General features: G+C 38.5%; 103 protein-coding genes (1 of these 103 running past the window's edge). 67 read left to right on the top strand and 36 right to left on the bottom strand.

Features of this window, described 5'->3' with window-relative positions; translation table 11 throughout:
* From polA to ACS5PU_RS07670, 3 genes are all read left to right on the top strand, one after another.
* A protein-coding gene (gene polA / locus ACS5PU_RS07680; protein ID WP_439458700.1) for a DNA polymerase I crosses the window boundary here: on the top strand, positions 1-1545 show its 3' portion. It extends 1263 nt beyond the left edge of the window; 1545 of the gene's 2808 nt are visible here — the last part of the coding sequence; its start codon lies beyond the left edge, outside the window; the stop codon is at positions 1543-1545.
* A 1-nt stretch (position 1546) separates the two neighbouring features.
* Positions 1547-2440 (top strand): energy transducer TonB, encoded by an 894-nt coding sequence (locus ACS5PU_RS07675; RefSeq protein ID WP_439458699.1) that lies wholly within the window; start codon positions 1547-1549, stop codon positions 2438-2440.
* 143 nt (positions 2441-2583) lie between these two features.
* Positions 2584-2922, top strand: a complete 339-nt coding sequence (locus tag ACS5PU_RS07670) for a hypothetical protein (protein WP_439458698.1) — start codon at positions 2584-2586, stop codon at positions 2920-2922.
* A 177-nt stretch (positions 2923-3099) separates the two neighbouring features.
* Here ACS5PU_RS07670 and ACS5PU_RS07665 read toward each other — a convergent pair whose 3' ends face one another.
* The 7 genes from ACS5PU_RS07665 to pdhA form a co-directional block, all read right to left on the bottom strand.
* Positions 3100-3777 carry a metal-dependent hydrolase gene (locus tag ACS5PU_RS07665; protein ID WP_439458697.1) on the bottom strand — a complete coding sequence of 226 codons (678 nt, stop codon included), beginning with the start codon at positions 3775-3777 and terminating at the stop codon, positions 3100-3102.
* 94 nt (positions 3778-3871) lie between these two features.
* A complete protein-coding gene (locus ACS5PU_RS07660) occupies positions 3872-4177 on the bottom strand; it encodes a YbaB/EbfC family nucleoid-associated protein (RefSeq protein WP_439458696.1) in 306 nt (101 codons plus the stop codon).
* A gap of 71 nt (positions 4178-4248) precedes the next feature.
* Complete coding sequence (locus ACS5PU_RS07655) at positions 4249-5481, bottom strand: serine hydrolase domain-containing protein (RefSeq protein ID WP_439458695.1); 1233 nt, start codon at positions 5479-5481, stop codon at positions 4249-4251.
* Between the two features lie 68 nt (positions 5482-5549).
* The gene (locus ACS5PU_RS07650; protein ID WP_439458694.1) at positions 5550-6101 is read right to left on the bottom strand and encodes a cupin domain-containing protein; all 552 of its coding nucleotides are present in this window, start codon (positions 6099-6101) and stop codon (positions 5550-5552) included.
* Positions 6102-6311: 210 nt separating this feature from the next.
* Positions 6312-8090, bottom strand: coding sequence for a DUF885 domain-containing protein (locus ACS5PU_RS07645; RefSeq protein WP_439458693.1), 1779 nt, complete (start codon positions 8088-8090; stop codon positions 6312-6314).
* A gap of 165 nt (positions 8091-8255) precedes the next feature.
* On the bottom strand, positions 8256-9914 hold the full coding sequence (locus tag ACS5PU_RS07640; protein ID WP_439458692.1) for a 2-oxo acid dehydrogenase subunit E2: 1659 nt from the start codon (positions 9912-9914) through the stop codon (positions 8256-8258).
* Positions 9915-9944: 30 nt separating this feature from the next.
* The gene (pdhA, locus tag ACS5PU_RS07635; RefSeq protein ID WP_439458691.1) at positions 9945-10940 is read right to left on the bottom strand and encodes a pyruvate dehydrogenase (acetyl-transferring) E1 component subunit alpha; all 996 of its coding nucleotides are present in this window, start codon (positions 10938-10940) and stop codon (positions 9945-9947) included.
* A gap of 509 nt (positions 10941-11449) precedes the next feature.
* Between pdhA and ACS5PU_RS07630 the strand changes: the two genes are divergently transcribed.
* The 3 genes from ACS5PU_RS07630 to ACS5PU_RS07620 all read left to right on the top strand — a co-directional run bounded on the left by ACS5PU_RS07630 (position 11450) and on the right by ACS5PU_RS07620 (position 13450).
* The gene (locus ACS5PU_RS07630) at positions 11450-12007 is read left to right on the top strand and encodes a C40 family peptidase (RefSeq protein ID WP_439458690.1); all 558 of its coding nucleotides are present in this window, start codon (positions 11450-11452) and stop codon (positions 12005-12007) included.
* Positions 12008-12097: 90 nt separating this feature from the next.
* Positions 12098-13195, top strand: coding sequence for a CapA family protein (locus ACS5PU_RS07625; RefSeq protein WP_439458689.1), 1098 nt, complete (start codon positions 12098-12100; stop codon positions 13193-13195).
* Between the two features lie 72 nt (positions 13196-13267).
* Complete coding sequence (locus tag ACS5PU_RS07620; protein WP_439458688.1) at positions 13268-13450, top strand: hypothetical protein; 183 nt, start codon at positions 13268-13270, stop codon at positions 13448-13450.
* A gap of 14 nt (positions 13451-13464) precedes the next feature.
* On the opposite strand, the gene ACS5PU_RS07615 is transcribed toward ACS5PU_RS07620, so the two are convergent.
* Positions 13465-13650: a hypothetical protein gene (locus ACS5PU_RS07615; RefSeq protein WP_113950816.1), complete on the bottom strand. Its 186-nt coding sequence runs from the start codon at positions 13648-13650 to the stop codon at positions 13465-13467.
* Positions 13651-13764: 114 nt separating this feature from the next.
* On the opposite strand from ACS5PU_RS07615, the gene ACS5PU_RS07610 reads away from it, so the two are divergent.
* Entirely contained in the window at positions 13765-14703 is a 939-nt protein-coding gene (locus ACS5PU_RS07610; protein WP_439458687.1) for an SPFH domain-containing protein, read from the top strand.
* Between the two features lie 176 nt (positions 14704-14879).
* On the opposite strand, the gene ACS5PU_RS07605 is transcribed toward ACS5PU_RS07610, so the two are convergent.
* The 4 genes from ACS5PU_RS07605 to ACS5PU_RS07590 form a co-directional block, all read right to left on the bottom strand.
* The gene (locus ACS5PU_RS07605; protein ID WP_439458686.1) at positions 14880-17045 is read right to left on the bottom strand and encodes a carboxy terminal-processing peptidase; all 2166 of its coding nucleotides are present in this window, start codon (positions 17043-17045) and stop codon (positions 14880-14882) included.
* 348 nt (positions 17046-17393) lie between these two features.
* Complete coding sequence (locus ACS5PU_RS07600) at positions 17394-18086, bottom strand: hypothetical protein (protein WP_439458685.1); 693 nt, start codon at positions 18084-18086, stop codon at positions 17394-17396.
* A gap of 29 nt (positions 18087-18115) precedes the next feature.
* A complete protein-coding gene (locus ACS5PU_RS07595) occupies positions 18116-18958 on the bottom strand; it encodes an isoaspartyl peptidase/L-asparaginase (protein ID WP_439458684.1) in 843 nt (280 codons plus the stop codon).
* Between the two features lie 61 nt (positions 18959-19019).
* The gene (locus ACS5PU_RS07590; protein ID WP_439458683.1) at positions 19020-19895 is read right to left on the bottom strand and encodes a cyanophycinase; all 876 of its coding nucleotides are present in this window, start codon (positions 19893-19895) and stop codon (positions 19020-19022) included.
* A 292-nt stretch (positions 19896-20187) separates the two neighbouring features.
* Here ACS5PU_RS07590 and cphA point away from each other — a divergent pair, with 292 nt between their 5' ends.
* Entirely contained in the window at positions 20188-22803 is a 2616-nt protein-coding gene (cphA, locus tag ACS5PU_RS07585) for a cyanophycin synthetase (protein WP_439458682.1), read from the top strand.
* 160 nt (positions 22804-22963) lie between these two features.
* Here the strand turns inward: cphA and ACS5PU_RS07580 are convergent, their stop codons facing one another.
* The 15 genes from ACS5PU_RS07580 to ACS5PU_RS07510 all read right to left on the bottom strand — a co-directional run bounded on the left by ACS5PU_RS07580 (position 22964) and on the right by ACS5PU_RS07510 (position 34352).
* A complete protein-coding gene (locus ACS5PU_RS07580) occupies positions 22964-23419 on the bottom strand; it encodes a PA2169 family four-helix-bundle protein (RefSeq protein WP_439458681.1) in 456 nt (151 codons plus the stop codon).
* Positions 23420-23517: 98 nt separating this feature from the next.
* Entirely contained in the window at positions 23518-24435 is a 918-nt protein-coding gene (locus tag ACS5PU_RS07575) for a glycosyltransferase family 2 protein (RefSeq protein WP_439459302.1), read from the bottom strand.
* 106 nt (positions 24436-24541) lie between these two features.
* The gene (locus ACS5PU_RS07570) at positions 24542-24952 is read right to left on the bottom strand and encodes a GxxExxY protein (RefSeq protein WP_439458680.1); all 411 of its coding nucleotides are present in this window, start codon (positions 24950-24952) and stop codon (positions 24542-24544) included.
* A 122-nt stretch (positions 24953-25074) separates the two neighbouring features.
* Positions 25075-25836: a class I SAM-dependent methyltransferase gene (locus ACS5PU_RS07565; RefSeq protein ID WP_439458679.1), complete on the bottom strand. Its 762-nt coding sequence runs from the start codon at positions 25834-25836 to the stop codon at positions 25075-25077.
* A gap of 22 nt (positions 25837-25858) precedes the next feature.
* Entirely contained in the window at positions 25859-26506 is a 648-nt protein-coding gene (locus ACS5PU_RS07560) for an FkbM family methyltransferase (protein WP_439458678.1), read from the bottom strand.
* Positions 26503-27822, bottom strand: coding sequence for a flippase (locus ACS5PU_RS07555; protein ID WP_439458677.1), 1320 nt, complete (start codon positions 27820-27822; stop codon positions 26503-26505). The genes ACS5PU_RS07560 and ACS5PU_RS07555 overlap by 4 nt, the downstream gene beginning before the upstream one ends.
* Before the next feature lie 108 nt (positions 27823-27930).
* Positions 27931-28557 carry a hypothetical protein gene (locus tag ACS5PU_RS07550; RefSeq protein WP_439458676.1) on the bottom strand — a complete coding sequence of 209 codons (627 nt, stop codon included), beginning with the start codon at positions 28555-28557 and terminating at the stop codon, positions 27931-27933.
* A gap of 41 nt (positions 28558-28598) precedes the next feature.
* A complete protein-coding gene (locus ACS5PU_RS07545; RefSeq protein WP_439458675.1) occupies positions 28599-29117 on the bottom strand; it encodes a DinB family protein in 519 nt (172 codons plus the stop codon).
* Positions 29118-29135: 18 nt separating this feature from the next.
* Positions 29136-29840 carry a DUF4476 domain-containing protein gene (locus ACS5PU_RS07540; RefSeq protein WP_439458674.1) on the bottom strand — a complete coding sequence of 235 codons (705 nt, stop codon included), beginning with the start codon at positions 29838-29840 and terminating at the stop codon, positions 29136-29138.
* Between the two features lie 88 nt (positions 29841-29928).
* Positions 29929-30618: a YjjG family noncanonical pyrimidine nucleotidase gene (locus tag ACS5PU_RS07535; protein ID WP_439458673.1), complete on the bottom strand. Its 690-nt coding sequence runs from the start codon at positions 30616-30618 to the stop codon at positions 29929-29931.
* Positions 30619-30659: 41 nt separating this feature from the next.
* Positions 30660-30977, bottom strand: a complete 318-nt coding sequence (locus tag ACS5PU_RS07530; protein WP_439458672.1) for a low molecular weight protein tyrosine phosphatase family protein — start codon at positions 30975-30977, stop codon at positions 30660-30662.
* A gap of 17 nt (positions 30978-30994) precedes the next feature.
* Entirely contained in the window at positions 30995-31639 is a 645-nt protein-coding gene (gene upp, locus ACS5PU_RS07525; protein WP_439458671.1) for a uracil phosphoribosyltransferase, read from the bottom strand.
* A 94-nt stretch (positions 31640-31733) separates the two neighbouring features.
* Entirely contained in the window at positions 31734-33002 is a 1269-nt protein-coding gene (locus ACS5PU_RS07520) for a DUF7033 domain-containing protein (RefSeq protein ID WP_439458670.1), read from the bottom strand.
* Positions 33003-33134: 132 nt separating this feature from the next.
* On the bottom strand, positions 33135-33641 hold the full coding sequence (locus tag ACS5PU_RS07515) for a DUF6702 family protein (protein ID WP_439458669.1): 507 nt from the start codon (positions 33639-33641) through the stop codon (positions 33135-33137).
* A 45-nt stretch (positions 33642-33686) separates the two neighbouring features.
* On the bottom strand, positions 33687-34352 hold the full coding sequence (locus tag ACS5PU_RS07510; RefSeq protein ID WP_439458668.1) for a class I SAM-dependent methyltransferase: 666 nt from the start codon (positions 34350-34352) through the stop codon (positions 33687-33689).
* Positions 34353-34601: 249 nt separating this feature from the next.
* Here ACS5PU_RS07510 and ACS5PU_RS07505 point away from each other — a divergent pair, with 249 nt between their 5' ends.
* The 7 genes from ACS5PU_RS07505 to ACS5PU_RS07475 all read left to right on the top strand — a co-directional run bounded on the left by ACS5PU_RS07505 (position 34602) and on the right by ACS5PU_RS07475 (position 42567).
* The gene (locus ACS5PU_RS07505) at positions 34602-35186 is read left to right on the top strand and encodes a HupE/UreJ family protein (RefSeq protein ID WP_439458667.1); all 585 of its coding nucleotides are present in this window, start codon (positions 34602-34604) and stop codon (positions 35184-35186) included.
* Positions 35187-35194: 8 nt separating this feature from the next.
* Positions 35195-37570 (top strand): M1 family metallopeptidase, encoded by a 2376-nt coding sequence (locus ACS5PU_RS07500; protein WP_439458666.1) that lies wholly within the window; start codon positions 35195-35197, stop codon positions 37568-37570.
* 435 nt (positions 37571-38005) lie between these two features.
* Positions 38006-40048: an excinuclease ABC subunit UvrB gene (gene uvrB, locus ACS5PU_RS07495; protein ID WP_439458665.1), complete on the top strand. Its 2043-nt coding sequence runs from the start codon at positions 38006-38008 to the stop codon at positions 40046-40048.
* Between the two features lie 77 nt (positions 40049-40125).
* On the top strand, positions 40126-41418 hold the full coding sequence (locus tag ACS5PU_RS07490) for a DUF3472 domain-containing protein (protein ID WP_439458664.1): 1293 nt from the start codon (positions 40126-40128) through the stop codon (positions 41416-41418).
* A 56-nt stretch (positions 41419-41474) separates the two neighbouring features.
* On the top strand, positions 41475-41672 hold the full coding sequence (locus ACS5PU_RS07485) for a YwbE family protein (protein ID WP_439458663.1): 198 nt from the start codon (positions 41475-41477) through the stop codon (positions 41670-41672).
* Positions 41669-42214, top strand: coding sequence for a hypothetical protein (locus ACS5PU_RS07480; RefSeq protein WP_439458662.1), 546 nt, complete (start codon positions 41669-41671; stop codon positions 42212-42214). Before ACS5PU_RS07485 ends, ACS5PU_RS07480 begins: the two co-directional genes overlap by 4 nt.
* A gap of 104 nt (positions 42215-42318) precedes the next feature.
* Entirely contained in the window at positions 42319-42567 is a 249-nt protein-coding gene (locus ACS5PU_RS07475) for a DUF4834 family protein (RefSeq protein ID WP_029278588.1), read from the top strand.
* Positions 42568-42597: 30 nt separating this feature from the next.
* Here ACS5PU_RS07475 and ACS5PU_RS07470 read toward each other — a convergent pair whose 3' ends face one another.
* The 5 genes from ACS5PU_RS07470 to ACS5PU_RS07450 form a co-directional block, all read right to left on the bottom strand.
* Complete coding sequence (locus ACS5PU_RS07470; RefSeq protein WP_439458661.1) at positions 42598-42966, bottom strand: SRPBCC family protein; 369 nt, start codon at positions 42964-42966, stop codon at positions 42598-42600.
* Between the two features lie 132 nt (positions 42967-43098).
* Positions 43099-44028, bottom strand: coding sequence for a TIGR01777 family oxidoreductase (locus ACS5PU_RS07465; RefSeq protein WP_439458660.1), 930 nt, complete (start codon positions 44026-44028; stop codon positions 43099-43101).
* Positions 44029-44111: 83 nt separating this feature from the next.
* Positions 44112-44843 carry a DUF393 domain-containing protein gene (locus tag ACS5PU_RS07460; RefSeq protein ID WP_439458659.1) on the bottom strand — a complete coding sequence of 244 codons (732 nt, stop codon included), beginning with the start codon at positions 44841-44843 and terminating at the stop codon, positions 44112-44114.
* A gap of 144 nt (positions 44844-44987) precedes the next feature.
* The gene (locus tag ACS5PU_RS07455; RefSeq protein ID WP_439458658.1) at positions 44988-45494 is read right to left on the bottom strand and encodes a GbsR/MarR family transcriptional regulator; all 507 of its coding nucleotides are present in this window, start codon (positions 45492-45494) and stop codon (positions 44988-44990) included.
* Between the two features lie 50 nt (positions 45495-45544).
* Complete coding sequence (locus ACS5PU_RS07450; RefSeq protein WP_439458657.1) at positions 45545-46645, bottom strand: alginate lyase family protein; 1101 nt, start codon at positions 46643-46645, stop codon at positions 45545-45547.
* A 126-nt stretch (positions 46646-46771) separates the two neighbouring features.
* Between ACS5PU_RS07450 and ACS5PU_RS07445 the strand changes: the two genes are divergently transcribed.
* The 17 genes from ACS5PU_RS07445 to rfbA all read left to right on the top strand — a co-directional run bounded on the left by ACS5PU_RS07445 (position 46772) and on the right by rfbA (position 71309).
* Positions 46772-49267, top strand: a complete 2496-nt coding sequence (locus tag ACS5PU_RS07445) for a YfhO family protein (RefSeq protein ID WP_439458656.1) — start codon at positions 46772-46774, stop codon at positions 49265-49267.
* An 841-nt stretch (positions 49268-50108) separates the two neighbouring features.
* Positions 50109-50963 carry a UDP-2,3-diacylglucosamine diphosphatase gene (locus ACS5PU_RS07440; RefSeq protein WP_439458655.1) on the top strand — a complete coding sequence of 285 codons (855 nt, stop codon included), beginning with the start codon at positions 50109-50111 and terminating at the stop codon, positions 50961-50963.
* A gap of 20 nt (positions 50964-50983) precedes the next feature.
* The gene (locus ACS5PU_RS07435) at positions 50984-51973 is read left to right on the top strand and encodes a glycosyltransferase family protein (RefSeq protein ID WP_439458654.1); all 990 of its coding nucleotides are present in this window, start codon (positions 50984-50986) and stop codon (positions 51971-51973) included.
* Positions 51974-52098: 125 nt separating this feature from the next.
* The gene (locus ACS5PU_RS07430; RefSeq protein WP_439458653.1) at positions 52099-58776 is read left to right on the top strand and encodes an FG-GAP-like repeat-containing protein; all 6678 of its coding nucleotides are present in this window, start codon (positions 52099-52101) and stop codon (positions 58774-58776) included.
* Positions 58773-59465, top strand: a complete 693-nt coding sequence (locus ACS5PU_RS07425; protein WP_439458652.1) for a hypothetical protein — start codon at positions 58773-58775, stop codon at positions 59463-59465. Before ACS5PU_RS07430 ends, ACS5PU_RS07425 begins: the two co-directional genes overlap by 4 nt.
* A gap of 164 nt (positions 59466-59629) precedes the next feature.
* Positions 59630-60544, top strand: a complete 915-nt coding sequence (locus tag ACS5PU_RS07420) for a DUF6427 family protein (protein WP_439458651.1) — start codon at positions 59630-59632, stop codon at positions 60542-60544.
* Positions 60545-60702: 158 nt separating this feature from the next.
* Positions 60703-61437 (top strand): type III pantothenate kinase, encoded by a 735-nt coding sequence (locus tag ACS5PU_RS07415; RefSeq protein WP_439458650.1) that lies wholly within the window; start codon positions 60703-60705, stop codon positions 61435-61437.
* Positions 61418-62731, top strand: a complete 1314-nt coding sequence (locus tag ACS5PU_RS07410; RefSeq protein ID WP_439458649.1) for an OmpP1/FadL family transporter — start codon at positions 61418-61420, stop codon at positions 62729-62731. Before ACS5PU_RS07415 ends, ACS5PU_RS07410 begins: the two co-directional genes overlap by 20 nt.
* Complete coding sequence (locus ACS5PU_RS07405; RefSeq protein WP_439458648.1) at positions 62731-63303, top strand: hypothetical protein; 573 nt, start codon at positions 62731-62733, stop codon at positions 63301-63303. Before ACS5PU_RS07410 ends, ACS5PU_RS07405 begins: the two co-directional genes overlap by 1 nt.
* Before the next feature lie 281 nt (positions 63304-63584).
* Positions 63585-65669, top strand: a complete 2085-nt coding sequence (locus ACS5PU_RS07400; protein ID WP_439458647.1) for a SurA N-terminal domain-containing protein — start codon at positions 63585-63587, stop codon at positions 65667-65669.
* A 65-nt stretch (positions 65670-65734) separates the two neighbouring features.
* Positions 65735-66250 (top strand): DUF2480 family protein, encoded by a 516-nt coding sequence (locus tag ACS5PU_RS07395; RefSeq protein WP_439458646.1) that lies wholly within the window; start codon positions 65735-65737, stop codon positions 66248-66250.
* Positions 66251-66332: 82 nt separating this feature from the next.
* Positions 66333-67106: a DUF3108 domain-containing protein gene (locus ACS5PU_RS07390; protein WP_439458645.1), complete on the top strand. Its 774-nt coding sequence runs from the start codon at positions 66333-66335 to the stop codon at positions 67104-67106.
* A 2-nt stretch (positions 67107-67108) separates the two neighbouring features.
* On the top strand, positions 67109-67672 hold the full coding sequence (locus ACS5PU_RS07385; protein ID WP_439459301.1) for a DUF3109 family protein: 564 nt from the start codon (positions 67109-67111) through the stop codon (positions 67670-67672).
* Positions 67673-67925: 253 nt separating this feature from the next.
* The gene (gene rfbB, locus ACS5PU_RS07380) at positions 67926-68978 is read left to right on the top strand and encodes a dTDP-glucose 4,6-dehydratase (RefSeq protein ID WP_439458644.1); all 1053 of its coding nucleotides are present in this window, start codon (positions 67926-67928) and stop codon (positions 68976-68978) included.
* Positions 68978-69526: a dTDP-4-dehydrorhamnose 3,5-epimerase gene (gene rfbC / locus ACS5PU_RS07375; RefSeq protein WP_439458643.1), complete on the top strand. Its 549-nt coding sequence runs from the start codon at positions 68978-68980 to the stop codon at positions 69524-69526. The genes rfbB and rfbC overlap by 1 nt, the downstream gene beginning before the upstream one ends.
* Positions 69523-70383 (top strand): dTDP-4-dehydrorhamnose reductase, encoded by an 861-nt coding sequence (gene rfbD / locus ACS5PU_RS07370; RefSeq protein ID WP_439458642.1) that lies wholly within the window; start codon positions 69523-69525, stop codon positions 70381-70383. The genes rfbC and rfbD overlap by 4 nt, the downstream gene beginning before the upstream one ends.
* Before the next feature lie 65 nt (positions 70384-70448).
* The gene (rfbA, locus tag ACS5PU_RS07365; protein ID WP_439458641.1) at positions 70449-71309 is read left to right on the top strand and encodes a glucose-1-phosphate thymidylyltransferase RfbA; all 861 of its coding nucleotides are present in this window, start codon (positions 70449-70451) and stop codon (positions 71307-71309) included.
* 359 nt (positions 71310-71668) lie between these two features.
* Here rfbA and ACS5PU_RS07360 read toward each other — a convergent pair whose 3' ends face one another.
* Positions 71669-71860 (bottom strand): hypothetical protein, encoded by a 192-nt coding sequence (locus tag ACS5PU_RS07360; protein WP_439458640.1) that lies wholly within the window; start codon positions 71858-71860, stop codon positions 71669-71671.
* A 278-nt stretch (positions 71861-72138) separates the two neighbouring features.
* On the opposite strand from ACS5PU_RS07360, the gene ACS5PU_RS07355 reads away from it, so the two are divergent.
* The 31 genes from ACS5PU_RS07355 (at position 72139) to ACS5PU_RS07205 (ending at position 105486) form a co-directional block, all read left to right on the top strand.
* Entirely contained in the window at positions 72139-72894 is a 756-nt protein-coding gene (locus ACS5PU_RS07355; RefSeq protein WP_439458639.1) for a hypothetical protein, read from the top strand.
* Positions 72894-73319: a DUF5675 family protein gene (locus tag ACS5PU_RS07350; RefSeq protein ID WP_439458638.1), complete on the top strand. Its 426-nt coding sequence runs from the start codon at positions 72894-72896 to the stop codon at positions 73317-73319. The genes ACS5PU_RS07355 and ACS5PU_RS07350 overlap by 1 nt, the downstream gene beginning before the upstream one ends.
* Before the next feature lie 28 nt (positions 73320-73347).
* On the top strand, positions 73348-73563 hold the full coding sequence (locus tag ACS5PU_RS07345) for a hypothetical protein (RefSeq protein WP_439458637.1): 216 nt from the start codon (positions 73348-73350) through the stop codon (positions 73561-73563).
* Positions 73556-73720 (top strand): hypothetical protein, encoded by a 165-nt coding sequence (locus tag ACS5PU_RS07340; protein ID WP_439458636.1) that lies wholly within the window; start codon positions 73556-73558, stop codon positions 73718-73720. Before ACS5PU_RS07345 ends, ACS5PU_RS07340 begins: the two co-directional genes overlap by 8 nt.
* A gap of 289 nt (positions 73721-74009) precedes the next feature.
* The gene (locus ACS5PU_RS07335) at positions 74010-75290 is read left to right on the top strand and encodes a nucleotide sugar dehydrogenase (protein WP_439458635.1); all 1281 of its coding nucleotides are present in this window, start codon (positions 74010-74012) and stop codon (positions 75288-75290) included.
* A 193-nt stretch (positions 75291-75483) separates the two neighbouring features.
* Positions 75484-76620, top strand: coding sequence for a GDP-mannose 4,6-dehydratase (gene gmd / locus ACS5PU_RS07330; protein WP_439458634.1), 1137 nt, complete (start codon positions 75484-75486; stop codon positions 76618-76620).
* A 273-nt stretch (positions 76621-76893) separates the two neighbouring features.
* A complete protein-coding gene (locus ACS5PU_RS07325) occupies positions 76894-77634 on the top strand; it encodes a tyrosine-protein phosphatase (RefSeq protein ID WP_439458633.1) in 741 nt (246 codons plus the stop codon).
* 157 nt (positions 77635-77791) lie between these two features.
* Entirely contained in the window at positions 77792-78601 is an 810-nt protein-coding gene (locus ACS5PU_RS07320) for a polysaccharide biosynthesis/export family protein (RefSeq protein WP_439458632.1), read from the top strand.
* An 11-nt stretch (positions 78602-78612) separates the two neighbouring features.
* Positions 78613-80967: a GumC family protein gene (locus ACS5PU_RS07315; protein WP_439458631.1), complete on the top strand. Its 2355-nt coding sequence runs from the start codon at positions 78613-78615 to the stop codon at positions 80965-80967.
* 1 nt (position 80968) lies between these two features.
* A complete protein-coding gene (locus ACS5PU_RS07310; protein WP_439458630.1) occupies positions 80969-81994 on the top strand; it encodes an FAD-binding oxidoreductase in 1026 nt (341 codons plus the stop codon).
* Positions 81995-82002: 8 nt separating this feature from the next.
* Positions 82003-82779: a glucose-1-phosphate cytidylyltransferase gene (rfbF, locus tag ACS5PU_RS07305; protein WP_439458629.1), complete on the top strand. Its 777-nt coding sequence runs from the start codon at positions 82003-82005 to the stop codon at positions 82777-82779.
* 1 nt (position 82780) lies between these two features.
* Positions 82781-83860 (top strand): CDP-glucose 4,6-dehydratase, encoded by a 1080-nt coding sequence (rfbG, locus tag ACS5PU_RS07300; RefSeq protein ID WP_439458628.1) that lies wholly within the window; start codon positions 82781-82783, stop codon positions 83858-83860.
* A 3-nt stretch (positions 83861-83863) separates the two neighbouring features.
* Positions 83864-84913, top strand: a complete 1050-nt coding sequence (locus ACS5PU_RS07295) for an NAD-dependent epimerase/dehydratase family protein (protein WP_439458627.1) — start codon at positions 83864-83866, stop codon at positions 84911-84913.
* A 1-nt stretch (position 84914) separates the two neighbouring features.
* A complete protein-coding gene (locus ACS5PU_RS07290; protein WP_439458626.1) occupies positions 84915-85643 on the top strand; it encodes an HpcH/HpaI aldolase family protein in 729 nt (242 codons plus the stop codon).
* A complete protein-coding gene (locus ACS5PU_RS07285) occupies positions 85643-87427 on the top strand; it encodes a thiamine pyrophosphate-binding protein (RefSeq protein WP_439458625.1) in 1785 nt (594 codons plus the stop codon). The genes ACS5PU_RS07290 and ACS5PU_RS07285 overlap by 1 nt, the downstream gene beginning before the upstream one ends.
* 4 nt (positions 87428-87431) lie before the next feature.
* Positions 87432-88307 (top strand): acetaldehyde dehydrogenase (acetylating), encoded by an 876-nt coding sequence (locus tag ACS5PU_RS07280; protein WP_439458624.1) that lies wholly within the window; start codon positions 87432-87434, stop codon positions 88305-88307.
* A gap of 9 nt (positions 88308-88316) precedes the next feature.
* A complete protein-coding gene (dmpG, locus tag ACS5PU_RS07275; RefSeq protein ID WP_439458623.1) occupies positions 88317-89327 on the top strand; it encodes a 4-hydroxy-2-oxovalerate aldolase in 1011 nt (336 codons plus the stop codon).
* Positions 89327-90379 carry an NAD-dependent epimerase/dehydratase family protein gene (locus ACS5PU_RS07270; RefSeq protein ID WP_439458622.1) on the top strand — a complete coding sequence of 351 codons (1053 nt, stop codon included), beginning with the start codon at positions 89327-89329 and terminating at the stop codon, positions 90377-90379. The genes dmpG and ACS5PU_RS07270 overlap by 1 nt, the downstream gene beginning before the upstream one ends.
* Positions 90380-90392: 13 nt before the next feature.
* On the top strand, positions 90393-91694 hold the full coding sequence (rfbH, locus tag ACS5PU_RS07265) for a lipopolysaccharide biosynthesis protein RfbH (RefSeq protein WP_439458621.1): 1302 nt from the start codon (positions 90393-90395) through the stop codon (positions 91692-91694).
* The gene (locus ACS5PU_RS07260; RefSeq protein WP_439458620.1) at positions 91694-93055 is read left to right on the top strand and encodes a lipopolysaccharide biosynthesis protein; all 1362 of its coding nucleotides are present in this window, start codon (positions 91694-91696) and stop codon (positions 93053-93055) included. Before rfbH ends, ACS5PU_RS07260 begins: the two co-directional genes overlap by 1 nt.
* Entirely contained in the window at positions 93055-93966 is a 912-nt protein-coding gene (locus tag ACS5PU_RS07255; protein ID WP_439458619.1) for a glycosyltransferase family 2 protein, read from the top strand. The genes ACS5PU_RS07260 and ACS5PU_RS07255 overlap by 1 nt, the downstream gene beginning before the upstream one ends.
* Positions 93967-93969: 3 nt before the next feature.
* On the top strand, positions 93970-94572 hold the full coding sequence (locus ACS5PU_RS07250; RefSeq protein WP_439458618.1) for an acyltransferase: 603 nt from the start codon (positions 93970-93972) through the stop codon (positions 94570-94572).
* A 2-nt stretch (positions 94573-94574) separates the two neighbouring features.
* Positions 94575-95744, top strand: a complete 1170-nt coding sequence (locus ACS5PU_RS07245; protein WP_439458617.1) for a glycosyltransferase family 4 protein — start codon at positions 94575-94577, stop codon at positions 95742-95744.
* A complete protein-coding gene (locus ACS5PU_RS07240) occupies positions 95744-96940 on the top strand; it encodes a hypothetical protein (protein ID WP_439458616.1) in 1197 nt (398 codons plus the stop codon). The genes ACS5PU_RS07245 and ACS5PU_RS07240 overlap by 1 nt, the downstream gene beginning before the upstream one ends.
* 12 nt (positions 96941-96952) lie before the next feature.
* On the top strand, positions 96953-98248 hold the full coding sequence (locus ACS5PU_RS07235) for a tail spike protein (protein ID WP_439458615.1): 1296 nt from the start codon (positions 96953-96955) through the stop codon (positions 98246-98248).
* Positions 98249-98250: 2 nt separating this feature from the next.
* Positions 98251-99234, top strand: a complete 984-nt coding sequence (locus tag ACS5PU_RS07230; protein WP_439458614.1) for a glycosyltransferase family 4 protein — start codon at positions 98251-98253, stop codon at positions 99232-99234.
* An 11-nt stretch (positions 99235-99245) separates the two neighbouring features.
* Complete coding sequence (locus ACS5PU_RS07225) at positions 99246-100172, top strand: glycosyltransferase family 2 protein (RefSeq protein WP_439458613.1); 927 nt, start codon at positions 99246-99248, stop codon at positions 100170-100172.
* The gene (locus ACS5PU_RS07220) at positions 100173-101147 is read left to right on the top strand and encodes an NAD-dependent epimerase/dehydratase family protein (protein ID WP_439458612.1); all 975 of its coding nucleotides are present in this window, start codon (positions 100173-100175) and stop codon (positions 101145-101147) included.
* Positions 101148-101478: 331 nt separating this feature from the next.
* Positions 101479-102813: an undecaprenyl-phosphate glucose phosphotransferase gene (locus ACS5PU_RS07215; RefSeq protein ID WP_439458611.1), complete on the top strand. Its 1335-nt coding sequence runs from the start codon at positions 101479-101481 to the stop codon at positions 102811-102813.
* A 9-nt stretch (positions 102814-102822) separates the two neighbouring features.
* Positions 102823-103749, top strand: coding sequence for a nucleotidyltransferase family protein (locus tag ACS5PU_RS07210; protein WP_439458610.1), 927 nt, complete (start codon positions 102823-102825; stop codon positions 103747-103749).
* Positions 103750-103857: 108 nt separating this feature from the next.
* Complete coding sequence (locus ACS5PU_RS07205) at positions 103858-105486, top strand: gliding motility protein RemB (protein WP_439458609.1); 1629 nt, start codon at positions 103858-103860, stop codon at positions 105484-105486.
* A 153-nt stretch (positions 105487-105639) separates the two neighbouring features.
* Here the strand turns inward: ACS5PU_RS07205 and dxs are convergent, their stop codons facing one another.
* Positions 105640-107568, bottom strand: a complete 1929-nt coding sequence (gene dxs, locus ACS5PU_RS07200) for a 1-deoxy-D-xylulose-5-phosphate synthase (protein WP_439458608.1) — start codon at positions 107566-107568, stop codon at positions 105640-105642.
* A 211-nt stretch (positions 107569-107779) separates the two neighbouring features.
* Between dxs and ACS5PU_RS07195 the strand changes: the two genes are divergently transcribed.
* The 3 genes from ACS5PU_RS07195 to glmS all read left to right on the top strand — a co-directional run bounded on the left by ACS5PU_RS07195 (position 107780) and on the right by glmS (position 111842).
* Positions 107780-108523 (top strand): segregation and condensation protein A, encoded by a 744-nt coding sequence (locus ACS5PU_RS07195; RefSeq protein WP_439458607.1) that lies wholly within the window; start codon positions 107780-107782, stop codon positions 108521-108523.
* A gap of 62 nt (positions 108524-108585) precedes the next feature.
* Entirely contained in the window at positions 108586-109857 is a 1272-nt protein-coding gene (gene glyA, locus ACS5PU_RS07190; RefSeq protein ID WP_439459300.1) for a serine hydroxymethyltransferase, read from the top strand.
* A gap of 146 nt (positions 109858-110003) precedes the next feature.
* The gene (gene glmS / locus ACS5PU_RS07185) at positions 110004-111842 is read left to right on the top strand and encodes a glutamine--fructose-6-phosphate transaminase (isomerizing) (RefSeq protein ID WP_439458606.1); all 1839 of its coding nucleotides are present in this window, start codon (positions 110004-110006) and stop codon (positions 111840-111842) included.
* 513 nt (positions 111843-112355) lie between these two features.
* Here the strand turns inward: glmS and ACS5PU_RS07180 are convergent.
* Positions 112356-113729, bottom strand: coding sequence for a hypothetical protein (locus ACS5PU_RS07180; protein ID WP_439458605.1), 1374 nt, complete (start codon positions 113727-113729; stop codon positions 112356-112358).
* Between the two features lie 62 nt (positions 113730-113791).
* The gene (locus ACS5PU_RS07175) at positions 113792-114490 is read right to left on the bottom strand and encodes a ComF family protein (protein WP_439458604.1); all 699 of its coding nucleotides are present in this window, start codon (positions 114488-114490) and stop codon (positions 113792-113794) included.
* A 147-nt stretch (positions 114491-114637) separates the two neighbouring features.
* On the opposite strand from ACS5PU_RS07175, the gene ACS5PU_RS07170 reads away from it, so the two are divergent.
* Positions 114638-114817: a hypothetical protein gene (locus ACS5PU_RS07170; RefSeq protein ID WP_439458603.1), complete on the top strand. Its 180-nt coding sequence runs from the start codon at positions 114638-114640 to the stop codon at positions 114815-114817.
* Positions 114818-115343 lie beyond the last annotated feature (526 nt).

The raw sequence follows: 115343 nt of genomic DNA, 5'->3' as shown, positions 1-115343 counted from the left end.
AAAATTGGGCAGAATACCAAATATGATATTTTAGTGCTGAAATGGTATGGCCTACAGGTAAGGGGCAAACTTTTTGATACCATGCTGGCCCACTACCTTATTGATCCTGATACCCGCCATGGGATGGATGTTTTATCGGAGAATTATTTAGGCTACTCGCCTATTTCCATTACCAAATTAATTGGTGCTAAAGGCAAAAACCAGTTAACCATGCGCGATGTGCCCGTAGTGGATGTGGTAGATTATGCCGCAGAAGATGCAGACGTAACTTTGCAGTTGGCGCATATATTCGAACCCAAATTAACCGAACTAAATGCCGCCAAGCTGGCCGAAGAAATTGAAAATCCTTTGGTTTATGTATTGGCCGATATCGAAAAAGAGGGCGTACGCATTGATATCGAAACTCTTCAGGCTTATTCAAAAGAGCTTGAAACCGATATTATTAAGTTTGAACAGAACGTTTACGATAAGGCGGGCATCAAATTTAACCTGGCATCGCCAAAACAGCTGGGCGAAGTTTTATTTGATAAACTGCAGCTCGATCCTAAAGCAAAAAAAACCAAAACCGGTCAATACCAAACTGGAGAAGATGTTTTAATGGCCTTAGCAGGCAAAAGTGATATAGTACAGGATATTTTGGATTTCCGCCAGTTGCAGAAATTGAAATCAACTTATGTTGATGCACTTCCACTGATGGTTAACCCCAAAACCGGTAGGGTACATACTTCTTATAACCAAGCGGTGGCGGCTACAGGACGCTTAAGTTCCAACAACCCGAACCTACAGAATATCCCGATCCGCACCGAGCGAGGCAGAGAAGTACGTAAAGCCTTTATTGCCCGCGATGAAAACCACATCCTGTTATCGGCCGATTACTCGCAGATCGAACTGCGCATTATTGCCGAAATCAGTAAAGAAGAAAATATGCTCGATGCTTTTAGTAAAGGCATCGATATCCATACCGCTACCGCCGCTAAAGTATACGGTGTAAGCATAGAGGAGGTAGATAGCACACAGCGCCGAAATGCCAAAGCAGTAAACTTTGGGATTATTTATGGTCAATCTGCCTTTGGTTTATCTCAAAACTTAGGTATTCCACGTAAGGAAGCTGCCGAAATTATTGAGCAGTATTTTGCACAATACCCGGGGATTAAGCGCTACATGAGCGATACCATGAACTTTGCACGGGAGAATGGCTTTGTAGAAACGATAATGGGTAGAAGACGTTACCTCAGAGACATTAACTCGGCCAACCAAACCGTAAGGGGCTTTGCCGAACGAAATGCGATTAACGCGCCTATACAGGGCTCGGCTGCAGATATGATCAAAATTGCCATGATTAATATCCATAAAGAAATGAAAGCCCAAAAGCTACAATCAACCATGACCATGCAGGTGCATGATGAGTTGGTTTTTGATGTGCTGAAATCAGAGAAAGAGATTATGAAGGGGATTATTCAGGATAAGATGGCCAATGCCATAAAGCTAACTGTACCAATTGTGGTAGAAATTGGCGAAGGCGATAACTGGCTAGCTGCACATTAAGATGAAGGCGCTCTCTATATTCTTTGTATGCTACTTCCTGTCCATGGCGTGCATGGCCCAGCAAAGCGATACGTTGATTACATATAACTTTGGGGGTATTCCTACCAAGAAGATAAATAAAGCAACTTCGTTGTATAAGGTGTTTAAGCAAGATAGTACAACTTGGATAAGGATTACATCTGATAAGAACCTTGTACCAATTAAAAGGGAGACATTCTCTGATTCGACCTTAACAAATTTGTATGGCACTTATACTTTGTACAAGAATGGGAAACCGTATATAAAGGGTAACTATCTTAATAATGAAAAAGCAGGAGCCTGGATTACGTATGGAAATGAAGCAAATGCGATAGAGACTAAAATGTATGCATTTAACTTATTAAATGGTTTATACGTGTCTTATTGGCCAAATTCTTCAGTATTTGAGCAGAAAACCTATGTGGATGATAAAGAAGTTGGAGAAAGAAAGTTATTTTACGAGAACGGAAAACTGGCTGTAAAGGAGGTTTTTGATGATAACGGTAAACTGATTGATAGTGCCTATCTTGATCAGGATGGTCAGGTAACATCGAGCAATAAGCTTATTGTACTTCCGCAGTATCCGGGAGGGATGCAAAAAATGTATGCCTTAATTGCTAAAGAACTTAAATATCCAAAAGAGGCCTTAAATGCTAATGCACAGGGAAAGGTTTTTCTCTCTTTTATTGTGGAAGAAAGTGGTGAAATAAGCCATGTAGCGCTGATTCTTGCTCCGCACCCAAGCTTGGGAGAAGAGGCGGTTCGCGTATTGAAATATATGCCCGATTGGATTCCGGGCACGGTATTGGGCAGACCAACAGCAATGAAATTCAATATCAATGTAGCCTTTACATTGGATGTAGGCTCGCATCGTTAAATTTTTTGATTATCTTCATTAAAACTTCATACCAATTATTCAATTTTATATCAACAAAGAACGAGTAAAACAAAAATTAAAGATTATGAAACCTCGGAGTGAAACGAAGAAGCTTCATAACAGCTAAAAAAAAATCAAAGAATATGAAAAAATTATTGAGTTTAATCGCAATCGCAGCATTTGGTTTAACAACAGCATTTGCTCAAACCCCAGCTACAGCACCGGCCAAAGCTAAAGTTGTAGCTAAAAAAGAAGTAAAAACTACTACTGCACCAGTTAAAGCAGGTGTTAAGCAAGAAGCTAAAAAAGTAGAAACTAAAACAACTACTACAGCTGCAAAAGTAAAGGCTGATGGAACGCCAGATATGCGTTTTAAAGAAAATAAAACAAAGGCAGTAACCAAAGTGGCAGGTCCAACTAAAAAAGACGGTACAGCTGATATGCGTTATAAAGCAAATAAAGAAGCTGCTAAAAAGAATTAGGTTTAGGTTTTATAATTTGAAGGGTCCCCGGTGTAAATCGAGGGCCCTTTTTTTTGTCCTAATTCCGTCATTGCGAGGAGGAACGACGAAGCAATCTTTTATACTTAGATTTTTTCTTTATAAAAAGATTGCTTCGTCGGCTGAAAAAGCCTTCTCGCAATGACAACTTGTTGAAAACTATAAACTTATTGTTTCGCCAATTTCTGGTAACAATAACGTTTTGTTTTCACGTTTAAACTTATCTAACGCGATTTTTGTATCAATTTCAATTACCGGAAAAGTATTGTAGTGCACACCGATTACTTTATCGCAATCGAAATATTTCGTGGCAACCAACGCATCGTCAACATCCATGGTATAGTTGCCGCCAATTGGTAAAATGGCATAATCTAGGTTGTAGATATCGGCCAGAACTTTCATTTCAATGGTTAAGCCTGTATCGCCAGCAAAATAAATCTGTTTGCCATCTAATTCTAAAACAAAGCCTGCAGGGTTGCCGCCATAGCTTCCATCGGGCAAACCAGAAGAATGCGTTGCCGGAACCATACGTACTGTTCCCCAATCGAAAGTAAATTTGCCAAAATTCATTCCATGCACTTTTTCTACGCCCTGCTTAGTGGCCCAATCCGTAATTTCAGGCATAGCAATAACTGTAGCCTGGGTTTGCTTGGCAAGGGCTACCAAATCTGCTACGTGGTCTCCGTGACCATGGCTAACTAAAATATAATCGGCCTCAATGGCTTTAATATCGATGTGTTTAGCCAATGGGTTATGGGATATGAAAGGATCGAAGAGTAATTTTTTGCCTGCTGCTTCAATTAAGAAACAAGATTGGCCGTAATAGGTATATTTCATGAGTATCAAGAACTAGGAATTAAGTGTAAAAACCAGATACTAAGCCCTGGAATAGCTTAAACAAGTAAAGCTGCTGTTTTGTTTACAGCGCAAACTATTGCCCAAACATGCCGCCTAAGCCGCCCAGCATATCTTTTGCCGATGATTGCATTTCGGCAGCACTTACCTGCTCTGCACTGGCCAAGGCTTTGTTAATTGCGGTTAATAACAGCTCTTCTAATTCTTCTTTATCTGCATTTTTTAGAAATTCTTCGTCAATGGCGATTCCAGTAATTGCTTTGTTTGCAGTTGCAGTAATTTTTATAGCACCATTTTCTACCTCTCCAAATACCGAAATGGTATCTAAACGCTTTTTAATTTCTTCGGCTTTTTGTTGTGCCGCAAATAATTTATCAAACATGGCTATCTATTTTTATGTTAAACGTATTTTGTGTAAAAATCTATATTCTCTAAAAGAAAAACCTTTGGTTTTTAATCTTCATCCGAACCTGGTAAACTTCCATTTCCATGGTATGCGCCCTTACGGATAACCGGCATGTTGAAATGTTTATACAGCTCATCAAGGTGCATTAAACTGCCATTGGTTAGGTTGCCCAAAAATATAATTACGATGTTCTTGTTTAAATCCCTCACGTAAATATGACGGAAACCGTGCCACCAGCCAGTGTGGTAAACTACCTTGTCCATTTTTTCGCCATCGAACATCCTCCAGCCATAGCCGTAGTTAAAATGGCCGTTTATAGGCTTGTTACGGCCCACATAAGCCGAATCGAGACTCTTTTGGCTGAGCAATCTTCCATTTTTCAGGTATTTATCAAATAACACCAAATCGTGTACTGTACTATAAATCCCTTTATCCCCAACAGGTCCATCTAAAAAGTTCTGCGCTACAGAATACCTAAAGCTATTTCGATCATGCCCCACTACATCAACCGGGATTTTTTCGTATTCGGTGGTGCTGTATACGTGGGTATGTTTTAACCCGGCAGGTTTAAATACGTGCTCCATCATGTACTGCGAATAACGTTGTCCGGTTACTTTTTCGATAATGGCCCCTAAAACCATAAAATTGGAGTTGTTGTAGTGGAAACGGTTATCGGGTTTGGTATATGGATTAGGCTTCCTTTCGGCAATAACATTCATTACTTCCTGGTTTGTTACGCCCTTTTTCATGTTGCGTTTCTCTTTGCGCCAAATGTCATCAATAAAATAAACGTAATTCATCATTCCGCTTCGGTGCGAAAGCAACAGTTTTACGGTTATGCCATCGTAGGGGAAATTAGGAAAGAATTTCTTTACGTTATCATTTAAAGATAGCTTACCAGCTTCTACCAGCTGCATAATCGCTGTACCTGTAAACGTTTTAGTGATAGAGGCCAACTCAAATTCAGAATTGATTTTTAAGCTATCGCGGTGTAGGTAATCGGCCCAACCTACAGCTTTTTCGTACAATATTTTACCGTCTTTAGCCACCAGCATGTTGCCGTTAAAATTATATTTTTTATGCAGGTTATCTACAAAATCGGCAATCCACTTATCTCCCTTCTCTGGATTATAAACCAATAGTAAGCTATCGGCTTTGTCATCCTCTTTGGTGCGGATTTTTTTTTCAGCAGCTTTTTTCTCTTCTGATTTTTTACTTGAGCAAGCAGTTAATAGGGTAACAGAGAGCGCTAATGCTGAACATATGTATCGAAAATTCATTTATATTAAGGATAGTGTATTTAAAACCCGAAAATTAAAGAATTTTAGACGGTTAAAACGAAAGAGTTTTACACATTTTCGCAGTTTTGGTTATACCAGCACTCAAATAAATGTCCTTTACTGCCATAAACAGGATCGCTGTCCGGATTTTTTACCTTAGCAATGGCTTCATCAGCTTCTGGGCGTTCTTCAGCATGGCCATATTTCATATCGTATTCAGCTCCATTTGGGTAAGCGCCAACCACGGTAAAATCATCGCTCGAGCTGAGTTTTTTATGGGCTACCCCAGCAGGAATAATTATTACATCGCCCTTATCCAGCTCAATGCAAACACCATGATCGCCCCCAAACTGCACATCGGCTTTGCCACAAAATACACCCATCACTTCGTGGGTATTGCTATGGTAATGGTGGTAATCGAAAATACCATCTACCCAAGCATTGGTATACCCGTTTTGCGCGAAAACTTTTTTGATTACGTCCTCACTGTCGTCGGGGTGCAGCCTCAGCGAGCCCTTATAAATCATCAAAGGTAAAATAGCATTGTTAGGGAAATTGCCGTTTTCTTCAATTTTATGCGCAACCAGATAAGCTTCTTGAATCAGTTTTTCTTTGTCCATAACCTAGGGTGTTTAATATTTAACAAATTAAGCACGAAAGGGTTTAGAATTTTCTTTTATTGCGATGGGTTTAAGGCCTGCGTAAAATTTAGCCTTGGGTTTAAACCCAAGGCTAAATGATTGCAATTTTTGCGATGGATTTAAACCCAAGGCTACATAATTGCAATTATTGCGATGGGTTTAAACCCATCGCAATAAGGCTAAAAACTATTATTTCTGGGTTTCAGCCCAAGCATCCATTTTAGTTTCGAAAACAGATAATGGGAAAGACCCATCTTTTAATACAGCAGTATGAAAGTCGGCCAGTTTGAATTTGGCTCCCAATTCTTTTTCATATTTGGTTCTTAATTCCCTTATTTTCATAGCACCTGTTTTGTAGCCCAATGCCTGTGCCGGAATACCCATGTAACGTTCTATTTCGGCAGTGGCACCTTCGGTACTGATGGCCTCATTATCGGTCATGTATTTTATAGCTTCCTCCCTGCTCATGTTTTTGGTGTGGATGGCCACATCAACTACCAAGCGGATGGCCCTGTGCATTTCATCGCCCAGTGCGCCCATGTACTGATAAGGATCTTGGTATAAGCCCAATTCTTTACCTAAAGATTCGCAGTACAATGCCCAGCCTTCTACATACGCATTATGCCCACCAAAACGGCGGAAGTTAGGGAGCAATTTATTTTCCTGTGTTAGAGAGATCTGGTAATGGTGACCAGGTATGGCCTCATGCAGGAAAAGCGACTCCATGCCTGATGTGGTATTGAATGTTTTGGCATCTAAAATCGGCACATAAAATATACCAGGACGTTTCCCATCAGCAGAACCCTGATTATACTCGGCACTGGCCGATGCTGCCCTGAAAGCTTCTGTTTGACGGATTTCGAAAGGTGTTTTAGGTTCAACAGCAAACATTTTTTTCAAATTGGGTTTCATGCGCTGGTGGATATCCTCAAAAGTAGCCAAAACTTCCTTTGGTGTTTTATAAGGCATAAATTTTTTATCGGTTTTCATGTACTCAAAAAATGCTTTCAAGTCTCCTTTAAAACCAACCAGATTTTTTATGCTATCCATCTGTCCCTTAATACGCGCAACTTCTTTTAAACCCGTTTGATAAATTTCTTCGGGGCTTTTGTTGGTGGTGGTTTGCTGTTTCACCAGATAGGTGTACCACTCAAGGCCACCAGGCATTGCAGCGTAACCCGAAGTTGTTCTGGCTTTTGGCAGGTATTCGTTTTGAAGGTAATCGCCCAGTTTCTTATAGGTTGGAATAATTACATTGCTTATCGCATTGCGGTAAGCTGCTGTTAATTTTTGTTTATCAGCTGCCGAAAAATCTGCCGGCAGCAAGTTTATTGGCCCATAGAACAAGCTTTTTTCAGGACTGGCCACAACCATGCTCTGCATTTGGGGAATCATTTTAACAACCAGGGCTTTTGGCAATACAATACCAGCGGCAGCACCCTTTTTAAAATTGGCTATAGCGGTATCGGCCCAAACCGAAAATGCGGTAACACGCTTTAACCAATCTTCGTAGTTTTTTACCGTTTTAAATGGCTGTGCGCCGGTTCCTGATCCCAATTGACCTATGGTTAAGGGTAAGGCAAACATCTGGTTAAAGGGAAGATATTCTGAATGATACTTTAATCCTTCCAAGTTCATATCCAACTGGTCTTTTAAATAATCAAAAGAGAGTTTATCTTCTGCGCCAAGTTCTGCCCTATTATATTTGCCCAAGCTATCCAAATAGCGTTGGTTAAAGTCTTTGTATTGTTTAATAAATGCCTGCGAACCATCGTTTGGCAACAAATCGTTATAGCGCTCATCGCCGATATAGGTGGCGCTGATTGGTGATAATTTTAATCCGTCCTGATAGTATTGTTCGCACATGGAAGCAAAAGCTTTATTCGCTGCGCCTTCATTGGAACTGTTTTTTTGCTTACAGGCGAGCAACGCGGTAATGCACGCAGTAAAAAGGAGTGTCTTGTTCATTTGGTTTTAAGTTAGTATCAAATCAAAAATAGCAAATTATTGGCCATTTACTAAAAGCCTTAAACGCAAAAAAGCCATCCCTAAAGATGGCTTTAAATTTTATGTTAATCCTTTACTTCGGCTTAGCTTAGTGCAAGCTAGCTTAGGATGACATTCTTTATGAGATTAAGCTAATAACCTGATCGGCTCTTCTAATAAACCTTTTAACGTTTGTAAGAACTGTGCTCCGGTTGCACCATCAACCACACGGTGATCGCAACCTAAAGTTAATTTCATTACGTTACCAGGAACAACGGCACCGTTTTTAACAACAGGAACCTGTTGAATTGCGCCTACTGATAAAATTGCACCATCAGGAGAGTTGATGATTGACGTAAACTCATCAATACCAAACATACCCAGGTTAGAAACTGTAAAGGTAGAACCTTCCCAATCTGCTGGTTGTAGTTTTTTAGCTTTTGCTTTACCGCCAAAGTCTTTTACTTCTGCAGAGATGTGTGATAATGATTTACCATCAGCAAAACGAACTACTGGTACCAATAAGCCATCTTCAACAGCCATAGCTACACCAATGTTGGTATGTTCGTTGAAACGGATTTTATCTCCGCCCCATGATGAGTTAACCGCAGGGTGTTTTTTCAAGGCTATCGCAACAGCTTTAATTACGATATCGTTGAACGAAACTTTTACAGGAGCAACGGCATTAATTGCAGTACGTGCAGCCATTGCGTTATCCATATCAATACTAACGGTTAAGTAGAAATGCGGAGCGGTGAATAAACTTTCTGCCAAACGTTTTGCAATTACTTTACGCATTTGCGAAACAGGAGCTTCGGTAAATTTAACTTCGCCAACATAAGTAGGGATAACCGGAGCAGCAGCAGCTTTTTCAGTAGCTGGAGCAGCAGCAGATTCAGTTTTTGCCGGAGCAGCAGCTGGTTTAAAGTTTTCGATATCTTTTTTAATGATACGGCCACCCTCTGCACTACCTGCAACCTGTGCTAAATCGATTCCTTTATCTTTAGCAATTTTTTTAGCTAAAGGAGATGCTTTAACACGGCTATCAGATGATGAGCTTTCTGCAACAGGCGCACTTGAGCTTACATCAGCAGTAGCTTTTGGTGCTTCTTCTTTCGGTGCATCAGCGCTTTCAGCTTTTGCAGCCGGAGCAGAACCACCAGCCAAAATACCGCTAACATCAGTTCCTTCTGGACCAACAATAGCAATAATGCCGTTTACTTTTGCTGCAGAACCTTTTTCTACGCCAATGTGTAACAAAGTTCCGGTTGCATAACCCATAACTTCCATAGTTGCCTTATCGGTTTCTACATCAGCTAAAACATCATCATCCTTAACTTTATCGCCAACTTTTTTATGCCATTCAGCAATAACGCCTTCAGTCATGGTATCGCTTAATAAAGGCATGCGGATTACCGTTACACCTTTAGCTGCTAATTCTTCTTCGCTTAAACCACCACCTTGAGCAGGGGCAGCTTCTTCTTTAGGTGCTTCTTCAGTTTTTGGCTTTTCGCTTTCAGCTGCACCAGCACCTTTTTCAGCCTCTAAAGCTGCTTTATAATCTTCACCTTCTTTACCAATAACGGCCATAATAGCATCTACAGGTACTGCCGATCCTTCTTCTACACCAACGTATAAAAGAGTTCCGTCCCAGTAAGATTCCATATCCATTGTTGCTTTGTCAGTTTCTACTTCTGCCAAAACATCACCGCTTTTCACTTTATCGCCCACTTTTTTGTGCCACTTCGCCAAAACCCCTTCGGTCATGGTGTCGCTCATTTTGGGCATTTTAATTACATCAGCCATTATATCTAATTAATTGAAATCTTAAAAATATTAGTCCATTACATAAGGATAGTCCTGTTGCACGTATACATCTTTGTATAACTCAGATGCATCAGGCCAAGGAGACTCTTCCGCAAATTTTACAGCTTGATCTACAATTGCTTTTACTTTAGCTTCTACCTCTTCAATCCATGCTTGATCTGCATATTTTTCTTTAAGGATAGTTTCTCTTGCAAGTTCAACAGGATCTTTTGCTTTGTAATCTTCTAATTCTTCTTTGGTACGGTATTTAGCCGGATCAGACATTGAATGACCACGGTAACGGTAGGTTCTCATTTCTAAGAAAGTAGGGCCTTCACCTTTACGTGCACGTTGAATGGCTTCATCCATTGCATTGTGTACAGCAACAGGATCCATACCGTCAACCGGTGCGCAAGGCATATCGAAACCTAAACCAATTTTGTAAATGTCGGTCATGTTGGTGGTACGTTGTACCGAAGTACCCATTGCATAACCATTGTTTTCGCAAACAAAGATTACCGGCAATTTCCAAAGCATGGCCATGTTAAATGTTTCGTTTAATGCACCCTGGCGTACAGCGCCATCGCCCATGTAACAAATGTTAACATTATCTGTTCCTTTATATTTTTCTGCAAAAGCAACACCAGCACCTAGTGGAATCTGACCTCCAACAATTGCATGGCCACCATAAAAGTTATGCTCTTTACTAAACATGTGCATTGAACCACCTTTACCTTTAGAACAGCCAGTAGCTTTACCATACATTTCGGCCATAATGCTATCTGCACTAACGCCTAAAGCTAAAGCGTGAGCGTGATCACGGTAAGTTGTAATCATCGAATCACCTTTTTGCATTGCAGATATTGCACCTGCAACTACAGCTTCTTGTCCAATGTATAAATGACAAAAGCCACGTATTTTTTGTTGTCCATATAACTGGCCAGTTTTTTCTTCGAATTTGCGCATAAGCAACATCGACTCAAACCACTTTAACCAGGTATCTTTATTTATTTCTACTGCACTCATTTTAGGGTATTTGTTTTTTTGCGACAGCAAATCTAATTTTTTTATTGTAATTTTTGGCACTTTTAAGTGTAAAAACATCATATTTTCAGCTACTAAATTACATTTAACAGTTGTTTTACAATTAAATATGATTTATTCCAACGCTTCGATTTTACACAGCAGTTGAAAGCCGATTTTCTAGAATTAAATCAATGCCCTTTATCCTAATCTGGAATTAAATGAATCTGAAATTTTATTCTGTGTATGTTGTAATTTACCTAATTTAAAATATAGCCTAGTTATTCTTTTTTTAGTGTAAGCAAAAGAAATACACTCTTGAAAAAAGATGATTTTTGGGCAGATATTTTAAGTAAAAAAGATGGATAAAAAATAAAAATGTTAATAACTTTCACTTTTTAACACATAACATTTGGATAACATTTGTATAATTAATACTTTTGGCAACCAACAATAAGCCCATGTGGTGTACGTTAATGTGTAAGTGAAGTACCCAAACATAACTGTATAACATGATTAAAAAATTTTTGTTTTCTACCCTAATCGCTATTTGCACGTTCTCAGCCGCATTTGCGCAAACAAAAACAAAAGAATCTGGTAAAGAATTAAATGATCCCGACAACCTTGCATCGCAGTATTTCTCGCAGGTTATGGGTGTTGCAGTAGATGCGACTTCGAATTTAAAGCTATATAAGTTTATTTACGAATGGATCGGAACCCCATACAGTTATGGTGGAAACAGCAAAAGAGGCATTGATTGCTCGGCTTTTACTAAAGCGATTTACGATAAAGTTTTCAACACTACCATCAGAAGAAATTCGCGCGATATTTTTAGCATGGTAGATCCATTATCTAAAGAAGATTTGAAAGAGGGTGATCTGGTTTTCTTCAAGATCAAAAGCAGAAGTATTTCACATGTTGGTATTTACCTTGGCGATAACAGATTTGCTCATGCATCAAGTTCGCGCGGTGTGGTAATCAGTAACTTAAATGAGCCATATTACAGCCGTTACTTTTACAAAGGTGGCCGCGTACTGGAATCGTTTAAGAAAGAGTTTACAGTAGAATAACCGGGTAACAATTTTCAGTTAACGGCTAACAAGATATAGAATCCTCCTAAAGTAATTTCGGAGGATTTTTTTATACCACAAAAATCCAAAATGAAGTTTTTCAATACCTTAATATTATCATTCTTTACTTTAGTTATCCTAATCAGCTGCACCAGCAACAATGCGCAGGTTACGGCACCACTGGCCAAGCAGGATACAGTAATCAGAAAAGTAAAGGATACCATATCCATCACTGCAGTTGGCGATATTATGCTAGGCTCTGCCTTTCCATCAAAAACAAATCTTCCACCAGATGATGCGGTAAATAGTTTCCAGGCTGTAGATAGTTTGCTAAAGGGCGATATCGTTTTTGGAAATCTTGAGGGCTGTTTCCTTAATTCAGGTAATTCTAACAAATGCAATGGTGTAAACCCCAACAGCTGTTATGCTTTCAGGATGCCCGAGCGTTATGCAGGGATTTATAAAAATGCTGGCTTTAATGTATTGAGTATTGCCAATAACCATGTTGGCGATTTTGATGCCAGGGGAAGAAAAAATACGGCACGCATATTAGATTCGCTGCAGATCAATTATGCAGGCCAGGTGAACAAACCTTTCGCATTTTTTGAGAGAGACAGTGTGAAATATGCTTTTTGTGCATTTGCACCCAACGAGAATACCGTATCGATAAACAAGATTGACAGTGCAAAGGCCCTGGTGGCCAGGTTAAAATCAATAGCCGATATTGTAATTGTTTCCTTTCACGGTGGCGGTGAAGGTGCCCGTTTCGAGCACGTTACCCGTAAGAACGAAATTTTTTACAAAGAGAACCGTGGTAATGTGTATGCCTTTGCGCACGCCGTAATAGATGCCGGAGCCGATGTGGTTTTAGGCCACGGTCCGCATGTTACCCGGGCGGTTGAGGTATATAAAAACAAATTTATCGCCTATAGTTTGGGTAATTTTTGTACTTACGGTATGTTTAGCTTAAAGGGTACTAACGGAATTGCTCCTTTACTTCAGCTTAAGATCAACTCAAAGGGCGATTTTTTGTATGCTGATGTGGTTTCGGTGAAACAGGATAAAATTAACCGCCTAACCTTAGATGAAAGTGATGCTGCCTTTAAGCGGATGAAAGATTTGACCGATATGGATTTTATTGGTCATCAGCTCCAGTTCGAGAATAATAAGATCACGGTAAAAAAATAATTTACCAGCACATATTCTAAAATTATTTCAGAATCTTTGTTGCTCGGGCCACTGCCGTTAAAAACTATAGAAATGAAAAAAGGATTAATACTTCACTACATCATTGGCATTGCTGCGGCAATTATGGTTTTGGTAGCAGCCTATTACATCAATCAGAATCCAAAAAACCTATTATCTGCCGGCATCATCATCTTAGCGGGCTGTATTGTAGCCTTTAGTCAGTATCAGATTATCAAGCATAAAAAGAAAGGTTAACTGGGTTGTTGCCCCTAACTCTCATCTTTCGTATTCTTAACCAATCCTATTCCCGAGACAAAGAATATTAGCCCGATAATACCGTAAACCATTAGGCCCCGTGTATTTTGATTGTGGTTTACGAAGCCATATCCAGCGTAAATTAGTCCGATAATTCCAAGTATGGTTAATATTGTTCCGAAGGTGCGTTTTACATTCATGTTAGTAGATTTTAGAATAAGACAAAAAAGAGAAGCTTTTGTTTGGAAGTTAAGCCGGGTGTGAATTGATTTGTTTGTGTTTTATTTTTTATAACTTCATAAAAAATCTAATTTATGCAATACACCATTTACATTTTAATCGCTATAGGAGTAATTATACTGCTGAGCTCTTTCGTAACCGTAAAACAGGGTACCATAGCTGTGGTTACGGTTTTTGGCAAATACCAAAGGTTATTAAGGCCCGGTTTAAATTTCAAGATCCCATTAATTGAGCAAATTTATTCGCGGATTTCAATTCAGAACCGTTCGGTAGAACTATCCTTCCAGGCAGTAACACAAGATCAGGCCAATGTTTATTTTAAAGCCATGCTCTTGTATTCGGTAATTAACCAGGATGAAGAAACCATTAAAAATGTAGCCTTTAAATTCGTAGATGCCACAAATTTAATGCAGGCATTGATCAGGACTATTGAAGGCTCGATCAGGGCGTATGTAGCTACACAAAAGCAGGCCAATGTACTGGCGCAGCGAAATGAAATTGTACTGCATGTTAAAGAACAGATTGACCAGGTTTTGGATGGCTGGGGCTATCACCTACAGGATCTTCAGTTAAACGATATTACTTTCGATGAAGAAATTATGCGCTCAATGAGCCGTGTGGTTGCATCGAACAACTTAAAAGCTGCAGCAGAAAATGAAGGACAGGCTTTGTTGATTACGAAAACCAAAGGTGCAGAGGCTGATGGTAACGCCATTAAAATTGCAGCTACGGCCGAACGTGAAGCCGCCCAACTGCGCGGACAGGGTATCGCCTTGTTTAGGGAAGAAGTTGCCAAAGGTATGACCAATGCTGCACACGAAATGCAACAGGCTAATTTAGATACGTCGGTAATTCTGTTTACCATGTGGACAGAAGCCATTAAACAGTTTGCAGAATACAGCGAAGGCAATGTGATATTTTTGGATGGAAGTACCGAAGGGATGAACAAAACCATGAAAGAAATGATGGCTATGCAGATAAATAGACAGAACGAGCCATCTGCAAAGAAATAACATTAAAATTTAGATTTCGTAATTTCTAGACCTCGAACTTTTAGACCTCGAAGGTTTGATTTGCATGATGCATATCATACCTTCGAGGTCTTTTTATAAGGAGACTTCAGAAGTCTCAAAAACAAAGGCCTCTTCAGTTTTAACTGAAGAGGCCTCTTGCTATACGCTATATCTTATTAATTATTTTTTGGCATTATCCCAAGGTTCATAACATAACTGCCAGATTGCTGCATAAAATCACCAATTACCCTTAATGATTCGTCTTCAATAAAATCAAAAGCGTCCTGTTTAGTGATTTTTTCTCCCTTTTTAATGGCTGGCAAGCCTCTCAATGCCCTTAACTCATTTTGTCTGGCCAGAGATTTAGCTTCCTGGGCATCGCGCTCTGCTTTAAGTTTAGCTTCGTTTAAAGTAACTGAAACTTCTGCATCGCGTTTTTTAAGGTCTGCAATATCCTGTTTCAGGTATTTGAAGTCTGAAGAATTTGCAATGCGTTGCTCGCTATTTTTGATCAGCTGTGCTTTAACTGCTGTTAAATTAGCCACAGGCTTAAAGTTTGAGCTGGCAATAACATCCCAAGGCAATGCCGATGGTTCTGTATCTTCTCCAATTTTATCCATTGGGTAAACTGATGGGAAAACAACATCAGGTGTAACACCTTTATGTTGTGTACTGCTGCCTGCTACACGGTAAAACTTAGCCATGGTTAAGTTTATCTGGCCCAGGTTAATATCAGCCGGATTGGTGCTATTGGGAGATGTACCAACCGTTTTATCTTTAGAAACCAAACCGGCTACCCTTTGCAGCATGCTTGGGTTCACCAATTTGTTTAAATCGATTGACGATTGCACGGTACCTTTACCATAAGTTTGGCTACCCATAATAATACCACGGCCGTAATCTTGTATGGCACCTGCAAAAATCTCTGATGCTGATGCACTTAAACGGTCTACAATTACGCCAAATGGCCCGTTCCATGCTACACCACTATTTTCATCTTCATCTACCTCTATTTTGCCACGCAGATCTTTTACCTGAACCACTGGGCCTTTATCAATAAATAAACCTGTTAATGAGATGGCTTCTACTAAAGATCCACCACCGTTTCCACGTAAATCCATCACGATTGCACTCACTTTATCGATGTTTTTTAAAGAATCAATTAATTTCCTTACATCGCGTGTGGTACTTTTATAGTTTTTATCGCCTGCATTGGCAGCTTTAAAATCGGCGTAAAAAGCAGGAAGCGTAATGATTCCGATTTTTAAATCTTTACCGTTGCTGTTTATCGTTTTTACTTTTTTCTTTGCTGAGGTTTCTTCTAAGATAACCTTATCCCGAACCAGTTCGATAATTACCGGTTTCGACGACATTTCTTTTCCTACCGGAATAACCTTTAAACGCACTTTTGTACCTTTCGGGCCTTTAATTTTAGTAACAGTGTTATCCAGTCTCCAGCCTACAACATCAACAAATTCGCCATCTCCCTGTGCTACAGCAATAATTCTATCGCCAGCGCTCAGTTGTTTACCTTTAAATGCTGGTCCACCGGCAATAATTTCTGAAATTTTTACAACCTCGTTTTCCAATTGTAAACGTGCTCCAATGCCTTCGAAAGAGCGCGACATGTCTTCATTAAAGGCCGCTGCATTGCTCGGGTTGAAGTAATTGGTATGTGGATCAATCGATTCGGTAAAAGCATCCATCAGAATCTGGAAAACATCCTGATTATTGGTTTTTGACGTTTGCGATTGTAGGTTCTGATAACGTTTGGTTAATGTTTCTACATTTTTAGCCTCTGCTGTTCCGGCCAGGTTTAAATTGATCAGCTCGTATTTAACGCGTTTTTTCCAGGTATCATTTAATGCTGAAGAAGATGTAGCCCAAGGCATTTTCTCTCTGTCGTACACGTAAGTATCTGTTTGGTTAAAATCGAATTTGGTTTTGATCTGAGCCAGAGAATAAGCAAAGTATTCATTTAAGCGTTTTGCATAAACGTTATAGATAAAGAACGGACCGCTTAAATCGCCATTTTTAAAATCATCATCCAGGGTGTATCTGTATTTCTCAAAAGAGGCAATATCAGAGGCAAGGAAATAGTTTTTCCCTTGATCAAGCGATTTTATGTATTTATCCAGTATTAGTGAAGAAATAGAATCGTTTATCTGAATTTTTTTGTAATTGTAACTCTCAATTAAATTAACAACTTCTTTAATTACAAGTTGTTGCTGCTCGTCGGGTTTTACATTCGTAACCCCATCAACCATAGGCTGGGTTTTAGGTGCGGCATGACAAGCAAGTACTGCTGCAGTAAAAATTACAAAAAATATTCTCTTTAACATCTCTTTAAATGATTTAAAATCCATTTCCAATTCTATATAGCCAATATGATACCATTTTATCAAAAAAGCAAAAAAGAGACAGCATTATTACCGTCTCTTGTTAAAACTTAACCAAATTTAGCTAAAAGCTTTTTATTTAACAATTTCTTAAGAAGAACGTTATGAGTTATTTTTTGTTTTAACCGTACTTTAAAATTTGACTATCTGCAGACGGTGATGGAAGAGTAATTGATAGCTATAGTCAAGATTATCAGGTTTTTGCAGGCTAATTTGTGATGGCGATATTCACGTAGTTACCCCAAAATATCAAAGAGATAATTTGTTTAAAGTGCAAATGCAGGTTAAAGCTTAGCCCTGATTGGCTTTTTTTGGAGCGGTTTTGTTGGCAATTATTTCTCTCGCATCTTTTATCTGCGATTTGTACTGCGTACTTTTAATGGAATTGGCAAGCCATTCGGCCGATTTTAAATCTCTTAACGCAAGCGTAAAATCCTTCTTTTTGATTTTAACCTGTACAATGCCCAAAATAGATTCGATGTAAGCGTTATTGCTTTTTAACTGTTTGGCCAAAATGCCCTGTTGGGTATAAAACCACATCGATTGTGTGTATTTGGTGTTGGCCAGGTAAACTTTGCCTAAAAGGTTGTAAGTATTCATTATGCCGGTCCTGTTACCTGTTTTAGAATAGTTTTTTAGGGCAACATTTAAGAGAATCTGTTCTGCATCGGTAAAACGGCCCAGCTGGTAGTGCATATTGCTCATTTTAATGATGGCCTGGCCGTATCGGTTAAAGTTTTTTACGGCGTTATATTCGAAAGCGGCTTTTCCAAATAATGTTAGGGCTTCGTTGTAATCACCTTTTCGCTCTAAATCTTCTGCTTCTTCAAAAAAAGAGTTTCCGTCTTCCAGGTCGAATTTAGATACTGCAATATTAATTGCATTACCTCCATTGGGTTCTTGGATTTCCGTTTTATCTATATTTTGAGCCTGTAGTTGTAGGGATGCGAAAAGGCCGATCAGGGCCAATACAATCTTGGTCATGCAACAAAAATAATACTTTAAATCTAATTTCAGCTAAATACCTGTAAATTAACATCAAAAGATGCCCAAACCATGTACGGGTGTGAGTCGCAATGGTATATTTCTCCTGCTGCAGTGATGCCTACAATGCCTGCAAAGCCATCAAATGCCTTAAGTTCTGTAAAAGATTTATCGGCTGCATCTTTTAAAGAAAAACCATCGGTAACACGCGTTACAATTTTGGCTGCCAAGGCACCGCTCACAATATCCTCGCCTACACCTGTACAGGAAATGCCTGCATATGCATTGGCGAAATTGCCCGCTACGGTTGCCGAATCGCTAACCCGGCAGGGGATTTCAAATCCTTTACCTCCGGTTGAGGTAGCTGCTGCAAGGTTGCCTGCCGCATCTAATGCCACACAACCAACAGTGCCTTTATTGTTTTTGAGGTTTAGTTTTGCTTCATATTCTGCCTGGCGCTGGGCGGTAATCGGATTAAAGTATGGATAACCACTTTCACGGGCAAATTGCTGCGCGCCATCGCCGCTTAAAACACGGTCATCGTAGGTTAAAAGATTTTGTGCTACCTGAATAGGATTTTTAACATCCTCAATATTGATAACGCCACTAAAACGCTCTGTTGTGCCATCCATTAAAGCAGCGCTTAGCCTCACTTTTCCATCACTCTGAATCTGCGAACCTATGCCTGCATTAAATAGCTCGTTATCTTCTAGCAGCGAAACGGTGTAAACTACTGTTTCTAATGCCGTATGGGTTTTTAAATATTCGTGCCCCTGCATAACAATAGCGGCCAAAGCATCCTGCTTGGCTTTTTTGGTTTCCTGGTTGGTAGAAGATTCGCTAAAGAAGCCTCCGTGTATAATCAGTTTCATTTGATGGAATTGAGAAATGAGATTTTAGATGTGAGACTTTAACCTTACATCTTTTACGTCTTTACCCTATTTGAATAGCCTTTGGATGGTGAATGATTAGACTGTGATCTGCCAAATCATAAACGTCTCCATCGCACATGACGTGTACCACCATATTTTTTATTGAAACAGGCTGTCCCATTTCCACATCCGTTAAATTGGTATCGGCCATGGTGCGGCCATCAACTAAAATTACCATGCCCGAGCCAATGGCTTCCATGGTATGTCCATCCGAAATGAAAAGGCCTGTATCCTCGCCAAGGCCTATGCCTAAAATACCCGGATTACTGGCTGCAGCATATAATAAACGGCCAATGCGGCCACGTTGAACAAAATGTGTATCTACAATAACATCATCAATAAAGCCCAGTCCACCGGTAATTTTAACCTCACCTTTAAGCAGTGCATCTTTACTGCTGCCCTGGTATATCATGTTTTTCGAACTTGCAGCAGCACCGGCCGAAGTACCGGCAATTACAACCGGTTCAGTTTTATACTTTTCTAGAAGAAGCTGGTGTATTTTGGTGCCTCCAAATATAGAAGAAAGACGGAGCTGATCTCCACCGGTAAAAATAATTACCTCTGCAGCTTGGATACGTGCATAATTATCTTCTGCATTGGCCTCTTCGCGGTTGGTAATGTTCAATACGCCTACATTATGTACATCCAGCTGTGCATAAGCCTTGATGTATTCTTCGCCAACTTTTTCGGGCATTAACGAAGCTGTAGTAATGATCTCGAACCTCGATCCGGTATCCTTTATTGATTCTGTGGTAATCCTTTTTAAAATTCCACGCTCAAAAAAATTCATATTGTCGGGCAATCCAAATTGCGTTTCTGCGAAGCTGCCTGTATTTATTGCGCCGCCGATGATGATGAGTTTACCTTTCGGAACCATTCTTTATGTATTAGGTATCAAAAAGCCCAAATATATATGCTTAGGAGAAAAAACGCGACTTTTTTTGTCAATAATATTCACTTTATTAACATAAGTTGAAATAATATAACATAAAATTAACAGCCTAGTGCTTAAAAATAAAACAAATACGCCTTAAAATTGATTTAACCAAAAGCAACCTCTATTCTCGAAATAAATGCATAATTTACAGTCAGAAATTTTATTCCTTAAATAGAATAGAAAGAGGCCATCCCAAAACCTTGTTTAACATTAAAAGCGAGCAAAACATTACATGAAGATATCAAACATACAAGTATTAAGAGGGCCAAATATATGGTCTATCAGTCGAAAGAAATTAATCCAGATGCGACTGGATTTAGAAGATCTGGAGCAAAAACCAACAAACGTAATAGAAGGATTTAGTGAGCGCATAGAAAAACTGTTGCCGAGCATGTTCACCCACCGTTGTTCTAAAGGAGTTGAAGGCGGTTTTTTTACCAGGGTTAAGGAAGGAACCTGGATGGGGCATGTAATTGAACACATTGCTTTAGAGATACAAACGCTTGCGGGCATGGAAACCGGCTTTGGCAGAACACGCCAAACCAAAACTGAGGGCATTTATAATGTGGTATTCAGTTATCTGGAAGAAAAAGTTGGCGTTTATGCCGCAGAGGCTGCCGTTAAAATTGCCGAGGCGCTTATCAATAATGAGGAATATGATTTAGAGCACGATATCCGTAGGATGAAAGAGATTAGGGAGCTCGAAGCCCTAGGGCCCAGCACAGCTTCTATTGTAGAAGAGGCGGTTAGCCGGAGCATTCCCTGGATCAGGCTGAACAAAAGCTCTTTGGTACAGTTGGGCTACGGTAAAAACCAGGTCCGTTTTAGGGCCACCATGACCGAGAAAACCAGTAGCATTGCTGTTGATATCGCCAGTAATAAGGAAGAAACCAAGCGTTTACTTACCGAGGCCGCTATTCCGGTAGCTTCGGGCGTAACCATTTCAAATCCTGATGATCTGGAGGCTTCTGTTAAAAAAGTTGGTTTCCCATTGGTGTTTAAACCTTTGGATGGTAACCACGGTAAAGGTGCTACCATTAACGTAAAAACCATGGAAGCAGCGGTGGCGGCTTTCGAATATGCCAAAACCTACTCTAGAAAGGTAATTATCGAGAAATTTATTACGGGATATGATTTTCGCGTGCTGGTAATTGACCATAAGGTAATTGCAGCCGCGCAACGAGATCCGGCACATATAAGGGGAAATGGCATCAATACTATTCAGGAGTTAATCGATAAAGAAAATGAAGATCCGCGCCGTGGTTATGGACACGAAAATGTGTTAACCGAAATTGCGGTTGATCGGGATACTTTAGATTTATTGGCGAAAAAGGAATACACTTTAGAAACCATTCCGGAAAAGGGAGAAATTGTTTACCTAAAATCTACAGCTAATTTAAGTACAGGCGGAACATCGATTGATGTAACGGATATTGTCCATCCACAGAATATTTTTATCTGTGAGCGGATTTCGCGGGTTATTGGTCTGGATATCTGTGGCATTGATATTATGGCGCAAAACCTAACACAGCCCCTTACCGAAAACGGTGGTGTTGTTTTAGAGGTTAATGCTGCGCCGGGTTTTAGGATGCACCTTGCACCTAGTGAAGGTTTGCCAAGAAATGTTGCGGCATCAGTTATCGATATGCTGTACCCGCAGGGGAAATTATCGCAGATCCCAATTATTGCCGTAACCGGAACCAACGGAAAAACCACTACCACTAGGTTAATTGCCCACATTATAAGAAGCAACGGTAAACGTGTTGGTTTTACCACCAGTGATGGTGTGTATGTACACAATACCATGCTGATGAAAGGCGATACTACAGGGCCAATTAGTGCGGAGTTTATTTTAAAAGACCCAACAGTAGAGTTTGCCGTACTTGAAACGGCACGCGGTGGAATTTTAAGGGCTGGATTAGGGTTTAATGCCTGCGATATTGGCGTGGTAACCAACATACAGGAAGATCACCTGGGCATATCAGACATTCATAACCTTGATGATTTGACCCGTGTAAAGGCCGTGGTAATTGGTGCGGTACGCCGCAAAGGCTGGGCAGTGTTAAATGCCGACAATGGCTACTGTGTGCGTATTGCTAAGGATGCCCGTTGCAACGTTGCTTATTTTAGTATGGATGAGAATAATCCGGTAATTAAAGAGCATTGCAGAAAAGGCGGTATTGCCGCCATTTACGAAAACGGGTACATTACCATTAAAACCGGCGATTGGAAGTTGAGGGTTGATAAGGCTACCCATATTCCTTTAACTTTTGGTGGTTCGGTAAACTTTATGATCCAGAATGTGCTTGCCGCAACTTTAGCAACCTATTTGTGGGGCTATAAACCAGAAGATATCCGTTTATCGTTAGAAACTTTTATCCCTTCTGCGGCACATACGCCTGGTAGGATGAATATTTTCAGGTTTAAGGATTTTAAAGTTCTGGTAGATTTTGCACACAATCCTGATGGATTTAACGGTGTAAAAGGTTTCTTGCAGGGCGTAGAAGCTACAGAGCATGTGGGCATTATTTCGGCAACAGGCGATAGAAGGGATGAGGATATTATTGAAACCGCCCGCATTTCGGCGCAGATGTTTGATAAGATTTATGTTTGCCAGGAGAAATACCTTCGCGGTAGGCAGCAGGAAGAACTTGTTGACCTTTTGGTAAAAGGAATTAAAGAAGTTGATCCAGATAAAGAAATCATTATCAACAATAAAAGTACTGAATGCTTGAAAATTGCTATTGAAACAGCGAAAAAAGGATCGTACTTGACTATTTTAAGCAATACGATTGATAATACGATTCAAAGGGTTACCGAGCATTTGGACCGGGAACTGGAAGCTTAATTAAATCCGTCACCTTAAATTGTAGCGTATCGGAAAGCTTTTAAGTATAAAGTTATCTTAAAGATATATAGATGCTGAAACAAGTTCAGGATGACGAAATGTACAAAAAAACTCCTTTGGTTATAACCGAAGGAGTTTTTCGTTTTTATATTTCACTCAATTATGCCTGAGCATCGCGCAATCTTTTAATTTCATCGTGTGATGTTCTTAATGATGCTTTTTGATCAGAAACTAATTCTCTGATATTTGCTGGAAGATCTTCTTCTTCTAATGCCATTTTGTAGGCGTTCTGGGCTGCATCTTCTCCAAATTCACAATTGTTTAAAACCGTTTTACGGTCGTGGCCGGTAAATAAACCTTTAACATCCATCCAGGCTCTGTAAATTTTGCCGGAGTTGGTAGTGCCGGTTTCAATATCTTCGCCAAGGGCAGCAATTTCGGTAGCCAAAGCCATTTTATATTTCTGGCTTTCTCCTATCATATTCAGAAATAATGTTTTTAAATCACTGTCTCCATCTTGTAATTCCTTGCGGGCTTTTTCATAACCTTCAATACGGTCGTTATTAATTTGAACCAGGTCGTTTAATACCTCTGTTGTTGCTGTTGTAGTTTTCATGTCTTTACTTTTATAGTTTCGATGTATAAAAGCAACATGGGGAATTGAAAAAAGGTTTGTCATTTTTTTTAATTACCCACAACAAAAAGCTATATGCTTTATTTTTTAGAGAAATACTGGGCTAATTTTTCTTTAACAAAACGCCTAACCCGGGTTACCATGTTGCCTTTTCTTTTGGCCAAAAAGCTTTTAATGGCCTTATAGGCATCAGCATCTTCGGCAATTACAGTAGGAAACTGCGTAATGGGCTTTGGGTTGATAATTACATTATAAATATCGTTTATTCCCGAATGTACCCCTGTTCCATCGTGGCCAATGTTATTAACGAGCGATCGAGCGGGATTAAGTGTTAGGCCGCCTTTCAAAAAAATAGAGGCATACCACCTGATGGCCCAGCTGTTGTTTTTGCCTTTTTTAAATTCCTGCATCTGTTTCCAGAAATTCATTTTATTATCGATAGAAAATGCTGCCCGCTTCTTTTTGTCGAACTGTTTCATGAGCACATTAACATCGGGCTCAAAATTTTTCCATGCACGGCCCCAGGTTGCCCAGCCCCAGCTGGTGGCTGCCCGGTAAAAGAACGATTGTGTAAGGCTTTCCGGGTTTAAAGGATACATGTATGCGCCGATATGCATTACCTTTTCTTCATCGCGGTACTGGTTTAATGCTTCGTTAAAATAGGTTAGTGTATGTGGCGAGGTAACCAGGTCATCTTCAAAAACAATTACCTGATCGTAATCGGCAATGAGCTGCGTTACACCTGCAATAACGGAATTGGCCAATCCGGCATTTTCTTTTTTCTCGATTACCTTAACAGATTTAAAGCCTTTGGTTTTATTGATAATCTTTCTTACAGCGGCAACTTTTTCTTCCTCCTGTGCCGTTTTTGCACCATCAGAAAAAATGTACAAATGGCTTTCGCCAGCCAATTCGTTCTGCTGTAAAAAGTTTAATGTCCGCTCGGTATGCTGCGGCCGGTTGTATACGAAAAGCGCTATGGGAGCAAGTTTTTGCATGTTTGTTTTTACCATTAAAGGAATATCAGGTTTAAATATGTTACCTAATACTATATTTTTACCATATAAGGCAAATAAGTTCCATTTAAGTTATAAGTTGGCAATATTAAGAAATTGATTCATAAATTTCATTAACATATGTTTTCTGCCCCTCAGTAAATATGTGTGAGCAATTGAAATTGATGATTAATCCAATAGGTACGCGCAGTAACTTCATATAAGTTAAAAGCTGGGCCGCATGAATTGGAGATACATTTTCTACCGACTTTAGCTCAACGACTAATGAATCTTCAATTAGTAAATCGCACCTTAAATTTGAGTCAATTACCAGTCCCTTATAATTTACAGGGACTATAAGTTCAGACTTAAAACTAATATTTCTTAGGTTAAGCTCATGTATCATGCATTTATGGTAAGTGCTTTCCAGCAATCCTGGCCCTAATGCCTTGTGTACTTCAATTGCAGCTCCGTTTATCTTATAAACTAGGTCTTTTAAATAATTTTTAGTTAATAACATTCCTTTATAAATTAATAGTTAATCGGGGATGATTTTTAACTGTAATTATTGTGCACTTAACAAGAATAATAAGCTTACATTTTCTTATTATGTCTTATATGGTTAAATATACGTGTATGATCCTAAAATATATGGAGGTTATGATCCGATTTTTTGGTTAATACGGTATAGGCATTGGCAAACTGTTCTTGCTTTTTTCTGCCAAAAAAATTGCCCAGTGTTTTTTTAATGCGGTACTCCAGCTCTATTTTTAAGTTTTTTGTAAATGTTTTTGGTGCTTTTCTATTAATAAATTCATTGAACTTAACCGTTTCAGGAGCCGTCATCGACACTTTATCTTCCAGTATTTCGAGTCCTTCGCTTTGCAATAAAAACCTTAAAGATGTAGGCGTATACATATTGATGTGCCCATAATCCAAAAAGTGTTTCATCCGTTGGTCTACCCCAAAACGGTAATCTTTAGGTACTTCTACCACGATATATTTGGCCACACGTTTCAGTTCACGGATCAGAATCCGTTCGTGCTCTACATGTTCTAAAACGTGTGCAAGGATAATCAGGTCAAAAGCATCATCTTCATATGGGATTTTATACCCATCGAATGTTTGCGCTTCCTTCAGATTTGATAAATTACGGTCATTGATGATATCGACACCACTTTGTGCAATTTCAAGCGCATAAAGTTCGGGAGCAAAATGCCAATCGTTTAAGAAATGTAAGATACTGCCATCTCCTGCTCCAACCTCCAAAACTTTTTTGGGTTTAATGCCTTTGCAAACATCAACAATATTCTGTGCTTTGTATTTCGCACCCAGCATACGCCAGGCCACATCACTATTGGTATAAAAATTATCGTAGGCTGTTTTAACTTCTTCGCTAAGCATAAGTTCTGATTGATATGGAAGATTAGATGCCTAAACAATTATCCTGCCTATAAAAAACAGATGTTGCTTTTTCGTAGAATAGACCTGGTGAAATTCCACTGAAGCTGATTTCTTTGAAACCCTGTTCTTTTAATAAAACACGGGCCGGGCTATAAACCTCACGTTCACTGTCATCTAAAACCAGTACCCCATTTGCCGAAAGCGCCTGGCTACTGTATTTGCAGCAGTTTACTCGGTCGCGGCCATCAACAATAATGATATCGAACTTTTTATGGAGCATACTTGCTTTTTTGGCATATTCGCCATCTTTTTCCAGTTGGCAGAATATCAGCTCTGCATTGGCCGGACTGGTGTTCTTCACCATATCGAACCAGCCTTTATCGTGTTCAACAGAAGTTACCGAACCCGCCCTTTCGGCATAAAAAATAGTAGAACTGCCAGATCCATATTCAAAAATATGCTGCGTTTTATTGATCCGCTCTTTAATAAAGTCGATAAACGAATAGGTTACCCAGGGCAGAGCTTTTCCGTTTCCATCTACAGCCTGTTTTTTATCAAAAGCCGTAAACCAGCCAATGCTGTTCAGGTAGCCTTTATGTCCGTATGATAATAATGCCTTAAGCCTGCTTGGCTTGGCAATTAATGTGGTTAATGCTTTAAGAGTACTCAACGTTTAAATATTTTTTGAAATGCTGTGACCAAAAATAATGATTTTAACATCATTATCCCCTGTTGCCTGGTTTTAGGGATTAATAAAATATAAAATGCAGAACTGGCACAAGCTATCAAGGTTGCAATTGATGCGCCAATGCCGGCATATAATGGTATTAACCAAAGGTTTAAAAGGATGTTTATTAGTGCTCCAAAAGCAGTACGGTAAAAGGAAACCTTTGTAAATCCCTCTGCTAATAAGTATTGGGAACTTGCACTTCCTAAAAATACAAAAACACCAGACCAAATGTGGATTGGTAATATGTGCTCCGCGCCTGCAAAGCGGTTATTGTATATTGTATGGATAATGAAGGTTGAAGCAAAAGTAACAATGACCGCAATAGGTAAACTTATTGCAATTAGTAAGTCGTATAAATTCTGTAACCGTTTAATGTACCGTTCGTGATCAGTTTTTCGGGCATTTATTAAGGCGGGGAAAACTGATGTCACAATAGCAACAGGAATAAAATACCAGGCTTCGCTTATTTTTGCAACTGCGCTGTAAATTCCCACAGCACTACTACCTTCTGGTTTTAACATCACCTGATCTATTTTCATGTAAATAGATACCATAACAGCTGATAATATTAAAGGGGCCGATTGTTTCAAAAGTGATTTTGCACGCTCTTTCTTAAAATGCAGGTCAAATAGATTAAATCCTTTATTTTGATATAGTAAAATAAGGCCAAATGCCAGAATAAAACCATCAAACACCAAGGCCCATGCAAACCAGATTACTGGCATATGTAGAACAACAAGTAATATTTTAGCAAGCGCCGAAACAATTACGCATATGTTTTGAACATGTACTACATACTTAGATTGTACCTGTGATTGAAAGTATGAGTCGATTACGTTAAATGATTTAAAGAATGCAGCAAAGGATAACAATGCTACAACATAGGTTAGTGGCTCACCTGGATTATTAGAAAATTTATGGAATATTAGATATAAACCAATTGAAATTGGGATCAGTAACAGGTTAACACTTAGCCTTAATAATAATGAAGTGCCTAAAATTTCATTTTTTTTAGTAGGATCATTTAATATTTCTCTAATAATAAATGTATCCAAACCTAAGGCTCCAATAGCTGCTGCAATTGCCGTAAATGCATCAGCAAAGCTTAAATCGCCAAAGGAAATTGGCCCAAGGAATCTGGCAACGACAAAGCCAACAATCATGCTCAGTATCTTACCAAACATCACCCACCCTGTATTTTTTAAATACTTGTTAAATGCTTCTTCGTCAAAACCTTTTATGGCGGGTAATTTCATTAACGCAAAGATGTAAAAAAATGTGCGTTAAGCATGGTATTGAAAATGCTAAAAATGTTTAGGCCTTTTATTTACTGTTTAAATAGCTATTCCACTTAAATGGAGGCGTTAATTGCCCTCGCTTTTTGATTCTACGCTTTTAGTTTCAGGGGTTTTGACTTCGGTATTTGGAACCGGAATTACGGCGGCTGGCTGCACCGGCTTACTGTTTAATGGCGCACCAACTGCAATGTCGCACCTGTGGTTGGGCTGGCCGTGCGGTGGGTTTAACCCTTTGCCAACTTTTACTGCCGCAACCTGGGTAACTGTGGGCTGGCTAGAAGTAGCCTGCATCACCTGCACCGGTTTTGAATCTAGTGGAGCGCCGATAGCGATGTCGCACCTATGTCCGGGTTCGCCATGTTTAGGATTTAGTTTTTTACCGGATGTATTTACCACTGTTGCCTCTGGCGCTGCAGATACCGGCTGCTGGTTAACATTTGGCTGAGGCCTTGCCGCTGCGGTTTGATGCAGTGGTGCGCCAACGGCTAATGCGCAGGTATGCCCAGGCTCGCCATGTGGTGGGTTAAAAATAAGATTACTTTTGGTGCTTTGGGCGGGCGCAGCTACGGCATTGCTTTTTTGTAGCCCCTGTAGCCCAGTTGGAGTTGCTATAACTGCCTGACTGGCTTCTTTCTTTTCGCTATTGCAGGCGCAAAGTACTATTAAGATGAATAGATAAAAAGCGTTTTTCATGAGATGGGATTAAGCGTTTACCCAAATATGGTGAAATTAATTTACGCCTGAAAACTCTTTTCTATTCTTTCGAGCTGTTTTAAGTGGTGTTTTAAATGGATTTCGATAAACCTTAACCATTGTTTGGCGTTTAAATAGCCCAATCTTGGATGTTTTGTTTTGCAATTGGCATTTGCAGTTGATAAGAGTGGATAATTATCATCCAGTGCTTTTTCAAATTCCAGTATAAAATCCAAAGCCTCTGTGCGGCTAATTTTTTTTACACGATCGGCCAGTCTTTTGGGTACCTGGTATTTTTTTGCTGGGGGCAGGGTACCCAAAAGCAAAATTAATTTTACAACAAAATGGGTCGACTTATCTTCGCCTTTGCCCTGTGCCGCACGTTCTAAGGCAATTAACGAAAGCAAACTCGAATCGAAAATATGGGTATATACTTCGCTATAGCTCCAACCGGCAATGGGTGGGGTTGTTTGGAAAACATCATCGTGGTAAGCCGATAGTTTTGATTTATAGGCATCGACAATTTTGTGTATCGATGCCTTTATTTTTGCAGCCGTCATTTAATAAAGATAAGCGAATTATCCTTTAGCAATGAAATCCAAAAAATCATCTTTGCTTGATGAGAACTTAAATACATCTGTAAGTATAGTATAGTTTTGTGGATCTACGGTTTTAGCATAAAGATGTTTGGCCATTTCTAACCGTTGGTCATCAAAAGAAAACTCTTTTAGCAGGTACTTTACCTGTTCGGTACTAAAGGTTGCATTTTTGCTTGTTGCTTTGATCAACCTCGATCTGTTATCGTCGAACCTTTCTTTTTTGTACAGGCTAAAAAACTGATAGAAGGCTTCGGGCGACATTATGGTATAATTGGAAACTTGTCCTCTGCCTGGTCTTGGTATAATGCCGCCATTGTAAGACTCTTCGTAGCCATAAAAATCGTTCAGTGCGTATTGGTTATTGCGGAACAGACTAAGTTGTTTAATAATTTCAAGCCTGCCATTGTTGTAGCCCAAAATTAGCCGCTCCTGCGCATTTACATTGATGCGTTCTTTTAACAGGGTCTTATCGCCCTGCATAATAGACAGCTGTGGTTTAGCATTATGTACATCGTAAAAACGGAACCTGCCAGTGGCAGAACCAACAAGTTCATCGTCTAAATATACGCTGTACTTGCCCGGTAGGCCAATCTGCAGAAATACTTCGGCATTGCTGCGGTTGTTTTGAGCGAAACTTAGGCTGGCAAAAAGCATTGCCAGACCTAAAAAGATAGTTTTTTTCATTCGTCTTTAAGGTTTAATTAAGGTTTCATTTGTGTGTGGTTCAGCTAATGCCAAACCAATGCCAAAACCAAACAAAAAAGGAGTAGGATTAAAAAAGTTTCATCAATTCTTCCAGGTGGTTAATTTCCTGCTTAACATCTTCGGGCTTTTCCTTTTGCAATGGATTAAAGAAGATGGCTTCCATACCAAAATTTAGCGCGCCATAAATATCGGCTTCAAGGCTATCGCCTATCATAATGCTTTCGGCTTTATCGGCCTTTGCCTTATCTAAGGCGTATTCGAAAATAATGGGATTGGGTTTGTTAACGCCAACATCTTCGGAGATAATTACATTTTCGAAATAAGGGTTCAGTTTGGATAGGTTCATTTTGGTTAAGGTAGTTTCCTTAAACCCATTTGAAATGATATGAAGTGTATATTTCTGCTGAAGGTAACTTAAAACCTGTTCGGCACCTTCAAACAAATTGGTTTTGGTAGGCGAAATGTTTACATAATCGTCTTCAAACTGTTGCGGTACAGCATCGGGATGGATACCCAACTGGATAAATGTTTTGCTAAACCGCTCTGAACGCAAAAAATCTTTGGTAATTTTTCCCAAATGATAATCGGCCCACAACGAATGGTTGTTTGCGGTATAGGTACTGATAAAATCTGAACAGGATGTAAGGCCCAGTTCTGCTAATTTATAAGTTTGGTAAAGCTCATTTAAAGTTTCTTCGGCATTGCGGTCAAAATCCCAAATGGTATGGTCAAGATCGAAGAAGATGTGTTTTTTCATGGGTGATGATTTTTGCAAAGGTAGTGCTAATGCTTGTCGAATTATAAATATTCGTGCACTTTAGCATTAAACTCGGCAATCAGTTCTTCATCCATATATTGGTAATCGTCGGGGATATTCAAAACGATGATCTCTTTTTCGGTTGCTTCTGCTGCGAAACGTTCATTAATTCGTTGTTTGTGCTTTTTCTCCATTACAAAAATCAGATCGGCCCAGATAATCAGTTTGGCATTGATTTTAACCCTGGCCGATGCTGCGGTGCCGGCCGATCTAACCTGGTGGTAGGGATGGTTTTTGTATAGGGTTTCAGCAGTGGCACTGCGCCATTGATTTCGGCTACATACAAATAAGATAATCATGCTGTAAGAATCCGGAACTAAACTTTAGCGCCATAAGCAAGGTCTCCGGCATCGCCAAGACCGGGAACAATGTACGATTTGCTGGTCATTTCTTCATCGATAGCGCCCAACCAAAGTTTTGCTTTGGGTAAATTGGCCCTTACATGCGCAACGCCTTCGGTGCTTGCTATGGCCGCTACAATATGAAGTTCGCTAATTTTATAACGGTTAATCAGCTCTTTGCAGCACATTACCATGCTCTGGCCTGTGGCCAGCATGGGGTCGGCCATAATCAATACTTTTCCTTCTAAATCGGGTGTAGAGATGTAATCCATCTGGATTACAAAATCGCCGCTCTTTTTCACTTTGCGGTAGGCCGAAATAAAACAGCATTCTGCTTGATCGAAAATATTAAGCAAACCTTGCTGAAGCGGTAGTCCGGCGCGGAGTATGGTGGCCAGAACAGGTTGTTCTGCTAATACATCGCATTGCGAAAGGCCCAGTGGTGTTGTAATCTCCTGAACGGTATATTGAAGTGTTTTACTGATCTCGTAGGCAAAAAATTCGCCAAGCCGCTCCATGTTTTTGCGGAAACGCATCGAATCCTTCTGGATATTTTCATCCCGGAGTTCGGCCAAAAAGGTGTTGGCAATGGATTTGGTTTTACTCAGATCAAAAATCATAATACGCTTTTTTCAGTGCCCTGCATAAAATTCGACGACGGCAGGTTTACTGCTTAAATTTAACAATTTAATCGGGATAAGGTAAATTAAAAAATCAATTGCCGGTGTATTTAACCATTTCGGCAAAAAGTGATTTCGTTTTTTTGTATTTGGGATTGTCGGAGAGGCTTTTTAGTCGCCAGCTGCTGTAAAATGTGCCATTTACCATCTTTACCGAATCGATATATTGGTGTAAAACTTTTACTGCTGCTTCGCTCGTTAAATATTGTAATATATAATCTGTAATACAGTAAGAATTAACAGTTAAGGGGGTAACTTTTTCCAATTGCAGGTCGTACCAGTTAAAAGGTGTGCAGGTACCCGCTCTAAAACCCAGAACATTGCTGTAGCCCATAGAATAATCGGAAGTAATGCCCGAGCTAAGCAAGTTTAAGTAACATATCGGGAATTTTAACTCGTCCAGCTGTTGACTGGTTAATGAAACCTGGTTAGGGTGGATTTTTTTGAGTTTAACCAAGCTATCCTTAATGGTGTTCTTTTTTAATTGATCGCCTGCACAGGGCCTTAACAAACCTATGGATTGATTGGCAAGTGTTTTCGAAACCCCATTTACCCTAATATAATCCATGGGAACATCAGGGAAATCGACAAAATAAAGAGGATGGTTCTTTTTATGGGCAAACATTTGTTGTACCTCACCAAGCACCTGCTCATTATTGATTCCTATTCCCGTGATCCTATCAAATTTAGTGCTGATAAAGTTGTTTTCCTTCTTAAAAATGGCACTGAAAATAAACTTGGTCCTGTTTAGCAAACCCTCTGGTAAATTGGGCGGGATGTTGAAATTAATGGTAGGCTGGTGCTGAAATTTTTTCTCATGAAATTTAAAATCAGGGTATTTTTTCCTGATCATACTTTTGATAATCAGTGCCCACTCATCAATAACCGGCCTATCCAATATTTTCCATTTGTGCTGATAGCTTTTGGAGGGCTTAAAATCATCGGCTGATTTTTTTTGGTGCAGATACTCCTCGTAACGGCTTAAAATGAAAAAAGAAGCTGCAAAAACATCAAAAGGCAATGCAGAGCCTTCAACAGCGAATGGAACCTTGTAATCTCCAAATGAAACGGTTTTGAGCGCCGGTTCTTCCAGTTTATTGGAAAAGAGTAAGGGTGTTTGCTTAAAAAAAAGCTCTTCACCCAATGGTTTGTCCCCATAACTGATTTTGGCCTGTGTGCTTTGTAGAAAATACTGGCTGTTGCCCGTAAATTCTATCTCTGCTTTGAGGATATCCTTAAAAAGAAAACTGAAAATGTACTTAATCCGAGGCGTTAATAGGTTAGAGAAGATGATTAGATGCATAACTTATTTTAACAACGCGGTTTTAAAAAAAGATTACAAGAAATATTTCTCAGCTATATTAACTTCAATAATATGGCTATTAAAATTAACGGTAATTTAACACAGAAATCCTATCTAATACAAAAATTACAATTAAAAGTTTGCTGTAAAGCTTTTTTCGGGATAGAGGATTTTGGTGCTTTTGCGTACAGCGCCCCTCACTACGTGTACTATACTCATCTGATCGTCAAACATATCGTATAAAATTGTGTCGTTCACTTCGACTGATTTTAAGGATTGGATTTTTCCGATTTCAAGATAAATATTGGTTGCTTCGTGGTCTATTTCAAAACCTATATAGTTCATAACTGAGGCTTTACCGTTAGCTTTGATCTGCAGGTGCGTGGTTAAATATTTTTTGACCAGTTCATCCATTGCATTTTTCATGCTGGCATTGTTCAGATCTGTTTTCTGTTTATAAAGCTTGGCTAAAATCGATTCAAAATCATCAGAAAAAATCCTGCAGCTAATCTCCAGTGTTTTATCTTTTGCATTGAAGCTTACCTCTGTTGTACTTACGTGTAGCGGATGTTTAACCCCGGCTTTAACGGAGAAAAAGGTACAGCACAAAAACAGTAGGATATATTTTAATTTATGCATGGTTATTCTGAAATATAAAGAACGCAAAGGTAAAAGATATATTGGCTACTTGTTAAATGTAATCAAGGTGTTATGTCCGTGCTGCTCTACCTGCAGGCGCTGAAAACTTAAACCGGCAAATATTCTGCTCAATTTCTGATGTGATGGGTGCACATGCGTGAGCTTAATGTTAAAGTTCTCATTAAGCCAATAACTCATTTTAATAATCAGTTTTTTTAAGCCGGCTTCTTTTGCAAGTTCCTGCTTTAAAAACTTTTCGTTGTTAACCACAATAAAACCGTAGCCATTGTCTTTAACCAGATTGTAAATCCGCTTGGCAAACAGGTAATCGTTAATGCAATAGTACCAGCATATCCTGTTAAATAGCACATCAAACTGGCCATGGGCTTCTTCCAAGTAGCCAAGGCTATAATCCAAAGCTACATTTTCTGTCTCGGCCCTATCTCTGGCAATTTTTAAGTAATTGCGGCTAATGTCGTGCCAGGTAACCTTGGCTCCCCTTTTTGCAAACTCAATACTGTACTGGCCCGGGCCTGCACCCAGATCAAGCACGGTTTTATCCTCAAAATCGGTCAGCTGTGTTTTGATGGCATCCAGCACCTTGCTGTCTACCTTTTTATATTCGTTATCCGCATACTTTTCGGCAAAGCCCTTAGGTACGGGGTCAAAACCTTTTGCAGGTTTCTGGAAATAATATTTTAGCCAAAGCATAATGAGGAATAAAAGACCATGTAAATTGTAAGTACCAATATACCTCGTTACCTATGTATAATTAAACAACAATTTAGTTTACAGGTGTAAACACTAAATTTTGTGCTAAAATGGAAGATGAAATGGCCCAAAAGGGTAACAAATTTGGGATTTATACTTTTGTTTGGTAGATATTTGGAGATTTTACGATTAAAAATTTAATTTTAAGCTTTATAAACTATTTCATTGGTAATAGTTAGCTTATTATTCATGCCGTTACAAGATTTTGTCTTTTATTTTAAACTGGGTTGGGAACACATCATAAGTGCCGATGCTTTGGACCATCAGCTTTTTGTACTTGCACTGGTTGCTATTTACAGTTACACCAACCTGAAACAGGTATTAATCCTGGTTACTGCTTTTACCATTGGCCATTCGCTAACCTTGCTTTTGAGTGTTTTGGATATTATCAGGTTTGACAGTAAGTGGGTAGAATTTTTAATACCCTGCACCATTGTAATTACAGCGATAAGCAATTTGTTTAGGAAAAACTTTTCGTTGAAATCGGTTAAGATCAATTATTTCCTGGCCCTGGGCTTTGGATTGATACATGGAATGGGCTTTGCCAATTCGATCAGGATGATGCTGGCTAAAGACCAGAATATTGGCTGGGGCTTGCTGGGTTTTAACGTGGGTTTAGAAGCTGGGCAGATTTTTATGGTGATTATAATTTTGCTTATTACCTTTTTAATTTTTAACTATACACGGATAAAACGCCTGAGCTGGGTGTTATTTATATCGGCAGCCGTATTTAGCCTGGCTTTAAAAATGGCTTTAGAAAGAATCCCTTTTTAACAAAACATATGATGAATAAACTGTTTACGCTAACCGGCCTTCTGCTTTTTTCGGGCAGCTTGGCAATGGCACAAAATACTCAGAATAATCCTGGTAGCAACCACGGAAATAAATTTGAGCAATTGGGCACCATCTTACCTACACCAAATGAGCAACGTACTGCCAGTGGTGCACCAGGGGTAAAATATTGGCAGCAACGTGCCGATTATAATATTAAATGTGAGCTTGATGAAAAAAACCTGCTGTTAACCGGATCGGAAACGGTAACCTATACCAACAATTCTCCCGATCCGCTAACCTATATCTGGCTACAGCTGGATGAAAACGAGCATAGCACCGATAAAAATGCAAACTATCAGGATGCCACAAAAATGCCTGCTACAGGTACTATACAAACTTTAGATCAGCTTAGTGCAAAAGGAAACAACGGCAATGGCATTAACATTACCAAATTAACCGATGCAACAGGTAAAAACTTAAAATACACGGTAAATAAAACCATGATGAGGGTTGATTTGCCAGTGGCTTTAAGAACTGGTCAGAAACTGATATTCAATATCGACTGGAACTATAAAATTACCGACAGGATGAGCGTTGGCGGACGTGGCGGTTACGAGTTTTTCCCAGCTGATGGCAACTATCTTTTTACCATGACGCAATGGTATCCGCGTTTGTGTGTGTACAGCGATTTTCAGGGATGGCAGAACCACCAGTTTACCGGAAGGGGCGAGTTTGCCCTAACCTTTGGCGATTTTAAGGTACAGATGACCGTTCCTGCCGATCACTTGGTGGGTTCGACAGGTGAGTGTATCAACTATAGTGCTGTTTTAAACCCTACCCAATTAAGCAGGTACAACTCGGCAAAAGTTGCTGCTGCACCAGTAGAAATCCAAACTTTGGCAGAAGCAAAGGTTGCTGAAACCAAAAAATCTACAGCCAAAAAAACATGGGTTTTCAACGCCAATAATGTGCGCGATTTCGCTTGGACTTCTTCGCGTAAGTTTATCTGGGATGCCATGCCTCAAAAAATACAGGCCAATAACAATACGGTAATGTGTATGAGTTTTTATGGTAAAGAAGCTTATAATCTGTATAGCAAATTTTCTACCCGTGCAGTAGCGCATACCATTAAAACCTATTCTGATTTTACCATTCCTTACCCATATCCCGTTGCACAGAGTATCGAAGCGGCCAATGGAATGGAATATCCGATGATCTGTTTCAACTACGGCCGTACAGATGCTGATGGAACTTACAGCGAAAGCACCAAGAACGGCATGTTGGGCGTAATTATACACGAAGTTGGGCATAACTTTTTCCCGATGATTGTAAATAGCGATGAGCGCCAATGGACATGGATGGATGAAGGGTTAAACTCTTTTGTGGAGTATTTAACCGAAGAACTTTGGGATAACAAATTTCCAAGCAAAAAAGGACCGGCCTATACCATTGTTGATTACATGAAACTGCCAAAAGATGAATTGGAACCGATTATGACCAATTCTGAAAATATTGCACGTTTTGGTCCGAATGCCTATTCAAAACCAGCTACAGGTTTAAATATCCTGCGCGAAACCATTATGGGCAGGGAACTTTTTGATTATGCCTTTAAAGAATATTCAAGAAGATGGGCATTTAAACACCCAGAACCTGCTGATCTTTTCCGTACAATGGAAGATGCCAGTGGCGAAGATTTGGATTGGTTTTGGAGAGGCTGGTTTTATGGTACCGATCCATGCGATATCTCGCTGGATAGTGTGAAATTTGCAAAGGCCGATTTCCCTAAAGAAGTTCCTGCAGCAAGATCAAGAATGGTAAAAATTGATAAACCAGCTGTAAATGCTTTTGAGGATATTTCAAAAATCAGAAACCGTGAGGATAAAAAAATCAGTTTCTACGTAGATAAAAATACGGCAGCACAGGATTTTTATTATAAATACGATAGAGGAATGGTTTCAATTGATACCACGGTGGCTACCAAAATGGAAATGAGCGCGCCCGTTGAAGTTGTTGCATCAGCCGATCAGGGTAAATACGAAAACAAATTCCTGTACGAGTTAAGCTTTAGCAACAAAGGTGGTTTGGTAATGCCTATAATTGTGGAGTTTACTTACAAAGATGGTACTAAAGAAATTGACCGTATCCCGGCTCAGATCTGGAGACATAACGAATTAAAGACTTCTAAGTTTTATGTAAAAGACAAAGAAGTAGAATCTATTTTAGTCGATCCATTGCGCGAAACAGCCGATATTGATACAGCGAATAACGCTTGGGGCGGTAAGGCAAAAGAAAGCAAGTTTAAGGCTTACAAAATGAAAGCTGGCGGTGCTGTAAGAGGCCAGTCTGTGGGTAAAAACCCAATGCAGCAAGCAGCAGGAAAGTAATAATACTAGCGTCATTTCGACCGTAGTGGAGAAATCTATCTAAATGGATCTCTCCATTTCGCTACGCTTCATCCGATAGCTATCGGATGAAGCGTAGCGAAATGTTCTAATAATCCCCGTTGAAGAAATTCAGCGGGGATTTTTTATTGGATTTTGGGCAAAATTATTTTAAGGACAATAATGATCAAGATATACAAATCAACCTAGTAAATCCTCTAATCGCGCTAAAGGCATGTTTGATTTTTCCGATAAAATCCATTGCCATAATACTATTCAATTGTAAAATCAAGCCATTTCCAACTTTCCTGACTTTTGCCTGTTTACACTTTGCAGCCTAAACCGTATATTTCCTCCCATTCGTTTATATTTTATGAGCGGAGGAGAAAACATTAAAATTGATTTAAAGATCAATTTTAATTAAGTTTGATTAGCCCTATGAAATTTAAAATCACCTCAGAATATCAACCCACCGGAGATCAGCCTAGCGCCATAAAACAATTGGTGGAAGGCGTAAATGCCAACGAACACTATCAAACCCTGTTGGGCGTAACGGGATCTGGAAAGACATTTACCGTGGCCAATGTAATTGAGCAGACCCAAAAGCCGACCTTGATTCTAAGTCATAACAAAACATTGGCTGCCCAGCTTTATGGAGAGTTTAAAAATTTCTTTCCCGAAAACTCGGTAAATTACTTTGTATCCTATTACGATTATTATCAGCCTGAAGCTTTTATCGCATCGAGCAATACCTACATTGAAAAAGATCTGAGCATTAATGAGGAGATTGAGAAATTGCGCCTGCGCACCACCTCTTCTTTAATGAGTGGGCGCCGTGATATTATTGTGGTTTCATCCATTTCCTGCATTTATGGTATGGGTAACCCTGAAGATTTTTCCAGAATGGTTTTCCGTTTCGGCGTTGGACTGCGTATTTCGAGAAACGCATTTTTACACAGCTTGGTAGAAATTTTATACTCGCGTACCACAACAGAGTTTAAGCGGGGTACCTTTAGGGTTAAAGGAGATACTGTTGATATTTATCCGGCCTATCTGGATCATGCATACCGCATTTCTTTTTTCGGCGATGATATTGAAGAACTTTCTGCAATTGATCCAGTTTCGGGTAAAACACTAGAGAAAATGGAAGATATGGCCATTTATCCCGCCAATCTTTTCGTTACCCCAAAAGACCGTTTCAATTCATCTATATGGGGCATTCAGGAAGAACTGGAAATCCGTAAAAACCAGTTAATTGCCGACAGGCACCTGTTGGAAGCCAAAAGGCTGGAAGAACGGACCAACTTCGACATCGAAATGATGAAAGAACTGGGCTATTGTTCCGGTATCGAAAACTATTCGCGTTTCTTTGATGGAAGAAGCCCCGGTATGCGCCCTTTCTGTTTATTGGATTATTTCCCGGAAGATTATTTAATGGTAATTGATGAAAGCCATGTTACCGTTCCACAGATCAGGGCCATGTACGGTGGAGACAGATCGCGCAAGCTATCCTTGGTAGAATATGGTTTCCGCTTACCTGCTGCGCTTGATAACAGGCCACTAAACTTTAACGAATTTGAAGCCCTTGCCCCACAAACCATTTATGTGAGTGCAACACCTGCCGAATACGAACTGGAAAAATCGGAAGGCGTAGTGGTAGAGCAGGTTATTAGGCCTACCGGACTATTAGATCCAGTTATCGAAATCAGGCCGGCAATTAACCAGGTTGATGATTTGTTGGATGAGATAGATCTTACCATTAAAGATGGTGGACGTATTCTGGTAACCACCTTAACCAAGCGTATGGCCGAGGAGCTAACCAAATATCTGGACCGCTTAAACATCAAAACCAGGTACATACACTCCGAAATTAAAACTTTAGAACGGGTAGAAATTCTCCGTGGTTTACGTTTGGGCGAATTTGATGTACTGGTTGGGATTAACCTCCTGCGTGAAGGTTTAGATTTACCAGAAGTAACATTGGTGGCTATTTTGGATGCCGATAAAGAAGGTTTCTTACGTTCCGAAAAATCGTTGATCCAAACCATTGGCCGTGCAGCCCGTAATGATAAGGGCCGTGTAATTATGTATGCCGATGGCATTACCGACAGCATGGAAAAAACAATTGATGAAACCAACAGACGTAGGGAAAAACAGATAGCCTATAACCTGGAGCATGGCATTACGCCAAAAACCGTAGGCAAATCGCGCGAGGCAATTTTGGAGCAAACCTCTGTGCTCGATTTCTCTCAAAAAGCCAGTGATAACAAAGCAAGAGCCTATGTAGAAAATGCCGAAATCAGTATCGCTGCCGATCCAATTGTGCAGTATATGGGTAAGGCCGAGCTGCAGCGCGCAATTGACAATACCCGTAAGGATATGCAGAAAGCCGCAAAGGATATGGACTTTTTACAGGCCGCAAAATTGCGTGATGAAATGTTTGCCCTGGAGAAAATGTTTAACGAGAAATTCGGTAAGTAACGATTTGGTTTTAATGAATGGTTTTTAGATAATTAGCGCTAGAATTGTAATTCAATAAGTTATCTAAAAATCATCAAATGAAATCTTTAAAACTAGTAACGCTGATCGTACTCAGCGCTATGGGGCTAAAAACCTATGCCCAAAATGCTACCACAATTACCCTTCCACTCGGCGGTAATGCCTACAGTTCCCTGCACCAGGATGCCGGAAGAACCCTGTCTAACCGGGGCATTGTAAACTGGTCTGATCAAAAAGAATACTTTACAGTCTATTTCAGGGTTTCTAAGCCTGGTACCATAATGGTTTCTTTAAGCGATAAACCTTTAATCGATGGCCAATCCACATTGGAGTTTTCCATCAATAACCAACCAAAAAAAATAAACTTTGATGACAGCAAAGCCTTTGATGGCAAAATTGGCGAATGGACCGTTAAGGATACCGGCTATGTTGCATTAAGCATTAAAGGGATAAGTAAAAGTGGAAGCAAGTTTCCATCAATACAGAATTTGGCCCTTACTGGAACAGCCATTGAAGGTAAAACTGCCTACGTAAAAAATAACGAAGGCAACTTTTTTCACTGGGGCCGACGTGGGCCTTCTGTTCACTTAAATTACCAACAGCCCGAAAACCTTAACGCAGAGTGGTATTATAACGAAGTAACGGTGCCAAAAGGCGAAGATATTTTAGGCTCTTATTTTATGGCCAATGGTTTTGGTGAAGGATATTTTGGTATGCAGGTAAACAGTCCGACTGAAAGGCATATCCTTTTTTCTGTTTGGAGCCCATTCAACACAGATGATCCTAAAAGTATACCCGAATCGCATAAAATTAAAATGCTTAAAAAAGGAGATAATGTGCATACCGGAGAGTTTGGAAACGAAGGATCCGGCGGACAGAGTTATTTAAATTACATGTGGAAGGCCGGAAATACCTATAAATTTTTGCTTCATGGTGTACCCGGAAAAGATAGCCTAACCACCTATACCGCTTACTTTTTTGCGCCCGAAAGCAATAAATGGCAGTTGATAGCCAGTTTTACCAGGCCGCAGACCAAAACGTATTTAAAGCGCTTCCATTCTTTTTTGGAGAACTTTTCGCCTGTGCAGGGCGATTTATCAAGAAAGGTTTTATTTGATAACCAATGGATATGCGATGATAAGGGAACCTGGACTGAATTAAAATCGGCCCGTTTTACCACCGATAATACCGGTGCAAAAGGTTACAGGCTGGATTATCAGGGAGGAATAGATAAAGGCGCATTTTATTTAAAGAACGGTGGTTTTTTTAATGATTACACAACGCCAAGAAAAATATTCACCAGAACCTCAACGGGTAAAAAACCAGAAATAGATTTTAGTAAACTACCATAGATATTCAAAATTATTATGGAATTTTGATGTTTTATTCATCATCTCAATACAGCACAATGGACGGGCAAAACAGAAAAGACATTTATCCAGGATTAGAAGTTGGAATTATTTTGAAGAAAGATCAGCGATCGGGAAACATTACCTACGGTATCGTTAAAGATCTGCTTACTTCTTCAGCATTTCATTCAAGAGGGATAAAAGTAAGGCTCGAAGATGGTCAGGTTGGCCGCGTAGCTGAAATTGTTGAAGAATGATGAAATACATTTATCTCTGTTTTTTATTTTTTGTAACTGTTGGCAGTGCATCGGCTCAGGTATCAGTTGAGCCTAATAGAAATCCTGCAGAAAAGGATACAGCTTATGATCCAAAAAAAATTAGGATCTGTGCGCCATCAAGGGCCGGGATAATTGCTAACCAACCCTTATGGGTAGTGAATGGCGTTGTAGTGCATGGCGATATTGTAAGAGAATATATCCAGCCTTCCAGCATTCAGTCAATGAATGTGCTTAAAGGTGTGTCTGCTACGTCAACGTATGGGGCTAGTGCACAAAATGGGGCTGTTATCATTAATTTAAAGAATGGGTCGAAGCTTTACGGATTGGAAGATTTACTTAAAAACTTCAAAATTAAAAAGAAGTATCGGAACCTGCCTGTTTTTATCGAGCAAAGAAGATTGACCAATTATGCTGATTTTTACATCGCAAGCGATATGGTAAAAGAGGTGGAAATCATAACCACTGAAGATGAATTGATGAACAAAGAGAAATTTATAAAAGTTTGGTTAAAACCTTTATAGGCTTATTTGCGTATTATATTTGTAATCAAATTGCAATTAAAGGCTAAAAAAGTAACAAAATAAATATTGCGACGTCTATATTTGTATTAACAGTAAATTAAAGAATGGCATTAGTAAAATTTATTTTCATCACCATATTGGTACTTTGGCTAATCAGAATGCTGATCAGGCTGATACTTCCAATGCTGTTTAATAACCTGGCAAGCAAAATGCAAAGCCAGGCCACAGGGCAGCAACAACAGAGACGGTCGAAACCCGAAGGTTCTATTTCGATAGATTACATGCCTCCAAAACCTGATCAAAGTAAAACAGATAAACTTGGCGACTTTGTAGATTACGAAGAAGTAAAATAAAACTGAACCCCGAACCTGCTTCGGGGTTTTTTATTTATGATTGTGTTCAGCCTCGGCTTTGATAAAACAGTTTCTTTCAATCAATAACATCTCCATATAGCGTTTAAGAAACAATTGTTCTGCTATCTCGCCAAGAATACCAAATGGTGCATGAAACTCGAAAACATCAGTCATGTCTGTTTGAGTACCTTTGGTTTTAAATAGATGTTGGTGATGGAGCTTTATAAATGGACCGCTGATCATTTCATCTATAAATAAAGTAGGGGCCTCCATAAAGGTGATCTTGCTTGTCATTTTAAAAGGTATCCCAAAATGTTTGGCCTGCCAGGTAACCTGTTCCCCGAGCGATATCAACCCGTTTTGCTTGCCACTAATAGCTTGTTCGTTGCTGCTCTTCATCGATTTAACGTGCAGATCGATACTTCTGGATAAATTGAAACACTTTTCTATAGGCGCATTAATTAGGGTTGTTAGCTTAATGGTTGGCATCTTTTAATATTTTATAGTTCTAACCAGTGGATACTTATCAATTTAAACTTCCGGATCCAAGATCTGTAGGACAGCCACATCAATTTTTGGATATTTAAATTTAAAACCGCTTTTCAGAAGTAGCGTAGGCTTAACCCATCTGCTTTTTAAAATCAGCTCCGTTTCCGTGCCGATAATTTTTGCGCCTATGACCAATAGCCATGCCGGAGCGGGTAAACCTATGGGCATTCCAAACACCTGTCTGATCGCATGCATGAAGAAATGATTTTTTACAGGTGCTGGAGCTGTACAGTTGATAATCCCTTCAATAGTTGGATGCTCGAACAGCCACAGTATGCTCCGTGCAGCATCTTCTTCGTGAACCCAGCTTACATATTGCTCACCATTACCCTGCTTTCCGCCCATTCCTAATTTAACCAGGTTGAGCAAGCGTGGAAAAGCGCCATCTTTTCTGCCAATAACAATTCCCATCCTCAAGGCAATCTTTCTGGTTTTTGGAGTTTCGGTTTTAAAAAAGCTGTTTTCCCAGGCTTTACAAACTTCAACAGAAAAGCCGGTTCCGATTTCGCCGTTTATTTCATCCTGAGGACGATCTTCGGCATGGCGATAAATGGTGGCAGAAGTAATGTTGATCCAAAGTTTAGGTGGATTTTCCTGCTCAGCAATTATTTTTCCAAGTAACCGGGTTGGTATAATCCTTGAATTGATAATTTCTTCCCGGTTCTTTTGGGTGTACCTACAATTTACATTTTTACCGCACAAATTAACCAATAGGTCGGCACCATTCAAACTATCGGCCCATTGGCCAACCTGTTGCCCATCCCATATAAGAGTTTTAATATTACGGGTATCCATACCTGGTTTTCTGGATAGTATAACTATTTCATCAGCAAGCAAACTGAAGTGTTTGGCTAGCACGGTTCCTAAGTAACCATTTCCTCCCGCTAGGATAATTTTATTATAACGCATCATGTTAAAAATTTAATATTAATCCCAAAACGATTAAGCGGTAAATTACCCAGGTGATGCTCATCAGTATACCTAGTTTTAATATTTTACTCCGGCGCAGGTGTTCCAAAAACATCAATCCGGCAACGGCTAAAAAATAGCCTATTATAACTGTCGAAGGGATATTGAAATATTTTGCCAAAACAAGGATTGGTAGCAACAAAAGCGCCAGCACAAGAAATGGTCATCATATTGCCCAGGTATTCCCATAATTTTTCTTTTCTATGAACCCAGATAATGGCTCCTTGGAAAAACATTTGTCCTCCGCAAATAAAATATTCCCTGTATTGCCCACCAAAGGGTACAAAATCGGTAAGCAGGTGTGCATATGCTGTGAGCACATAGGCGGTAAGCAGCGAGGTAAAAAGCAAATAGGCAATCCGGTAATGGATTTTAAAGCTGGGCTGAAAGGTGTTTTCTTTAACAGCAGCTGGGACAATTACTTTGCGGTTATATGAAATAAAGGCATAAAATTTATGCATAAGGTAAATAAATGGACTGAACAAAAACAGGGGTTTAAAGAAAGGCATGGCATGTGCAATAATTTTGAATATACTCTGAATACCATAGGTAACTTCGCCGGTTTCAGTATTTACAAGGGCAATTTCGTTGGCTGCTCTTTGCCTATCTACCAAAGGGCAGATATCCTGTGGCATGTTCTGGTAGGCTTCGCGACTGTTTTTGGCCAGTAAACCTGTTTTTACAAATGCTTTGGTATAAGCATAGCACATCGGGCATTCATTGTCGAATAAAATCACATGGTTGTTAAGCGTTTTCATGTTATGTTAATTTTAATATTTTCAGTAAAAATTGAAAGTTTGTATTAAAAAATAAAGCCGAATGATGTGTAAGGCTTTTATTATGGTATGAGGTTTGAATTAAACCTGTCTTGCTACTCCAGTCTCCAATCTCATGTCTCCAATCTACTTAAATACTTTCAATACCGATCCCCAAAACCAGCTTTCTTCCGCTTTAAGCATCGTTTCTAAAGTTTTATCTACATTGCTTGCAAGCTTATTAATATCCGTTACCGATTTTTTAAAAGTTTTGTATTCGGGGTCTTTCTCATCTCCCGTTACATTTGATAGTTCATTTAAAACCTTTAAAACAGGTTCCAATTCCCTTTTTTTACGCTCTTTGGCTACCTGGCGCGAAATATTCCATACGTCTTTATCCGCAAAAAAATACTCCTTGCGTTCGCCGGCTTTGTGCTGCTTTTCAATTAAACCCCATCCAATCAAATCGCGGAGGGTCATATTTGCATTTCCTCTCGAAATACTTAGGGCCTCCATAATTTCTTCGGTGGTAAGTGCTTCTGGAGAGATCAATAACAGGGCATGAACTTGGGCCATGGTACGGTTAATTCCCCATTCAGAGCCTAATTTGCCCCAAGCCTCTATAAATTTTAATTTTGCTGCTGCCAATTCCATACACAAATATAAAGTTATTTTTAAACTTTCAAAAATTATTGAAACTTTATTTATTTTGAAAGCTGCCTACTGTCCCGCTGTATATTATCCAGTACCATCTGCCAATCCTCCTCAGCTCCATTTATCTTTTTTAACAGGTTGCTTTGTCCGCTATCAAAATATACGGCAAGCTTTAATACAGGCAGGGCTAAATCGGGCTTAAACATGGTTCCGGGAGCAAATCCGGGTTCATTGTTTTTTGCCCTATCGCGGTCGAACTTAACGGTAGTGTGCACGTATTCTTCGTGCTGTTTTTCGCCGTTGATGTAAGGAATCAGCCATTCTACCGATTTTTTTACAGACGATCCTTTCTCACTTTCGTAAGCATAAAAATTTGGTCCCTTTGCCCTATCAATCATAATGGCTAACCTGAGCATGGGCTCTAAATCATAAATATGATAGTGCATGGCATCCCTTTCCTTAAAATCAAGGCTGGTGCCATCGGCATATAGATTGACGTTGATATGGCTTTTAAGGTTGTTGATGGTCCAACTAATAAAGTCAGGGTTGTTTAATGCATAACCAATTTCACCAACTACTTTAAGGCGGTGCGCATTCCAGTTGTTAACCGCTGTGGCCCATCCAGCCTTCATCCGTTTACTGTTAATTTCAGTGGAAGCTGTTTCAGCAAGCCACTGGCCAATCTGTTTCTTATCTGCAGCTGTAATATTTTCTTTAATCAGGTCGTAAGCTTCTATACCCTTATCTAAATTGGTATCATCAATCGGATCGCCGTTAGGGCGGTTAACTTTGGCCCAGGCCCCCAGAAATTCTGCACATTTGTTCAAATATTTTTGATCATCAGTTAAGCGGTACTGTAACGCGAGCACAAACATTTTATTCATATCGGCCAGCGCAGCCCTAGTTCGCTCTTTCTTTGGGTTGCCTTTTAATAAACCTTCCGTACGGATTGTATCAACAGGGTTTGGGACTTCTTGAAGATAGCTTAAAGCAGCTTTTTCAAAACCAGTGTATAATTTTTTAGTGTTTTGGTTGTTTTTGATCTGACTTTTAAGCTGTTTGATTTCTCCCTTACTGAAGCTTACAATCTGCGAAAAAGCAGTAAAAGATAGAACTAAAAGTGTAACTGTAACTGCAAACTTTCTCATCATAAATGGGTTAAATTTTTATTCTCTCTTACAAATCTAATTTTTTATTCGCCATGCATTTAATTTATTACTTTTTTATACCGCCCAATTTTTTATTTTTGACGTTCGTTTAAACTTAAACAAACCTTAATGAATAACTGGTTTAATAAAAATGGCATACACCTCGCCATAATTGCATTTTTTGTAGTCATAACTTTTGCCTACTTCAGTCCTGTTTTGCAGGGTAAAGCGCCACAGCAGGGCGATGTTTTGCAGGCAAAAGCCATGCAGAAAGAAATTATGGATATTAAGGAAAAAGATGGCAAAGGGCCACTTTGGACTAACCAGATGTTTGGTGGTATGCCTGCTTACCAGATTTGGGTCCAGTATCCATTAAACATTACCACATATGGCATCGACGTAATTAAAGGTGTATTTCCTGATCCTGTCGGCACGGTGTTGGTATATCTTTTAGGGGCGTATTTACTATTCTGTGTATTAAAAATAAACCCGTGGCTTGCTGCGGCCGGTGCAATTGCCTTTGCATTTACCTCATACAACTTTATTATTATTGCTGCGGGCCATAGCAACAAGGCCTTGGCCATTGGCTTCTTCGCTCCTATTCTGGCGGCGATAATTCTTACGCTCCGTGGGCGTTATCTGGTTGGCGGAAGTTTACTGGCACTTTTTATGGCTTTGGAAATCCGTTCAAACCACATCCAAATGACGTACTATTTATTTATGGCGTTGTTTATTTTGGCCTGTATTGAACTTTACCATGCATTTAAGGCAAAACAATTGGCCGTTTTTGGTAAATCTATAGCTTATATTTTTGCTGGTATTTTGCTTGCGGTATTGGTAAACGCTGGTACTTTATGGACAACCTATGAGTATGGTAAGGAAACTATCCGTGGTAAATCTAACCTAACAACCGATAAAGCAGAGCCTGCCAATGGATTGGATAAAGCATATGCATACCAGTGGAGCCAGGGTGTTGGAGAGAGTTTCTCTTTCTTGATTCCAAATATTTATGGTGGTGCGAGCAGTATCGACGAAATTATCAAACCTGAAAGCAATACCTATAAAGCGGTTGAAAAAAACCTTCAAGGTGTAGATCCAAGACAGGCGATAGGTTATGTGGCCCAGAATTTGGGAACCAACCAATACTGGGGAAATAAACCGGGTACATCAGGTCCTTATTATTTTGGGGCTATTATCTGCTTCCTGTTTGTTTTTGGATTGTTCATCGTAAAACACCGTTGGAAGTGGTGGATTTTAGGAACGAGCATTTTGCTTTTATTCTTATCATTCGGACAGAACTTCCCGCTAATTTCGGATATATTTTTCGATTACCTGCCTGGATATAACAAATTCAGAGCAGTTGAATCGATATTGGCTGTTGTTGGTTTCCTTGTTCCATTATTGGCTGTTTTGGCCATTAAGGAAGCGCAGGATGGTAAATACGACCAAAAGTATCTGGTTCAGCGTTTAACCTGGTCTGCAGGTATTACAGGTGGCTTCGCCTTGATTGTTGCCATATTGCCAACAGCGTTTTTCAGCTTTACACAGGCTAACCAGCCGCAAATTTTGGATGCCTTAACGCAAACACTGCAGAATAACAGAGGTGCGGCAATGGAAATTTTGAATGCCATTGTTTCAGACCGTGTGGCTTTGGCCCGTGCCGATGCCTTGCGTACATTATTGTTTATCGCAATTGGATTTGGTATTACCTGGGCTTTTATCACCAAAAAAATGAATATGCAATTGGCCTTTGGCTTATTGGCTTTGTTTGTTCTGATCGATTTATGGCAGGTAGACCGTCGTTATTTAAACAACCAGAATTTTGTAAGTAAATCGGATCTCAATAACCACTATCAACCAAGGGATGTGGATAATTTCATTTCGGCCGATAAAGATCCGAACTTTAGGGTTTTCGACTTATCGTTGGGCGATCCGTTTAAAAGTGCAGAAACGTCTTATTTTCATAAAACAGTTGGTGGTTTCCACTCGGCTAGGTTAAAACGTTTTCAGGAACTGGTTGATAACCAATTAACCAAAAGCATTAACCAGGATGTTTTGGATATGTTGAATACCAAATATATCATTACACAGGATCCTCAAAATGGATCGTACAAAATGCAGCGTAACCCTACCGCTGCAGGTAATGCCTGGTTTGTACAAAGTGTTCAATATGCTAAAAATGCCGACGAAGAAATGAAGGCGATTAGCAGTTTCGATGCCAAAAAAGAAGCCATTGTTGATGAGAGCTTTAAAAACATGATTGATACCAAACGCTTAGGTACAGGACAGGAAGGCTTTATTAAATTAACCAATTACAACCCTGATCATTTAACTTACGAGTATTCTTCAGCTAAAGATGTAATTGCCGTTTTCTCGGAGATTTATTACAACAAGGGCTGGAAAATGTACATCGATGGTGTTGAGAAGCCATATTTTAGAGCCGATTATGTTTTACGCGCAGCTCAGTTAGAGGGAGGTAACCATAAACTGGAATTCATTTTCCACCCAACAGCTTACTACGCAGGCGAGAAGATTTCTCTAGCCGGATCGATCTTATTATTGGCCGGACTGGGTTTTGGATTTTATAGCGAAGAGAAGAAGAAAAAGAAAGCAGTTAAAGCTTAGGGTTTCTTTATAGAATAGATTTACACCCCGTAGGATTTTAATCTTGCGGGGTTTTGTTTTTTGGTAGTGAAATTCTGGTCGAGATTACGGTTTGTTCCACTTGGCAATGTGCGGTTGGGATGACGGCTTTTTTAGAAAATGTACGGTTCCGTGTTTCATAGCTGCTTCCGCCCTGTCATCGCTTATAGTCCTCGTTTCGCTACGCTTCACTGCGGGCTAACCGCTCTGCCAGGTTTATGAACAAAGGTTTGTTTGGCGTGTGCTATAAAACCTTAAATAGTACCACGGGCTTTGCCACCTAAACGCGACCATAGCCTAAAACCCACAGCCCGAGGTTACGAGGGCGAGGATTTGAAGCGCAGGGCGGGACTGTAGATGCCGAAAAGCGATGTTATTGCTTTCCAAAATAGCATGAATGCGTTTTAAAGGGATTATCAGCCCCTCCGAGGTTGTTATTTCTATAACGCTATCGGTTCAGTTAACCAATTTATACAATTAACCGCTTAATCAATATGCGGTTCTCAATTGGCAGTTTGCTTTACCAATCACAAGTGAACCAATTAACCGCTAAGCGTCATTTTAACATACTTTTGCAAATACCATAATAATTTAACAATGCCGTAACATTTGTTTGATAAACAGCGTCTTACCTTTGTATTGTAAAATCAGATGATATGTTAGAATCATTTTTTGCCGTGTGTTTATTAATTGTTGTACTTTATTTCTTTAGCCCCTTTGAGGTAAAACTCGATGAGGAAGAGGAATGGTAGAATAGCTGGTTTACCTCTAAACTGCTTTACTCAGGCGGTAACAAGATTTTTCCCCCTAAAATTTCCCGTTTATGGATAAAAGAAATGTCGATGTAGTCGTAATCTCCGATGTACATTTGGGCACCTATGGCTGCCACGCTAAGGAACTGTTGAAGTACCTGAAAAGCATTAAACCAAAAACATTGATTTTAAATGGCGATATCATCGATATCTGGCAGTTTAGTAAAAGCTACTGGCCCGAATCGCACATGAAGGTTATCCGCAAATTGATGAAGTTTGTAGCCGAGGGCGTTCAGGTTCATTATTTAACGGGCAATCATGATGAAATGCTGCGGAAATTCGACGGAATGGAAATGGGTAGCTTTCATCTTCAAAATAAACTGATTCTCGAACTGAACGGTAAAAAAGCCTGGTTTTTCCATGGCGATGTTTTCGATGTAACCATGCAGCATTCTAAATGGCTGGCCAAGTTGGGTGCAGTTGGTTACGATACTTTGATCCTCATCAATAGTTTTGTTAACTGGGTGCTTACCGCTTTTGGAAGGGAAAAAATGAGTTTCTCGAAAAAAATAAAGGCCAAGTTTAAAGATGCTGTTAAATTCATCAATAGTTTTGAGCAAACTGCAGCAGAACTGGCCATCGAAAAAGGCTATAATTATGTGGTTTGTGGTCATATCCATCAGGCCGAAAAAAGGGACATTAAAACCGAGGATGGCAGCGTTACATATTTAAACAGCGGCGATTGGGTAGAAAGCTTAACTGCTTTGGAGTATATAAACCAGGAGTGGACGGTTTTTAAGTATGAACACCAGCATTTTACCAAGGATGAGCTAGATGAAGGAATTCTATCGGATGCGGAAGATTTGAAAAGCAAACTGGATATAAATATTCTTTTACAGAATATAAAATATGAAATTGCCCAATAATTTTAGATATTCGGGCATAAATGAAGATACTTTACGCAATACAGGGAACAGGAAACGGTCATATCAGTAGAGCGCGGGAAATTATCCCCTTGCTGCAGAAATATGGCGAATTGGATATTTTGGTCAGCGGAACGCAGGCTGATGTTAAACTGAGCCAGCCGGTGAAATATCAATTGCATGGTTTCAGTTTTATTTTTGGTAAAAAAGGCGGGGTAGACCATTTCAAAACCTGGCTGAACATGAATCTTTTCCGTTTCAGAAAAGACATGAAACAGCTTCCGCTTAAAGATTATAATTTAATTGTTAACGATTTTGAACCGGTAAGCGCATGGGCCTGTAAGCTGCAGGGTATAGAATGTGTTTCGCTGAGCCATCAGGCGGCATTTAAATCTAAAAAAGTGCCACGGCCAAAAACTTTAGATTGGGGTAAGCTTATTTTAAGCCGTTATGCACCCACTAAATATCACATTGGTTTCCATTTCGACCGTTATGATACTTTTATCCACACGCCGGTAATCAGGGCAGAGATCAGAAACCTCGAAAGTGTAAACTTAGGTCATTATACTGTGTATCTTCCGGCTATTGATGATAAGCGATTGGTAAAACTGCTAACGCAGATTCCAAATATTAAATGGGAGGTTTTTTCTAAGCACAGTAAGGTGGCTTATCAGGAAGCTAATGTTTTTGTAGAGCCGGTTAACAACGAAAAATTTAATAAAAGTCTGGCCACCTGTGAGGGCCTGTTTACGGGCGGAGGCTTTGAAGGACCTGCTGAAGCACTTTACCTAAAGAAAAAACTGTTGGTTGCGCCTATGCGTTTCCAGTTTGAGCAGCAATGTAATGCCTATGCCCTAAAACAGTTTGGCCTGCCTGTTATTTGGGGAAGTTCTAGCAACTGGCTGCCTGTTATTAAACAGTGGGTAGAAAACCCTCAGCAGCACGAATTTGATTTCCCAGATGAAACCGCAAAGATTATTGATGATATGGTGAAGAAATATGCGAGGCTTTAAAATTGTTGTTAAAACAATAAGTGTTTGTACGAAAATAGTTGGTAATTATTCGCTTTATTTCTTAAAATATTAAATAATATGATTTAATAAATTATTTTTGGGCTAACATTACATCCTGGCTCTCAATGATTAAAAGATTTATATTAGTTTTCTTTACCGTATTTTTATTTTCCCTAACCTGCCTTTTTGCCCAAGATATTGTTCAGGCGCCCATAATTACTAGTTTTTCACCAATAGCGGCGAAGGAAGCCGAAACGGTAACGATTACTGGAATTAACTTCTCTGACCAAATATCGGCCAATCAAGTGTTTTTCGGCTCAATAAGGGCAACCGTAATTTCAGCTAGCAAAGCGCAGCTTACAGTGCTTGTCCCCAAAACAGCAGAATTGAATAAGATCACTGTTTTAAATACTAAAACTGGTTTACAGGCTAGTTCTAGTAATGCATTTATCCCGGCATTTAATTCAAACAATAAATTTAATTCTTCTGATTTTTTTGATCCGACAATAGCAATCGATAAAGGTGTTGTTACCCCTTCAACTGTTGCGGGCATAGATGCCGGCGACTTAGACGGAGACGGTAAACCCGAATTGGTTTCCTGTTATAGCGACCTGAACGTTATTTTTATCTATAATAACAAAACATCAAGCCCAAATGGTTTCGCTTATAATGCTCGTGTTGCCCTTGCAACTGGTTCAGGGCCACAAATGGTAAGAATTGCCGATGTTAATATGGATGGCAAGCTAGATCTGGTTACGGTAAACAAAGTAGCCGGTACGATTTCTGTTTTAATTAATCAATCTACCTCAGGGGCTAATATTACCGCGTCATCTTTTGCACCTAAGGTAGATTTTTCTACAGCGGCAACCCCAATTTCGCTGGCTGTATTTGATGCAGATGGGGATGGTAAACCTGATATTGTTACCGGAAGTGCGGGAGGTTTTCTCACTATTTTAAAGAACCAATACACAGGTACTGTTTTTGATTCCAATGCTTTTGTTCCGAAAAGAGATTTCTATCAAAACTTATCTCCAGATTATATTCTTGCAGAAGACCTAAATAATGATGGCAAGCCAGATCTGATTCTTGGTGGAAAATCATCTGAGATGTTCATTCTTCAAAATAAATCTATACCCGATAATGTAGTATTTAGCACGCAGCGGATTGTACTCAATGGATCCAATGATGCCACCGTTGCAACAGTTGGCGATCTCAATCAGGATGGAAAGCCTGAGATTATTTTAGCCGACGCGACTAACAACTACAACCAGAATAGAATGTGGGTATTTGAAAATAGCTCCGTTGGGGATATTTCTTTTAAGAGCCGGACTGATATTGTTGGCAATACTTCATCTGAGTATATTACTTCTGTAAAAATTGCAGATATTGATGGTGACAGCAGGCCTGATATTGTTTTTGCCTATGGCGGAAAGTACATTGGAGTAAAAAGGAATTTATTTAATCCGGATGAAAACAAGATCAGGATGGCTGAACATGTAAATCTATCAGTTAGCGGAACCCCCAAATTATTGGTAATTGGCAAATTTAGTTTCGATCCTTATCCGGATATTTTTATCCAGCATATAGAGAACAATAATTTAAGCTTGCTTATTAACCGGGTAGCTCAACCGCCTTTGGTACAGTCGGTTTCGCCAATTGCAGCCGAGATGGGATCGACCATAACCATCTCCGGAAAAAATTTTGGAGATGCTGCAAGCAACATCGTATTTTTTGGGGGTGTTAAAGCACAAATTACTGCTGCCTCCGAAACGCAGATAAAAGCAGTTGTTCCTGCAGGGGCTTCGCACCAGCCGATTTCTGTTTTAAATATCAATACCAGCCTTATCGGATATTCTTCAAAACCTTTTATACCTATCTTTCCTACAAAAAAGAGTATTGCAAAAAAGGATTTTAGTATTCTTTCCTCCTTTGGAAATAGCAGAGAATCAAAGTCGATGGCTATAGCGGATTTAGATAATAATGGCATCATGGATTATGTACTTTCTAATCGTGGAAATCATACGGTTGGTATTTATATGAATGGAGCTGTTAATGAAGCCACTTATACAAAAGCTACTGATTATGAGCCTGAAGGAGTAACAATAGCCGATCTTGACGCTGATGGCTATCTGGATATTGTGGTAGGGAATAACTATGGCAAATCATTATCGGTATATAGAAATAATCTTTCTGCTGGCGGTAGTTTTATGGATCAAGTTGAATTTGGTAGTGCTCCTGGGCCCAGAGTTCTGGCCATAGGAGACCTGGATGGTGATGGTAAACCTGAAATTATAGTAGCAGAGAATAGTCTCAGCCCCCAAAATCCCTATGGTGATGGAGGAAAATTTATTAATGTTTTATGGAATAAAAGTTTGAAGGGTACAATTGACCGATACTCTTTCGCTACCGCCCAATACTTTGAAGTTGGTAGTAGTCCGGCTTTTGTGCGGATAGCTGATATTGATGGAGATGGGAAACAAGATCTGGTTGTAGGTAATGGAAGCGGAAGTATATCTATCCTAAGAAATACAATAAAAAACTATACTATAGATGTGAATTCTTTTGCTCCAAAGGTCTTATTCGATGTAGCAGGAGTTGACTGTGTTGTTGTCGATGATTTTGATGGCGATGGCAAACCGGATATTGCAGCTAGTAACAATGAGGGGATTGCACTATTTTACAATAAGAGTACTGTTGGAACTATAAATGCATCTTCGCTCGCTGGGAGGGTAACTATTCCAGTTGCCAATGGAGCAAGTTATATGGAAAGCGGAGATATTGATGGTGATGGAAAACCGGATTTAATAGTGAGCAACTGGGTTGAAAACACGATTTCCATTTTGAGAAATAGTTCTGAGCGCGGAGTGATTAATATTGGCTCTTTTATGCCTCCGGTAGCAATCAATATTAGCTCACATGCCATTGGAATTTCTGTAGCAGATCTTGATAAAGACGGAATAACCGATATCGCAGTTTTAACTTCTGCTCAAACTGGCTGCATCGTAAAAATTATTAACAAAAGAGTAATTGGCAATTTACCTGTTGTTTCTTCTTTCTCGCCCAACAATGTTAGGTTAGGAACCGAGGTGACTATAACAGGAAAGAACTTTACTGGTGTAACCGATGTTAGGTTTGGTGGCATTGTATGCAGCTCTTTCACCGTAACTTCTGCTACAACTATTGTTGCCAAAATAGCCGCAGGCGGCTCGGGCACTGTAACGGTTACTGGTACTGAGGGGGCAGGTACATTAGATGGCTTTGTTTATATATATGATCAGCCTGGCGAGGTACCTCCTGAAATAAAATCGTTTAGTCCGGCTTCAGGTATTGTAGGTGCTACCGTAATAATTAACGGTGATAACTTTGGTAGCACAGCAGCTGATAATCAGGTATATTTTGGAAGTGTAAAGGCAGAAATCATCTCTGCATCTTCTACAAGCATCACTGTAAAGGTTCCTGCCGGAAGCGTTTATCGACCAATATCGGTGGTCAAAAACAAATTGGTTGCTTATTCTGCTAAGCCATTCATCAATACTTTTGAGGGAAGTAAGGCTGATTTTAGATTTATGCCCAGCTCATTTGCCCAAAAAACAGATTTTCCGGCTCTCGAAAAAGCTACTGATAGTTTTGTTGCGGATATAGATGGAGATGGAAGAATTGATCTGGTTACCCTAAATAATGCTGCTATTTCAGTGTTTATGAATACCACTACCAATGGTACGGTTTCTTTTACCAGATCGGATTTTTCAATTTTAACCGGGGCCAATCACTTTTTAGATGTTGATCTTGATGGTGACGGGAAACAGGATGTTGTAATCGCAAATGGTAACAATTCCATATCTGTTTTCAGAAATAACAGTACAAAGGGAAATATATCTTTTCTAAACAGATTTGATATAGCTACACCACACGTTCCGCTAAGCCTTGCATCTGGAGACTTTGATCATGATGGAAAAACTGATCTTGCCCTTAGTAATAAAGATGATAAGTCGATTACAATATTAAAAAATATAGGAACTGATGCTGCATTAAGTTTTAATGTAGAACAGGCACTCCCGCTTCCCAATATTGCCAGGGGGCTTGCCGTTGGGGATTTAGATGGCGATGGCAAAGTTGATATTGCCATCGGCAATAATGCAGGTTCTCCAAGTTATTATGTATTTCTAAATACGACCAACAGTGGAGGGGTTACCTTTAAAGTACCAGCCAACCTGTCTAACTATACTGGTATGACTGTGGTACCTGATGTAGTATCAATTGTAGATATTAATGGTGACGAAAAAATGGATTTGGTAATAACCCAAGGCAGATATTTTCGACTCTTACTAAATAAAAGCACAGAAGGGAATATTAAATTTGAGAATGATGGTAGCTATTCCCTATATAACCCAGCCATAAGCCATGCTGTTGGCGATTTGGATGGTGATGGCAAAATAGATTATACGGCTAGCATTGATGAAAGCGATATGTTTAGCATCCATAGAAATTTATCAACAGCTGATAAATTTATGATTGCGGGCAATGTTGATTATAAGACTAATGGGGGACCGAGGGGAATAATTACTGCAGATTTTGATGATGATGGTAGAACAGATATTGCCCATTTAAACTATAAGGTAAATTCTATTTCTATATATAAAAATGCAAAGGTCGATCCCGTTGGTATTGCTTCATTTACACCAAAAGCAGCTTCTGCAAATACAGAGGTTTTAATACAAGGATTAGGTTTTACTGGTGCCACTAGCGTTAGCTTTGGAGGCGTAGAGGCCGAAAAGTTTACAGTTGTGTCCCCTCAATCTATTAGGGCAAATGTTGGTTTGGGCGCAACAGGAGAAGTCAAAGTTGTGACCCCTTTGGGGGCAGCAAGTTTAACTGGCTTTACCTATAACGAAATAGCCCCGGTAATGTACAGTTTCTCTCCCATGTTCGGTGGTGAGGGCGAGGTGATAACAATAAATGGTAGTGGTTTTACAAATGTAACTGCTGTTACTATTGCCGGCCAAAATGTAGCTTCGTATACCGTGGTTTCTTCAACAGTGATTAATTTTGTTGTTGGAAAAGGAGCAAGTGGGCCTGTGGTAGTTACCACCGCAAAAGGACAGGCAACATGGTATCCATCCTTTACAATCATTGGTCCACCAACCATCACTTCATTTACGCCGTCAATTGCCAAACCTGGCGCTACCGTGGTAATCAGGGGCTCAAATTTCTATCTAGTTAAGGAGGTAAGTATCGGTAATGTTCCGGCAAGCTCTTTTAGGGTTAACAATAGTGATTATATAGAGGCTGTAGTAGGATCGGACGCCAGCTCGGGAGCAGTGTTCATTAAGGCAACTGGAGGTACAGTTAGCTTAGAAGGATTTACGATTATACCGCTCCCTACTATAAGTTCGTTCTCCCCAAATTTCGGATACGCAGGGAGCGTAGTTACCATTACCGGCAAAAACCTGGATGGAGTGACCAGAGTAACTTTTGGAGGCCAGCCGGTTAGCTCGTTTAAAATAGTTTCCCCTAAAATAATTACAGCAGTACTAAGCTCAAACATGAGTAGTGGTGATGTTATGGTTCAAAGCCAAAATGGAAATAGTTCTTTAGGGACATTTACCTATGCCCCTCCTCCAACCATTACCTCATTGAGTCAAAATGCAGCAATAACAGGAACTCCCATTACCATAACTGGAAAGAATTTTGGGCTTTACGGTCTTTCGGTAACTTTCGGTGGGGTACCAGCTGCATCTGTTATAAGGTATTCTGATACAAAGATAATAGCAACCGTTAGTGCAGGTCAGAGCGGAGATGTATCATTAACCACCGAAGGCGGAACCGCTATTTATCCAGGTTTTGTGCACCTTGCCAAGCCAATTATTAATGCGCTAGGCGCCACCACTTTTGTTACAGGAGGAAGGGTGGAGCTTAGGGTAACACCAATGGCCGAATATAGTTATCAGTGGACAAAGAATGGGGTTGCAATATCAGGTGCAGTTAATACCAGCTATGAGGCAAAAGAAACAGGTTTATATGCGGTAGTGGCTACCTATAAATCGGTAAATGCTAGTTCGGGAAGTATTGCTGTAAATGTAATTTTTTCTCTTCCCTCCAATAATTTCTCTTTAAAAGTTACAGGCGAAAGTTGTAGAACAAGCAACGATGGGGCAATCAGCATCACATCGACAAAAGAATTAAACTATACCGTTACGCTGAGCGGATCAATAAATAGTACTTATACCTTTAATAATAAGTTAGATATCGGAAACCTTGTTGCAGGAACCTATAGTTTATGTATTACGTTGGCTAACGAACCGACATTTAACCAATGTTATGATTTAGTGATTACGGAACCAAAAGATTTAGCGGTTTACAGCACGGTAGGAAATGATGGTAGGTTATTGCTCCAGCTTTCTGGAGGGAAAAACTATTCTATTATGCTTAATGGTAAATCTTATCAAACAGGCAGTAGCCAGATAGACCTGCCGCTAAAGGCTGGAGAAAATAACCTACAGGTTAGTACCGATAAGTTATGCCAAGGGGTTTACAATAAAACAATCTTCCAAGCAGGCGATAATAATGTTGTTTATCCCAATCCTTTTGTTGATCAGTTAACGCTTAAGTTGCCCAATCTGGAAATTAAGACAGTGGATATCGAGATTTTGGATATGATTGGCATTGCTGTTTTAAAAGGAAAATATGTTTCAAACAATGGGTTTATTTCAATGGCTGTTGATAAACTGGTGCCTGGAATTTATCTGCTAAAATTTGTAGCTGATAATGGTGAAAAATCTATTTATAAAGTAATTAAGAAATGAGAAAACTAATATACTTTTTCGCTATGGCTGTACTTTTGGTCAATTGCAAAAAGGACGATGAGGAAAAGGAAAAATCAACATTGCCCGAAAAAACTGTTTTACTGTTTCCGGCACAAAACGAAGCCTGTACTTCTGGTGCAATTGTTTCGGCAACCAAAAGCGCCATTATATTTAAGTGGCAGAAGGCGGCCAACGCTGATAGTTATGAGCTTTTTGTCAGGGATCTTTTAAGCAATCAGACTATCAATAAAACTACTGCCGATTTACAACTAGAAATGACACTTGATAGGAACACCCCCTATTCGTGGTATGTTGTATCCAAATCTCAAACCGTTAACGAAACGGCCCAAAGCGAGTTAAGAAAGTTTTATAATGCTGGGCCCGGAACAGTATCCTACGCTCCTTTTCCTGCCGAAATTATTAGTCCGCTAATGGCAGCTGTTGTTGAACCAGCCAATAATAAAATTTCGTTGGAATGGAAAGGTAGTGACGTAGACAATGATATAATCGATTATGATCTTTATTTTTCTTTAAACTCCAAACCCGACCTGATAAAAAGCAATTTAAAAGAAGCTAAATTTTCAGATATAGAAGTGAAATCAAAAAACACCTATTATTGGAAGGTTATCACCAGAGATGCCGAAGGCAATACATCAGATTCAGGTGTTTATCAGTTTACGGTAAAATAGGTTTTTTAAAGATGATGATTTAAATAGAACTTTTCATCATTTGCTTTCTACCCACTCTTAAATTATTTTTCTTTACTTTGCCTACTCTTTAAAAAGGCATGATTAATCAGTTTAGAAAGCTAAATCCAGTTAACCTCATATTCTTGCTGGCATACACATTTTTTATGCGTATCGCTATCTTTTATGAAACACCTACGCAGCTCAATTTCGATTTTCTCGAACCCTTTGCCCGCTTGCTGATCAACGTAGATCTGGATAATGCCTTTACCGCCCCAACCAATATTTTTATTGCGGCGGTACTGGTTTACCTGCAGGCCTTGATTTTTAACCGGATTGTTAATAACCATAATCTGTTGGCCAAGCCCAGTTTCCTGCCAGGCTTAATGTTTGTAACCGGAACGAGTCTGTTTATGCCGTTTATGATTTTAAGTCCGGCATTGATCTGCAACTTTCTGTTAATCTGGATCATCGATAAGTTTTTAAAATTGGGTAAAAGCGCCAATTCCATTACTACGGTTTTCGATATCGGGATGATTATAGCCATCGGAACCTTGGTTTATTTTCCTTTTATGGCCATGTTGCTGATGATCTTTTTGGCTTTGTTGCTTTTTAGGTCGTTTAACTGGCGAGAATGGGTTGCAGGGCTGATCGGTTTTATTACTGTTTTCTTTTTTCTGGCCGTATTATATTACTGGAATGATAATTTAAGCTCCTTTTACCAGATATGGAAACCTTTGGGCAATAAGTTTCCTTCAGTATTTAAAATCAATTATAACGATTACCTGGTGCTCATACCGGTAATCATCATCATTATATTGGCATCGCTGCAACTGCGCGAAAATTTTTTCAGAAGCTTTATCAGTACTAGGAAAAGTTTCCAGCTGTTGTTTTTTATGTTTATCGTTTCGGGGGCCAGTTTTTACCTCAAACCCGATTTCAGGACATGGCATTTTCTGCTCTGCGTGCCGCCCGGAGCAGTGCTGCTGGCCTACTACTTTAGCAATGCCAAGAAACGGTGGTTTTACGAAACTTTGTTCCTTTTATTTGTACTTTCGGTGCAGTACTTTCTGTTTGTTTAACCTTTTTTAACAAATAACTAGACCGAAACTTGACAAAGATTAATAGCTTTGTGCCATGATTTTGGAATTAAAGCTTTATTTGGGTTTTAATCTGATTGATAAGAATGGATTCATTAAAATTTCTGAAAGGTAAAACATTAAGCAAAGGGAGATTTTAAATGCGCGGATTAAGTGTCGATATTGGAAACTCTTCTGCTAAGGTGGCGGTTTTTTCGAATAAGGAAATTGTTCATCATCAGCGTTTAAACAAACTAGGCATTATTGATTTGGCCCAGCTGATTGAAAAGTTTTCGCCACAGCGGTCAATCATCAGCAGTGTTAACCAGGAAATTGGTCCGCTTGAAGCATTTTTAAAAAAACATACCGCCTATACCCGGTTTTCTACACAGTTAACCAACGGGGTGCAGAACCGGTATAAAACGCCGGCAACTTTAGGTTTAGACCGATGGGCTGCTGTTTTGGGTGCGAACGGATTGTTCCCCAACAGCGCAAGTTTAGTGGTTGATGCCGGCACCTGCATTACTTATGATGCTTTAAGCCAATCGAAAGAATATTTTGGCGGCAGCATAAGCCCCGGTATTAAAATGCGTTTTAAAGCTGTGCACGAGTTTACGGGGCGGCTACCCTTGGTAGAGTGGAACGATAAGGAAGAAATTGTAGAAGGAACAGATACCACATCGGCCATTAAAAACGGTGTTTTACAGGGTATCATAAATGAAATTGAAGGCTTTATTGCCCTAAATAATAAAAAAGAAAGTGCCTTGAAGGTAATTATAACGGGTGGTGATGCTAATTTTTTGTATAAGCAATTACAAAACAGCATCTTTGCGCCTCAAATTATAAAAGATCCCTACTTGGTATTAAAAGGATTAAATGAAGCTATTGCAGATTAAAATGTACAAAAGAATAAATTATATTGCGGCCATACTCGTTCTAGTTTGTGGTGTAAGTGTTCAGGCACAGGTTACCACTTCATCGCCATATTCAAGATATGGGCTTGGAAATATAAAAGGATCTTTGTTGCCTCAGCTTAGAGCAATGGGCGGAATTTCTACCGCAGTAAACAAAGTAACCGGGTTTAACTACATCAATATGCAGAACCCGGCCTCTTATGCAGGTATATCTTTAACCACGATAGATATTGGCATGAGCGCTGGTTTAAATAACTTAACCAGAAACAACTTAAGCGAAACCAGTTTCAATTCTACTTTTAGCCACTTGGCCTTTGCTGCCCCTGTTACTCGCAGGTCGGCATTGAGTTTTGGGATTTTGCCTTACTCAGACCTTGGCTACTCGTATAGGAACACCGTTAAAATTGATACTACATCGGTAGATCAGCTTTATGAAGGTGAAGGTGGTTTATCAAAAGCTTATTTAGGTTATGGGTACCGTTTTGGCGATCACCTGCGTATTGGCGGTAACTTGGAATATATTTTCGGTAACCTTCAAACTACACGTTCAACTGAATATAACCTGGCCGGTGCCTATAATGCCAAGCTTCAGAATAAAAACAGTGTTGGCGGATTAAATTATTCGTATGGTATTCAGTACGATTTTAATGTAGGCAAGAAAACTTTGGTAACCATTGGCTATTCGGGCAGTACATCAGGAAAAATCAATTCAACGCAATCTGCTTATTCTACCATTTACTTAAGGGATGCCAACGGCAACGAGCAAACAGCTGCAGATACTTTGAGCGTAATAGACAAAGGAAAATCGAACCTTACTTTACCATTAACCCACAATTTTGGTATTTCTATCCAACAAAATGATAAATGGTTAATCGGTGCTGATTTTAGAATGAGCAAATGGTCGGCAACAAGTATCAACAATGTAAATCAAGGCCTGCAGGACAGTTGGGGAGCATCGTTAGGTGGCCAATGGACTCCGGATGCCTTTTCTTACAACAGCTATATGAAACGTGTAGATTACCGTTTGGGCTTTAACTACGATAAAACCTATATCCAGATCAATAACCAGGATATTAAACAAATGGGTGCATCTTTGGGCTTTGGTTTCCCTCTGCCTACTGCAAATGCAGGTACCGCATTTTATAAAATCAACTTTACAACCGAGGTTGGACAAAGGGGAACCTTAAACAATAACCTTGTTAAAGAGAAGTTCATCAATTTCCACTTGGGCTTTACCTTAAACGATACCTGGTTCCGCAAGTACCGTGTAGACTAATGAAACAAAAAGCATTTTTATATGGTCTTTTTCTGGTGTTGCCCTTGTTTTTGGCTTCATGTGGAGACGACGATCTCAAAAATGCGGATGCTGTTTCTTCCAGTAAAATAAAGTTTACGCGCGATAGGACAATTGGTGTTGATATCATTTACAGTGATTCGGCAAGGGTAAAGGCCAAGGGTTATGCACCCATACTGGATAAGGTTACCCCTTCGAACGGAAGTTCGTACCAGGAAATGATTAAAGGGGTTAACATCGATTTTTATAACCCGAACGGCACTATAGATGGAAACCTGGTTTGCGATTATGCCATCAGAAAAGATACCGAACTTAAAACCGAGTTTAGGAAAAATGTGGTGGTTAAGAACAGCAAGGGCGATACTTTCTCTTCGCAGGAGCTGATCTGGGATGAATCTAAAAAATACTTCTATTCCAACCAACGGGTTTATGTTAAAGGTGCCGATGGCAGCATTGGTGAAGGGATTAATTTTAAGGCGCCGCAGGATTTCAGTACATACGAAATGGACAGTGGAAACGGCGTATTGAATATGAAAGAGGGTGTAGCGCCTTAATTTGAATGATAGCATGTTAAAATGAATGAGTGATTGAATGGTTTTGCTAGTTACAATCCAAAAATTCTAATTCAATAAGTCAATCCTTCAGAACGCAATCATTTAATCGCAATCCGCATTTATTCTATCCTTCAAAATTCTATCCTTCTATCCTTAAAATGGGGCTTCTATTTGCTTAAAAATTAAACACTTGATAAATAAAATTTTGTGTTTTCTTTTTTAAGGCAAATTTGTATCTTGCGCCCTCTTAAAAAAGAACTAAATAAATTATAAAGTACAATATGGGATTAATGACATTTTTGCGTAACCGTGCAGGCTATATCCTGGTCTTCGCAATTGGTTTTGCAATTGTTGCATTTTTAGTAGGTGATGCAATTAACGTGGGTAAACCTTTTTGGTCTGCAAATCAAAAAGTTGTAGGATCTATCGATGGAAACGATATCAGCATTGATGATTTCGGTCCGAAGGTAGACCAAGGTGTAAACCAGATGAAACAACAATATGGTGGTAGTGCCAATGCACAGATGACCGCTATGGCTGTAGATCAGGCTTGGAACGCTGAATTGGCTAAAGTTTTATTAACCAAAGAATATGACCGTTTAGGTTTATCGGTATCAGAAGATGAGCTTTTGGATTTATTACAGGGTCAAAATCCCAGCCCACTTATTAAACAGTATTTTTCTAATCCCCAAACCGGACAGTTAGACCGCGTTACCTTGATGAACTTTCTTAAATCGAAGGAGCCTCAGGCTGTACAGCAATCTAACATGTTGCAACAGGAGATTAAAAACCAGGCCTTACAGACCAAATACTCTAACTTAATCCGTAATTCGGTATATGTAACTTCTTTAGAAGCTACAGATGAGTACAACAACCGCAATAAACTGGCTAACTTTAAATATGTAAGTTTAGATTATACTTCTATTCCTGATGCATCGGTTAAATTAACGGATGGCGATTTTTCAGAATATTATGATCAGAACAAAGCCCGTTTCAACAATCCAAATGAAACCCGTGCTTTCGAGTATGTAAGTTTCAGCATCAGCCCAACTAAGGCCGATTCTTTAGCCATTAAAACCCAGGTTGATAAAATTGCAGCCGATTTCCAAGTGGCTAAAAACGATTCGCTTTTTGCAGCTATCAACTCGGATGTTAAAGTTCCATTTACCTATATCGGTAAAGGCAAGTTAGATCCAGCAATCGATTCGGCAGTGTTTGCTTTGCCTGCAGGTAGTTTTTACGGTCCTAAATTAACAGGTAACTCTTATAAAATTATCAAAGTGGTAGCTAGCCGTTTTTCTCCTGATTCGGTAAAAGCAAGCCATATCTTAATCGACCCAGCTAAGGTTGGTGGCGAAGATAAAGCTGTTAAATTGGCTGACTCGTTAAAAGGCTTAATTTTAAAAGGCGCTAACTTTGCCGAACTGGCTAAAAACTACAGTGTAGATGGTTCGAAAGATAAAGGTGGCGAAATGCCTGCGTTTGCACGTGGACAAATGGTTCCTGAATTTGAAAACGCAGCTTTTGATGGTAAAGTTGGCGATCTTAAAGTGGTAAAATCTCAGTTTGGGTACCATGTAATGAAGATCGAAAAGCAGATCGGTTCATCTAAGGTGGCTAAATTGGCCTACGTAGAAAAAGCATTAGGTGCAAGTAGCAAAACCCAGGCAGCGGCCTATAAAGCCGCCAGCAGTTTCTTAACTGATGTTAAAGGAAACGATTTTGCCAAATATGCCGCACAAAAAGGATTAAAAGTTGCCGTTGCCGATAAAGTTGCTTCAACACAAGGCTTTGCAGCAGGTTTGGATAATCCACGTAAGTTAATCCAAGATGCTTATGCTGCTGATAAAGGCGATGTATTGCCAGAAATTTATACCATGACCAACGCATATGTTGTGGCCCGTTTAACCAACATTAGTCCTAAAGGCATTTTACCTTTAGCCGATGTTAAGAAAGAAATTGAGCCAATGGTACGCAATGCGGTTAAGGCAAAATTATTGAAAGAAAAACTTGCCGGTGCTGGTAAGGCAAGCATCGATCAGGTAGCGGCCAAAGTTGCCCGTCCGGTTAGCCCAGTACAGAACCTGGTATTTGCCAACCCTGTAATTCCAGGTGTTGCGCAAGAAAATGCCTTGGTTGGCAGCGTATTCGGATCTCAGCCAGGTAAGGTATCTGCTCCGGTTCAAGGTGAGCGTGGTGTGTATGTATTCTCGGTTGATGGATTTACCAACCCTGCACCAATTGCCAATATGTTTAAACAGAAAGAAAGCATGTTATTGAGTTTAGGACAACGTTCGTTAGGATCGGCTTTCCAGGCTTTACAAGATAACGCACAGATAAAAGACAATCGCGTGAAATTCTATTAATTAGAAAATACGTAATTTTGTAACCGTTCCGACCGATAGTCGGAACGGTTTTTTTATTTAAGGCCATGGACATCCAAGAGAACATCATCAATAAAGTAGCAAACAGTGGTTTAATTACCTTAAACCTCGAAGATTTTTATCATAAGGGCGAAAGGGTACTTTATGATATTGTAGACAATCTTTTTCATGGTTTAATGCTGAAGGAGAAAGATTTTAGGGAGTTTATCAAAAACCACGACTGGAGCCAGTATCAGGATAAAAATGTAGCCATTATCTGTTCTGCAGATGCCATTGTACCCACCTGGGCATACATGCTGCTGGCCAACAGGATGAAGCCATTTGCCAATGAAGTTGTATTTGGCAGTTTGGATACGTTAGAAGCGGTATTGTTTACCAAGGCACTGGCTAAAATCGACCCACAGGATTATGCAAATGAGCGGGTTGTGGTAAAAGGCTGTGGCGATATTGATGTACCGGTTTCGGCCTATGTAGCGGTAACCAACCTGTTAACTCCGGTGGTAAAAAGCATTATGTTTGGCGAGCCTTGCTCTACTGTGCCCGTGTATAAAAGAAAAGATTAAATTTTGGTTTGCTTTTTGTATATCTTCATTCTAAATCGGTACGTTTAATGCCGATAAACACACACAAATGAATACAAAGGCAATGAAGAAATTAATAATCACGCTAACGGTGGGCTTTTGCAGTTTATATGCCACGGCCCAGGAGCTGCCCCTGAAGAAAGAACCTGTTTTTCAGGAAGGTGAGGTTTTACAGTATAAATTGAGGTACGGTTTTATTACCGCTGCAGAGGCAACGATCAAAGTGAGCAATTCTGATTTAAAGTTTGATGGTAAACCAACCTATAAACTTACGGTAGATGCGCAGACTTCGGGTACTTTTGATGTGTTTTATAAGATTAGGGACCATTATGATTCTTATATCGACAAGACGGAGCTTCTGCCCTATTTCTATCAGGAAAATATACGGGAGGCGAGTTACAGGCGGCAGGATAAGGCCCGTTTTACGCAAGATGCGAAAAAGGTTGTTTCGAACCGGGGAACGTTTACGGCGCCAACCAATCAGACTTTTGACCTGGTTTCGGCCTATTACTTTGCCCGGAGCCTCGATATCAGCAGAATTAAGGTTGGCGATAAGTTTAAGCTCAACTATTTCCTCGGCGATGAGATTTCGGCCCTAGAGGTTGAATATGTGGGCAAAGAAACCATCAAGAGTAAATTGGGCAATATCCGTTGTTTAAAATTTAGTCCGTCTATCAAACCTGGGCGGATATTTAAAAAAGACAGTAGGTTATACCTTTGGGTAACCGATGATGGAAACCGCGTGCCCGTAAAAGCGCAGGTAGAAATATTGGTAGGTGCAGTAACCATGGAATTAAAATCGGCCGAAGGGCTGAAATATGCTTTAGCAAAAGAATAATGATGATAGAAGTTGAACAGGTGCTGGTGCACGAGGATATATTGAAAGAGAACTTTGTTTGTAATTTAAGAAAATGTAAGGGGATCTGCTGTGTAGAAGGCGATTCGGGCGCACCTTTGGATCATGATGAAAAGGCTGTACTGGAAGAGATTTATCCAAAAATTAAACACCTGCTCAACGAAAAGGGGATTAAAGCCATTGAGGAACAAGGTGTGTATGTGGTGGATGAGGATGGCGATTTGACCACTCCCTGTGTAGATAAAAATAAAGAATGTGCTTATGTGCTTTTTGAAGGCGGCATTACCAAATGCGCCATCGAAAAAGCTTACGAGCAGGGTATTGTAGATTGGCAGAAACCCATATCCTGCCACCTTTACCCTATCCGCATTACCAAATACCCTGAATTTGAGGTGCTCAATTACGACCGCTGGCACATCTGCCACGATGCCTGTACTTTTGGTAGAGAATTAAAAGTTCCGGTTTACAGTTTTTTAAAGGGACCGCTGATCCGTAAATACGGTGAAGCCTGGTATAAAGAACTGGAAAGTTCGGTGGCGGCGATGTAGCTATACCACGATCCGAACAGAAAAAATAAAAGTCACTTTATCGCTATTGCTACGCTATATGTACGCTTCATCTATGCTTGGGCTACGCATATCTATCGTATGGGCAGGGTAATCTATTTACTTCGGCTGTTGCGTATCAAAAACCGTTAATTACTTCAGTATTATTTTGTTCAGTTTTGTGTTAATGTCAGATTTAAGTTGTTATTTGCCTAAATCTAACTTATTTTAGCCGACTGAAATTCATTTAATAACTGTGAAAAAAATCTTAATCACTGGTGGTGCAGGCTTTATTGGCTCCCATGTAGTCCGCCGTTTTGTTAATAACTATCCTCAATATGAGATTGTAAATTTAGATAAACTTACCTATGCAGGTAATTTAGCTAACTTGACCGATATCGAAAATAAACCCAATTATAGATTTGTAAAGGAAGATATTGCTGATGCTACTGCCATGTTTGATCTGTTCAAGGCAGAAAATTTCGATGCGGTGATCCACCTTGCGGCAGAAAGCCATGTAGACCGTTCTATTTCAGACCCTACTGCTTTCGTGATTACCAATGTAATTGGTACGGTTAATTTACTAAATGCTGCACGCGAATACTGGAAAGGTGATTATGATAAAAAACGTTTTTACCATGTGAGTACGGATGAGGTTTATGGAGCCTTAGGAGAAGAAGGTATGTTTACCGAAACTACCGCTTACGATCCACATAGTCCTTATTCGGCATCAAAAGCCAGCTCTGATCATTTTGTGCGTGCTTATCACGATACTTATGGTATGGATTGTGTAATTTCTAATTGCTCTAACAACTATGGTTCGCATCATTTCCCTGAGAAACTGATCCCATTGGCCATCAATAATATCAAAAACAATAAACCTGTACCCGTATATGGCAAAGGCGAAAATGTACGCGATTGGTTATGGGTAGAAGATCATGCCCGTGCCATTGATGTCATTTTCCATAACTCTAAAACAGGCGATACCTATAACATCGGTGGGCATAACGAATGGAAAAACATTGACCTGATTAATCTACTGTGTACTATTATGGACCAGAAGTTAGGCCGCGAAGCGGGCGAATCGGCCAAGCTGATTACCTATGTAACCGACCGTGCCGGGCACGATTTACGTTATGCCATTGATTCGAGCAAACTGCAAAATCAATTGGACTGGGTGCCAAGCTTACAGTTTGAAGAAGGTTTGGCCAAGACGGTAGATTGGTACCTACAAAATGAAGATTGGTTAAATAATGTAACCTCGGGTAATTATCAATCATACTACCAACAACAGTATAGCAATAAATAATGGAAATTGAGGAAACGGGCTTAAAAGACTGCCTGATCATTAAACCCAGGGTATTTGAAGACCCCAGGGGCTATTTTTTTGAAAGCTTTAATCAAAATACCTTTGAAGAGAAAACAGGTTTATCGGGCAGATTTGTTCAGGACAATCAATCTTACTCTTCGTATGGTGTAATTAGAGGTTTACATGCACAAACTGGAGAATTTGCACAGGCCAAATTGGTGAGGGTAACCAAAGGTGAGGTGTTGGATGTTGCGGTGGATGTAAGGCCTAGTTCTCCAACCTATGGTAAACACATCGCTGTACGTTTAAGTGCTGAGAATAAACTGCAATTGTATATCCCGAGAGGTTTTGTACACGGTTTTTCGGTATTGAGTGAAACCGCCGAGTTTTTATATAAATGCGATAATTTTTTCAACAAGGCTTCAGAAACCGGTGTAATTTATAATGATCCCGATCTGAACATCGACTGGTTAATCCCAGAAAAAGATCAGGCTATTTCTGATAAAGATTTACTTTTAAAACCATTTGCCGAACTTCAGCCTATATGAGTAAAATATTAGTAATTGGTGCCGGTGGGCAATTGGGCCAATGTTTAAAAACAGTTGCTGAACGCAGGGAAATTACTCAAATTGTTTTCCCAGAAGAGAAGGATGCCAATATCCTAGACGAAACGGGCTTGAAGACACTTTTGGCAAATGAAAAGCCAGCTTTTGTAATTAACTGTGCGGCTTATACGGCTGTTGATAAAGCAGAAGATGAGGTTGATTTAGCTAAGGCCATTAATGAAACTGGTGCCGCTTATTTGGCTACTGCCTGTTTAGCCATTGGCGCAACCTTAATCCATGTATCTACCGATTTCGTTTTTGAAGGTAATGATGTAAAGTTGCTTAAAGAAGAAGATGAAGCTAAACCCATTAATGTTTATGGTTTAACGAAACTGGATGGCGAAAAAGCTGTAGCTCAGCTATTGCCAAATCATTTTATTGTCCGCACCAGCTGGTTGTATTCTGAATATGCCAATAATTTTGTAAAAACGATGCTAAAGCTTGGTACTGAACGCGATGAACTGAATATCATAGCTGACCAGGTAGGCACGCCAACTTATGCCATTGATTTAGCCAATGCTATTTTTGATATCATTGCCTCTTCATCCACAGCTTATGGCATATATCATTACAGTAACGAGGGGGTAACCTCCTGGTTTGATTTTGCCAAGGCGATTTTTGATATTAGTGAAGCTTCGGTAAAAGTAAATCCTATTCCAGGATCTGCCTATCCAACAAAAGCCACACGTCCGGCCTTTTCGGTAATGGATAAAACGAAGATTAAGAAAACATTTAATATCGAAATTCCTTATTGGAGAGATAGTCTGGTGGAATGTATATCAAAAATTAAAGATCAATAATGGTTAACTGTTTAAATTGTTTAAATCGGTTAACTGTAATTTAAAAATAACTGATTAAAGAAAATATGAAAGGTATAATCTTAGCTGGTGGCAGCGGAACACGCTTGCATCCCTTAACACTTGCGTGTAGCAAGCAGATGATGCCGGTTTACGATAAACCGATGATTTATTATCCTTTATCAACCTTAATGTTGGCTGGGATAAAAGAAATTTTAATTATCTCTACTCCACACGATCTGCCTAATTTTGAGAAATTGTTGGGTGATGGGGCCTCTCTAGGCTGTACATTCAGTTATGCCGTGCAGGCTGAACCAAATGGTTTGGCACAGGCTTTTGTGATCGGCGAAGAATTTATCGGTAATGATAAAGTAGCCCTGGTGCTGGGCGATAATATTTTTCATGGCGATGGGATGGCTAAATTGTTACAGGCCAGCTCCGATCCAGATGGCGGTGTGGTATTTGCTTATCAGGTTGCTGATCCTGAACGTTATGGCGTGGTGGAGTTTGATGAGCACAAAAATGCGATCTCTATTGAAGAAAAACCCGTTCAACCCAAATCAGACTATGCCGTACCGGGATTGTATTTTTATGATAATGAAGTAGTAGAAATTGCCAAAAATATTAAACCTTCTCCCCGTGGCGAATACGAAATTACCGATGTTAACCGTATTTACTTAGAACGTGGCAAATTAAAAGTAGGCGTGTTGAGCCGTGGTACGGCCTGGTTAGATACCGGAACTTTTACCTCTTTAATGCAGGCCGGCCAATTTGTACAGATTATAGAGGAACGCCAAGGGTTAAAAATTGGCTGTATTGAAGAAATTGCGTACCGCATGGGCTTTATTGATGGCGAACAGCTTAAGGCAATTGCTACCCCACTGGTTAAAAGCGGTTATGGTAGTTATCTGTTGAGGCAGATTAAATAGATTGGTATAAAAATGTTATGCTATTAATCGCCGATGGATACCATGTGTTTATCGGCGATTCCATTTATGTCTTTTTGGGCCTAGCGAATGAAGTGCGTTAACAATGTTATCCTTTGCTGTAATTCCCTTGGCGTTTTTCCTCTATTTTACGGCTGAATCATTAAAATAAAACAGTTTAAGGCCTGTTAATCTGTTTAACAATCAGCTGCAGCAGGTAGGTGTTCTACTGTTTTTAGACCATAGTGCATTGGGAGTTTAAGAAAGGGTTGCTGTGGTGATGCGGAAAAAGATTAAAAGTATTGCTTTGTTTTGGTGGGTGCAACATTGAAAAAACCCGGGGATGACGGGTTCTTAGAATGCTAATTACCTAGTTTTGTTTCAATGGACACAGGATCTATCCCCGAATACTCTGCGAATTCCATTACGGTAATGTACTGATTTTTTGATTTGTTGAGGATAAATTTTAAGTTTTGAAGCGTTTTTTGGGAATGCCTCAAACTTTTTCCAGTTAAGATGCTTACATCTTTTGCATAAACACATACTCTTTTCATAGCAGTAGAATTAGTGATACCGCTGCCTTTTGTTGAAGTAGCCTTAATTTAGATAATGTCTTCTTTTTTGTTCGGTAGCGGCTCAGATAGTTAATAATTAATTACAATTTCTTAACAAAGATATTTATAAACAAGGTAAAAAAGCGTACTAATGCGCCAATTTATCTATAAGTGAAATTAAATGAATAAATAGGATGATAAAAGCCTAATTAAGCATTTTGCGACCTGATTTTTTTTGGCTTGTTGCAACTTTGTATCCAGATGTAAATAACTATGTTATGGCACGTCAGGAAGGATTAATTAAATTAAAAGGAAGAATCGGGGATTTAACCTTTTACAAAACAAAGGACGGGTACCAAGCCCGTGAAAAGGGCGGTGTTACTGCGAGTAGAATTGCAAATGACCCTAAGTACCAGCGAACCCGCGAAAACGGCGCTGAATTTGGGCGGGCAACTCGGGCAGGAAAGCTTTTTAGAACAGCTTTTAAAACATTAACCAGTCAATTGGCGGATAAGCGCGTCAGTCAGCGCCTGATGAAAGAAATGTTAAGTGTTATTCGAGCGGATTCGGTTAATGACCGTGGCTTAAGACAAGTGCTCGACGCCGAGACAGAGCTGTTAAATGGCTTTGAATTTAACATTAATGGAACCATCAGTTCTACCATTCATATACCCTACACCTCTAATATTGACCGTGCAGCAGGCACGGCCGGCATTGCTTTTCCAGCATTTAGCGCCAAGGACCTTATTTCATCGCCTGCGGGAGCAACTCATTTTAAATTTAGCGCAGCAGCTGCAGTTATTGATTTTGAGACTGAAGTATTTGAACTTAATGTTAATGAGAGCGACTTAATTGAGGTGAAGGAGGTGGCAGCAGGAGCCATTAATTTGAGCTGTACGCTCAGCCCTGCCAGTGTTAAGCCTATATTTCTGCTGTTGGGCATTAGTTTTTTTCAGCAGGTAAATGGTAGAGATTATTCGCTAAGCAATGGCGCGTTTAATGGTTTAGCTCTTGTTTTAACTAAAGGTTTGTGATGGAACTGATATTAAACCGGATGTACTTTAAGAATGGTACGAACGGACAAATCAGCTATCAGGGATGTGTGATCTGCGAATGCATTGAACTGCCGTGGCGGAACAACAAACGGAATATTAGTTGTATTCCTGAAGGACGTTACGCACTCATCAAGCGCTATCATACTAAACACGGTGAGCAGCTAGCCCTTAGCCATGTTCCTAAGCGAGAGGCTATATTGATCCATCCGGCGAATTTTGCATTGCGTGAACTGCAAGGCTGTATTGCGCCTGTAACCAAGTGTAAGGGTGAAGGGGTTGGTGACTATAGCCGCATTGCTTTGGAAAGACTACACAGCCTTGTGTATCCAGTAATAGAGGCGCAGGAGCTGGTTATTTTAATTATCACCTCTGTTAAAGGGAGGAATAGCCTGTATATACATTGATCTGATCGCCTATTAATTTTATACCCTAATGCAAATCAAAGCAGTTAAAAAAACCAAGAACCTTTCGGGGAAAGGCTGGTTAGGGAAGTTTTTTAAAACGGCGAACATTGTTGTTGTCATAGCTGAGGCTGTATTGGCCGGGCCTTTAAAGCTCCCCTTGAGCGTGCTACTAGCCGTTCGATACCTAAATGTAGTTGGACACCTTGTTAAAATTGTACAAAAGGAGGCCGCGCCCAATGAATAATTTTTCTGTTAAAATGGGAATTGTTGGTGGCGTATGTTTTAGCGTATTGGGCCAATGGCCAATTGGTATATTGCAAACTATTTTACTTGCCACACTAGGGGCTGTTGTTAGTTTTATCGTAAGCCGTATATTGCAAAGATGGTTTAAAGATGATTAATGAAATGGGTGTACAGATGTGCACCCATTTTTTTTGCGAAAAATGAAGTTGGATATTTTGGTCTCATTTCGCCATGTAGTATGCAAGGGAAAGATGTATTAATGTGTTCTGAAAAAAAAGCAGCTGGAATAGATTGTGGTTTTTATACTGTTACCAAGCGTAAATACATTTTGTTCAAAAATAAGGAATGCATTTAACCTGCTTATTATTCAGTTTGCTTTTCATCAGTAATCAATTGGCTGAAAGCTTTCTTGATTTATCTTATCTTTGGCCCATTACCAAAAGAAAAATGAATAATAATAAGCAGATTGCCATTATTGGTTTAGGTTATGTTGGCTTACCTTTAGCTATAGCATTTGCTAAGCAATATCAAGTAATTGGCTTTGATACAAACGAAAGTAGGGTAGCCGAATTGAAACGGTTTGAAGATGGTACCCATGAAGCGAATCTGAACGATTTAACAAGCGTATGTAGCTCAACTAATGGTACTGGGTTAGCTTTAAGTTCTAATTTAGCCGATTTGGCAGCCTTTACGATATTCATTGTTACGGTACCTACGCCTATCGATCACCTTAAACGACCAGATCTGCAACCTTTGCTTTCTGCCAGTAAAATGTTGGGGATTGTGCTTAAAAAGGGAGATATCGTAATTTACGAGTCGACCGTTTATCCTGGCTGTACCGAAGAAGATTGTGTTCCCGTTTTGGAAAAAATATCGGGCTTAAAATATAACGTTGATTTCTTCTGTGGCTATTCTCCTGAAAGGATTAATCCAGGCGATAAAATCAATACCCTCACCAAGATAAAAAAAGTAACCTCTGGCTCTAGTCCTGCAATTGCTGTTGAAATCGATCAGCTTTATGCCTCCATTATTACTGCTGGTACACATTTAGCCCCCAGCATAAAAGTAGCAGAAGCTTCAAAAGCCATTGAAAATGCGCAGCGGGATGTTAATATTTCATTCGTAAACGAACTTGCCTTAATTTTTGACAGGATGGAAATTGATACGGCTGATGTATTAGCTGCTGCAGCAACTAAATGGAACTTTCTGAATTATAAACCTGGACTGGTAGGAGGTCATTGTATAGGGGTAGATCCTTATTATTTGGCGCATAAATCGGAAGCTTTGGGTTACAAACCCGAAGTGATTTTATCCGGTCGCCGGGTAAACGACAATATGGGCATGTTTGTGGCCAATAAAGTAATCAAGATGTTGGCCGCTAAGGATAAGGTGATCAATGGTGCCCGTGCACTCATACTGGGCTTTGCTTTTAAAGAAAACTGTCCTGATACCCGAAACACCCGCGTAATCGATATCTATAAAGAACTCATTTCTTTTAGCATGCAGGTAGATGTATACGATCCTTGGGCAAATGCTGCTGATGTAAAAGCTGAATATAATATTCAATTGATTGAAGGAAACCAATTTAAGCGTTATGATGCAGTGATCCTCGCGGTAGCGCATCAGCAATTTCTGGAAATCGACTATGCTAGTCTTAAGCAGAATGGCGCCATCATTTTCGATACCAAATCTTTTATCAATAGAGATTTAGCAGATGCCAGGTTATAAAAGGATGGGCGTTTAGCGGTTGGTGTAAAGCGTATAACTTGGTGTTTAATACCGATTATTCAAAATTTTGGATCATCTGTTGTTTTCCAACTGCGATTAAATAATTAGGACATCGCATTTAGAATTACGGTGTAGTTTATCGATCAAATAAATTATTCTGTATGTTTGTAGCTTATAAAAATTATCAGTGAATATGAAGGTTGCTTTAATTACAGGTGTTACAGGACAAGACGGAGCTTATTTAGCGGAATTTTTGCTGAAAAAGGGTTATTTCGTGCATGGATTAAAGCGGCGTTCGTCCTCATTTAATACCGATCGTATCGATCACCTTTATCAGGATCAGCATGAACAAAATGTTCAGTTTAAATTGCATTATGGCGATTTGACCGATTCTACCAATTTGATCCGCATTATACAGGAAATACAGCCTGATGAAATTTATAACTTGGCTGCGATGAGCCATGTACATGTGAGCTTCGAGATGCCTGAGTACACCGCTAATGCAGATGGTATTGGTACCTTGCGTTTATTAGAAGCAGTGCGCATTTTAGGTTTAACAAAAAAAACCCGGGTTTATCAAGCCAGTACTTCAGAATTGTATGGATTGGTTCAAGCCGTTCCACAAAGTGAAACTACACCATTTTATCCTCGGTCACCCTATGCCGTAGCCAAAATGTATGCTTATTGGATCACCGTAAATTACAGAGAAGCTTATCAAATGTTTGCCTGTAATGGCATTTTATTTAATCACGAAAGCCCATTAAGGGGCGAAACTTTCGTTACCCGTAAAATAACCAGGGCTGCTGCAAAAATAGCTTTAGGTTTGCAAAAATGCTTATATCTTGGTAATCTGTCTGCGCAACGAGATTGGGGCCATGCGAAAGATTATATCGAAGCGATGTGGTTGATTTTGCAGCAGGAAAAACCTGAAGATTTTGTTATAGCCACAGGTATTACTACTACTGTACGGGATTTTGTACGGATGAGTTTTGCAGAACTGGGTATTGAGGTTGAATTTTCGGGTAAGGATGAGAATGAGAAAGGAGTAATCATCGGCTTAGATGAGGAACTCTTGCTTCAAAATGGGTTGAAAAGCGATAAGTTATTTTTAGGGAGTACTGTTGTTCAGGTTGATCCTAAATATTTCCGCCCAACTGAAGTTGATTTATTGTTGGGGGACCCAACGAAATCCAAAACGCAATTGGCTTGGGAGCCGAAATATGACCTTGCTGCTTTAGTTAAAGATATGGTTATTTCAGATCTGCAGTTAATGAAAAAGGATGAATATTTAAAAGATGGGGGATTTAAAACCTTAAACTATTTTGAATAATATTTAAGCTTACCAAAATAACAGGTGTAAATTATATCAAATCTCATTAATAACTTAATCTGCATTTGCTTTATTGGCATTATTTCGACTATTTGTCTGATTTAATCTACTGCATATTGGAGTTTGACCTAAAATACCTTAACTTTATAACATTAAATTTAGTTAGTTGTCGTTGATATCACTTACCGGCCAGATTTTAAGAAGTTGGGCAAGCTTATTTAGCTGAATCAGCTAACCGTAATGGTAAATAATTTGGTGTATTTCTAATATAATATGTTCAGTTTTTTTAGTAAAAAAAATAAAGTTACCGATATCTCCTGGTTAGGAATAGATATGCATTCTCATATTCTTCCTGGTATTGATGATGGATCGCCTGATGTGGCTACTTCGCTGCGGTTTGTGAAAAGTCTTCAAGAATTGGGATTCGATCAATTAATTTGTACTCCCCATATTTATAAAGAGCTTTATCCCAATACGACTGAAACGATTTCTTCAGCAAGAGTAGCATTGCAAAGTGCAATGGATAAGGATAATATAGCTGTAAAATTGAGTGCAGGAGCAGAATATATGATCGATCAGGATTTTAATCTAGAGGAGCAGTTGTGTCCACTCGATCAAAAACACCTACTCATAGAGATGTCTTATCTTAATGAGAGCCCAAACATAAGTAAAACCATATTTGATATTGAAATAAAAGGATATCAACCTGTGCTTGCACATCCGGAACGTTACACTTTTTATTTTAAAGATCGGAGTAGGTTAAAGCGCTTTAAAGAAAAAGGCTGTCTTTTGCAGTTAAACTTATTGTCTGTTTTGGGGTATTATGGTAGAGATGTTAAGCAACTAGCCGAGATTTTGTTAAAAGAAAAAATGTATGATTTTGCAGGAACAGATTTACATCATGATAAACATCTAAGTACTTTGACTAATGCCGTAGTGTCAGGAAAATTATACGATCTTATAGGTCGCTATGACTTTAAGAATCAAGAAATATTTAAACCTATTTACGCGTAAATATAATATAAAAAATAGCTAGCTATCAAACAGTATTGGCCAAATACTTTATAAATATGCTAATTCTGAAATTAAACGCTTTTAGATATTACAATTAAATGATTAAGTTTGCAAGCTATTTAAAATGATCAATTTCATTTTAAATAGATATATATCTATGAATAAAAATATTAAAGTTAAAATGAGCGCAAAATTAGCTGTGATGCTATTAGTTGTAGCTCTATCCACTTCTTGTGTTAGTAATAAAAAAATTGCTTATTTTCAAGATATTCAAAGTGTCAATCAAGCTAAATTGGAAAATGCAGCTAAATTCACAGAACCTACAATTCAATCAGACGATATTCTAGGTATCAATGTATTCACTTTAAACCCACAAAGTGGAGCAATTGTCAATCAAGCAGCGGCCAACACACTGTTAGGTGGTAATGCTAGTACTTCTGTGGCATCGCAACAAGTCAGCGGATTTTTAGTTGATCGTAATGGAGAGGTTGAGCTTTCTTTAATAGGAAAAGTTAAAGTAGCTGGTCTAACAACCTATCAAGCTCGTGAATTAATAAGAGAAAAAGCTTCTTCTGTTTATAAGGAGCCTAATGTTCAATTACGTTTTATCAACTTTAAAGTAAGCGTTTTAGGGGAAGTAAATAGTCCATCTGCTTACACATTGCCAAACGAAAAAGTTAGCATACTAGATGCTTTGAGTTTGGCTGGAGACTTAACAATTTATGGGAGAAGAGATAATGTGCTCATTGTTAGGGATAATAATGGCAAAAAAGAATTTGCTCGATTAGATTTAAACTCTTCAGAAATTTTTAATAGCCCTTTTTATTATTTAAAACAAAATGATGTTATTTATGTGGAACCTAATAAGCGCAAAGTTTCTGCGTCTAATTCTGCGCAGATACAAACCATCGGTGTTTTAGCTTCTGTGATTTCAGTAATTGTTCTAGCCATAACTAGTTTTAAGTAATCAACAACTAAATGAATATCTCGAATCAAATAAATAATATACCGCCAAATATCGATGAGGAAGACAATATTAACCTTAAGGATATTTTTGTTAAATTATTCGATAAGTGGACATGGTTTCTTTATAGCATAATTATTTGTGTAATAGTTGCCTTTTTATACATCAGATATACTCCCCCAACATATCAAATAAATGCTAAAATTTTAGTAAATGATAATGAGAAAGGCGGAGCCATAGGTAAACAATCTAGTGGGTTGATGGACCTTGGCGGACTTTTGGGATCTAATAATTCAGTAGACAACGAGGCTGAAATATTAAAAACTCGTTTTTTAATGGAACAAGTTGTTAGGCAAATGCAGCTCAACATTATCTATTCTAAGAAGTCAGGTCTTGTACTTAGGGAAATGTATGAAGCTCCACTTAAAATTAATATTGTTAAAGGAGCAGATACAATTACTACAACTACTCTTAATATTCATAAAGTTTCATCGTCCAAACTTCAAATTACTGGCAAAAATTTTCAAAAGACTGTAGCGTGGGGAGAATTATTCAACGTTAAAGGTGTTGGTTTAGTAAAAGTTGAACCTAATTCTATAAATTCCTTAAATGATGATAATTATTATGTTTCTGTTTCATCTATTGATTCACGGGTTGCGGCTTTAATGCAAAGATTAAGTGTTTCTGTCACTAATAAACAAGTTAGTGTAATAGATTTAGGACTTATGTATCCTGTACCTAAAAAAGGTGAAGATATTTTGAGTAAGTTGATAGGCAGTTATATTTCAATAAATTTGAGCGATAAAAATTCTATCGCTGATAGTACTTATAAATTTATAAAAGAGCGTTTAAATGTAATTGCATCAGAGCTAGGTGATGTTGAAAATAAGGTAGAAAATTTTAAGCAAAAAAATCAGCTTGCTGATATGAGTGAGCAAGGTAAGTTATTGGTTCAGAATACTGGTGAATTTGCCGCTGAATTAGCTAAAGCAGAAACTCAAGTAACTATTTTATCGAATTTAGAAAGCTTCTTGAAAAGTGACAATGGAAGTAAAAGGGTTTTTCCATCATCTTTGATTCCACAGGATTTGGTGTTTTCTAATTTAATGAACCAGTACAATTCCCTATTGATAGAGAAAGAGAAACAATTGTTAAGTGTTACAGAGGAAAGCCCATTTATTCAAAATATCAATAGGCAAATTTTGGGATTAAGAGGCGATATTCTTTCGAACGTAGAAAGTGCAAAAAATAATTATCTTACAACTAGAAATAGGCTAAGAACTCAACTTTCACAGGCAGAGGGACAGGTTTCTAATGTTCCTCAAATAGAGAAAAATTATTTAAAATTAGCTCGTAATCAGCAAATTAAGCAAGAGTTATATATCTTTCTAATGCAGAAAGCAGAAGAGACTGCGATTTCGAAAACTTCAAATATTGCGATTGCCAAGACGATTGATCCTCCAAAATCTCAGGTCGCACCAGTTAGTCCTAAAAATAAGGTCGTTTATGTATTTGCAATACTTGCAGGTTTCGCTATACCTGTTATTTTAATATTTGGACAGAATCTATTAAATACAAGAATTACAACTAAAGAAGAAATTACATCACTAACCAATGTGCCTGTTGTTGGTGAAATAAGCCATAATACTAGTTCGGATAATTTAATTGTTGCCAATCAAAGCCGGTCAGCTATTTCTGAACAATTTAGAGCTTTGCGAACGAACCTATCGTTCTATCTTAAAAGTAAGGAAGAGAAAGTCATTCTTTTGACATCAAGTATGAGCGGTGAAGGCAAGTCGTTCACTGCTATTAATCTTGGTAATATTTTAGCGCTTGCTGGTAAACGTGTATTATTAATGGAGCTCGATTTACGTAAACCTGGTCTTTCTGCAAAACTCGGTGTTAATAATGATATTGGATTCAGTAATTATACTATTAATCAAAGTATAAATATTACGGATATTGTTAAGCCATTAACAATCAATAAAAATATGTTTATCATTTCCTCTGGGCCATTGCCTCCAAATCCTGCCGAAACGCTGATGAATGATAAAGTCTCAAATCTTATTGAAAATTTAAAAGAGGAGTTTGATTACATCATTATGGATGCTCCACCTATTGGTGTAATTACTGATGCGCAATTATTATCAAGATATGCAAGTGTTACTTTGTATCTGGTTAGACAAAAAGTTACACAGAAAGACCAGCTTAAAATTGTAGAAGAACTATATCGCAATAAGAAAATGCATAATTTAGGTATTGTAGTTAATGATATTATCAGTAAGTATTATGGTTATGGCTATGGTTATGGGACTTATGGAGAAGAAGCTAAGGTTAGCTGGTTTAAAAGATTAGTAAATAGATCCTAGTATGAATTATACTCTTAAAGTTGTAGAAATTCGTAAGGAAACTGAAGATACGGTAACCCTTTGTTTTAAGCAGCCCGGCTTAAAAAAAATTAAATATTTACCTGGGCAATACCTGACATTAATTTTTAGGATCAATGGAAGGCGTTATATTCGCCCCTATTCATTTTCTTCTTGCCCCGGGATAGATTCATTTTTAGAAATTACAGTTAAAAGGGTAGAAAATGGGCTGATTTCCAATCATGTAAATGATGTAGTTGAGGTTGGCGACTCTATTGAAGTGATGCCGCCGATGGGCGATTTCATTTACCATGAAGAATATCAGTTTACCGATATTTATTTTTGGGGTGTTGGTAGTGGGATTACCCCCCTACTATCCATCATTAAGTACATTCTTGCAGAAAAACCAGCTGTTAATGTGCATCTGAATTATGGCAATCGTAACCTTGAATCTACCATTTTCAAGGATCGGATAGAAGCGTTAAAATCGAAATATTCTGAGCGTTTCATAATCAGGCATTTTCATACGAAGCTAATGGTTGATGAAAGCAATCCATATTTGATTCAAGGCAGGATTGACCAAGAAAAAGCTTTAGATATATTAGGCGAACATGATGGAGAAACTGCCCATTACATTTGTGGCCCTGCTGGTTTGAAAGAATCGGTAAAAAGTGCAATACAGTTAAAGTTTGGAAAAATTGACCATGTTTATTCAGAGGATTTCGAGCTGGTAAAAGATCCTAAGGACTTTGAAAACATACATACACAAAGTGTGGGCTTAGTCTTTCAGGGCAATAGTCATGCGATTGAAGTGGTGAAGGGAAAGAGTATTCTTGAAGCAGCACTTAATGCTGATATTGAACTACCGTATTCGTGCCAAACGGGAAATTGCAGTACTTGTAAGGGTACATTAATTAGTGGGGAAGCTAAAATGATAGGCTTAACCAAACAACGAGATGATCTTTCAGCAAATGAGTATCTACTTTGCTGCACTCATCCTTTAACAGAAAACGTTCACATAGAAATATAACTAACAATATGAAGGTTGTAATACTTGCAGGTGGTTTGGGTACCAGACTAATGGAAGAGACTGAAGCTCGTCCAAAACCCATGGTTGAAATTGGTGGTAAGCCTATTTTATGGCATATCATGAAAATTTACGAAGCTTATGGCTACAATGATTTTGTATTATGTTTAGGATACAAGGCCCAATCTATCAAAGAATATTTTTTAAATTACTACTTGTACAACTCCGATGTTTCAATCGATATTGAAAAAAATAAGGTTGATGTGCATTTTTCCAATTCGGAATCGTTTAAGGTTACTTTAGTTGATACTGGATTGACCACAAACACCGCTGGCAGGATAAAGAAGATCCAGAAGTATGTTGATGGCGAAACCTTTATGCTGACTTATGGTGATGGTGTAGCGGACATTGACGTTGCTAAGCTAATTGAGTTTCACAAAAACCATGAAAAATTGGCTACCCTTACCAGTATCCAAACTCCAGGTAGATTTGGAAACATTGAAATGGATGAAGATGGTAATGTACAGCATTTTGTCGAGAAACCTCAAGGCGATGGTATGTGGATTAATGGAGGTTTCTTTGTATTGGAACCGGGTATATTTAAATATCTAGAAGGGGATATGGATGATATACAATGGGAAAATGTTCCATTAAAAGAAATTGCAAATGATGGACAGTTGGCCGCCTATAAGCATTCTGGCTTTTGGAAGCCTATGGATGCTTTAAGAGATCGTATAGAATTGGAACAATTATGGAATAGTGGCCAAGCTAAATGGAAAATCTGGTAATATGCTAAATCAATTAAAAGATACCTATAAAGGCAAGAGGGTATTCCTAACCGGGCATACCGGATTTAAAGGTTCATGGATGTTGAAGACACTCCATCTTTTAGGTGCAGAAGTTAAAGGCTATGCCCTTGCTCCCCAAACCGAAGATGATTTATATCATTTAATACAGGGCGATCATATCTGTGAATCTGTGATCTCAGATCTACGGGATCGTGATGCGCTGAAGAAGGCTGTTTTGGACTTTCAACCTGATTTTGTTTTTCACCTTGCTGCTCAGCCATTAGTGAGATTATCTTATGAAATTCCCTCAGAAACTTTTGAGGTTAATGCAATAGGAACGGCCAATTTATTAGATGCAATTCGTTTATTGGAGAAAAAATGTACCATTGTATTAATTACAACAGATAAAGTATACCATAATAATGAATGGGAATACCCGTACCGTGAAAATGATCGTTTGGGTGGGTATGATCCCTATAGTGCAAGTAAAGCCTGTACTGAGCTGGTTATTGATTCTTACCGTAATTCATTTTTTAATTCAACCAAGTTTGATATTCATCAAAAAGGAATTGCTGTTGGCCGTGCCGGTAATGTAATTGGTGGTGGGGATTGGTCAAAAGATCGTTTAATTCCTGATGTAGCTAAAGCACTTTCAAAGAGTGAAGAAATCTTGATCAGAAATCCAAAATCAATCCGGCCATGGCAACATGTTCTCGAGCCTGTTGTTGCTTATTTGATCCTTGGTGCAAAATTGAATGATGAACCATTAAAATTTAATCAGGCATTTAATTTTGGCCCTTATGCGACTGATGCTTTACCTGTTGTAGAAATGCTTGAGTTGGCACTTAAATGTTGGGGAAGTGGTAAGTTTAGGGTTGAGCAATTAATGGATCAACCGCATGAGGCAGGCTTGTTAAAATTAGATATTAGTAAAGCGATTGCTGATCTAGGTTGGAAACCTAAGATGAATGCTTTAGGCGCCGTTGAGACGACAATGAACTGGTATAAGTATTTTTCAGAATCTCCAGAAAATATTGCAGAATATACCTCATCTCAGATACATAAATACTTTAATCTTTAATATATGCTATCTTATTTCAAAAATGACCTACAACCAATTTTAGACAATACGAAAGATTGTTGGGATGAAGTTAGAGGTAAGACTATTTTTCTTACTGGAGGAACGGGTTTTTTTGGAATGTGGCTGCAAATGAGCTTTATTTATATTAATAGAGAGCTTAATCTTGGTGCTAAGCTTATTTTATTAACGAGAGATAAAAACAAATTTTTAAATAAGTATTCTTGGGTTAGTGAGTATTCAGAAATTGACTTTTTAGAAGGAAATGTTCTTGATTTTAAATTCATTGATGATCCGGTTGACTATGTTATCCATGCGGCAACTGAAGCAAGTGTTAAACTAAATTTAGAACAGCCATTAACAATGTTCGAAACAGTGGTTAATGGTACAAAGAGGGTGCTTGAATTCGCAAAAATAAAAGCTGTAAAATCTCTTTTATTAACTAGTTCTGGGGCTATTTACGGAAGGCAGCCATCTAACTTAGAGCATATTGACGAGGATTATATTGGAGCACCTATAACTTCTGATTTTTCTTCAGTATATGGAGAGGGCAAAAGAATGGCAGAAGTGCTTTGTGCTGTGTATCATAAACATTATAAATTACCTGTTAAAATAGCAAGATGTTATGCCTTCGTTGGGCCATTTTTGCCTTTAGATGGAACCTTTGCTGTAGGTAATTTTATCAAAAATGTAATAAATAATGAGACTATACTAATCGAGGGAGATGGCACGCCGCATAGATCTTATATGTATGCAGGCGATTTGATGATATGGTTATGGACAATTTTGCTAAAAGGAGTTAATAATAGGCCCTACAATGTTGGTTCAGAGCAATCAATTAGTATAAAGACACTTGCAGATTTAGTTGCTAAAGATAATGTCAATGGACAAATAGCGATCATAGTAAAAACTCCAGAATCGGATAAACCACCTCTAAGGTATGTACCTTCTATAACTCGCGCAAAAGAAGAATTAGGCCTAAAGATTTACACAGATTTAGAAACAGCGATAAAAAAGACTATATTTTTTAATAGAAATAAGATAACAGCGTTGTAATATGAACCAGTTTAATAAAGAAATTCATGGAATTTGGAGAATAATTCCATCAATGGCGATCACAGAAATTATTGGACAAAGTAAGTTTGACTTTCAAATATTAGACTGTGAACATGGAGCTTATGATTATCAAACGCTGCTTGAGGATATCAGAGTTTGCCATTTAGAAAATTGCTTGGCTTATGTAAGAGTTTCCGGATTGAATAGTGTGGAAGTTCAAAGGTGTTTAGATCTAGGAGCTGATGGCATAGTTTTCCCACAGTTAAGTTCTTTTGGTGATTTTGAGTTGGCTACAAAAATGCTTAAGTATGCACCTAGTGGCATAAGGGGCTTTAATCCATTTGTACCCGCTGGTGGATATGGTTTTGATAATATCCATCGCAAAGAGCTACATTGTATTGTAATTATCGAAACTTTAAACGCTGTTGAGCAGCTGGATCAGATCTTAACGTTAAAAGACATTGATTTTCTTTACATTGGAATTTATGATCTATCGGCTCAGTTAGGCTGTATCGGTGAAATGGACGCTCCTATCCTCGTTGAGGTTGTAGATAAAATTATCGAAAAGTCAATCAAAGCAAGTAAACAAGTATCTTTGATGATTAACAATCCTGATAGTTATCGGAAGTATAAGGAAAAAGGTGTAACAAGTTTTGTACATACAATAGATAGTCATCAAATTAAAAAAGCGTTCATATTAGAACTAAATAACACTATAACAAATAGCTAATGGCAAAGTTGGTCAAAGTTTCGGATCTTATTGTTAAATTTTTTGAGCAGAAAGGTGTTAAACATGTCTTTCTTCTTTCTGGGGGAATGATGATGAATCTACTGGATTCTGTAAGCCGGTCCGAGCAAATAAAATATATTTGCAATCACCATGAGCAAGCTGCTGCTATGGCAGCAGAGGCTTACGCGCGGGTTAAAAATGAAGTCGCAGTTTGCTATGCCACCAGTGGACCTGGTGCTACCAATACTGTAACGGGTATTGCTGGTGCGTGGTTAGATTCAACACCTGTTATTTATTTAACTGGTCAAAGTCGTACATCTCTGACGGTAATGGGATCGGGTATAAAAGACTTGCGGATGTTGGGTAATTTTGAAGTTAACATAACTGAGATTGTTAAACCGATTACAAAATATACAGTGTTCTTAAATGATCCAAATGAGGTTTTGTATCATTTAGAAAAGGCATATTACTTAGCTTCTACTGGAAGACCAGGACCAGTTTTACTAGATGTGCCCCTTGATATACAGGGAGCTTCAGTTGATGAAGATCAATTGAAACATTTTATTACACCTCAGGAGGTAAAAACCCAAGCTGATTTCGAAGTTATCAATAGGGAGTTGCAAAATTCATTGCGCCCATTAATAATTGGCGGACATGGGGTCAGTGTAGCGAATCAAGTTGAGGAATTTAGGAAATTGGTGCATCATCTTAATGTTCCAGTTGTAACAACACCGTTGGCTAATGACTTAATGCCTTATGATGATGAACTACATATTGGTAGAGTTGGCCTAAGGGGAAATCGAGCAGGAAATTTTGCTGTTCAAAGTGCTGATGTGATTATTACGATAGGTACCAGTCTACACATTACAACAACTGGTTATGAACAAGAGGATTTCGCTCCGAACGCCAAAAAGATTGTAATTGACCTAGATTCTGCAGTTTTAAAAAAGAATCAGGATATTAGTCAAATTCAAATTCAGGCGGATGTAGCTACTGTGCTAGATTTTATGATGCAAAACATTGAACCTTTGATGCTAGCTGAATGGGTTTCGAAGCTACAAAGTTGGAAGCAAAAATTTCCTATTATTAATGAGCCCCATTTGAGAGAAGGAAACGAAATAAATACTTATCATTTAATGGATGTGTTAAGCAAATCATTGAAAGGTGATGAAATTTTACTCACGGATGCTGGATCATTATATTATATAACGGGACAAGCCTTTCTTGCTAAGAAAAACCAAAGGGTTATAATCTCAGGTGCTTTAGGCGCCATGGGGTATGCATTACCTGCATCTATTGGAGCTGCATGTGCTGCACCTGATAAAGATATTATTTGTGTAACAGGAGATGGTTCAATGCAGTTGAATGTACAAGAATTGCAAACGATTGTACATTATAATTTAAACTGTAAAATTATAGTAATTAACAATAATGGTTACGCATCTATAAGAAATAGTCAAACAGCATTTACGGGTGGTCGCTTGGCTGGCTCTAGCGAGGATACAGGTGTTACCTTTCCTAATTGGCAGAAATTAGCAGATGCCTATGGGATTCCATTTATCAGTGAAAAAAAGTTTGATCATCTAGAGTCGACTTTTGTGGAGATGATTTCTACAAAGGGCCCTTTACTAATCGAGATTGTAGTTCCGGAAAATGTAACAATGATACCTGCTGTTACTTCAGTTAGACTTCCGAATGGAAGTTTTAAATCAAATAGATTACACGAAATGGTACCTGAACTTAGTGAAGAACAATTGAGAGAAGCGAACGTTACTATAAACTAAACCAATGAAAAAATTACGAGTGGCCATTTTAGGCAGTGGAAATATAGGAACTGATCTATTGATCAAAATTCAACGTTCTGAATTTTTGGAATGTGTACTTTTTATCGGAAGAAATTTATCTTCACCGGGTATGGCTAAAGCAATTTCTATGGGGGTAAAGGTTTCTGATGAAAGTATTCGTGCTATAGAGAAGGATCCTGATGCTGTTGATTTGGTTTTTGATGCTACCTCTGCGAAAGATGCAGCCCACCATTGGGCTATCTTGGAAAAATTGGGTAAAATTGTAGTTGACATGACCCCTGCAAAGCTGGGGGGGCTTTGCATTCCTGCAGTAAATCTTGATGAAGCAATGAAGCAAAAAAATGTAAATATGATTACTTGTGGTGGACAGGCTTCTATACCGATGGCTTACGTGATAGGTAAAACTCAAAAAGACGTTGAGTATATCGAGGTTGTTTCGAGTATTGCTTCTAGAAGTGCGGGCCCAGCAACACGTTTAAATCTTGACGAATATGTTGATACGACCGAAATGGGATTAAGTATATTCTCTAAAGTTAAGAAAACAAAAGCAATTTTAAATCTCAATCCTGCAGATCCATGTATAGATATGCAAACCACCATTTTTGCGCAAGTAGATAATCCTGATATGGAGGCACTTAAAAAAGAAGTGGATATTATGATTGAGTCGATTCGGAATTACGTACCAGGATATAGTTTATTGGTGTCTCCAATTTATGAGAATGGTCGGATTGTAATTATGGTGAAAGCTCAAGGATTAGGGGATTACTTGCCGAAATATGCAGGTAACCTTGATATTATCAATTGTGCTGCAATTGCTGTTGCAGAACAATATTCAAGAGTCCAAAACGGGATCAATTAAATTTATAAGATGTTAAAACATATATTAGTAACTGATTCTACTTTACGCGATGGCAATCATGCTGTTGCACACCAATTAAGTGCAAAGCAAATTGCACTTTATGCCGAGGCAGCAGACAAAGCAGGGGTGCCTATTGTTGAAGTCGGACATGGAAACGGCCTTGGAGCATCTTCCATGCAGGTAGGATTAGCATTGGAAGATGATGTGACCATGTTGGAGACAGCCAGAAAGCATCTTACCAAAAGTAAACTTGGCATACATGTTATTCCTGGATTTGCCACTATAAAAAGAGATTTAATTAGGGCATTGGATATTGGAGTAGATGTAGTAAGGGTTGCTTCGCACTGTACAGAGGCTGATATTACCCAGCGTCATCTTGGATTTGTACGTGAGCGAGGCAAAGAAGCCTATGGTGTTTTAATGATGAGCCATATGGCATCAGCTTCTGTACTTGTTGAGGAGGCTCAGAAAATGGAGCTCTATGGAGCTGAAGGTATTATTATTATGGATTCGGCTGGTGCCTATTTACCTAGCGACGTTGAAGAGAAAATTACAGCCCTGGTTAATGGATTGAAAGTGCCTGTAGGTTTTCATGCCCACAACAACCTTGGTATGGCCATCGCAAATTCTATGACCGCAATAGCGTCGGGTGCGAAATTATTGGATGCAACTGCCAGAGGTTTTGGGGCGGGAGCAGGGAACGCTCAGATAGAGGTCTTAGCGGCTGTTTTAGAGCGAACTGGATATATTACCGGAATTGATTTTTATGGTATTTTAGACGCTTCTGATCTTGCTGAGAAAGAAGTAATGCCAATTGTACCAACGATTAAATCAGAAAGTATAGTGAGTGGATTGTCTGGCGTATTTTCTGGTTTTGCCAAACACGTTACCCGGATTTCAAAAGAATACCATGTAGATCAACGTGATGTATACCGTGAGCTTGGAAAAAGAAAGGTAGTTGGCGGACAAGAAGATATCATCATAGAAGTAGTTATGGACTTAGTTAAAAACCGAAAATAATGAATGATGCAATTAGACATTTAATTATAGAGGACTGTAGAAAATCGTGCACTGATGCTAACATTTTTGACGATTTAAAAGGTCAGACTATTCTCGTCACGGGGGGAACTGGTTTTATTGGGAAATGGATTGCCGAGATGGTAACTTTTTTGAATGTGACGCAAAAATTAGAGATAAATTTATACTTACTTGCAAGAGATATTCAGAAATTTAAGGACGAAGTTCCGCATTTGGCAGAAAAACAATACATTAAATTGATCAGTCAGGATATACGAAATTTACATGATTTGCCTGAAGAGGTAAATTATATTATCCATGCTGCAGGTAGTCCAGATAATCGTGATCACGTATCTCAGCCTTTAAGAACTTTGGAAACATTTTACAAAGGAACTTTCAATGTACTTGATTCCGCAACTAGGTTACCTGGTTTAAAAAAGATATTGCATATTAGTTCTCATACGGTATACGGTAAGAACAATGATGAAACTTTTATTAAAGAAAGTTTTTTAGGAACTTTAGAGCCTAACACTGTAAATCATGTATATGGTGAATCCAAGATTATTGCAGAAACACTTTGCTCGGTATATAAAAATCAATTCAGATTACCGATAATCATCTTGCGGCCATTCGCATTTATAGGTCCTTATCATGCTCTGGAAAAACCCTGGGCTATCAATAATTTCATTAGAGATGGGATCTTAGGAGGTCCTATCCGAATTTTAGGTAACGGATCAACAATTAGAAGTTATCTCTATGCAAGTGATATGGCTTACTGGATATTAAAAGCATTGACGATTGGACAGGTCGGTGAAAGTTATAATATTGGAAGTAAATTCCCAGTTTCACTAGATGAATTGGCGAAAAAGATCCAGCAATCAATAAGTCCAAGTATTGAAATATTGTCTAGATCATCCAAAGAAAATTATGCTAATATTTCGCGTTTTGTGCCCGACATATCTAAAACCGTTAAAGCATTGGCCGTTGAAGAAACACATACACTCGAAGACTCAATAAGCAGAACAGTTGTATGGAATCAATTAAATAAAAAGTAACAAAACATAGATAATGAATTTTAATAATATTACCCCTGAATTAAAGACATTACTGCAAGCCAGTATTCAAAAAAATATAAACAAACCAATTGTTGCAGGCCAAAACTATATTCCCGTTACTGGCAAAGTAATTGATGAGGAGGATGTTCTTTTAGGCGTTGATGCAACTATGGATGCCTGGTTGACTGCAGGAAGATTTGCAAGTCAGTTTGAACACGAATTTGCGCAATATTTTGGGGCAACTAAAGCCCTTTTAGTTAACTCTGGTTCATCAGCTAATTTAGTGGCTTTTTACGCTTTAACTTCCCCGAAATTGGGAGATAGAGCCATTAAACCAGGTGATGAAGTGATTACGGTTGCAGCTGGTTTTCCGACTACTGTTAATCCTATTGTGCAGTTCGGTGCAATTCCGGTATTCGTTGATGTTGATATCGCTACGCATAATGTATTATCAGAGGATATTGAGAAAGCAGTGTCTTCTAAAACTAAAGCAATTATGATTGCTCACTCGCTGGGTAACCCATTCGATTTGGATGAAGTAATGCGCGTTGCTAAAAAATATAACCTTTGGGTTGTTGAAGATGATTGTGATTCATTGGGTGCAACTTATAATGGCAAAAAAACAGGTACATTCGGCGATATTTCGACATTCTCATTTTACCCAGCTCACCACATTACGATGGGTGAAGGGGGAGCAGTAATTGTAAACAACCCCGAATTGGCAAAACTAGCTGAAAGTTTTAGAGATTGGGGTAGGGATTGTTATTGTTTACCTGGTAAAGATGATACTTGTGGTTGCCGTTTCGGGCAACAACTAGGATCACTTCCTTATGGTTATGATCATAAATATACTTACTCTCATATTGGATTTAATTTAAAAGTAACCGATATGCAAGCCGCTTACGGAGTTGGACAACTAAAAAAGCTTGATCATTTTGTTCAACGCCGTCGCGAAAATTATGCAGCCTTGTATTCTAGAATGAAAGAACTGGAAGAAATTTTTATACTACCTGAACCAACGCCGAATTCTGATCCATCTTGGTTTGGTTTCTTAATGACTTTAAGAGAAGGAGATTCGAATGATCGACACATGTTGGTACAGCATTTAGAGGAGAAAAAAATTGGAACTAGATTGTTATTTGCGGGAAATTTATTAAGGCAACCAGCATATGCCAATATTGAACACCGCAGAATTGGGGATCTCAAAAATACCGATATCATTATGAACCAATCTTTTTGGTTAGGTGTTTGGCCTGGCTTAAATGAAAGTCATTATGATTATATGCTTGATGTCATTAAAGATTACATTAAATAGTGAGTTATCTTTCCAAAGCTAAACAGAATCTAGTATCCAAAATTGGTATAGATAGAGCAATCGGTTACACTATATTCAGCAGAATAATTCAGGCTTGTGGTGGTGTTTTCTCAGTTGTATTTATAGCAAAGTTTTTGAGTTCCACAGAACAGGGATATTATTATACTTTTTCCAGTATACTGGCATTGCAAATTTTTTTTGAATTGGGGCTTTCTAGTATTATTACACAATATGCCAGTCATGAATTTGCTCATCTTGAAATAAAAAATGGTAAAATACTGGGTGATGAGATTCACATATCTAGACTATCTTCATTACTTAGATTTTCATTTAAATGGTTCTCGCTAATTTCTTTGGTTTTATTTTTAGCTCTTATTGTAAGTGGATTTTATTTTTTTGAGTCATTCAATAATAATGATGTTATTAACTGGAAAATGCCATGGTTGATATTATGCCTTGCAACAGCAGTGAATTTGATAATCGACCCAATCCTTGCGTTTCTTGATGGAATTGGATTTATTGCTGATATGTCTAGGACTCGGCTTATACAGAAAACATCCAATATTGTACTTTTATTTGGTTTCCTACTTGCAGGATTTGGCCTATACGCAGCTGCATTAGCCTCCCTAATTTCAATTTCAATCAATGGCTTTCAAATTATATTTTCTCCTAAATTTTCGTTGCTAAAAATACTTTGGAAGTCTATAGGTACAAATATAATCAGCTATTCGAAGGAAATTTTCCCTTATCAATGGAAAGTCGCTATTAGCTGGATTAGTGGTTATTTTATATTTTATTTTTTCAATCCTGTTTTATTTGCGACAGATGGCCCCATAGTTGCTGGGCAAATGGGGATGACATTAGCTGTATTAGCTGGAATTTCATCAATATCTATGAGCTGGATCAATACAAAAGTACCGCTTTTCTCATCTTTGATCGCTAAAAGGAATTTTAAAGAGCTCGATTCAATATTTAAAAAAGTTGTTTTACAACTTTCTAGTGTAAATATTTTAGGATTAATGACTTTTATATTTGGAATTATTATTATGGTTTATTTAAAGACCGAATATTCCAATCGGTTTCTCCCCATCACTGCTGTTGTCCTATTATCTATTGTAACATTAGTGAATCAATTCGTTGGTTCTTGGGCTACGTACTTACGCTGTTTCAAAAAAGAGCCATTCCTGTTGGCTTCAATTGTTGTTGCGGGTTTGTGCGTTGCTTCAACATTGATTTTAGGCCACGCATACGGAGTTATGGGGATGGTTTATGGATATACATCCATTGTTATGTTCATAAGCTTACCGTGGGCTTTCGCAATTTTTAAAATTAAATCATCACAGTTTAAATTAGAGGATTAATGAATAACGAAGATATTACTATTGCAATACCTGTTTTTGAGAGATATGATTTTTTTGAAGATGCGGTGTATAGTGCCATTAATCAATCTGTCTCCTGTAATGTAATAGTTGTTGATAATTGCTCATCCCATACATTATTTAAAGAATTTGTAGAGGACAAGAAATTGCCTAACCTTTTATATTTTAGAAATAATGAAAATGTAGGCGCAATTGAAAATTGGAATAAATGTATTGAATTGAGCCAAACTAAGTGGGTCTCGATACTTCATTCTGACGATATGCTTTCTAAAGAATACATAGAAAAAATTACGGAAGTAATTGCCACAAATAATAATGAGTTGGCCATAATTTGTCAAGACGAGGCTGGTTCTGAACCTAATTTGATTTTTAAAGAATCAGGCAGGATTGATTATGATGGGTACATCAAACCTATTTCATTTTTATTTGGTAACTTGGTGGGCTTTCCTGGTAATATCTTTAATAAAGATATGATCCAAAATGTAAAATTTAGAAATTTGCAAGGTGCTTCAGACTATGCATTTTGGTATGAATTGTCGTCAATCAAACCTTTACTAAAAATTAAGAATATTTTATCTTTCTATAGACAATCTGAGGATCAGGATTCTGCTTCAATTGATATTGAAGAAATAGTGATCAATCCTGCTTACAGATTAAGAAATGAAAAAATCCGATTTAGAAATAAGTTTTTAAAGTTATTATCGATGTATGAGTTGTACAAACTGAATGAACACTACATCAAAACGTATAAAAGAGATCTTGGCGCTGATTATTCTTATTCAATAGGTGACATTGATAGCTATTTTAAATTCTTTGACAACTCTTGGGCAAGATCAATCGTTAAACCAAGTTTAAGGGTATTAATTTATCTTACAAAAAAAATTTTACGTTAAGGGATGAGTAACAGAAAATCGATAGTTACGTTAATATGGAATATGCTTATTGGCTTATTGAAGTATGGATATAGGCATCTTAAAACTATATCTACAAATCTATACTTGCAGAGTGTATTCGGATGTTCAATAGATCAAACTGCAAAGGTTGTTTACGAACGGTTAGAGTGCCTCGAAATTGGCGCCTCTGTCTCAATTGGGGCAAATAGTGTGATTTATTGTACAAATGAAGATGCAAAAAGTGGTGAAGGATCTTATATAAAAATAGGGACCGGTACTTACATTGGTGAGATGAACAATATTCGAGCAGCAGGAGCAAAAATTATTATTGGTGAAAAATGTCTTATTTCCCAAAATGTAAATATTATTGGCAGTAACCATTCAATAACTAAGGGTTTTTATATAATGGATCAACCTTGGGACACAACTAAATTAGATGTAATAATAGGAAATGATGTTTGGATTGGATGTGGTACTACTATATTGCCAGGTATATCTATTGGAGATGGTGCGATTATAGCTGCTGGAGCGACTGTACTAACTAATGTAGAAGATAATGCCATATATGGGGGGGTACCTGCAAAATTGCTTAAATTCAGAAGCTGAATATGAAAAAAAAAATACTGTATGTGTTTGGAGGAGAGTTCGCTTCTGGAGGTGAATATGTAATTGAAAGATTAATTGTAAATAATGCTGAAGTTGAACCTTTTTTGTTTATTTCGCCAGGAGCATACTGCAATAAATTAAAAGAAAAATATGATTTCGATATTGTTGAGATACCAGCTTTAAAAAAGCTCAATAGATCCCAGAATAACATATTAATATTTTTATTGAAAGCTATATCGAATTATTTTATTTTATCAAAGAAAGTTATTTCTTACATCCGCAAAAATAAAATAAATATTGTTCATGCGAACACTCTGGGGCCAGCTACTTACTTAATTCCAGCAATTTACTTTTCTAAAATTTTAAGATTGAGGAATTTCTGGATATGGTCTGATCATGACCTCACTCATCATTCGAGTTTGGATAACAAATTAATTAAATATTGTGGCAGGATTTATACCGCAACTTTAGCTGTTTCAAATGCTGTTAAGAATAAGTATACTTCGGATAATCAAAAGATAAAAGTTCTTTATAACGGCTTAGATATAGAATATTTTCAAAAGGATGAGATCAGCAGGCAGCGTTTTAGAATTAATGAAGACATTGATGAAGATTGTCTAATCATAGGTATAGCTGGTTTTATTGGTCAAAGAAAAGGCCAGGTGCAATTGATAGACGCTATTCAAATTCTTTCAAATTCTTTCCCAAAAAAACTTAAACTTATGATTACCGGTCGACCTTTGGATGAAAATGATAACTACTATAAACTATTCTTAGAAAAGCTCCGGTCAAATCCAAATGTTTCTTACTTAGGCGGAACAGATGATATGGTAACATTTTACAATGGATGTGATATTATAGTAAATAACAGCAGCATAGACGGAAGCGAACCATTGGGAACAACAATTTATGAAGCCATGGCATGTGAAAAAGTAGTTGTTGCGGCCAGAGTGGGTGGAACTCCTGAAATAATCGAAGATCGAGTTGATGGTTTTATCTTCGAAGCAGAAAACTTAGCTAGTTTTACTGAAACAATTACCGAAATAATACTTGGAAAATATAATCTTTTACAGATTACTAAAAATGCAAGGAAAAAGGTGGTAAACAAGTTTAATGTAAAAGTAATGTCTACTTCCTATAATGGAATTTTAAACGAAATAATTAATAAATAATGTTTGAAGTTGTAGCTATCATTTGCATTTCGTTCATAATACACATAGCCTGTTATTTTTATGTGATAAAGAATGAAAAAAATTACATAAATGTTTTTTTTCCATTTATGTTAAGCGTGATTCCTGTAAATTTTATATTTGAACCACTGTGGCTATATTATTTTGGCACTGCTGGCACAACCTTCGCTTATTTTTACGTATATTTTTGCAGTAACATCACTATTTTTATGATGGTGTTGGGATATATAAAATTCCCGAAAAACTTAATTTTAGCCTTGCCATTTTCGTATCTTCGACCAAAACCCAGAATATTAAGTTATTTGTTGATTACTATTGCTGCAATTGTCTATTTGCCAGTACTCATAGAGTTTAAAGAATTTATTTTTGAACCAAGGGAAATTTACACAAGAACGAGAACCGGATACGGTTTGTATTTTTTTGTGTCGTCTTTTTTGGCAATGATAGGGTTTGTTCTGCTACTTTTTTCGAAAAACCTTAAAAGGTCAAACATAATTGCTATTACAATATTTGAAGCAATTTTTCTTTTTCTACATGGAAGTAAAGGTCAGGTATTAATATTATTATTGATTTTAGCGATTTACTTTACCTACGTAAAAAATTGGAAAGTAAATATAAGGAAGATGGTAATTATGCTAGCTTCTGCGGGTGGACTTGTGATTTCATTATTTATATTAACAACCTCGTATGAATATGATAATATTTTTAAGGTTATGCTTGGGTATTCTGACTACAATCGGAATGCTATGATTGTAGTTGATAAAGATGATTCAAATTTTAATGGTCAAATTACTTATGAATCTAACTTTTATTCAAGAATACCTAGAGCTCTAATGCCGAACAAACCTAAAGACTATGGTGTGTTTAAACTTGCTAAGAAATATTTTCCAGAATGGTATTATGCAGATACAGGTTCACCAGCATTTGGCTATGGTATTCAGTATGCTGATTTTGGTGTTTTTGCTTTCTTTTATTTGGCTTTCTGGGGTGCATTAACTGGGGTTCTACTAAAAATATTTATCAATCGGTTGCAAAGGTTCAAAACACCAGGAGATTTTATTGTAGTAGTTTTTTTAGCTGGAATTGTTTTAATTCCCTTAGGTGATGGATATCTGCTTCCTGAACATCTTATTACAGCTCTAATTGTTAATATGTTACTATCATTAAAGTTTAAATAGTGTTATAAGCTGATGTTACAATATATTTATTCAGGTATCCTCTTCTCTATCCTATCATTAGGGATTAACTTGCATTTTAATAATTTTCAAGAAAAGGATTATGTAAATGTTAGATCTTTTGGTGCAAAAGGGAATGGAATAAATGATGATTCAAATGCAATTCTCCGTGCTACAAAAACAGGAAAGATTGTCAGGTTTGGTATTGGAAGATTTCTCGTCCGTAAGCCTATTAAGGTAAATGGAAAGGTGAGATGGTTGGGAATGGGTAAGAAAAGTATAATTATATCAGATATTAATGTGCTCTTTGTTAGTAATGGAAGTTATTCTTCTATTGCAAGTTTGACATTTAAGAATGTTTCGGTTCCATTTATAATTAAAAGAGAGTTATTTTCAAATAAAAAGCCAGAAATATTAAAATCGAATGGAAACGGTTATCAGCCAACTATAAATGATAGGGATATTTGGAATGATCTACCAGGTGGAATCAAGGTTCAAAATATAGGGCCTTCCATTATTTTTGAAAAAGGGAGCAACATCTTAATAGATAAATTGGAAGGAAATTTTATGTCTGTTATGCTTCATGATTGCCAAAAATCAGTTGTTAGAAACTGCATATTTCGCGGTGGTAGAAATACATTTGGAAGTATTGTTATAAATAATTTAAATGATAGAGGATATTATAATCTTGTTTCAAATAATCGCATTAACTATACGAGTAATAATGGTATAGTTTTCCTAAATAATCAAAATGGTAGTATTATTGGAAACCGCTGTGAATATAATGGCGAATCTGGTATCAAGCTTTATCAGGGGAAGATTGACAGAAAGAGTGCTAGCTGTTATAGTATGATAATAAAAAATAATATTGCTAATTATAACATTTATGACGGCTTCGATCTACAATCAGAAAATCCTAGGACAGGCAAAATAAAATCTGGTCACATGATTTCCGGCAACGTAGCTTGTAGCAATTCGGGCGTTGGATTTATTGTTGATGGAAATGAAATTGTTTTTCAAAATAATTCTGCCTCAAATAACTTTAGAGATGGTGTAAATGCTTATAATAACAATTCTATTTTTAAAAAAAATACATTTGTAAGTAATAATTTTGGCAATATAGAAACTGGCGTACATCAGTTAAATTTGATCGGCGGAGAAGGGAATTTGATAGAAGATAACATCTTTAGGCTCGCCCCGAATATGGGCTATATTATTTATTCAAATAATGGTAATAATGTGGTTGAAGGTAACAGATATTTGAATGGCAAAGCTATTATTTATCTAGGTGGTAAACTTATAATGAATTAAAAATGAATTTATTAGTTGATGCAAGATGGTCTGGAGATACGGGCATAGGACGTGTTTTTAAAGAGGTTATGAAAAGAATGCCGGAAGGTGTTACAGTTCGAAATATAAAATCTTCAATATCTTTAGGGCATCCCTTTAGTCCAATCACTCTTGGCATGGAGCTTTTAAAGGCAGGTAATATAGATCAATTCTATTCACCTTCTTACATGCCTCCAGTACATTCAAGCTCACCATTTATAATTACAATACATGACTTAAATCATCTATATTATTATTCTTATTTTCATAAGATATATTTGAAGTATATAATTGCATTTATGGCAAAAAATGCAAAGGCGATTATAACTGTTTCTAAATTTTCAAAATATGAAATTGTTAATAAGCTAGGTATACCAAAAGAAAAAGTTAAAGTAGTTTATAACGGCGTTGATGATATTTTTTTGTCTAACAATGAGGCTTTAAACTTAGGGTTTCCGTATTTTTTATATGTAGGGAATAGAAGATCATATAAAAATTTAGAATTTATGATTACTGCGTTTGCTGCTGCTGTAATATCAAATGAATTCAAATTTGTAATCTCAGGCCAACCTGATGAAGAGCTTTTAAAGTTGATTAGTAGACTTAATATTCAAGATAGGATATATTTTTACGGTTTTATACCGGAGGATGAACTTCCAAAGCTATATAAAGGTGCTCATGGATTACTATTTCTCTCATTAATGGAAGGTTTTGGACTTCCTGTTTTAGAGGCAATGGCATCTTCTACACCAGTTATTACATCAAATACTACTTCCCTTCAAGAAATTGGTTGCGACGCTGCAATTCTTGTTGATCCATCAAACTTAAAAGATGTTGTCAAAGAAATCGAAAACCTTGCTAATGACAAATGTAATTATTCAGAACTGGTAGAAAAAGGGCTATTGAGGGCAAAAGAGTTTAGTTGGGAAAAAACAGGTAGAGAAACTTGGGATATTATTTTGGGTTAAAAATAGACAATATGTTAAAAATAGCAATATTAATACCAACCTTAAATGCAGGCAATAGTTTTGTTGAATTATTAAAAACTATAGCTGTGCAAAAAGTAATTATAAACAAAAAAATCATTATTGATTCTGGATCGAATGATAAAACGACTGAGCATGCTAGAGCCTATGATTTTGATATTCTTAATATAAAAAAAGCAGATTTTGATCATGGGTATGCTAGACAACTGTTAGCGGATGCTGCCAAAGACTGTGATATCTTAATCTACCTTACCCAAGATTGTATTTTAAAAGATGAAAATTCTTTTACTGAACTAATTGCAGCTTTCCAAGATCCAGCCGTTGGTATTGCGTACGGGAGACAATTGCCACATGCAGGAGCTAAGGTATTGGAAACTCATGCTAGGCTATTCAATTATACAAATGAATCGAGGGTTAAGCAATTAAGCGATAAAACTGAGTTGGGCATAAAAACTGCTTCTTGCTCTAATTCATATGCAGCATATAGAAGCATGGCTTTGCAAGATGTTGGTGGCTTTCCCATCAATACAATTTTCGCTGAAGACGTAATAGTTGGTGGTCAAATGTTAATTAAAGGATGGAAAATTGCTTATGTAGCTAGTGCAGAAGTTTATCATTCTCACGATTACACAACAAAAGAGGAGTTCAAACGATATTTTGATATTGGTGTATTTCATTCGACTAACGACTGGTTATTAAAAGAGTTTGGATCTGCAGGTGGAGAGGGAATTAAATATTTGAAATCTGAATTAAAATATGTCTTTAAACATAATCCATTGGTTTTACCTAAAATGGTTATGTCAATTGGCGCAAAATTCTTGGGTTATAAATTAGGAATGCTGCATAAAAAGCTATCACCAGGTCAAAGAAGAGCTTTTTCAATGCATAGAAGATATTGGGATAAATTAGAAAAGAAATAAATGAATCATTTAATATTTGGAGGTTCTGGTTTTATCGGGACACACTTAAAAAGGTACATCAATGAGACCTTATCTCTGCCAGATAAGGTATTGAGTTATGATATTCGTAAAAAAGTGAGCGATGATTTTAATACTTTAGATATTAGGGAGCCTATCAGTATCAACATCAACAATGTTGATGATAGTATTATATATAATCTTGCTGCTGTGCATACCACCCCTGGCCACCCTGATCATGAATATTTTGAAGCCAATATCTATGGGGCCCAAAATGTTTGTGATTTTGCACGAAAGAATAATATTCAAACCATCGTTTTTACAAGCTCGATAGCTCCCTATGGTGCTTCTGAGGATTATAAAACGGAAGAAACTTTGCCCATGCCCAATACGCCTTACGGTATTTCAAAGCTAACGGCTGAGTATATTCATAAACTCTGGCAAGCCGAAGATCCTGAAAACCGTAAATTGATCATAGTTCGTCCTGGTGTAGTTTTTGGTAAACAAGAAGGTGGAAATTTTACCAGGTTATATGATTCGCTAAAAAAGGGATTTTTCTTTTATCCGGGCAGAAAAGATACCATTAAGGCTTCAGTTTATGTAAAAGACGTAGTGCGAATATTATATGAAGCAGGGCAAAAAGAAAAACCAGGGCATGTTACTTATAATTTAACTTATTTTCCTGCGCCTACAATTCAAAAAATATGTGAAACGATGGCAGAAGCTACTGGCGTAAAGCCACCCAAAATTCTAGTTCCAGGCTGGGCCTTAAAAACGGCAGCGGGCGGAGCTTATTTCGGCGCAAGAACTTTAGGTAAAAAAATCAGTGGTATTCACCCTGATCGAGTAAAGAAATTGATGATTTCTACCAATATCTCGGGAGAAAAACTTAATCTATCCCCATATAAGCTCAAATTCAGTTTAAAAGAAGCCTTGGAAGATTGGTATGGTGATTGTGAAAGTAAGGGATTATACTAATTAAAATGAGCTGTTTTGGATACAAAAAAGTTTACAGTTATTGTAAACTTTTTTTGTATCTACCCAATTCAACCATTTGTCTACTATTTCACGATTTATAGATACTCGATTTCTTACAAGTTTGTTTTAAGCATATATTGCGCAATTATTACCGATTTTTATTTTGGTAATCATTTTTTAACTTTGAATTTAGAATTTGGGCATTAATTTTGTTCACTATAATTCATTTAAAACAAAAACAGTAAATAAATGTTTAAGTTTTTCCTTTAAGCCTATGCAAACACGTTACTTATTTATACTTAAATACATATTACCCATAACTGACCTAATCATGGTCAATATTGTGTACTTTTTTGCCTACGAATTTACCGCTTATATGGGGAAAGCAGTAAGTTCCGAATTGCAATGGCACTATGTCGTAGTTTGCAATCTGATCTGGATTGTAAGTACCACCAGCTTTGGCCTGTATAGTGAATATGGTTCAAGAAGAATAGAACGGATTTATAGAGGCACCTGGAAAAGTGTTGTGCTACATGCTGTTTTATTTTCGATCTATCTTTTCTTTTCGAAACAGAATGATTTCTCGAGATCATTCTTGGTAATTTTTTATGGCATGTTGGCCATTTTGTTTTTGGTTAACCGCTTTATCGGTACGTCTTTTCAATTTTTATTGTTCAATCATCTGCGGGGGGTTAAATCAGTAGCCATTATGGGTAATAATGCCACTGGTATACAGTTGGCCAGCTATTTTGAGAAACAACGCTACATTGAATTTCATGGTTTTATTAATGATGTTCCTGATGACTATTTGGACCGAGATGGTCAGATTTCAGATATGGTTGGGCGCCAGTTTAAAATGGCTGTTGATAAGGGAATAAAGGATATTTATGTTACCATTGCACCTGAACGCATGGCCGATATGAGTTTGTTAACTGAGGAGGCAGAGCGACAATGTGTAAGGTTAAAGTTTATTCCGGATATTAGCGGAGCGCTATTATCACCTTATACTGTGAGTTATCTCGGAAACGAGTTTCCCGTAATCTCTTTGCGATCAGAACCTCTCGAAAAAATCCATAACCGCTTTAAAAAACGTGCTATTGATGTAGTGTTTAGTGGATTAGTCATTTTATTTGTATTAAGTTGGTTATATCCGATTATTGCCCTTTTAATAAAAATACAAAGTAAAGGCCCTGTTCTATTTAAGCAATTGAGAAGCGGTAGAGATGATGAACCTTTTTGGTGTTTTAAATTTAGAAGTATGCGCATGAATGCGGATAGTGATAAAAGACAGGCCAGTAAAAACGATGACCGGATTACACCTATAGGGAAATTCCTAAGAAAATCAAGCTTGGATGAGCTTCCACAGTTCTTTAATGTATTTATGGGACACATGAGCGTAGTTGGCCCTAGGCCGCACATGCTTAGCCATACCGAACAATATAAAGGGATTGTAGATCAGTTTATGGTCCGTCATTTTTTAAAACCAGGTATTACGGGCTGGGCCCAGGTAAATGGCTATCGTGGTGAAACTAAAGAAGACTACAAAATGGTAAAACGTGTTGAACATGATATCTGGTATTTGGAAAACTGGAGTGCCATGCTTGATGTGAAAATTATCTTTATGACGGTAATTAATATGGTAAAGGGAGAAGAGAATGCTTTTTAATTTTAGTCGATGAGTACAACAAAACCAATTTTAATTATACTCGCAGCTGGAATGGCTAGCCGCTATGGTGGAAATAAGCAAACAGAATCGTTTGGCCCAAGTGGTGAAACAATTATGGAATATTCTATTTACGACGCTATCAAGGTTGGCTTTGGCAAAGTTATTTTTATTATCCGCGAAGAATTTGCCAATGCTTTTGCCGAGCAAATTGAACCTAAACTAAGTGGGAAAATTGAAATTGATTATGCCTTTCAATCTTTGGACCGTTTTAGCAATAATATTGAATTTTCGAAAGAAAGAACCAAACCTTTCGGCACTGCACATGCCCTACTTTGTTGTAAAGGCAAGGTGAACAAACCCTTTGCTGTAATTAATGCTGATGACTTTTATGGTTTTGATGCCTTTAAAAAAGCGTATTTGTTTTTAACCCAAGAAATTAACGATAACCGGTTCGCCTGTTTAGGATATGAACTCAAAAATACGGTTAGCGAATTTGGTGCAGTAACACGTGGCGAAATTAAAACGAATACTGAAAATGATATTGTCTCCATCAATGAAAGAAAAGAGATTATATTAACGGATGGTGAGATTATTAGCCTAGAGAATGGCCTAAGAAAGGTATTGGATGATAACGCCCAAGTAAGTATGAACTTTTTTTGCTTTACACCAGGATTTATCGATTGGATGGAAGAAAAGTATTACGATTTCTTATCTGCTAATGCTGAAGAACTTAAAGCCGAATTTCTTATTCCTGAAGTTGCTGATCAACTAATTCGAAATGGCGAGGGTAAAATAACCGTGATTGGAACTGATGCTAAATGGTTTGGCGTAACCTTTAAAGAAGATGCAGCTATTGTTAAGGAAGAGCTTCTAGAGCTTTCGAGACAGAAAGTTTATCCAAAAGATCTTTGGAATACCTATGTTGAAGTTAATTAACAAAGAATATAAAGCCTGTAAGGGCTTTTTCTGTTATTGAAATTAAATAGATAAGCGTGAATCCATATTTAATTACGTTCTTTATCTTTTTGAATTTAAATTTGCCCCATGAAGAAAATCTTATTCCTCTTATTTTTAGTTGTATCGATTCAAGAGTTAAAAGCTCAAGCTGTTTACCAGCCATATTCTTATCAGTTTTACCAGAAATTAGGCGCTGAAGTTTATGATCCCAATACACGGATCCATAGTTCTTTAAAACCTTTTTTCATAGACGACAGCCTGCTAAGGGATAAGAGTAACCTTTTATTAAGTGTTGGTGTAGATTCGGCAAGGAAATCGTGGGTGTTGAGAAAGCTGTTTAATGAACATTTACTGGATATACAAAAAGAAGACTTTACGGTATATGCAGACTTTTTACCTGATTTTCAAATCGGAAGGGATTTTTCCGGAAAAAAGAATACTTATTTAAATACCCGTGGTTATCAGGTTGGGGGAACGATAGGGAAGAAATTTTCTTTTTACACCAGTGGATATGAAAATCAAGGCCGTTTTGCTGATTATTATCGTAATTATATCGACCAAACCGGGGTTGTTCCCGGTCAGTCTTATAACCGCATTGGCGGTAAATATGGTCAGGGCTATAATCCTGCTATTAATCCTTTAACAGCAGATTGGTCGTACGTAACTGCTACACTATCTTACACACCTATAAAATATTTGAATGTTACCGCTGGGTACGACAAAAATTTTGTTGGCGATGGTTACCGTTCTTTATTACTATCTGATTACGCCTCTCCCTACCCATTTTTGAAATTAACGGGTAATTTGGGCAATGTACAATATATGGTAATGTGGGCTGCCATGCAAGATCCGAGCGCACCCCGATTATCTTATGAAGCGGGCAACCGGAAAAAGGGTGGGATATTCCACTATCTGGACTGGAATGTGAATAACCGTTTATCCATTGGTTTCTTTGATTCTATTATATGGGCACAAACTGATGATGCCGGAAATAGAAGAGGCTTTGATTGGGGTTATGCCAATCCAATTATTTTCTTAAGGCCAATAGAAGCTTCGAGTGGATCTCCTGATAATGCCCTACTCGGATTTACAGGAAAGTATGAGTTTGCAAAAGAACTAGTTGCTTATGGCCAATTTTCTTTAGATGAATTCCAGGCAAAAGAATTTTTCTCTTCCGAAGGAAGCTCGAGAAATAAATATGCCTGGCAGCTAGGTGTTAGGGGTGCGGATGTATTCCATGTGCCGGGATTGAACTATTTATTGGAGTACAATACGGCAAAACCTTATACTTTCTCCTCACGTAAACCAATTATTAATTATGCCCAATATGGCGAGCCATTGGCCCATCCTCTTGGTGCTAACTTTAGGGAATTAATCGGCTTATTAAATTACTCTTACAAACGTTTTGATTTTAGCGGAGAGTTAATGTATGCTAAGTATGGTTTAGATGTTGCGGGCCAAAACTATGGTAAAAATATTTTCGAACCTTATACTGATGCCGTGAAGGCAAATGGAAATTATACCACCCAAGGCATCCGTACCGATCTTTTTTATGCTGAAGGAAGGGTAGCTTATGTAATTAATCCAAAATATAATTTACGTTTAGAACTAGGTGGTATATTGAGGCGCGAAAGCAATAGCCTTGGTAAGAACAATACAGGTATAATTACTTTCGGTTTGCGTAGTTCGTTCAGGAATTTGTATTCTGATTTTTAACGAAAACTTATTATTTACGATAAAGCCTCAGTTATTTTATTTAACTGAGGCTTTTTTATTTGTCATCTTGACGGTAGGAAGGATCTATACGCTGATTGATTAGATTCTTCGCTTTGCTCAGAATGACAATCTTTCTTTAATAAGACAGGATCTCTACCCTGCCATACTATCAGTAGTTCTTTTTACGGCGAATTTCTTAACCGTTTCGATAATGGCATTTTTATCGTACCCACATTCTGCCCAAAGTTCGGCCTGTTCGCCATGTTCTATAAATTGATCTGGTATTCCTAAACGGATTACATTGGCATTGTAACCATTATCAGCCATAAACTCTAACACAGCCGAACCTACTCCGCCTGGCAGTGAGCCATCTTCTACCGTGACTATATTTTTATATTTAGCAAATACCTCGTGCAATAGCTGTTCATCCAGCGGTTTAACAAAACGTAGATCGTAATGTGCGGGATAAAAACCTTCACTGTTCAGTTCGGCACGGGCTTCTACTGCAAAGTTACCTACGTGGCCAATGGTTAACAAGGCTACATCTTCACCATCACAGATTTTTCGACCTTTGCCGATTTCGAGTGCCTTGAAAGGTCTTTTCCAATCGGGCATTACCCCGTTGCCACGTGGGTAACGGATTACAAATGGGCCCATATTTTCTTGCTGTGCGGTAAACATGAGGTTTCGCAGTTCTTCTTCATTCATAGGCGAAGAAACCACTAAATTTGGGATACAGCGCATGTAAGCAATATCATATGCCCCATGGTGGGTTGCGCCATCGGCTCCGGCCAGGCCTGCCCTATCCAAACAAAACACTACGTTTAATTTTTGGATGGCTACATCGTGTATGACCTGATCGTATGCCCTTTGCATAAAACTTGAATAAATGTTGCAGAAAGGAACTAAGCCCTGCGCGGCTAAACCTGCAGAGAAAGTTACCGCATGCTGTTCTGCAATACCCACATCAAATGCCCGTTTTGGCATGGCTTTCATCATGATATTCAATGATGATCCTGAAGGCATTGCTGGGGTTATACCCACAATTTTATCGTTGGCCTCGGCCAGTTCTACCATGGTATGCCCGAAAACATCCTGGTATTTTGGTGGCTGTGGTTTATCGGGTACACTTTTTTTAATCTCACCCGTGATCTTATCAAAAAGACCTGGTGCATGCCATTTGGTCTGGTCTTTTTCGGCCAAGGCGAAACCTTTTCCTTTTACGGTTACGCAATGTAAAAGCTTAGGACCAGGAATGGCCGATAAATCTTTTATGGTTTGGGCTAAACGCTTTACATCATGGCCATCAACCGGACCAAAATACCTAAAGTTTAAAGCTTCAAACAGATTGCTCTGTTTCAATAAGGTTCCTTTAATGCTTTTCTCTATTTTCTTCACGTACTTGTGTGCATTTGGCCCCAGCTTGGAAAGCCCGGTTAATACGTGCGAAATGTCATCACGGAAACGGTTGTACGATTTTGAAATGGTAATGCTGGTGAGGTATTCTTTCAGCGCACCCACATTCGGATCGATAGACATACAGTTATCATTGAGGATAACCAGTACATTGCTGTTTTCGATCCCTGCATGGTTTAATCCTTCGAAGGCTAAACCCGCTGTCATCGCTCCATCGCCAATAACAGCCACATGCTGCCGGTCGGTTTCGCCTTTTAACTGCGAAGCCACTGCCATGCCCAATGCTGCCGAAATGGAGGTAGATGAATGGCCTACGCCAAAGGTATCGTATTCGCTTTCAGAAATTTTTGGGAAACCACTAATGCCGCCATAAACACGGTTGGTGTGGAATAAATCTCTACGGCCAGTGAGTATTTTATGGCCATAGGCCTGGTGGCCTACATCCCATACCAGTTTGTCGTAAGGTGTGTTCAGTGCGTAATGCAAGGCTACAGTCAATTCGACCACGCCTAAACTGGCCCCGAAATGGCCACCGTTTACACTTACTACATCAATAATATATTGTCGTAATTCCTGGCTTATTTGTTCTAAGTCAGTTTCGCTATATTGCTTCAAATCAGCGGGATAGTTGATTTTAGATAGCAGAGGGCCAGCTTTTACTTGCATTCGAAATTTATGGTAAAAAACAAGATACAAAGTAAGGTATTTTTGTTTTAATATAGAAGAGAAAAGTTATTGTTTATTATTGATGGTTAAGCGGTTAGTGATTAGTGGGTTAGCGGTAAGCGTTTTGCGGAATGCGTTAAAGATACCTTTTCATTTGAGCTAAAGGCCAGATTGTTAAGCGCTGAAATTTTCGTTATGTTTGTGCCTTCACATGCAGGCAGAGAATTTTGAAATAAAACTTCCGGTTTTCGAAGGCCCCTTCGATTTGTTGCTGTTCTTTATCGAGCGCGATGAGCTTAATATCCAGGATGTGGAGATTGCTAAAATTACCAACGATTTTTTGTCTTACATCCACCAGCTCCTTGCCTTAAATGTTGAAGTGGCCAGCGAGTTTATTTTAGTGGCGGCAACATTGATGCGCATTAAATCCAAAATGCTTTTGCCGCGTATCGAGATCGATGAGGCAGGAAACGAAATCAACGCCGAACAGGATTTAATTGCCCGGCTAATTGCCTATAAGCAGTTCAAATCGGCTGCCGAAGAAATGAAGGTATTGGAAGAAGCGCGGATGAAACAAGAGCAAAGGGGAAACATTGCCCAAGATTTGACGCTTGCAGCTGCATCTTCCACCCATCAGGATGAACTTCTATCATTAGATCTTTATAAACTTTTAACGGTTTACCACCGCACCATGCAGAAATACGAACTGCGGAGCGAGGAGGTTAAGCATACCGTGGTACAGTATCCTTATACTATTGAACAGCAAAAACACTTTATTGCCAACCTGTTGGATATTAACAAACAGATTGATTTTGCCCTCGTGCTTAAAAACTCTGAGAACAAAGTTCATTTTGTATATAATTTTTTGGCCATTCTGGAAATGCTGCAGCAACAAATCGTAGAGATAACCATTGGAAGCGGCTTTAACAACTTTAATGTGAAAGCATTATCCTAATACGGCCTAAATTAAATTTGAATTTCTTACTTTTGCCAAAAAAATACAAACCTCATATAATGATGACACGCGACAACCAAATTTTTGAACTTATTGATAAGGAGTTAAACCGCCAAGAGCATGGTTTAGAGCTTATTGCATCAGAAAACTTTGTAAGCAAGCAGGTAATGGAAGCTGCCGGATCGGTATTGACCAATAAATATGCTGAAGGCTTACCGGGAAAACGTTACTATGGCGGTTGCCAGGTAGTAGATGTGGTAGAGCAGATTGCTATTGATAGGGCAAAAGAATTATTTGGTGCAGCATGGGTTAACGTTCAACCTCACTCGGGCGCACAGGCCAATGCAGCAGTAATGCTGGCCATTTTGCAGCCGGGCGATAAAATATTGGGTTTCGATCTTTCGCACGGAGGTCACTTAACGCACGGTTCTCCGGTAAACTTTTCGGGTAAACTGTATCAACCGTTATTTTATGGTGTTGAAAAAGAAACCGGACTTATTGACTATAAAAAATTAGAAGAAGTTGCTTTGGCCGAAAAGCCAAAATTGATTATCTGCGGCGCATCTGCTTACTCACGTGAGTGGGATTATGCTTTTATCCGCTCGGTAGCAGATAAAATCGGTGCTTTGGTATTGGCCGATATTTCGCACCCAGCAGGTTTAATTGCCAAAGGTTTATTGGCCAACCCACTTCCGCACTGCCATATTGTAACCACTACTACCCACAAAACTTTACGTGGACCACGTGGCGGTATGATTATGATGGGACAGGATTTTGAAAACCCATGGGGATTAAAAACACCTAAAGGCGAAATCCGTTTGATGAGCAATTTGTTGGATATGGCGGTTTTCCCAGGTACACAGGGTGGTCCGTTAGAACATATTATTGCGGCTAAGGCCATTGCTTTCGGCGAAGCTTTAAGCGATGAGTACGGAACTTACATTAAACAAGTTGCTGCCAATGCACAGGCTATGGCAAAAGCATTTGTGGCTAAAGGTTATGGTATTATTTCGGGCGGTACCGATAACCACTTGATGTTGATCGATCTTCGCAATAAAAACATCACAGGTAAGGTAGCTGAAAATGCTTTGGAAAAAGCAGAAATCACCGTGAATAAAAATATGGTTCCTTTTGATGATAAATCGCCGTTTGTAACCTCTGGTATCCGTGTAGGTACGGCTGCCATTACCACACGTGGTTTAAAAGAAGCTGAAATGGAGAAAATTGTGGAACTGATTGATCAGGTGTTAACCAACCCTGATGATGAAGCTAACCTCAATGCGGTAAAAGCCGAAGTAATTAAACTGGTAAGCGCATTTCCACTTTATAAATAATATAAATCCTAAAGTTTAGGACCGGCATCAAAAGCAGCTGCATTAATTTGTAGCTGCTTTTTTTTCGAAACCAAGTTTTCGGCTTTAATTCTTTAAAACAAACGTTTGTTTTCTATATTTATCCCAAATTAATTAGGATATAAAATATGTGTGGAATAGTAGGCTATATAGGTTATAGAGAAGCCTGGCCGATTGTACTTAAGGGACTTAAAAGACTGGAATATCGCGGTTACGACAGTGCAGGAATTGCATTGATGAACGAAAGCGGAGAACATATCTATAAAAAAGCCGGTAAAGTTGCTGTTTTGGAAGCGTTTGCCGAAGATCAGGATAAAACCGGAACTATTGGTATGGGGCATACCCGTTGGGCAACCCATGGTGTACCTTCCGACCGTAACTCACACCCACATACTTCTAATAATGGCAAACTTTCTATTATCCACAATGGGATCATCGAAAATTATGCAACGCTAAAAGAAGAATTAATTAACCGCGGGCACGAATTTAAAAGTGATACTGATACAGAGGTGTTAATCCACCTGATCGAAGAAATCCAAAAAATTGAAAATATTGATCTTTTGGAAGCTGTTCGTTTGGCTTTAATGGAAGTGATCGGTGCTTATGCTATTGTCATTATGGACAGTGATCACCCTGATCGTTTAATTGCAGCCAGAAAAGGAAGTCCGATGGTAATTGGTGTTGGTAAGGGCGAATATTTTATTGCCTCTGATGCTACACCGATTATTGAATATACCAAAAATGTAATCTACCTAAACGATAATGAAATTGCACTGATCACCAGAGATGACCTTTTGGTTAAGCGATTGGATAATGTAGTGCAAACCCCATTGATCCAGGAGCTGCAATTAAAGTTAGAGATGCTGGAGAAAGGTGGTTTCGATCATTTTATGCTAAAGGAAATTTACGAACAGCCCCGTTCTATCAAAGATTGTATGCGTGGCCGTATCTATCCCGAAGAAGGTAAAGTGCAGCTTGGTGGAATTAAAGAATTTGCAGAGAAATTAAAAAATATAGATCGGATTATCATTGTAGCCTGCGGAACATCGTGGCATGCAGGTTTAGTTGGCGAATACCTGATAGAAGAATATGCACGCATCCCTGTTGAAGTAGAATATGCTTCAGAATTTAGGTATAGAAATCCGATTATTACGGAAAAAGACGTGGTAATTGCCATTTCGCAATCTGGAGAAACTGCCGATACCATGGCCGCTATCGAGATGGCCAAAGAACGGGGCGCAACTATTTTTGGTATCTGTAATGTGGCCGGTGCTTCGATTCCGCGTTTAACCCATGCTGGTGTTTATACCCATGCAGGACCAGAAATTGGTGTGGCCTCTACAAAAGCCTTTACCGCACAGGTAACCGTTTTAACTTTGATGGCATTTTACATGGCGCAACAAAAGGGAACAATTACCACTTCGAAACTGATTGAGCTTTTAACTGAACTTGATAATATCCCCGAAAAAATACAGCTTGCTTTAGCTTCTAATGAGCTGATTAAAGAAGTTGCCGAAAAAATCAAGGATTCTACCAATTGCCTGTTCTTGGGAAGGGGCAGTGGCTTCCCGGTGGCTTTAGAAGGCGCCTTAAAACTAAAAGAAATTTCTTACATCCATGCAGAAGGCTACCCTGCTGCAGAGATGAAACACGGACCTATTGCCTTAATTGACGAAGAGATGCCGGTTGTTTTTATTGCCACACAAAATTCATCGTATGAAAAAGTAATCAGCAATATACAGGAAGTAAAGGCCAGAAAAGGAAAAGTAATTGCCATTGTAACCGAGGGCGATACGGAAGTGAAGAAAATGGCAGATTACTGTATTGAAATTCCTGATGCCAACGAAGCTTTCCTGCCACTTTTGGCCACTATTCCTTTGCAGTTATTGTCTTATCACATCGCGGTGATGCGGGGCTGTAATGTAGATCAGCCTAGAAACCTGGCCAAATCGGTAACGGTAGAATAATAATTTTACAACAAAACAAATAGATAAAGCAGTTGCATTAATTTGTAGCTGCTTTTTTTATGCAATTGGTTTTAATTACCGGCTTTGTTGATAAGTCTGATCAGATAGCTATCGGATGTACAAATGCTGTTTTCTTTCCCCATGTTTTAACTCCAGCCGTCACCCTGAATTCATTTCAGGGTCTATTTTGCAAGAAAGATGCTGAAATAAATTTACTGCGTAGCTTTCCGCTTCGCTACAGGTCAGCATGACGATTACGGGTGGGAAAAACGGAGCTGAAGGCCGCCATGGGCACCAATGTTCACTTTCAAAAATAAATGCTATTGGGAATAAAGGAATAGTTAAAACTAACCAGAACGAATCGAACGAAAATCCTGCAATCTTAAAATCCTGGTAAAAGTAAAGGGCCGATATTCTTTGTAGAAGTATCGACCCTTACCATCTAAATTAACGCTCTCGAATATATAAACGAAGTTTAGGGCTGTTTTGTTTTTAGAAAATAAAAAAAAATAATTATTTCTCGTAACTTCCTAGGTTAGAGGGAGAAATTCTTGCATTGCCCTTGGCATCTTTATTCAGGTAATTTGAAAAATAAGGGTCGGATGTTAAATCGTAACCTTTCTTTATGGCAGGGCTACCCGCCGAAAGCTCAAATTTCTCTTCGGCCTTATTGATAAAGAGCGGATCGGCATTTAAGATATTGTTATTTACCCCGTAACCGCTATTAGTTGTCCTGATCAGGTTATTCCATAAATTGAGCTCTACAGCCAGCGAAGTCTTTTTTTGTATATCTAATTCGTTGGTTAAACTGCCCCAAATTAGGTTGTTGGTTAAATCGATCTTAAGTTTGTTGTATGCACTGGCCGAAAGGTAATCGGAAAAGCTCAGCGATGCTGTTTTACGTGGAAAGTTGAGGTTGTATCCGGCAAATGTATTTTGTTTTAGGTTATAATTTCCACCGCCTACCGCATAAATCAAATAATTGCCGCAATTGTACATCAGGTTATTAAAAGCCAGCAACTCCGAGTGGTAGCCAATGTAAGCAGCCACCTGCATGTTTTTGATTGTAGTTCCGTTCAAGATCAGTTTTGGGCCGGCGTTTGCCGAAAGCGAATCGGAAGTAATGCCAACCGATGCATTTTTAATTACCGCACTCCGTATTATGCCGTTTCCGTTTCTTTTCAGAAAAATACCTTTCCATTGACCGGGTTCGTTGCTGTAAATGGTTTCCAGCCTATCGCTGCAGAACAGCACAGGCGCATTGTATGTTCCGTTAACAATCAGTTGCCCTTCTATATTTAGGTTGGCATCTTTATGGAAATATACTTTTGTACCGGGCTGGATAGTTAAGGAAGCCCCATTCTTTACGGTTAAAGAGCCATTAACAATGTAAGGCAAAGCGTTATTCCAAATGGTATTGCTGCTGATTACCGGTTGATTGATGAATGTTGCATTTTGCCCATATGCCATTAGGTGGATAACCTGCCTGTTGCCATTGGTGTTTAGTATTATGGAATCTTGGACGAGAAATGCCAAATTTTCGGTGTTCGGGTTAATGGTAACCTTAACAAATATATTTAGGGAATCGTGGCCATTTAAAATCAGGTCGTTTTTTTGAAGCGTATTTTCTCCATTAATGTTTATGCTAAATGCAGAATTGCTCCCTCCTGATAACCTGATTTCGGATAATTTTACCGCCCTACTGTTTTTATTGCCAATTTTTACCCTTTTGGTTACCGAACCTACAGCAGTAAAGATGGTATCGAATAGCAGGTGCTCATCATAAATACTCAGTTTGGCATTTGGATCGGTGGTTATGCGTTCGCCTTTCCTGCAAGCTGAAGCAAATAATACGATTAATAGGAAGAAGCTTATAGCTGAACGCATAAATCAAACTTAGAAAAATGTTTGAGTACTTCCAATAGCTGTCCAAAACATTAATGGCTACATTACTCAGCAAAGGCAAGGGCTGCAATGCTTACTTTTGCTGCTCCGGCATTTAAGAGTTCGTTGGCGCATGCTTCTAGTGTAGCACCTGTGGTAATAACATCATCAACCAATAAAATGTGTTTGCCTATAAACTGCCTTGGTAAAGCTACTGTAAAAACCGCTTGCATATTTTCGTAACGCTTATACCGGCTTTTTTTAGTTTGGCTTTCAGTAGCAGCGCTACGGATTAAGGCATGCTCCAGGCATTCCGTCCCCATTTGCTCAGCTATTCCCTGCGCTATGGGCATACTTTGGTTATAACCCCTTTGCTTAAGTTTTTTATGGTGCAGTGGAACTGGGATAACCAGGTTAACGCCGGAATAGTTGGGACTTGTTTTTAACCGCTCGCCAAGCATATTCCCCAATAACAGGCCAACATCTGTTTTGCCGTTATACTTAAGATTGTGGATTAAGTTTTGAACTTTTGCTCCTTTTCTGAAATATAACATGGCCATAGCTGCATGAAGCGGCAGGCGGCCCCATAATTGTTTGGCTACCCTATTTTCTGCATGTAGGTGGTAATCTGTAAATGGAAGATCGTGTAAGCACTTGATGCAGATCAGCTTTTCTTTATGGAATAAGGCCGTTCCACAGGCGTTGCATAAATTGGGGAATAGCAGGCCAATTAAATCCGAAGTCCATTGTTTAACCATTAACATTAAACTAATTTATAAAATATATGTAAGGATAACTATCTATATACTGTATAATGTTGTTTTCTTTTTCAGAAAAGCAGTTTCGGTGCTACTATTAAGGTATGCTCCTGCTGGGCAAACCTATCAGGTTTTTAAACGGCGTAGCCCTCAATGGGGCCATTAAAAGAAAAACAATATCAATACGAACTAAACCTGATAGGTTTAAAAGAGCCCCTAAACACCCATTACGGCAAAAAGTTTTGTCCGGGCCTAAACTTTTTCCAGCTGAAAACCATGTGTTTACGGGAAATCGCCTTTCCAAAAGGAAATATCCTTTGCATGGGCAGATAATTTTTCTACCTTTGCATCCCGCTTCGGAGGAAACGGTTGAGTTGAAAAGGTGGTCTGTTGATAAGGGAGCGGCATTTATTTTAAAATAATGTTTGCGGGAGAGAAAAAGATTGCTACCTTTGCAGCCCCGTCCGGAAGGATGAAACGCTGAATAGAATCGGCATATTGAAATAAGGGTAAAGAGAAAAAAAGGAAACAAAAAAATAAAAATTATTTTATTTGGAAGTTTAAAAAAGATCCTTACCTTTGCACTCCCAACCGAAAGGAAGGGCGAAAAAGCTGAGCGGCGGATGCCGCAGAAAGCAAACCAAAAAAGATTGAAACAGGGAAAACTGAAGGCTGGACTAATAAGACCTGCCGAAACCGAAACCTGGAGATATATAGAAGGCAGCCGCGAGGTGATGCCGAACAAGTTCTTAAAAGAGATGTCAATGTAGCGAAAGCGGGTTTAATGGAGTACTGACCGAAGTACATGGTTAACGGCTTTATTTTAAAGGTGGTGTCTGACAGACAACACAAAAGAAGA

Origin of the sequence: Pedobacter sp. GSP4, from assembly GCF_051857575.1 — a bacterium.
GTDB lineage: Bacteria > Bacteroidota > Bacteroidia > Sphingobacteriales > Sphingobacteriaceae > Pedobacter.
The sequence above is the reverse complement of the archived record's forward strand: the minus strand, read 5'-3'. Positions and strand labels throughout refer to the sequence as shown.

What these genes read in the sequence shown, in the direction of transcription:
- ACS5PU_RS07620 (WP_439458688.1), top strand. Translation starts at nt 13,268, where the DNA reads ATGAAAAAAGGATTAATACTTCACTACATCATTGGCATTGCTGCGGCA.
- ACS5PU_RS07210 (WP_439458610.1), top strand. Translation starts at nt 102,823, where the DNA reads ATGAGTACAACAAAACCAATTTTAATTATACTCGCAGCTGGAATGGCT.
- ACS5PU_RS07520 (WP_439458670.1), bottom strand. Translation starts at nt 33,002, where the DNA reads ATGCATCTAATCATCTTCTCTAACCTATTAACGCCTCGGATTAAGTAC.
- ACS5PU_RS07505 (WP_439458667.1), top strand. Translation starts at nt 34,602, where the DNA reads ATGCCGTTACAAGATTTTGTCTTTTATTTTAAACTGGGTTGGGAACAC.
- rfbC (WP_439458643.1), top strand. Translation starts at nt 68,978, where the DNA reads ATGGAAATTGAGGAAACGGGCTTAAAAGACTGCCTGATCATTAAACCC.
- ACS5PU_RS07430 (WP_439458653.1), top strand. Translation starts at nt 52,099, where the DNA reads ATGATTAAAAGATTTATATTAGTTTTCTTTACCGTATTTTTATTTTCC.
- ACS5PU_RS07605 (WP_439458686.1), bottom strand. Translation starts at nt 17,045, where the DNA reads ATGTTAAAGAGAATATTTTTTGTAATTTTTACTGCAGCAGTACTTGCT.
- ACS5PU_RS07590 (WP_439458683.1), bottom strand. Translation starts at nt 19,895, where the DNA reads ATGGTTCCGAAAGGTAAACTCATCATCATCGGCGGCGCAATAAATACA.
- ACS5PU_RS07220 (WP_439458612.1), top strand. Translation starts at nt 100,173, where the DNA reads ATGAATCATTTAATATTTGGAGGTTCTGGTTTTATCGGGACACACTTA.
- ACS5PU_RS07515 (WP_439458669.1), bottom strand. Translation starts at nt 33,641, where the DNA reads ATGCATAAATTAAAATATATCCTACTGTTTTTGTGCTGTACCTTTTTC.
- dmpG (WP_439458623.1), top strand. Translation starts at nt 88,317, where the DNA reads ATGTTAAAACATATATTAGTAACTGATTCTACTTTACGCGATGGCAAT.
- ACS5PU_RS07180 (WP_439458605.1), bottom strand. Translation starts at nt 113,729, where the DNA reads ATGCGTTCAGCTATAAGCTTCTTCCTATTAATCGTATTATTTGCTTCA.
- ACS5PU_RS07675 (WP_439458699.1), top strand. Translation starts at nt 1,547, where the DNA reads ATGAAGGCGCTCTCTATATTCTTTGTATGCTACTTCCTGTCCATGGCG.
- uvrB (WP_439458665.1), top strand. Translation starts at nt 38,006, where the DNA reads ATGAAATTTAAAATCACCTCAGAATATCAACCCACCGGAGATCAGCCT.
- ACS5PU_RS07545 (WP_439458675.1), bottom strand. Translation starts at nt 29,117, where the DNA reads ATGACGGCTGCAAAAATAAAGGCATCGATACACAAAATTGTCGATGCC.
- ACS5PU_RS07580 (WP_439458681.1), bottom strand. Translation starts at nt 23,419, where the DNA reads ATGAAAACTACAACAGCAACAACAGAGGTATTAAACGACCTGGTTCAA.
- ACS5PU_RS07660 (WP_439458696.1), bottom strand. Translation starts at nt 4,177, where the DNA reads ATGTTTGATAAATTATTTGCGGCACAACAAAAAGCCGAAGAAATTAAA.
- ACS5PU_RS07440 (WP_439458655.1), top strand. Translation starts at nt 50,109, where the DNA reads ATGGATAAAAGAAATGTCGATGTAGTCGTAATCTCCGATGTACATTTG.
- ACS5PU_RS07595 (WP_439458684.1), bottom strand. Translation starts at nt 18,958, where the DNA reads ATGAAACTGATTATACACGGAGGCTTCTTTAGCGAATCTTCTACCAAC.
- ACS5PU_RS07285 (WP_439458625.1), top strand. Translation starts at nt 85,643, where the DNA reads ATGGCAAAGTTGGTCAAAGTTTCGGATCTTATTGTTAAATTTTTTGAG.
- ACS5PU_RS07235 (WP_439458615.1), top strand. Translation starts at nt 96,953, where the DNA reads ATGTTACAATATATTTATTCAGGTATCCTCTTCTCTATCCTATCATTA.
- ACS5PU_RS07555 (WP_439458677.1), bottom strand. Translation starts at nt 27,822, where the DNA reads ATGAAATTACCCGCCATAAAAGGTTTTGACGAAGAAGCATTTAACAAG.
- ACS5PU_RS07390 (WP_439458645.1), top strand. Translation starts at nt 66,333, where the DNA reads ATGAAGAAATTAATAATCACGCTAACGGTGGGCTTTTGCAGTTTATAT.
- ACS5PU_RS07295 (WP_439458627.1), top strand. Translation starts at nt 83,864, where the DNA reads ATGCTATCTTATTTCAAAAATGACCTACAACCAATTTTAGACAATACG.
- ACS5PU_RS07335 (WP_439458635.1), top strand. Translation starts at nt 74,010, where the DNA reads ATGAATAATAATAAGCAGATTGCCATTATTGGTTTAGGTTATGTTGGC.
- ACS5PU_RS07465 (WP_439458660.1), bottom strand. Translation starts at nt 44,028, where the DNA reads ATGATGCGTTATAATAAAATTATCCTAGCGGGAGGAAATGGTTACTTA.
- ACS5PU_RS07405 (WP_439458648.1), top strand. Translation starts at nt 62,731, where the DNA reads ATGAAACAAAAAGCATTTTTATATGGTCTTTTTCTGGTGTTGCCCTTG.
- ACS5PU_RS07420 (WP_439458651.1), top strand. Translation starts at nt 59,630, where the DNA reads ATGCGTATCGCTATCTTTTATGAAACACCTACGCAGCTCAATTTCGAT.
- rfbF (WP_439458629.1), top strand. Translation starts at nt 82,003, where the DNA reads ATGAAGGTTGTAATACTTGCAGGTGGTTTGGGTACCAGACTAATGGAA.
- ACS5PU_RS07315 (WP_439458631.1), top strand. Translation starts at nt 78,613, where the DNA reads ATGAATATCTCGAATCAAATAAATAATATACCGCCAAATATCGATGAG.
- ACS5PU_RS07640 (WP_439458692.1), bottom strand. Translation starts at nt 9,914, where the DNA reads ATGGCTGATGTAATTAAAATGCCCAAAATGAGCGACACCATGACCGAA.
- ACS5PU_RS07510 (WP_439458668.1), bottom strand. Translation starts at nt 34,352, where the DNA reads ATGCTTTGGCTAAAATATTATTTCCAGAAACCTGCAAAAGGTTTTGAC.
- gmd (WP_439458634.1), top strand. Translation starts at nt 75,484, where the DNA reads ATGAAGGTTGCTTTAATTACAGGTGTTACAGGACAAGACGGAGCTTAT.
- ACS5PU_RS07240 (WP_439458616.1), top strand. Translation starts at nt 95,744, where the DNA reads ATGTTTGAAGTTGTAGCTATCATTTGCATTTCGTTCATAATACACATA.
- ACS5PU_RS07650 (WP_439458694.1), bottom strand. Translation starts at nt 6,101, where the DNA reads ATGGACAAAGAAAAACTGATTCAAGAAGCTTATCTGGTTGCGCATAAA.
- ACS5PU_RS07385 (WP_439459301.1), top strand. Translation starts at nt 67,109, where the DNA reads ATGATAGAAGTTGAACAGGTGCTGGTGCACGAGGATATATTGAAAGAG.
- ACS5PU_RS07645 (WP_439458693.1), bottom strand. Translation starts at nt 8,090, where the DNA reads ATGAACAAGACACTCCTTTTTACTGCGTGCATTACCGCGTTGCTCGCC.
- ACS5PU_RS07255 (WP_439458619.1), top strand. Translation starts at nt 93,055, where the DNA reads ATGAATAACGAAGATATTACTATTGCAATACCTGTTTTTGAGAGATAT.
- rfbA (WP_439458641.1), top strand. Translation starts at nt 70,449, where the DNA reads ATGAAAGGTATAATCTTAGCTGGTGGCAGCGGAACACGCTTGCATCCC.
- ACS5PU_RS07600 (WP_439458685.1), bottom strand. Translation starts at nt 18,086, where the DNA reads ATGACCAAGATTGTATTGGCCCTGATCGGCCTTTTCGCATCCCTACAA.
- ACS5PU_RS07400 (WP_439458647.1), top strand. Translation starts at nt 63,585, where the DNA reads ATGGGATTAATGACATTTTTGCGTAACCGTGCAGGCTATATCCTGGTC.
- ACS5PU_RS07225 (WP_439458613.1), top strand. Translation starts at nt 99,246, where the DNA reads ATGTTAAAAATAGCAATATTAATACCAACCTTAAATGCAGGCAATAGT.
- ACS5PU_RS07170 (WP_439458603.1), top strand. Translation starts at nt 114,638, where the DNA reads ATGGGGCCATTAAAAGAAAAACAATATCAATACGAACTAAACCTGATA.
- ACS5PU_RS07350 (WP_439458638.1), top strand. Translation starts at nt 72,894, where the DNA reads ATGGAACTGATATTAAACCGGATGTACTTTAAGAATGGTACGAACGGA.
- ACS5PU_RS07355 (WP_439458639.1), top strand. Translation starts at nt 72,139, where the DNA reads ATGGCACGTCAGGAAGGATTAATTAAATTAAAAGGAAGAATCGGGGAT.
- glyA (WP_439459300.1), top strand. Translation starts at nt 108,586, where the DNA reads ATGACACGCGACAACCAAATTTTTGAACTTATTGATAAGGAGTTAAAC.
- rfbD (WP_439458642.1), top strand. Translation starts at nt 69,523, where the DNA reads ATGAGTAAAATATTAGTAATTGGTGCCGGTGGGCAATTGGGCCAATGT.
- ACS5PU_RS07665 (WP_439458697.1), bottom strand. Translation starts at nt 3,777, where the DNA reads ATGAAATATACCTATTACGGCCAATCTTGTTTCTTAATTGAAGCAGCA.
- ACS5PU_RS07395 (WP_439458646.1), top strand. Translation starts at nt 65,735, where the DNA reads ATGGACATCCAAGAGAACATCATCAATAAAGTAGCAAACAGTGGTTTA.
- ACS5PU_RS07630 (WP_439458690.1), top strand. Translation starts at nt 11,450, where the DNA reads ATGATTAAAAAATTTTTGTTTTCTACCCTAATCGCTATTTGCACGTTC.
- ACS5PU_RS07625 (WP_439458689.1), top strand. Translation starts at nt 12,098, where the DNA reads ATGAAGTTTTTCAATACCTTAATATTATCATTCTTTACTTTAGTTATC.
- ACS5PU_RS07270 (WP_439458622.1), top strand. Translation starts at nt 89,327, where the DNA reads ATGAATGATGCAATTAGACATTTAATTATAGAGGACTGTAGAAAATCG.
- ACS5PU_RS07500 (WP_439458666.1), top strand. Translation starts at nt 35,195, where the DNA reads ATGATGAATAAACTGTTTACGCTAACCGGCCTTCTGCTTTTTTCGGGC.
- ACS5PU_RS07475 (WP_029278588.1), top strand. Translation starts at nt 42,319, where the DNA reads ATGGCATTAGTAAAATTTATTTTCATCACCATATTGGTACTTTGGCTA.
- ACS5PU_RS07445 (WP_439458656.1), top strand. Translation starts at nt 46,772, where the DNA reads ATGAATAACTGGTTTAATAAAAATGGCATACACCTCGCCATAATTGCA.
- ACS5PU_RS07175 (WP_439458604.1), bottom strand. Translation starts at nt 114,490, where the DNA reads ATGTTAATGGTTAAACAATGGACTTCGGATTTAATTGGCCTGCTATTC.
- ACS5PU_RS07245 (WP_439458617.1), top strand. Translation starts at nt 94,575, where the DNA reads ATGAAAAAAAAAATACTGTATGTGTTTGGAGGAGAGTTCGCTTCTGGA.
- ACS5PU_RS07340 (WP_439458636.1), top strand. Translation starts at nt 73,556, where the DNA reads ATGAATAATTTTTCTGTTAAAATGGGAATTGTTGGTGGCGTATGTTTT.
- ACS5PU_RS07470 (WP_439458661.1), bottom strand. Translation starts at nt 42,966, where the DNA reads ATGAAGAGCAGCAACGAACAAGCTATTAGTGGCAAGCAAAACGGGTTG.
- upp (WP_439458671.1), bottom strand. Translation starts at nt 31,639, where the DNA reads ATGATTTTTGATCTGAGTAAAACCAAATCCATTGCCAACACCTTTTTG.
- ACS5PU_RS07215 (WP_439458611.1), top strand. Translation starts at nt 101,479, where the DNA reads ATGGTCAATATTGTGTACTTTTTTGCCTACGAATTTACCGCTTATATG.
- ACS5PU_RS07575 (WP_439459302.1), bottom strand. Translation starts at nt 24,435, where the DNA reads ATGCAAAAACTTGCTCCCATAGCGCTTTTCGTATACAACCGGCCGCAG.
- ACS5PU_RS07310 (WP_439458630.1), top strand. Translation starts at nt 80,969, where the DNA reads ATGAATTATACTCTTAAAGTTGTAGAAATTCGTAAGGAAACTGAAGAT.
- ACS5PU_RS07450 (WP_439458657.1), bottom strand. Translation starts at nt 46,645, where the DNA reads ATGATGAGAAAGTTTGCAGTTACAGTTACACTTTTAGTTCTATCTTTT.
- ACS5PU_RS07565 (WP_439458679.1), bottom strand. Translation starts at nt 25,836, where the DNA reads ATGCTTAGCGAAGAAGTTAAAACAGCCTACGATAATTTTTATACCAAT.
- ACS5PU_RS07290 (WP_439458626.1), top strand. Translation starts at nt 84,915, where the DNA reads ATGAACCAGTTTAATAAAGAAATTCATGGAATTTGGAGAATAATTCCA.
- glmS (WP_439458606.1), top strand. Translation starts at nt 110,004, where the DNA reads ATGTGTGGAATAGTAGGCTATATAGGTTATAGAGAAGCCTGGCCGATT.
- ACS5PU_RS07670 (WP_439458698.1), top strand. Translation starts at nt 2,584, where the DNA reads ATGAAAAAATTATTGAGTTTAATCGCAATCGCAGCATTTGGTTTAACA.
- ACS5PU_RS07435 (WP_439458654.1), top strand. Translation starts at nt 50,984, where the DNA reads ATGAAGATACTTTACGCAATACAGGGAACAGGAAACGGTCATATCAGT.
- cphA (WP_439458682.1), top strand. Translation starts at nt 20,188, where the DNA reads ATGAAGATATCAAACATACAAGTATTAAGAGGGCCAAATATATGGTCT.
- ACS5PU_RS07280 (WP_439458624.1), top strand. Translation starts at nt 87,432, where the DNA reads ATGAAAAAATTACGAGTGGCCATTTTAGGCAGTGGAAATATAGGAACT.
- ACS5PU_RS07360 (WP_439458640.1), bottom strand. Translation starts at nt 71,860, where the DNA reads ATGAAAAGAGTATGTGTTTATGCAAAAGATGTAAGCATCTTAACTGGA.
- ACS5PU_RS07655 (WP_439458695.1), bottom strand. Translation starts at nt 5,481, where the DNA reads ATGAATTTTCGATACATATGTTCAGCATTAGCGCTCTCTGTTACCCTA.
- ACS5PU_RS07325 (WP_439458633.1), top strand. Translation starts at nt 76,894, where the DNA reads ATGTTCAGTTTTTTTAGTAAAAAAAATAAAGTTACCGATATCTCCTGG.
- ACS5PU_RS07415 (WP_439458650.1), top strand. Translation starts at nt 60,703, where the DNA reads ATGCGCGGATTAAGTGTCGATATTGGAAACTCTTCTGCTAAGGTGGCG.
- ACS5PU_RS07480 (WP_439458662.1), top strand. Translation starts at nt 41,669, where the DNA reads ATGATGAAATACATTTATCTCTGTTTTTTATTTTTTGTAACTGTTGGC.
- ACS5PU_RS07490 (WP_439458664.1), top strand. Translation starts at nt 40,126, where the DNA reads ATGAAATCTTTAAAACTAGTAACGCTGATCGTACTCAGCGCTATGGGG.
- ACS5PU_RS07230 (WP_439458614.1), top strand. Translation starts at nt 98,251, where the DNA reads ATGAATTTATTAGTTGATGCAAGATGGTCTGGAGATACGGGCATAGGA.
- ACS5PU_RS07410 (WP_439458649.1), top strand. Translation starts at nt 61,418, where the DNA reads ATGAAGCTATTGCAGATTAAAATGTACAAAAGAATAAATTATATTGCG.
- ACS5PU_RS07320 (WP_439458632.1), top strand. Translation starts at nt 77,792, where the DNA reads ATGAATAAAAATATTAAAGTTAAAATGAGCGCAAAATTAGCTGTGATG.
- dxs (WP_439458608.1), bottom strand. Translation starts at nt 107,568, where the DNA reads ATGCAAGTAAAAGCTGGCCCTCTGCTATCTAAAATCAACTATCCCGCT.
- ACS5PU_RS07195 (WP_439458607.1), top strand. Translation starts at nt 107,780, where the DNA reads ATGCAGGCAGAGAATTTTGAAATAAAACTTCCGGTTTTCGAAGGCCCC.
- ACS5PU_RS07460 (WP_439458659.1), bottom strand. Translation starts at nt 44,843, where the DNA reads ATGAAAACGCTTAACAACCATGTGATTTTATTCGACAATGAATGCCCG.
- pdhA (WP_439458691.1), bottom strand. Translation starts at nt 10,940, where the DNA reads ATGAGTGCAGTAGAAATAAATAAAGATACCTGGTTAAAGTGGTTTGAG.
- ACS5PU_RS07455 (WP_439458658.1), bottom strand. Translation starts at nt 45,494, where the DNA reads ATGGAATTGGCAGCAGCAAAATTAAAATTTATAGAGGCTTGGGGCAAA.
- ACS5PU_RS07540 (WP_439458674.1), bottom strand. Translation starts at nt 29,840, where the DNA reads ATGAAAAAAACTATCTTTTTAGGTCTGGCAATGCTTTTTGCCAGCCTA.
- ACS5PU_RS07345 (WP_439458637.1), top strand. Translation starts at nt 73,348, where the DNA reads ATGCAAATCAAAGCAGTTAAAAAAACCAAGAACCTTTCGGGGAAAGGC.
- ACS5PU_RS07250 (WP_439458618.1), top strand. Translation starts at nt 93,970, where the DNA reads ATGAGTAACAGAAAATCGATAGTTACGTTAATATGGAATATGCTTATT.
- ACS5PU_RS07570 (WP_439458680.1), bottom strand. Translation starts at nt 24,952, where the DNA reads ATGTTATTAACTAAAAATTATTTAAAAGACCTAGTTTATAAGATAAAC.
- ACS5PU_RS07615 (WP_113950816.1), bottom strand. Translation starts at nt 13,650, where the DNA reads ATGAATGTAAAACGCACCTTCGGAACAATATTAACCATACTTGGAATT.
- ACS5PU_RS07535 (WP_439458673.1), bottom strand. Translation starts at nt 30,618, where the DNA reads ATGAAAAAACACATCTTCTTCGATCTTGACCATACCATTTGGGATTTT.
- ACS5PU_RS07530 (WP_439458672.1), bottom strand. Translation starts at nt 30,977, where the DNA reads ATGATTATCTTATTTGTATGTAGCCGAAATCAATGGCGCAGTGCCACT.
- ACS5PU_RS07485 (WP_439458663.1), top strand. Translation starts at nt 41,475, where the DNA reads ATGGACGGGCAAAACAGAAAAGACATTTATCCAGGATTAGAAGTTGGA.
- ACS5PU_RS07610 (WP_439458687.1), top strand. Translation starts at nt 13,765, where the DNA reads ATGCAATACACCATTTACATTTTAATCGCTATAGGAGTAATTATACTG.
- ACS5PU_RS07205 (WP_439458609.1), top strand. Translation starts at nt 103,858, where the DNA reads ATGAAGAAAATCTTATTCCTCTTATTTTTAGTTGTATCGATTCAAGAG.
- ACS5PU_RS07550 (WP_439458676.1), bottom strand. Translation starts at nt 28,557, where the DNA reads ATGAAAAACGCTTTTTATCTATTCATCTTAATAGTACTTTGCGCCTGC.
- rfbH (WP_439458621.1), top strand. Translation starts at nt 90,393, where the DNA reads ATGAATTTTAATAATATTACCCCTGAATTAAAGACATTACTGCAAGCC.
- ACS5PU_RS07425 (WP_439458652.1), top strand. Translation starts at nt 58,773, where the DNA reads ATGAGAAAACTAATATACTTTTTCGCTATGGCTGTACTTTTGGTCAAT.
- rfbG (WP_439458628.1), top strand. Translation starts at nt 82,781, where the DNA reads ATGCTAAATCAATTAAAAGATACCTATAAAGGCAAGAGGGTATTCCTA.